Source organism: uncultured Sphingomonas sp., from assembly GCF_913776855.1.
Lineage (GTDB): Bacteria > Pseudomonadota > Alphaproteobacteria > Sphingomonadales > Sphingomonadaceae > Sphingomonas.
Window position 1 is genome coordinate 1 of the sequence record NZ_CAJYQD010000028.1, and the last position, 110627, is coordinate 110627.

Here is a 110627-nt window from a genome sequence, read left to right on the forward strand (position 1 = left end):
TTGGGGAATTGCCCCTTGTTGCGCAGGATGTCGATGAAGACGCGGTAGCGCCCTTCCTCGTGCAGGCGGTCGATCGCCTGTGCGAAGACACGGTTGTAATCGACCGAGCGGGCCGGAACTGCGTCGATGCTCATGGGGCGCGGGTGTACCTGCTGGAACGCGCGGTTGCCAGCGGATAAAAGCGGTTACGGTGATCGGCGGGGTTGGACATATTGTCCAAGGGGGGCGGCTACAGCGCCTCGACCGACCCGAACCCCTGACGTTCCAGCCCCGCCGCGATGGTGCGCTCGCGCTCGCCCAGCCGGGTGAAGACCAGCCGGCTGGGTACCGGAGTCGCGGGAAAGGCCTGGCCGTGCGTCAGTGTCACGATACGGCGGGCGATGCCGGGGCCACCGTCGACGAAGGCAACGTCCGGCGCGATGGCACGCATCCTATCCTCCAGCAGCGGAAAATGGGTGCAGGCATTGACGATCACGTCAATCCGGTCGCCGCCCGGCTGGTCGAACAGCCCGGCCAGTTCGGCGGCGATCGCTGCGGGTGGCGTCGGGGTGCCGGCCAGCGCGCTTTCGGCCAGTTCGACCAGCGCCGCCGATCCGTGGCGCAGCACGGTGCAGTCGGCGGCGAAGCGTGCGGCAAGGTCGTCGACATAGGGCTGGCGGACCGTCGCCTGCGTGCCCAGCACGCCGATTACCCGCGTGGCGCTCCGCTCCGCCGCGACCTTGATCGCGGGCACGGTGCCGACCACCGGCACGTCCAATGCGGCGCGCACCACCGGCAGCGCGATGGTCGAGGCGGTGTTGCAGGCGATGACAACCAGCCGCGGGCGATAGCGTTCGACCAGCCGCCCGAGCAGTGCGGGAACGCGGGCGGCGATCTCTCCCTCGGTCCGGATGCCATAGGGGAAACCGGCCGAATCGGCGGCATAGACGATCGGTGCGGTCGGCAGCAGCCGCGCGGTCGGCGCCACGACCGACAGGCCGCCGACGCCCGAATCGAAGAACAGGATCGGGGAAGCCGCCTCGGTCATGGTCGGATCGCTATTCCTTCAGCCGTGCCCGCCGCGTTGCAAGCCGTCGCCGAACCCCTTACCCTTCGCAGCACGGACGGCAAGGTGAACGGGGGCTATTCTGTCGAGCGCAATATTGTGGTTCCCGCCGGCGGCGGCGTTGCTGATCGGTTATCTGCTCGGATCGATTCCGTGGGGCGTCCTGCTGACCCGCATCGCCGGGGCGGGCGACCTGCGTACGATCGGGTCGGGCAATATCGGCGCGACCAACGTGCTGCGCACCGGGCGCAAGGGGCTGGCGGCGGCGACGCTGCTGCTCGACCTGTTGAAGGGGGCGGCGGCGGTATGGATCGTGCGCGCGCTGTTGCCGGGCGAGGAACTGGTCGCCGGGGCGGCGGCGTTCGTCGGGCATTGCTATCCGCTATGGCTGCGGTTCCGCGGCGGCAAGGGCGTGGCGACGATGATGGGCGTCGTCGTGGCGCTCAGCCCGATCGCGGGGCTGGCCTATGCGATCCTGTGGCTGGGACTGCTGGGGACGGTGCGCATTTCGTCGGTGGCGGGAATGGCGGCGGCGATCGTCGCGCCGATCGCGGCGGCGGCGGTCGGACGGTTCGACCTGGCGGTGCTGTTCCTCGGCCTCGCGCTGATCGTGTTGTGGAAGCATCGCGAGAATATCGCGCGGCTGATGGCGGGGACCGAGCCGAGGATCGGCCGCAAGCGTGACTGAGCAGGTGGTTGAGCGGGCCGGTACCGCCGACCAGAACGCCGCGCGGTTCGCGGCGCTGCGGCTGATTCGTTCGGCCAATATCGGCCCGGTCACCTTTCGCGCGCTGATCGAGCGGTACGGCGATGCCGTGGCGGCGATCGAAGCGCTGCCGACGCTGGCGGCGCGCGGCGGCGGACGCGCTCCGGTGCTGGCCGACGAAGCGGTTGTCCGGCGCGAGATCGCGACGGTGCGCGGGCTGGGCGGGCGCTATCTGCTGCTCGGCGATCCTGACTATCCGGCGCTGCTGGCGGAGATCGACAGCGCGCCGCCCGCGTTGATCGTGCGGGGCGACCTGTCGTTGCTGGCGCGGCCGGCGGTGGCGATGGTCGGCGCGCGCAACGCGTCCGCCGCCGCGTGCCGCTTCGCGCGCGGGCTGGCCGAGGAACTGGGCGCGGCGGGCTATGCCGTCGTCTCGGGGCTGGCGCGCGGGATCGATACGGCGGTGCATCAGGGCGCGATCGGCCATGCGACCATCGGCGTGATCGCCAGCGGTATCGACGTCGTGTTCCCGCCCGAAAATGCCGGCTTGCAAGAGGAGGTGGCGACGCGTGGGCTGCTGGTCGCCGAACAGCCGCCGGGCACGCAGCCGCTCGCCCGGCATTTCCCGTCGCGCAACCGGATCATCGCCGGACTGTCGCTGGGTACGGTGGTGGTCGAGGCGGCACCCCGGTCGGGATCACTCATCACCGCGCGGCTGGCCGGCGAGGCGGGGCGCGAGGTGATGGCGGTGCCGGGATCGCCGCTCGACCCGCGCGCGCAAGGATGCAACGCGCTGATCCGTGAGGGCGCGACATTGGTGCAGAATGCGGCCGACGTGGCGGAGATGCTGCGGCCGATCGACGCGCGGGCGGTGCGATCGCCCGGCGGCGTCTATCGCCCCGAACCGGCCGCCGCCGATGCGACCGAAGCGGAGCGGGCGCGGATCGCCGGGCTGCTGGGCCCGGTGCCGGTCGCGGTCGACGAACTGGTACGGCAATCGGGATGCCCGACGCCGGTGGTGCAGACCGTGCTGCTCGAACTGGAACTGGCCGGGCGGCTGGAACGGCACGCCGCGGGGCGGGTCAGTCTGGCGTAGCGTTTAACCGTTTGTTTCTGAGCGCATCCTCATCCTTGCCGAAATAGTTGGAGGATAGAATGACGGTCGAACTGGCGCGTGCCGAGGGTGACAAGGCTCAGGCGTTCTGGCAGCGTGAGGGTGAGCGGATCCGCCGGACGCTCAGCACGCCGCAATGTGTCCGGCTGCACGATAACGATATCCGCAACATCGACGTCCGCCACATGCACAACCGATTTGGCTGGCAGGCCGGCGGGGGTACCCATTGCGCAGGCGCACTATATCGGACCGAAGACTTCATGGCGCTGCCCGAAGCCGATCGATGTGGCACCAAGGCGCTGGGCCAGACGGTTCACATCGAACACACGGTGCCGGTCGCGACCTTAACCCGTTACATCGTCGGTTCAGATCGGATCGATCCAGAAGATACCGTCCTGTGGGTGCTGACCCATTCCGTCGTGACCGGTGTTACAGACGGCCCGGCCGGGGAACGGCATCGAATGGTGCGTCGCGGTCAGGCTACGCGATCCCATGCGCTTGCGCCGGACCAGGTTGATCACGACCGCCCGTTCCGGCGCTACGATCCCGCCGGACACAGTCCGATCTGGGACATGGTGCGGGGCGAGCGGATCGATCCGGAACGGTTCAGCTTTGCGGACCATCGCCACAATATCGCCGTGGCGTTGCGTTGGGCGGCGTTGGACGATTGGGCGGAACGTATGGTGGCGTGAACGTCATACGGGATTAACGATGTGCGACTTGACGTAGCGGTCCCTCCCTCCCCACTCTCGTACGCGTACGCACAAGGACCGACCGCCACATCATGCAGCTCGTCATCGTCGAATCGCCCGCCAAGGCGAAGACCATCGAAAAATATCTGGGGTCGGATTACCGCGTCCTCGCTTCCTACGGTCACGTCCGCGACCTGCCGCCCAAGGATGGGTCGGTGAACCCCGACGACGGCTTCGCGATGGATTGGGAAACCTATGCGGACAAGACGAAGCAGCTGAAGGCGATCACCGATCTGGCGAAGACCGCCGACCGCCTGATCCTCGCCACCGACCCTGACCGCGAGGGCGAGGCGATCAGCTGGCACGTGCAGGAGGTGCTGAAGAAGCGCCGCGCGCTGCCGAAGGAAGTAGAGCGCGTCACGTTCAACGCGATTACCAAGCCGGCGATCCTGGCGGCGATGAAGGCGCCGCGCGACCTCGATACCGATCTGATCGATGCGTACCGGGCGCGCCGTGCGCTCGACTATCTGGTCGGGTTCACGCTGTCGCCGGTGCTGTGGCGCAAGCTGCCCGGCGCCAAGTCGGCGGGCCGGGTGCAGTCGGTGGCGCTCAGGCTGCTGGTCGAGCGCGAGCGCGAAATCGAGACCTTTATCGCGCAGGAATATTGGTCGGTCGTCGCCAGGATGGAGGCCGATGGCACGCCGTTCGATGCGCGTCTGGTCAAGCTGAAGGGCAAGAAGCTCGACAAGCTGTCGCTGGGCGATGCCGGGTCGGCCGAGGTCGCGAAGGCGGCGGTGGTCGATGGCCGCTTCACCGTCGTCAATGTCGAGACGAAGCCCGCGACGCGCAATCCGCCGCCGCCCTTCACCACCTCGACGCTGCAGCAGGAGGCGGCGCGCAAGCTCGGTTTCTCCGCCAGCCATACGATGCGGGTGGCGCAGTCGCTGTATGAGGACGGCGCGATCACGTACATGCGGACCGACGGCGTGCAGATGGACGGATCGGCGATCGATGCCGCGCGTGGGGCGATCGCGAACCGCTATGACGGCAGCTATGTCCCCGACAAGCCGCGCCAGTACCAGACCAAGGCCAAGAATGCGCAGGAAGCGCACGAGGCGATCCGCCCGACCGACTTTTCGAAGGACCGTGCGGGCAGCGGCGATCATGCGCGGCTGTACGACCTGATCTGGAAGCGGGCACTGGCCAGCCAGATGGCGTCGGCGCGACTGGAGCGGACGGCGGTCGAGCTGGAGGACCAGACCGGGCAGACCGGGCTGCGCGCGACCGGACAGGTGGTGTTGTTCCCCGGCTATCTCGCCTTATACGAGGAAGGGCGCGACGATGCGGCGGACGAGGATTCGCGCCGCCTGCCGCTGCTCCGGTCGGGCGATGCCCCGGCCAAGAAGGACGTGGTTTCCGAACAGCATTTCACCCAGCCGCCGCCGCGCTTCTCCGAAGCGTCGCTGGTCAAGCGATTGGAGGAACTGGGGATCGGGCGCCCGTCGACCTATGCCTCGATCATCCAGGTGCTGAAGGATCGCGGCTATGTCCGCGTCGAGAAGAACCGGTTCTTCGCCGAGGAAACCGGGCGGCTGCTGACCGCGTTCCTCGAACGCTTCTTCGAGAAATATGTCGGCTACGACTTCACTGCCGAGCTGGAGGAGGAGCTGGACGACGTGTCGGGCGGCCGCGCCGAATGGCAGGCGGTGCTGGAGGCGTTCTGGCGCGACTTCAAGCCGCGCACATCGGAAGTGATGGAGCAGCAGCCGAGCGCGATCACCGCCGAGCTGGACCAGTTCCTGGGATCGTACCTGTTCCCCGAAAAGGCGGATGGCACCGACCCGCGGCTGTGCCCGAATTGTGGTGAGGGGCGGCTGGCGCTGCGCGGCGGCAAGTTCGGCGCGTTCATCGCCTGCTCCAACTATCCCGAATGCAAATATACCCGCCGCTTCGCGCAGCCGGGCGGCGAGGACGGCGGCGATGCCGGGCCGGAATCGCTGGGCAAGGACCCGGAGACGGGGCTGGAGGTCGAACGCAAGTCGGGACGCTTCGGGCCGTACATCCAGCTGGGCGAGGGCAAGGAGGCCAAGCGCGCGTCGATCCCGAAGGATATCGGTGAGCTGAACCTCGAATGGGCGCTGAAGCTGCTGAGCCTGCCGCGCACCATCGGCAACCACCCGGAAACGGGCGAACCGATCGAGGCGGCGATCGGGCGCTATGGCCCGTACCTCAAGCACGCCGGCAAATATGCGCGGTTGCAGTCGACGGCGGACGTGTTCGAAACCGGCATGAACGCGGCGGTGGTGAAGCTGGCCGAAGCGGCGGCGGGCGGCGGCCGTCCCGCGCGCGGCGCGGCGAAGGAACCGCTGAAGGTGCTGGGCAACCACCCGCGTACCGAGGCGGAGATCAAGCTGATGGAGGGGCGCTATGGCCCCTACGTCACCGACGGCACCACCAATGCGACGATCCCGAAGTCGGTCGAACCGAATGCGCTGACGCTGGAGGAAGCCGCCCAGCTGATCGACGACCGTGCGGCGGCGGCACCGGCGAAGGGCAAGAAGAAGCCGGCGGCCAAGAAGGCCGCGCCGAAGAAGTCGGCGGCGACCAAGGATGGCGCGGTTAAGAAGGCACCTGCGAAGAAGCCGGCGGCGAAGAAACCGGCGGCGAAGGCGTAGCGTACAATATGCTCGTCACGTCCGCGAAGGCGGGAATTCATAGACGCCAGTGGTGCGGATCATGCCGCAGCGTTGGCGTTTAGGGATTTTCGCCTGCGCGGGAATGACGAAAATCCATGCGTATCGCTGGATCTCGATCGGCCTTAATTCGATGCCGGTCATTTCCGTCAACGGGTTCTGCCCCCGGCAGCGCAACGCCGCCGGACCCGTTGGCGTCGTCGATCAGTTGGGCCGCGCGCCCGCCTGCAGAAACGCCCGTGCCGCCTTTTGCGCGTCGGCGATCTGGCGCGGAGTCATGTCGCACGCGATTTCGGCGCGCCATGCCTGTGCCGCCTCGACGCCCGACATCGCGGCGAGGTTGAACCATTTATGCGCCTCGACCAGATCGATCATCGCGCCACCGGTGCCGCTGGAATAGCAGATGCCGAGATCGAACCACGCCGTGCTGTTATTTGCGCCTGCGTCTTCCACCCGGCTTTCCGAGAGGAAGCGGGCGCCTTTCTGACTAATGCCCATGTTCTAAACCCCCATTGGTACAGGCACGAAATTGCCGGCAGGGGGTTGCGATTTGGTTAACGCCAAAAACCAAAGCGGTTCAGTGCGTTAACGTACCGTCGATTAAGCATGTCGGGGCGGATGCCGCTTATCCCGGCGTGTCTCCGCCATGCTGGGGCCGCGTCGTTGCCGGTGTCGGGCAACGGGCCCCTTCCTTTTCCGGGGAGCGCACGTCGATATGGATCAACCCTGGGACAGCGCGTCCAGCATTGGGCGGATGCCAGACAGGTCGTAGCCTGCACCGCCGCCCGCCGCCACCAGCGTGGCCGGATCGCCGCCCTGCTTGGCACGGGCCAGCGCCCACAGGTTGCACGACCGCGTGCCCGACCGGCAATAGGCGAGGATCGGACCATCGGTTTCGTTCAGGATCGTCGCCATCGCGTCGAGCTGCGGATGGCTGAACCCGGCATGGGTGATCGGAATGGCGTGATAGGCCATGCCCGCCGCAGCCGCCGCTTCGGCAATGGTATCGCCCGCCGGCTGGCCGGCTTCCTCGCCCTCGGGCCGGTTGTTGACGATGGCGGTGAAGCCCTGTGCCTTCAGCGTGGCGATGTCGTCGGCGGTGATCTGCGGGCTGACCGAAATGCGGTCGTCGATACGGCGGATGTGCATGGGGGGGAGGATAGCCGGGCGGGGCGACGCGCGCAAATCCTCCCCGGCACGGGGAGGAGCTTTAATGCTGCTTGATGACGCTCAGGAACGCATCGCCGTATGCCTGCAGCTTCTTTTCACCCACGCCGGTGATGCGGCGCATTCCGCCGATGGTTTGCGGCCGGTCCGCCGCCATCTCGCGCAGGACCGAATCGTGGAAGATGACATAGGGCGGCACACCCGCCTCCTGCGCCAGTTCGCGGCGTTTCGCGCGCAGTGCCTCGAACAGCGGGTCGCCGGTCGGGTTCGGGGTGGCCGACGTGCCGTTACGGCCGCGGCGGCGTTCACGCTTGGGGGGCACGATCAGCGACAGCGTGTCGTCGCCCTTCAGCAATCCGCGCGCGGCAGGGCCGAATTCCAGTCCGCCATGGTCGTTGGCGCGCAACGCATCGCGCAGTTGCAGCGCGCGACCGACCGGTTTGAGCAGCGCCAGTTCGTCGCCGTCGACGATATTCCACACCGACAGGTTTTCGTGGCCGTTGGTCATGCTGCGTTCGGTCGACTGGCCGGTCAGCACCTGTTCGATATAGGTCGCGCCGAACATCATGCCGGTGCGGAACACGGCTGAGAGATATTTCCGGGCCACCTGTGTCGCATCGACGGCGTTGGGCGGGGTCAGGCAATTGTCGCAATTCCCGCAAGTTTCGGGCGGCGATTCACCGAAATGCCGTAGCAGCATCGCGCGGCGACACCCGGCGGTCTCGACCAGCGCGCCAAGGGAATTGAGCCGCTGGCGCTCGCCCGGCTGGCGGGCGGGTTCGACCTCGCCGATCCGCTGGCGGGCGCGGGCGAAGTCGTCGGCACCCCAGAACAGATGCGCGACCGCCGGATCGCCGTCGCGGCCCGCGCGGCCGGTTTCCTGATAATAGGCCTCGATCGATTTCGGCAGCCCGGCGTGCGCGACGAAGCGCACATCGGGTTTGTCGATGCCCATGCCGAAGGCGATGGTCGCGACCATCACCATGTCTTCGGACGCAACGAAGTCATGCTGGTTGCGCTGTCGCACCGCCGGGTCGAGGCCGGCGTGATAGACGCGGACCGGGCGGCCGGTCTTTGCCAGCGCCTCGGCCAGTTTCTCGGTGCCGGCGCGTGACTGGACATAGACGATGCCGGGGCCGGGGGTGGCGGCGATCACGTCGGCGATCTGGCGCGTGCCCTGATCGCGCGGGGTGATGTGGTAGCGGATGTTCGGGCGGTCGAAGCCGGCGACGATCAGTCCGTCGTGCGGGATGCCGAGCTGTTCGAGGATGTCGGCACGGGTATGCGCGTCGGCGGTGGCGGTCAGCGCGAGGCGCGGGACGTCCGGAAACTGGTCGAACAGCGGGCGCAGCAGGCGGTAGTCGGGGCGGAAGTCGTGGCCCCATTCGCTGACGCAATGCGCCTCGTCGATCGCGAACAGCGACAGGTTGCCGCGCGCGAGCAGTTCGCGAAAATCGCTGCCCGACGCGCGTTCGGGCGCGACGTAGAGCAGGTCGAGTTCCCCGTCGAGGAACCGGCCACGCGTTTCCGCGCGGTTGTCGTCGGCGGAGGTCAACGTCGCGGCGCGGATGCCGACGGCGGTGGCGGCGCGCAGCTGGTCGTGCATCAGCGCGATCAGCGGCGAAACGACGACGCAGGTGCCCGACAGCATCTGTGCCGGTAGCTGATAGGTCAGCGACTTGCCCGCACCGGTCGGCATCACCGCCAGCGTGCGCTGTCCGGCCAGCACCCGGTCGACCACCTGCCGCTGCACCCCGCGAAAGTCGGGAAAGCCGAAGGTGGATTGCAATACGGGGATCGGGTCGAGCGCCATCGGGTTTCACCTAGGGATGCGGGGCAGGCGCGTCGAGGGGTGGTGGAAGCTTGATCCTGTCCTCCGGACCTCGCACTGGCCCGCGCTGGAGTGGCGTATCGGTCCTATTCCAACCGTATCGCGCGCCAGCCTTCGCCGGTGATGGCGGCTTCCCCCACCGTCCCGCGATAGGTGCGGCCGCCGGCGGTGAAGCTGAGCGCCGTCCCGCGCAAGGTTCCGGTCAGAGCTGCACCGCCCAGCATACCGGTCACGTCCTGAAACCGCTGGTCGATCGTCAGCGGTACCTGACGCCCGTCGCCCAGCGTCGCCCGCCAGGTGCCGCCCGCCACCGCCGGGACGATCCACAGATAGACGCGGCGGTCGCCGACCGGCCGCTCCATGTCGGCGCGCCAGTCCCCCATGTCGAAGGCATGGGCGACGATGCGCGTACCGGGCCGGAGTTCGGTCAGCAGGCGCGGGCGGAGCGCCAGATTGATGCGCGGCAACAGGTACATCGTCACCACGCTGGCATCGCTTAGCGGCGTGGCGAACAGGTTGGCGGCGGTGAAGCGCGCGCGATCCTGCAGACCGAACAGCGCGGCGTTGCGGCGGGCGCGCTCGACCAGGGTTGGGTCGATCTCGACGCCGTTTGCCCGTGCGCCCAACCGCGCGGCGGCGATCGGGATGCGGCCATCGCCCGACCCCAGGTCGATCAGCGTGTCGGCAGGACCGACCCCGGCGATCGACAACATCGCGTCGACCACCGGTTCGGGGGTGGGAACATAGGGGACGTCATAGCTCGGCTCGCGCGCGGCGATGCCCCTGCCGGCGAGGATGTCGCCCATCCCGTCGCCATAGGCACTGCACCCGCCGAGCAGGACGGCGAGGAGCAGCGCCCGGCGTCTCACGCGGATGCCGCCGTGCGCAGCCATCGGGCGGTGTCGGCGGCGTGGGTGACCGGGATCATATGGCCGCCGTCGATCCTGGTCAGGGTCGCGCCCGGAATCTCGCCGGCGGTCACGTCGCCCTGGCTGACCGGATCGAGCAGTTCGTCGTCGCGGCCGTATAGAATGGCGACCGGCAGCCTGATCGCGCCATAGCGCGGGACCATCGTCGCCAGCGCGCGATTGGCGTCGGTCAGCTCAGCCGCGCCCGCCTGGAAACTCGACGGACGCAGCGCGATCAGCCCGCCGCCGCGCGTGCCGAAATCGAGCGGCACGGGATCGGGCGCGAAGACCTGTTTCGATACGGCCGGCCCGGTCAGCGTGGTCAGCGGCACGCCGACCGTCCATGCGGCAAGGCCGCGCAGCGCCTCGGGCGGGGCCTTGCCCCGGAAGATCGCGGGCATGGCGGTCATCCGCTGCGTCAGCGGGGCGATCAGCGCGAGGCCGCGGATCTTCGACGGCTGGTTCAGCGCCATGGCCAGCGCCACCGCACCGCCCATCGAATGCCCGACCAGCAACGGACGGTCGAGGCCCAGCGCGTCGATCAGGTCGGCGATCATCCGCGCCTGCGTCTCGATCGGGGGATGATCGCCCTCGACGGTCGAATGGCCCCAACCGGGGCGGTCGACGACGATCAGCCGGTGGTCGGCCAGCTGGCCGGTCAGTGCATAGGTGAAGTTGCGCAGCTGGCCATAGATGCCGTGGAGCAGGACGATCACCGGGTTGTCGCCGCCGGTATCGACATAGTGCAGCCGCGCCCCTGGCACGTCGACGAACGCACCGTCCGCCGGGACCAGTGCCTCCGACGCGCTGGCGGCGAGCGCCGTCCACAACGCCAGCCCGCCACCGACCAATGCGGTCGTCGTCGCCGCCTTCTTCAAGGTATCCTTCACGCGCGTTCCTCCCGCAATGCGCCGGGGATACGCGTCAGCGCGGCGCAGTGTCCATGGGCGATGGTAAACGCTTACGCCTCGGCCAGTGCCGCCTCGCGCTCGTCGGCCTGGCGCGCCCACATTTCGGCATAGGTGCCGCCCAGGCGCAGCAGGTCGGCGTGCGATCCGCTTTCGGCCACACGCCCGCCTTCCAGCACGACGATGCGGTCGGCATGGACCACGGTCGACAGGCGGTGGGCGATGACGATCGTGGTGCGGCCGCGCTCGATCGCTTCCAGCGTGTCGAGGATGTCCGCCTCGGTCCGGCTGTCGAGCGCGCTGGTCGCCTCGTCGAGGATCAGGACAGGCGGGTTCTTCAGCAGCGTACGGGCGATCGCCACGCGCTGCTTCTCGCCGCCCGACAGTTTGAGGCCGCGTTCGCCGACGCGGGTGGCGAAGCCTTCGGGCAGGCTGGCGATGAACGGCGCGATGGAGGCGCCGCGGGCCGCCTCCGCAATCTCGCCTTCGGTCGCAGCGGCCCGGCCATAAGCGATGTTGTAGCCGATGGTGTCGTTGAACAGCACGGTATCCTGCGGCACGATGCCGATCGAGCTGCGCAGCGACGCCTGCGTTACCGCGGCAATATCCTGTCCGTCGATGGTGATCCGTCCGGCGGTGGGATCGTAGAAGCGGAACAACAGGCGGGCGAGTGTCGACTTGCCCGCGCCCGATGGCCCGACCACCGCCAGCGTGGTGCCGGGCGGAATGTCGAGATCGATGCCGTTCAGGATCTGGCGCCCGTCGCCATAGCCGAAGCCGACCCCTTCGAACCGGACATGGCCTTGGGTCACGGCGAGCTTCGGGGCGCCGGGGGCATCGACGATTTCGGCCGGCGCGTCGATCAGGTCGAACATCGCACCCATGTCGACCACCCCCTGCCGCACGGTGCGATAGACCATGCCGAGCAGGTCGAGCGGGCGGAACAGCTGGGTCAGCAGGGTCGACACCAGCACGACGTCGCCCGGCGTAAAGCGGCCGCTCGACCAGCCGAACACGATCAGCGCCATGCCCCCACCCAGCATCAGCGCCGTAATCAGTGCCTGCCCGATATTGAGCAGCGCCAGCGAGTTTTCGGACTTCACCGCCGCATCGGCATAGCCGGCGATGGCGCGGTCGTAGCGTTCGGCCTCGCGTTCCTCCGCCCCGAAATATTTGACCGTTTCGAAGTTCAGCAGCGAATCGACCGCATGGGCGACGGCGCCGGTATCGAGATCGTTCATCCGTTCGCGCAACGCCGAGCGCCAGTCGGTGACCCAGCGGGTGAAGACGATGTAGAACACCACCATCGCCACCGTCCCGCCGACCAGCCAGCCGCCGAAGCGCGTGCCGAAGATCGACAGGACCAGCGTGAGTTCGAGGATGGTCGGCGCGATGTTGAACAGCAGGAAATACAGCATCGTGTCGATGCTCTTCGTGCCCCGCTCGACCACCTTGGTCACCGCGCCGGTACGCCGTTCGAGGTGGAAGCGCAGCGACAGCGCGTGGAGGTGGCGGAACACCGACGCGGCCAGCCGTCGCGTCGCATCCTGCCCGACGCGTTCGAACACCACGTTGCGCAGATTGTCGAACAACGTGCCGCCGAACCGCGCCGCCGCATAACCCGCGACCAGCGCGACGACCAGCCACAGCGCGTCGCGCGATCCCGCCGCCATGGTGTCGATCGCGCCCTGCAACGCGAACGGCGCGCCATAGACCTGCACCAGCTTCGACGCGACGACCAGCAGCAGTGCGGCGACGATGCGGACCTTCAGCCCCGGCGCATCGGCGGGCCAGAGATAGGGAATGAAGCGGCGGAGCGTCGCCAGCATCGGCCGGGTCGGACCGGAGGCGGAATGGGTTTCGGGCGGCATGGCAAGCGCCATTTGGGGCGGCCGGCGCGGATAGGCAACGCTTCGTCGGAACAAGGTGCATACCAAAGTATTGAAACCGTCGAGGAGACGGGAAATGGCACCTCTGGTCTATGTCATGGCGATCCTGGGTTGCGGCGACGATGGCGCGACCTGCACGCGGGAGCGGGTTGCTCCGGCGAGCTATACATCGGTCGCCGAATGCCAGGCAGCGATGCCGACCATCCTCGCCAGCAATACCGACCTGTCCTATCCGGTCATCAGCGCATCGTGCGAGCGCGGCGGCCGGTTCGTGGTGGACAACGCCCAGCCGAAGAAGCCCAAGGCAGGCTGATCCCTCCGGCTTGACGATCCGCGGTCGCTGCAATACTTACATTGCTGTAAGTAGCGGAGGTGGCCATGGCGACGCAGCACGTCGATACGATACAGCCAATGCGACGTGACTGGGGCGCGGCATGGGGTGCGCTCAAGCGCCTGCTCGCCGATGGCAACGACACGGTGCAGGTGTTCCGCATCATGCGTGCGTTGAACGCCGATACCAGCCATCGCAACTATGCGCGCCTGCTGCGCGAACCGGATGGCGGGCGGATCGCCTACGATCATGTCGAACTGGCGCGGCGTTTCTCCGATCGCGCCTGGGTCGACGCCCTGCCCGATGGCAGCGTCGGCGCGCAGTATCGTGCCTTTCTCGATCGCACCGGATTTTCGGCACAGGGGCTGGCCGACATCAGCTATGCCGATGGCGAGGGGTGGCAGGACGCCGCCCATCCGGTCGCGTGGTTCGGCCGGCGGGAGCGGGATGTCCACGACATCTGGCACATCCTGACCGGCTATACCGCCGAGGAGCATCTGGGCGAGGCGTGCCTCGTCGCATTTTCCTATGCGCAGACGGGCGGGCTGGGATGGGCGGCGATCGCCGTGGGCGCCGCGCTGAAGTCGCTGCGCGTCACCGGCGAGCGGGCGTTCGCAAAGGCGGTGTGGGAAGGGTATCGGCATGGGCGGCGGGCGAGGTGGCTGCACGCCGAGGATTATGAGGCGCTGCTGGCCGAACCGCTCGATGCGGCGCGGCGACGGCTGAAGATTGCCGAACCGGTCGCTTATCACGCTGCGCAAGCGCGCTTGCGTGAACAGGGGCTGGCGGGGATCTGACGACCAACCCGATAGCGGGCGTCACCCGAGTGCAGGCCAAGATCTCAAGCGGCGCCTGTCGCACGCTGTAACGCGAATATCCCAGCCTTCGCTGGGGTGGCGATGGAATCGGCGGGGCGTTATTTGGCCAGCGCGGCGCTCGCCTGCGCCTCGCCACGGTCGCGCACCGCCTTGGCCCGCGCTTCCGCCTGTTGCTTGACCAGCTTCGCTTCCTCGCGGATCGCATCGGCGCGGACCTTCAGCCGTTCGGCGTCATAACCGCCGGCCTGTCCGGCCTGATTGACCAGAGCCTCCGCCTCGACCTTCATCTGCGCGGTCTGGTTTTCGGCGGCGGCTTCGATCGCGTCGGCTTCGGCATCGGCCTGGTCGCGCAACTGGTCCGCACGCTGCTGCTCGGGGCTTTGCGAGCCGCAGGCAGTGAGCGCGAAGGCGGCAGCGGCCATCAGGACGAAACGGGGCATCGGCGATTCCTGTCGTAAGTCGAACCTTCCAAATTCGCGAGGCGCCGGAAAGTTTCGTTCGTATAACAAAGCGCCGGTGGCCCAAGGGTTTCGCGTCGGCGTCCGCACCGCTAACGGTCAAGGCCACATGCTGACCCGCCTGACCCTGACCGATTTTCGCAACCATGCGGGCGGCACCATCGAACCGGGTGCGGGCTTCGTCGTGCTGAGCGGTCCGAATGGCGCGGGCAAGACCAATGTGCTGGAGGCGGTGTCGCTGCTGGCACCGGGCCGTGGCCTGCGCCGTGCGCCGCTGTCGGACATGGCGCGCGAAGGCGGGGCAGGCGGCTTCGGTGTCGCCGCCGACCTGCCCGACGATGTGCGGATCGGCACGGGGACGCAGGCGAACGCGCCCGAGCGGCGGATCGTGCGCATCAACGGCGCGGGCGCGGCGGCGACGGCGCTGGCCGAATGGCTGTCGGTGCTGTGGCTGACCCCGGCGATGGACCGGCTGTTCGTCGAACCGGCGGGAGAGCGGCGGCGGTTCCTCGACCGGATGACGCTGGCGCTGAACCCGGCCCATGCGACGCAGGCGACCCGCTATGACGCGGCGATGCGCCAGCGCAACCGGCTGCTGGCGGAGGATACGACCCCCGATCCCGACTGGCTGTCGGCGCTGGAGGCGCGGATGGTCGAACATGGGGTGGCGTTGGGCGCGGCACGGGCGGATTCGGTCGCCATGCTGGAGGAACGGATCGCGGCGCTGGCGGCGACCGATTTCCCGCGGGCGGCGCTGTCGCTGGAGGGGTGGCATGGCGACGCCGCGCTGTTCGCCCGCGAGCTGGCGGCGGGGCGTGCGCGCGATGCGGCGGCGGGGCGGGCGCTGAGCGGACCGCACCGCGTCGACCTGATCGTCACCGACCGCGACCGGGGCATGGCGGCGGCGCGCTGTTCGACCGGCGAGCAGAAGGCGCTGCTGCTGGGGCTGGTGCTGGCTCATGCCGAACTGGTGGCGGAGCGCGCCGGGCGGCGGCCGGTCCTGTTGCTCGACGAAGTGGCCGCGCATCTCGACCCCGCCCGCCGCGCCGCGCTGTTCGCGCGGGCGGCGGGGGCGGGACAGGTATGGCTGACCGGTACCGAGGCGGCGTTGTTCAGCGATATTCCGGGCGATGCCACCGGCTATCATGTCGCAGGCGGGCGGATCGAGCGGGTTTAGTAGAAGCGCAACTCGGCCGGTACGCGCTCCGGCATCTTCCCGGCCAAGCGGACCAGCACGGCGTCGATCACCCGGTCCAGTGCGGCGGCCTGGAACGGCTTTGCGACGCAACCCAGGATCAGCGGATGATCGGCGACGTCCGGGCAATTGCCGCTGAGAAACAGGCAGGGAATGCCGCGCTCCGCCAGCGTCGCTGCCACGCCGCGTCCGCAATCGCCATGCGCCAGCCGGACGTCGCAGAGCGCAAGGTCGGGCCGGTCGGCCTCGGCCAGCGCCAGCGCCTCGGCACGGGTATCGGCGATGCCGGTGACGATATGGCCGTGCAGGACCAGCGCGTCTTCCACGAGCATCGCGACCAGCGCCTCGTCCTCGACCAGCAGGATGCGCAGGGCGTCACCCATCATGGCGGCCGGGCACGGCGATTGTCAGGCGGTCGCCGCCATCGCGCGCGACATCGGCCCGCAGCTGTCGCGCCAGCCCGCGCACCAGGCGGCTGTCGTCCAGCGTCGGGCGTGGCTGCCCCATCGCGACACCGGTCAGCGTCACGCGCAGCAGGTCGGCGGTCATGTCGATCGCGACGTGGCTTACAATATCGGGTTCGGCACCGACCAGGGCATGGGTCAGCAGCGCGACCGCTGCGGCCTGTTCGATCGGCAGGGCGGGGCTACCGGTCACCGCAATATCGACCGGTTCGTCGTCGTCGCGTTCCACCAGCGATTCGATCAGCCCGGCGATGTCGATCCGGCTGGGGCGGTCGGTCGCATAGAGCGGGCGATGCGCGGCGGCGAGAACCTCCAGCCGGGCGGCGGCGGCGGTGAGGGCAGTGCGCGCCGCATCGTCCGCCGTATCGGCCGCGCCCAGCCGGACGACGGCGACGGCGGTCTGCAGCGCGTTGCGGACCCGGTGGTTGAGTTCGGCCAGCAGCCGCTCGCGCGATGCGATGCCCGCGCGCAACTCCGCCTCGATCTTCAGCCGGTATTTTGCCAGCGCGACATAGTGGCAGATGGTGTGGAGGAAGGTCAGTTCGTCGGGATCATAATGGTCGGTCCAGCGCCGACCGAAGCCCAAGGTGCCGAGCAATTCGGTGCCATGGACCAGCGGGGTACAGGCATAGGCATCGATGCCCAGCCCGCGGACGAAATCGGTCAGCGGATCGTCCGACGACTGGATACCGAACGCCTGGATCGGGCGACGCTCGCGCGCAGCGCAACCGCACACCGCCTGTCCCACGATCAGTTGCGCACCGGCCGCCGCTTCCTCCTCGGTCAATCCGGCATGGGCGACCAGCGTCAGCACATCGCCGTCGAGCCGGTAGTTGAAGAAGATGTCGAGCCGCAGCTCCTCGGCGATCAGCGCGAAGAGATCGTCGACCATCGCGGCCGGGTCTTTCGCCGCGAGCAGCCGGTCGGCCGCTTCGCCCAGCAGGCGCAGGTGACGACGGGGCAGCGCGTCGACAGCGATGTCGGCCGATTTGGGTTCGGACATACCGGGTTACTAAGCCCGCGATTCTGCCGTTGCCAGCGCGAAGTGGCCGCAAAATCGGCCATCTTCTTGACCTGTGTCAGGAAACCGCCTATTTGCCGCAGCGCAGCGACGCTTTTTCCAGGCAGCGTGATCGGACCTTATGGGTCTCGGCTCCGCGTCGCAGCTCCAACCGGCTTCCCTAGTCACGCGGGTCGCAATTTTTGCCCCGCCATCCGTGCGCCCGTGTGAGCGCCAACGGATGCCGGACCTGTTTTATAGGAACTGTCATGTCCTTCCAGTCGCTCGGCCTGTCGAAGTCGATCCTCGACGCGCTCGCCGCCAAGAATTACGAAACCCCCACCCCGATCCAGCGCGACGCGATCCCGCTGGTCCTCGAAGGGCGCGACCTGCTGGGCATCGCCCAGACCGGTACCGGCAAGACCGCCGCGTTCGTCCTTCCCTCGATCGATCTGCTGGTGAAGGCGAATGTCCGTCGCCGCCCGATGCGCTGCCGGATGCTGGTGCTGGCGCCGACGCGCGAACTGGTCAGCCAGATCGCCGACAATGCCCGCGCCTATGCCAAACACAGCAAGCTGACCGTCGCCACCGTGTTCGGCGGCGTGCCGGTGCCGCGCAACATCCGCGACGTGGCGGCGGGCGTCGACATCCTCGTCGCCACGCCGGGCCGGCTGCTCGACCTGATCGACCAGAAGTGCCTCGGCCTTGGCGAACTCGAAATCCTCGTCCTTGACGAAGCCGACCAGATGCTCGATCTGGGCTTCATCCACGCGCTGCGCCGCATCGTGTCGATGGTGCCGAAGTCGCGCCAGACGCTGTTCTTCTCGGCGACGATGCCCAAGGACATTCGCGAACTTGCCGACAAGTATCTGACCGATCCGGCGACGGTGCAGGTCACGCCGGTGTCGTCGACCGCCGAGCGCGTCGAACAATATGTCACCTTCGTCCAGCAGGCTGAGAAGCAGACGCTGCTGACGATGTTCTTCCGCAATACCAAGATCGATCGCGCGCTGGTGTTCACCCGCACCAAGCATGGCGCCGACCGCGTCGTGAAGCTGCTGGCCGCCAACGGCATTGCGTCGAACGCGATCCACGGCAACAAGTCGCAGCCGCAGCGCGAACGGGCGCTGGCCGCGTTCCGCGACGGCACCGTGCCGATCCTGGTCGCAACCGACATCGCCGCGCGCGGCATCGACGTGTCGGGGGTCAGCCACGTCGTGAACTTCGAACTGCCCAATGTGTCGGAGCAGTATGTCCACCGCATCGGCCGCACCGCGCGCGCGGGTGCGTCGGGCGTGGCGTTCAGCTTCTGCGCCGATGATGAGCGGCCCTATCTGAAGGGCATCGAGCGGCTGACCAAGCAGAAGGTCGAGGTCGTGCCGCTGCCCGCCGACTTCCTCGAACAGAGCGCGAAGATCAAGGCGAGCCGTGCGCCCTATGCCCCCGATCGTCCCGAGCGCCTGCCCAGCGAGCGCGGACCCGCGCGGCCGCGGGCGACCCATGCCCATGGCGCGAAGCCGGCGCATGGTCGCGGCGGTCCGGTCGGCAATCCGGCGCGTGGCGGCCAGCCGCAGCGGGGCGAAGGCCAGGGCGGTGGCGGGCGTCCGCCGCGCGAGGCCGGTGCCGGTGGCGGCGGTCGTCCGGGTGGCGGTGGTCGTCCGGGCGGTGGCGGCGGTCGTGGCCGTGGTGGCCGCGGTCGCGGCGGCGCTCCCCGCGCAGCGGTGTAATCGACAAGCCCCGGCAGGCAACTGCCGGGGTTTTTCATATCCTCCCCGGCACGGGGAGGGGGACCATGCGCAGCATGGTGGAGGGGGGTGTCGGCATACGGCGCCGTAGCGTTGCGCCGAGAACCCCCTCCACCACCGCTTACGCGGCGGTCCCCCTCCCCGTGCCGGGGAGGATTTTTAGAGTTCTCTCAACGCCCGCGCGGGCCGCGCGCTCAGGATCGGCAGCGCCCCGAGCAGCCCGATCCCCACCGTCACCCCGACGCCGACCGCCAGCGTCGCCGCGATCGCGCCGTAATCGGGCAACCAGTCGAACGCGAACAGCTCGACGACCACATACCAGCCCCCGGCGATGCCGATCACCGCCGCCAGCACGGCGAGGATGACCGCCAGCAGCAGATATTCCAGCGCCTGCGCCGCCAGTATCTGTCCGCGCGTCGCGCCCAGCGTCTTCAGGATCACCGAATCATAGGTCCGCGTCTCCCGCGCCGCCGCGATCGCACCGACCAGCACGGCGATGCCGGCAAGGATCGCGATCCCCGCCGCCGCCGCGATGGCGGTCGCCATTTGCGACACGATGGTGCGGACCTGCCCGATCACCTCGCGCACCTCCACGACCGAGGTCGAGGGGAAGCCTGCCGACAGCGCACGGACGAGGGCGCGTTCGCGGCCCGGCGGCATGGTGATCGTCGCTGCTAGGTTATGCGGTACGTCGGACAGCGTGTCGGGGCTGAACACCATCACGAAATTGAACCCCATCGTGTCCCACGCGATCTTGCGCAGCGAAGCGATGCGGGCGGTGCGTTCCTGTCCCGCGACGCTGATGGTCAGCGGATCGCCGATCTTCAGCGCCAGCGCCTCGGCCATCCGTTCGTCGACCGACACCAGCGGCGGTCCGATATAGTTTGCCGGCCACCACTTGCCCGCGACCAGTTCGCTCCCCGGCGGCAGGTCGGCGGCAAAGGTCAGGCCGCGCTCGCCACGCAGCGCCCATGCGCCTTCGGGAATCGTCTTGAGGTCGGCGACGCGGGTCTTGCCATAGGCGGTGATCGTGCCGCGCATCAGGGGCACGGTCTGCACCTCCGCGCCGGGTTGGATGCGACGGATGGTGTCGCGAAAGGCGGCTTCGCGCGGCGGCGGCACGTCGAGCGCGAACAGCGCAGGCGCGCGGGCTGGCACGGTCCGGGCGATATTGGCGTCGAGGCTGGTGCGGATCGCGGCGAGCAGCACGAACAGGGTGAGGCCCAGCCCCAATGCCACCACCAGCGCGCCGGTCCGCGCGCCGGGACGATGGAGCGCCGCAACCGCGAGCCGCCACAAGGGCGCACGCGAACGCGGCAGGCGGGCGGCCAGCCTGCGGATCAGCCAGCCCAATCCGGCCAACAGCAGCAACAGCCCGCCCGCCGCCGCAAGGAACGCCGCGCCGAACCACGGCCGCTCGCTGGTCAGCAGCACCAGCGCGACGATCCCGGCAAAGGCCGCGCCCATCCAGGCCGCCGCCTTCCATGTCGGGGCGCTTCGCCGGTCATGGACGCCCCGCAACAGCCCGGCGGCCGGCACCGCGCCGGCCGCGAGCAGGGGCGGGGCGGCAAAGGCGAGCGCGATCAGCAGGCCATAGGTTGCGGCCTGCAGCAGTGGCAGCGGATGGATCGCAAAGGCCGGCGCGACCGGCAGTACATCGCCTGCCAGCGCGACGATCAGCGGTACGGCGGCGATACCGATCGCCACGCCCACCGCGATGCCGATCGCGGACACGACGACGATCTGCAACAGATAGACCCGCGCGATCAGTCCGGAGGTCGCGCCCAATACCTTCAGCGTCGCGATGCTCGAACGGCGGGTGGCGAGGTAGCTCGACACGCCGTTGCCGACCCCGATCCCGGCGATGACCAGCGCGGTGAGGCCGACCAGCACCAGGAATTCGCCCATGCGCGACAGGAAACGTTCGGCCCCCGGCGATGCACGGTCGCGGGTGCGCGTGTCCCAGCCCAGCCCCGGATAGCGGTCGGTAAATGCCTTGATCGCAACCGCCGGATCGTAGCGGCTGGCGATGCGGTATTTGCTTTCATACAGGCTGCCCGGCGCGATCAGGCCGGTACGGTTCAACCCGTCCAGCGACACCAGCGCCACCGCGCCGAGCGTAAAGCCCTCGCTCAGCCGGTCGGGTTCGTCGGCGATGATCCCGGCGACGGTGAAACGGGCGGTGCCATAGCGCACCGGCCCCCCGACGCGCAGTTTTAGCCGTTCGACCAGCGCCGGGCCGACATAGGTTTCGCTCGGCGACAACGGGCGGGCGGTGCCGCTTTGCAGGGTGAGCGTGCCGTAGAGCGGATAGGCGGCGTCGACCGCCTTCAGTTCGATCGGGGCGGTCTGGCCGTCGCTACCCGCCGCCATCGACTGCATCCGCAGCGTTTCCGACACGCGGCCGAGCTTCGCCATCGCCCGGCGCTCGGCGGGATCGGCGGTCCGTTGCGATACGGAGAGTTCAAGGTCGCCGCCCAGCAGGCTCTGCCCGCGGACGGCCAGTTCGCCGGTGATCGACCGGGTGAGGCTGCCAATCGCCGCCAGCGCACCGACGCCGAGAATCAGGCAGACCAGCAGCAGCCGCAGGCCCCGGAAGCGGGCATCCAGTTCGCGGCGGGCGAACGTCCAGGCGAGGCGCCATTCGGTCATCGGGTGGGGCCGGAAAGATACCGGCGCGAGTTCAGACCCTGCCGTACCCCGGCCTTCGCCGGGGTACGAGGAAAAGGGTTTTGAAAACCTATGCTCATCGCGCGCTATCCCGCGCGATCCGGCCATCGGCCAGTTCGACCACTCGGTCGCAGCGTTCGGCCAGTGCCGGATCGTGGGTGATGACCAGCAACGTCGCGGCGGTCGCCGCACGGCGTTCGAACAGCAGGTCCATGATCGCATGGCCAGTGGCGCGGTCGAGATTGCCGGTCGGTTCGTCGGCGAATACCAGTGCCGGCCGCCCGGCCAGCGCGCGGGCGATGGCGACGCGCTGCTGTTCGCCGCCCGACAATTGCGTCGGATAATGGTGGAGCCGGTGGCCAAGGCCGACCGACACCAGCTCGGCCTCTGCCCGGCCAAAGGCGTCGCTCTCGCCCGCCAGTTCCATCGGCACCGCGACGTTTTCAAGCGCGGTCATCGTCGGTAGCAGGTGGAACGCCTGCAACACGATGCCGATCCGGCCGCGCCGGGCACGCGCCAGGTCATCCTCCCCCATCGCGCCGAAGTCGGCGCCCGCGACATGGACCTGCCCGCCGCTCGCCCGCTCCAGCCCCGACAGCACCGCCATCAGCGACGACTTGCCCGATCCGGAGGCGCCCAGCAGCGCGACGCTGGTCCCGGCGGGCACGGACAGGTCGATGCCATGGAGGATGCGCGTGGCGGCATCGCCGTCGCCCAGCGTCAGGGTGACACCGCGCGCGTCGATGACCATATCGTTCGAAACCGAGACCATGGAGTTTTTCGCCAGTGACGAAGCAGGGACCCCCATATGCAGGCGCGATCGCGCTTCTCCAAGGTGTGTTGCTGTTGTCGGGATGCGGTGGCCCGGATTTGTCGGAAGGCAATGCGGCCGCGCCGGTGAACGTCGCCGCCGATGCGCCGCCATCGCCGATCGATCGCCAGGTCCCGGTCGCGGGGCCGGAGCGGCTGGTGGTGGCGTTCGGCGACAGCCTGTATGCCGGCTATGGCCTGGCGCGGGGCGACAGCCTGCCCGACGATCTGCAGGACGTGCTGCGGGCGGAGGGGATCAACGCGCGGGTGGTGAATGCCGGCATTTCGGGCGACACCAGCGCGGCGGGGCGGCAGCGGCTGGCGTTCACCCTCGACAAGCTGGATCGCAAGCCCGACCTCGTGCTGCTGGGGCTGGGCGGCAACGACCTGTTGCGGCAAATCCCGCCGGCCGAGACGCGGGCGAATTTCGTCGCGATGCTGGACGAATTGAAGCAGCGCGACATTCCGGTGGTGCTGACCGGCATGATGGTGCCGCCCAATCTGGGACCGGACTATGCCGCCGCGTTCAACCGCATCTGGCCCGACATGGCGAAGCAATATGGCGCGACGCTCGACCCGTTCGTCCTGGCCGGCGTGATCGGCAACCGCGCGCTGATGCAGCCGGACGGGATTCACCCGAATGCGCAAGGGGTGGACCGGATCGTCGCGCGGCTGGGACCGGTGGTGGCGGGGCGGTTGCGCGGGTAGGGGCCGCCCCGCCGAAGCAGCGACGATGGCGGACGTCAGGCAACGCGCCGGAAATGGAAGGTGCGAACGAACGGCTGGCCCTTGTCATCGACGTTCGCGGCGGCCTCGGTCATTTCGCGGCCATCGGGTGCCAGCGTGTAGACGCGGACCGAACCCTGCACCCGGTCGCGGGCGAGGTTCATCACCATCACGTTCGGGGCGGGGAGCAGGATCGCCGCGCTGTCGGCCTCGCTCTTTTCCCCTTCGCCCGGCGCGGCGGTGCCGTCGGGGCGATAGGCGACGGTCATGTGCCGGACGCTGCCATCCTGAGCGGTAATATCTACCGAGGTACGCCACCTGCCATTTCCGATGTCCTGAAAGCGGTAGAGAACGCGTTTGGGCGGCGGGCCGTAATTGGCCGGCATCCGGGTGAGGTCGAGTTCCCAGTCGCCGAGGAAGGGCGAGCGGGCGTCGACGGCGGGTGCGGCGGGCGTCGACCGGGCGACCGCCGTGCCGGTGACACCCGCGATGGCCGCAGCGATGGAAAGCAGGATCTTGAGCCGATGGGACATGCTGATGCTCCATGTTCGGCGGAAACAGTTCCGCCGAACATGTAAACTATATATGTAGATTTATGAGTCAACCGGGTCGGAGTGCGTCCTATCCGAAGGGCCGGTCGATCGACGGCTGCGGCTGGGTGAACCACTTCGCACCGTCGTCGGTCACATGGAAATGATCCTCCAGCCGGATGCCGAAGCGGTCGGGGACGACGATCATCGGTTCGTTGGAAAAGCACATGCCCGGCGCGAACGGTGTCGTGTCGCCGCGCACCAGATAGGCCGGTTCGTGGATCGACAGGCCGATGCCGTGGCCGGTGCGATGCGGCAGGCCTGGCAGGCGGTAGTCGGGGCCGAGTCCTTCGCGGACCAGCACCGCGCGGGCAGCGGCGTCGACCGCTTCGCAGGGGACGCCGGGGGCGGCGGCGGCGAAGGCGGCGGCTTGCGCGGCGTGTTCGATGTCCCAGATCGCGCGCATTTCGTCGCTGACCGGGCCGAAGGCATAGGTGCGGGTGATGTCGCTATGATAGCCCTCCACCCGGCAGCCGGTATCGATCAGCACCAGCTCCCCCTCGGCCAGCGCGCGGTCGCCGGGCAGGCCGTGGGGAAAGGCGGTGGCGCGGCCGAACTGGACGATACAGAAAGTCGACCCGCCGCCACCGATCGCACGGTGGGCGTCGTCGATGAAGCGGACGACCTCGCTGGCGAGGATGCCGGGGCGTAAGATTCGGGCGGCGGCGGCCTGGACGTGGAGCGTCATGTCCTTCGCCTGTTGCAGCAGCGCCAGCTCGGCGGGCGATTTGACCATGCGGCAGCCATCGATCGCGGGCGCGCCATCGGTCAGCATCAGCCCGTGCCGCGCCAGCTTCTGTCCCCATGCGAACGGAAGCAGCGGGTCGACCGCGAGGGTTGCCCCGGCGGGCAGGGCGTCGGCGACCAGCGCGGTCGGATCCGCGTCTTCCTCCCACAATAGCAGGTCGGCGGGAATGGTCAGGTCCGCCTCCAGCGTGCCGCGCTCGAACGCCGGACAGATGATGCGCGGGGTGCCGGTCACGGGCAGCAGGAGCGCGACCATCCGCTCGCTCGCCCCCCACGGAATACCGGTGAAATATTGGAGCGACGCGCCGGTATGGACCAGCAGCGCGTGGGCGCCGGCGGCGTCGGTCAGGGCGCGGGCGCGTTCGAGGCGGGCGTGGCGCTCGGCGGGGGTGATGGGGGGAGCGGGCGTGGCCCATGGGGTGATCGCCGCCAGCTGCGCCGCCGCGCTCGATCCGCCGATGGTCATGTCCGTCTCCGCCGAAATCGCCCGAGCGAGCAGGGCGTGAGATCGATCGCGGACGGTTGATCCGCGATCCTCGCTGTCCGTATCCTAACCGCGATCGGCGCGAGCGTCAGCCCCGGCGATCCGTCGTGCGGGCATCGACCGGCGGCTGCCGGCCAGGGTCAGGCGCGGGGGGTGGGGCCTTGTGCGTTATAGGCCTCGCGAAATTCCTTGGCGAACATGTCGAGGAATGCTTCGTCGGACCCCTGCGCCACGCCGCCGAATTCGCGTTCATAGGCCTGCCACAGCGCGGCATCACGGGCGGAGGGCAGGACCCGTTCCAGCACGCCGCCATCCTTTGCCCGCGCCCGGATCGCGGACGGGGCAAAGCGTTCGAGCGTGGTGCGCAGGGCGCCCTGCATCGCACGCAGCGTCGCGACCTGATGCGACTGCAGGTCGCGAAACGCATCCTCGACCGCGCGGTCGGGGGGCATGAAGCCGGGCTGTTCGGCACCCAGCAGCATCGTCAGCGCGTCGTCGGGGCTGCGCGCGAACTTCAGCGGGTTGTGGCCTTCGGGGCTGTAGGCGGTGGCCTCCGCGCCCAGCTGCGCCTTCGCCCGTGCGCGCGCCTCCAGCATCACGACCAGCCCGGCGACCAGCCGCCGGAACAGCAGCGCGCCGCGTTCGGCCGCCTCGGGGCTGAGTCGCGCGGGATCGATCCCAAGCGCGGCGACGAAGGCATCGCCGTCGCCGGTGGCCGGGGGCGGTGGCGGGGCGTGGGTAACGGCGGGGGCGCTGGCGGGCGGAGGGGGTGGGGTCGGCGGTTGGCGCAGCCCCAGCGGATCGCGTGGCGCCTCGACCGGCTGGCCGAAACCACCGCGCGCCCAATCGACCACATTCCCCTCCGCGATGCGACCCCACAGATCGTCGGGCGACGGCGCGGGCGGGCGATCGGGCGCGGCGCTGGACCAGGCGGATGCAGGGTCGGGCACGGGGCCGGCGCTGTCCCACGTCGACACCACCGGCGCCGCCGGGGCGGCGGGCGTGGCCCAGCCCGAGGCGCGTTCGGGCGGTGGACCCCATGCAGTTGCCGGCGCGCGGTGCGCTTCCGGACGGGCGAGCGAAGGCCCGGTCTGCGGCTGCCAGCCGGCGCTGCCGCCGCTGCGTCCGGCGGTGGGGGGCGGGCCCCAGCCGGGGCTGGCCGCACCCGTCTCCGCCGGCGCCCAGCCGTCCTTGGCGGAGGCTGGCGCAGGCGGTGTAGTATCGTTCCATCCGCCCCATCCGCCCGCCGCCGTTGCCGGACGATCGATCCGGGCGAGGATGGTGAACGGGCCGGCGGTAAAGCGGTCGCCGTCGCGGATCACGTGGTCGGGCGACACCCGCTGGCCGCTATCGGCGAGGAAGGTGCCGTTGGTGCTACGGTCGGTCAGACGATAGTCGCTGCCGTCGAAGCGGATATCGAAATGGCGCGACGACAGATGCCGCGTCGGATCGGCGAGCATCCAGTCGCATCCGTCCGCCCGGCCGATCGTCGCGTCGCGGCGATCGATCGCAAGCGGTGCGGCCGTGGCGGGGCCGGCAACGACCGACAGGGTCAGCGTCATTGCCCGCCATCACCCGCCGCCGGGCCGAGCGCCTCGGGCGCGCCGAAGGAACCGCCCCCCTCGGGATTGATGTCGGTGCGTGCGCCGTTCAGCAACAGCGCGGTCGCGCCGTTGACCCGCGTGTCGGGGGCGTTGACGACCGCCGTCTCGTTCGCCTGCACATTCACCGTCGGCGACTGGATCGTGATGCTGTCGGGGCCGATGGTGATCTTCGAATTCTTCACGCGGATGGTGATCTGCGTCTTGGATTCGATCGACAGCGCGCCGTCGACCAGCAGCGCGTCGGTGCCGATGACGTGCGTCTCGCGCTTGCCCGTGACGTCGGTCTTGCTGTCGCGACCGATGCTGGTGGTCTGGTCGCGGACAATGGCGCTGGTATCGTCGCGGCCGATATTGGTCGTGCGGTCCAGCCCGACGCGGCGGTTCTGGTTATGGCCGACATGGCGCGATTCATCGAAGCGGACGCGGCTGTTCATGTCGCGTTCGGCGTGGATGAACAGTTCCTCCTGTCCGCCCTTGTCCTCGAAGCGGATTTCGTTCGATGTGCGGCCCTGTCCGCTGTCGAGCGCCTCCGTCTCCGGATATTCGCCCGACGCGCCATAGGTGAGGGTCCGCCACACCGCCCGCGTCTTGTTGGCCGGCAGGTCATAGACCGGCATGTGCGACCGGTTGAACACCCGGCCCATGACGATCGGCCGATCGGGATCACCGTCGAGGAAATCGACCAGCACCTCATGCCCCACCCGCGGCAGGATGACGTTGCCCAAACCACCGGTCTGCGACACGCGCACCCAGCAGGTCGAGCGTTCGCCGGGCGTGTCGGCGCGGTCCCAGGGGAAGCGGATCTTCACCCGGCCATATTCATCGGTATAGATCGTCTCGCCCGCAGGTCCGGTGACCATCGCGGTCTCGAGGCCCTGCGCGCGCGGGCGCGGCGTCTGTGCCGGCGACTGGAACACGGTGTCGGCGGGTACAGCCTCGAACTTGACGTTGTACGGCTCCTCATCCTCCTGCTCGCCCGAGCGATAGGCTTCGGCAGCGATCGAATGGGTCGCGGCGATCACCATATAGGCTCCGTTCAGCCGGTCGGCGGGATGGTCGGCGACGTCCAGCCGCTGTCCGGTGGTGATGCCCGATGCCTGGCTGGTGCCCGTGAAGACGCGGCGATTGGCCCGCTGTGCGTCGAGCAGCGTCTGGCCGCGTTCGCGCCCGGTCGCTTCCTGGTCGCCGCGCCCGGTCTTTTCGCGGGTATAGCGGCCGGGATAGACGAAAATCTCACGGTCGTCGCGCGGGTGGCCGCCCTGTCCGGTGGATTCGCTGGCCAGCGGCTGGTCGGGCGATTCGAAGTCGAAATCACGCACCGTCACCCGTGCCTGCCCGCTCGACGCAACGCGTTCGACCCAGGTCTGCAGGATGTCGCGCGGGGCGTCGAACCGACTCTTCGAATTGGCGGTGAAGACCGACATCGCGTTGGCGTTGAAGCGCAACTGCGGCGGGTTGCCCGGCTGGTGCGACGCCGGCCCCTCGCACAGCACCATCACATGCCGGTCGGCATCGTGGCGGAAGAAGTAATAGATGCCCTCCTCTTCCATCAGCCGCGACACGAAATCGAAATCGCTCTCGCGATACTGGACGGTATAGCCCCGCGTGACGCGCGGTTTCGCGAGGCGGGTATAGTCGACGTCCTGGATGCCTGCGCCCTCGATCACCGCCTGGATGATCTCGACCGCGGTCTTGTCCTGGAAGATCGCCATCTGGCGGTTCTGCGCCAGATAATAGGTCCAGGGTTCGATCGTCAGGCGATAATGATGGCCATCGGGTTTTTCCTCGACATATTCCCCCGCCGTCACCAGCCCGTGGAACCGGCGCAGCAGTTCGCCATCCTCCAGCACCGCCAGTCCCGCCGGCTTGCCGAGATGGGGGTACAGGTCGAGTTCGAGCGGCGAGATGATCGTCGCACGCACCGTGAAGGGGCGTCCGAGCCGCTCCTCGCTCTCGATCCGTTGCAACACGACCTGTTCGTCGCCGACGTCGATCGCCATCTGGGTGAGCCGTTGCCCTGCGTCCGCCACCAGCTACTCCTGCGTGCGCGACAGCCTGCTGTAAAAACCGGCTGAACTGCCTTGTCCCTGCCCGCGAACCTATCGTTCGTCCCGCCACCGTACAATGGCTTGCAAATCAAACGGTCGTTTCGGGATTGTGATCCATCGCGAATCGCGGCTAGAATGTGGCAACAGGGCGGGGGCCTAATCGTTATCGGAACCGGAAGGGGACGAGACTATGACGCTACGCTTCGCACTGTTTTCCATGGCGGGCCTGATCGCGACTCCGGTGCTTGCCGGACAGGCGCAGCCTGCGCGGACCCCGACCGTGGAAGGATATCTCTGCACCTTTGCCGGCAAATGCGACGGCACGACGCCCGACCGCGTGACCCGCGACGCCCCCGAAACGCGCGGGTTCCGACTCGCCCGGCCGGGTGAGGGTGCGGATGCGGCGCCGTCGACACCTGCGCCGGTCGCGCGGACGCAGCGTCGGACGACGCGCAGCGCCGCTGTCGCCGAACGCGGCAGCCGGACCGGGCGCAGCGTCGGGACGCGGGCCTATGCCGCCGCCGCCGCGCCGACCGCCAATCCCGGTTCGGGACGCCGCGCCGACCTGATGATCGGGTTCGAACTCAATTCGGACCGGCTGACCCCGGCGGGCGAGGCGTCGGCGCAGGTTTTTGCCCGGTCGCTGATGATGCCCGAACTGCAGGGCAGCCGTTTCCGGATCGAGGGGCATACCGACGAGCGCGGCGGGCGCGGCATCAACGTGCCGCTGTCGGTGCGTAGGGCGCAGCGTGTTGCCGACTATCTGATCGCGCGCGGCGTTGCGCCGGCGCGGCTGGAGACGCGGGGGTTCGGATCGTCCAAACCGCTGCCCGGACGCAGTGCCGCCAATCCTGCCAACCGACGGGTCGAAGCCGAGCTGATTTCCTGATCGCGCCGGCGGGGCCGTGACCATGATCGACCGAGAAACCCTGTTGCAGCCGGTGTCGGACGATGCGCCCGCCGGCCCCGACCTGTCCTATGATCCCGCGCGCGAAACGATCGAACAGGCGTTCGCGACTCCGCCGGACGAGGTGGATTGGGATGCGACGATCCGTGCGATCGTGGATCAGATGGCGCAGACCCGCGACCTCTGGCTCGCGGTCTATCTGGCACGGGCCGGCGCGCGGGCGGGGCGGCTGGCAGTGGTCGGTGACGCGCTCGACCTGCTGGCCGGCTATGTCGAGCGGTTCTGGGACAGCGTGCATCCGACCATGGAAGAATATGGGGTCGAGGGGCGGCGCGGCGCGTGCGAATCGCTGGTGCGGATCGGCGAGTTCCTCGCGCCGCTGCGTCGCGTGCCGTTGATCGATCACCCGCGGCTGGGCAGTTTTTCGGGCGGCGACGTCGAACGCTTCGCTGCCGAAGGGGCGACGGCCGATGGTTACGGCCCGTTCCGCGCGGCGCTGGCCGATACGCCGCTCGACCGCATCGCCGAGGAACGCGCGCAGCTGGAACAGGTTCGGGCTGCGATCCTGCGCACCGATCGGGTCCTGTCCGAACGATCGGAAGCGGTGGGGCAGACCGGTACCAATTTCGCCGCGACCTATGACACGATCGATTCGATCATCGCGGCGCTGGACAGTTTCGCGGTAGCGGCACCGACCGTCGAGACGGCGTCCGGCGAAGCGCCAGAATCCTCGGAGCGGTCCGGCAGGGCGCCTACTGCGACGCCGGGTCGGATCGCGTCGCGCGACGATGTGGCGCGCGCAATCGATTCCATCGTCGACTATTATGCACGGGCCGAACCATCCAGCCCGATTCCGATAGCACTCGTCCGAATCAAGGGGTGGATCACAATGGACTTCGTTTCGATCCTAGATGACATTGCGCCAGGGAGCCGAAACGAGGCCTTGAGCGTATTGCGATCCAGAAACGAAGACGGCGGCGGTCCAGACATGATGTAATTCCGGTGCGACATCGCAGCGCCGGGCAAAATAAAGGTCCGGCCGAAACGTTCAGAAGGGATGCGGATACATGGCGATCAAGAGCGGGCAGCGTTTCATTCGGGAGAATCGCAAGCCCCGAGTGCATATCGAATACGAAGTCGAGACCTACGGCGCACGCCAGAAAGTCGAGCTTCCGTTCGTCATGGGCGTGATGTCCGACCTGTCGGGAAAGAGCCTGAAGGACAAGAAGGCCGCCGAATCGCGCGAATTCGTCGATTTCGACATGGACAATTTCGACCAGCGAATGGAGGCGATCGCCCCCCGCGTCGCCTTTGCCGTCGACAACACGCTGACCGGTGAAGGCAAGCTGGCGGTCGACCTGACGCTCAATTCGATGAACGACTTCTCTCCGGGCCAGATCGCCAAGCGGATCGAACCGCTCGCCAAGCTGCTCGAAGCGCGGACCCAGTTGGAAGACCTCTTGTCGTACATGGATGGCAAGCATGGCGCGCAGGACCTGCTCGACAAGGTGCTGAACGATCCGGCGCTGCTGAAGGCGCTGCTCGCCGAACGGGCGGCGGCGCGGAGCGAGGCTGACGGCACCCCGTCGGCACCCCAGGCCTGAACCCCGGTAGCGAACAGGAGCGGACCATGGCCCAGGAAGCCTTCAGCCAGACCAACGACACCGCGCCCGCCACTTCGGAGGAAGTGAGCGATTTCCAGGCGCTGCTGCAAAAGGAATTCAAGCCCGCGACCGAGGAACGCCGGTCGCGCATCGAACAGGCGGTGCAGACGCTGGCCGAACAGGCGCTGTCGAATGCGCAGATCGTCGGCGGCGACGTGTTCGCGACGGTCGACGCGATGCGCGCGGCGATCGACCGCAAGCTGACCGAACAGATCAACCAGATCATCCATCACCCGGAATTCCAGGCGATGGAATCGGCATGGCGGGGCCTCAACTACCTCGTCATGAACACCTCGACCGGCAAAGACATGAAAATCCGCGTGATGAACATGTCGAAGGAAGAGGCGCGGCGGATGTTCCGCCAGTATCGCGACGCGGCGTGGGACCAAAGCCCACTGTTCAAGAAGATCTACGAGAACGAGTTCGGCCAGCTGGGCGGCCAGCCCTATGGCGCGTTCGTCTGCGACTACAGCTTCGACCACAGCGCCCCCGATCTGGAGGTCATGCGCGGGCTGTCGCGGATCGGTGCGGCAAGCCACGCGCCGTTCATCGCCGCCGCCGCGCCGTCGCTGCTGGGCATGGACAGCTGGACCGAGCTGTCGAACCCGCGCGACCTGGGCAAGCTGTTCGATGCGACCGATTACGGCGCCTGGCGCTCGTTCCGCGCGTCGGAGGACAGCCGTTACCTGGCGCTGACCCTGCCGCGCTTCCTCGGGCGTCCGCTCTATGGTGCCAAGACCGAACCGGTCGAGGAGTTCGATTTCGAGGAGGACGCCGGCGGGGCGCATGACAGCCATCTGTGGCTGAACGCCGCCTATGCGATGGGCACGCGCATCACCGAGGCGTTCAACACCTATGGCTGGACCACCCGCATTCGCGGCGTGGAATCGGGCGGCACCGTAGAGGAGCTGCCGACCGCGGCCTTCCCGACCGACGAGGGCGGCATCGATTACAAATGCCCGACCGAGATCGCCATTTCCGACCGGCGCGAGGCGGAGCTTTCCGCCGCCGGGCTGATGGCGCTGGTCCATCGCAAGAATACCGACCAGGCGACGTTCATCGGCGCGCAGACCGTCCACCGGCCCGCCGCCTATGACAAGAAGGAGGCGACCGCCAACGCCAACCTGTCGGCGCGTCTGCCCTATATCTTCGCCAGCTGCCGCTTCGCGCATTACCTGAAATGCATGGTGCGCGACTGGGTCGGCGGATCGCGGGAGGCCGAACAGCTCCAGCGCGATCTCAACAATTGGGTCCTCCAATATGTCGACGGTTCGCCGACGACATCGAACGAGGAAACCAAGGCCCGCCTGCCATTGAAGCAGGCCAAGATCGAGGTGATCCCGGATGAGGAGAACCCAGGCTACTACAAGGGGAAGTTCATGTTCGTGCCGCACTACCAGCTCGAAGGGATGGATGTGGCGCTGAGCATGGTTTCACGCTTGCCCAAGTCCTGACGTGATCGGTTTTCGTCCGGGCTTTCACGGTTTGTAACAGGAGTAAGTCAATGGCAGTCGATCTGTTTCTCAAAATTGACGGTGTCCACGGTGAATCGTCCAAGAAGAACCACCAGGGCGAAATCGACATCATCTCGTTCGATTTCGGCGCGGTGCAGCATGGTTCGTTCCACAGCGGCGGTGCCGGCGGTGGTTCGGGCAAGGCCGAAATCTCCGACATCCGCATCCAGAAGGAAGTCGACAAGTCGTCGCCGCTGCTGTTCAAGCATTGCGCTTCGGGCAAGCACATCAAGGAAGCGATCATCTATTCGCAGAAGGCGGGCGACGGCAACAACCCGCTGACCTATTACAAGATCAAGCTCGAAGACATCATCGTGTCCGACATCCACAACAACGGTGCGTCGGGTGGTGATGCGATCATGGAATCGGTCACGTTCAACTGTGCGAAGGTGACCTTCGACTATCAGGCGCAGAACGCGCAGGGTGGCAAGGACGGCGGCGTCGTCACCGCCTATTACGACATCCGCCAGAACGAGGCGGGCTAACGCGATGGCAGCGGTCGTCGACACTGGTTCCAAGGCCGACGACCTGCTGCGGGCAGGCGACTTCGACGGGGCACGCCGTGCCCTGGTCGAAGTCGTCAAGTCCGATCCGGGTCATGTCCCGACCCGACTGTTTTTGTGGCAGCTGCTGGCGGTGCAGGGTGACTGGGCCAAGGCGAAGACGCATCTGACCGCGCTGGCGCAATTGTCGCCGGAAGCGCAGATGCTGTCGGTCGTTTACGGCCAGGCGATCGATGCGGAGGCGACGCGCGCGGCGGTGATGGCCGGGCGTGAGCGCGCGATCATTCATGGCGGGTCGGACTGGGCCGAGGGTGTGGCGGAGGCGCTGCAACTGGCGGCGACCGGTGCGGCCACACAGGCTGAGGACGTCCGCGCGGCGGCGTTCGATGCCGCCCCCGATACCCCCGGTACGCTCGATGGCGTCGCGGTCGACTGGATCGCCGATGCCGATCCGCGCTTCGGCCCGGTGATGGAGGCGATCGTCGGTGGGCGCTATGGCCTGTTGCCGTTCGATGCGGTGGCGAAGATGACGTCGGAGGGGCCGAAGGACCTGCGCGACATCGTGTGGTATCCGGTCGAACTGACGCTGAAGGCAGGCGCGCGCATCGCTGCGCTGCTGCCGGCGCGCTACCCCGACCTGTCCGACGATCCGGCGGAACTCGCCGTGCGGGCGACCGGATGGCGCGACGATGGCACCGGCGTCGGCCAGCGGCTGTGGACCGCATCCGATGGCGAGGATCGCGGTCTGTTTTCGGTCCGCTCGGTCGACCTCGGCTGATCCCGTGGCGGTGCGGCAACGGCTGACGCCGACACTCTATGACAAGCTGGTCGCCGATCTCGATATTTCGGGGATGCGCGACGACAAAGACACCGCACCCGCCGTCGCGCGGGAGAAATTCCGCTATTACTCGGTGCCCAAGCTGGAACGGTTCAACGAAACCGCGCTGCGCGCCACGATCCGGCGCGATCTGGCGTGGCTGTTCAACACCACCAGCTTGGAATCGCTGGTCGATCTCGAACCTTATCCGCATGTCCGGGAATCGGTGCTGAACTATGGGCTGAGCGACCTTGCCGGCCGCACGCTCGACCGGCGCGCAGTACTGGCGCGGGCGCGGGAGATCCGGCGGGCGATCCGGTTGTTCGAACCGCGCCTGTCGCGCGAGGGGCTGACGGTCGATCCGGTCGAGGACCCGAGCGACCCGCACGCGCTGACCTATCTGATCCAGGGGGACATCACCGCGGCGGCGCAGACGATGCCGGTGAAGTTCCGTACCGAGGTCGAAGCCGAAACCGCCTCGGTCAACGTGCGCGAATGACCACCGGCATCGATCCGCGCCTGCTGCGCTATTACAACGACGAACTCGCCTATCTGCGCGAAGAGGCGCGGGCGTTCGGCATCGAGCATGAGGCGGTGGCCGGGCGGCTGGGGCTGAAGACCCCGACCGATCCCGACCCCTATGTCGAACGGCTGCTGGAAGGGGTCGCCTATCTCGGCGCCCGCGTGCAGCTGAAGATCGCGGACCAATATCCCGAATTTACCCACCATTTGCTGCACGCCGTCCAGCCACATTATCTGGCGCCTACTCCGTCGATGTGCATTGCCGGGTTCGAGCCGAAGGACGGCGATCCGATCCTGACCAAGGGCTATGTCGTGCCACGCGGCACGCCGCTGACCGCGACCGCGACCGAGCAGAACGGGGTGCCGGTCGAGTTCCGCACCGGTCAGGACGTGACGCTGTGGCCGCTCAAGATTACGCAGGCCGAATATCTGCCTAGCCGTGCGGCGGTCGCCCCCTTCGCCACCGCCGCCGATGTGCGCGCCGAAGCGGGGCTGCGCCTGCGGTTCGAAACGACCGGCGGTGCGGCGCTGCCGCAGGTGCTGCCCGGTACGCTGCCGCTCTATCTGGCGGGATCGGAGGCGGTGCCGGCCGAACTCTATCGCCAGATCGTCGGCGAAACGGTGGCGACCATCGCCCGGTCGGCCGATGCGGCGGCGGGACCGGAGGGGTGGATGCGCCTGCCCGCGCCCGAACAGGTCGGGTTCGATGACGATCAGGCGCTGCTGCCGCCCGAACTGCGCTCGTTCCGCGGCTATCGCCTGCTGACCGAATATTTCGCCTGTCCCGAACGCTTTCTGTTCGTCGACCTGAAGGGGCTGGGTCGCGCGTTCCGGGTCAGCCCGACGGCGTGCGACGTGGTGCTGCTCTTCTCGCGATCGGCGCAGATTCTGCACAATGCGCTGGACCCTTCGAACTTCCGCCTGTTTGCGACGCCGGCGATCAACCTGTTCGAAAAGCAGCTGGGGCGGGTGCGCGTGTCGAAGTTCGACCACGAACATCATGTCGTGCCCGACCGCGCCCGACCGCTGGATTACGAGGTATTCCGCATCCTCGACGTGCAGGCCTATGCCGCGAACAATGTCGATGCGCGCACGGTGGCGCCGCTCTATGCGCCGGGCGCGTTGCTGTACGACTGGAACGAGGCGCTGTTCTACACCACGCAGCTGCGCCCGCGCCGGTTGTCGACCCGCGAACGGCGGCTGCGGCGGCGGGGCGAATATACCGGCACGGAGACGTGGATCGCGCTGACCTCGCCGGGCGATGCATCGCGGCTGGACGGGGTCGACGAACTGGCGGTGCGGGCGCTGGTCACCAATCGCGAGCTGCCCGAATTGCTGACCTTTCGCGGCGAGCATCACTTTACCGTATCCGGCGTGCCGGCGCGCACCGTCAGCGTGCTGCGCGCGCCGACCCGGCCGCAGGCGCCGATGGGCCTGGGCGACGCCGCGTGGCGGTTGATCGGCCACCTGACGCCCAATTACACGACATTGGCGCCGCAGGACGGCAGCGATCCGGGCGTGCTGCGCGATCATCTGGCGCTCTATGGGCGGCAGGACGATGCGGCGTCGCGGCGGCAGGTCGACGGAGTGACGGCGATCCGCTCCGAACGGGTCGCGCGGCGGGTGCCGGGCATGGACCGCATGTCGATCGCGCGCGGCCACCGCATCCATGTGACGCTGGACGATGCCGCGTTCGACAAGGGGCGGATGTTCCTGTTCTCCGCCGTCCTCGAACGCTTTCTGGCCGAATTCAGCAGCATCAACAGTTTCACCGAAACCTGGGTCGCAAGCGCCAATGAAGGGGAGTTTCAGCGATGGCCGCTGAGGATCGGTCGCCGACCGACCATCTGACCTTTCTGGCCGAGGCGGCGGCCGATGCCGGACGGTTCGGGCTGTTCCCGATCGTCCGGGGGGCGGAGGCGCGGGCGCGGCACCTGCCCCGCGTCGGGCGGGCGCGGCGGCCGGCGCAGAGCGTCGCCGACCTGAATCAGGTCCCCTCGCTGGCCTTCCCCGATTCGACGCTCGCCGAGGTCGAGATACGCGACGGGCGGGCGCGGGTCGGCGGATACTGGCTGGGGCTGACCGGGCCGATGGGACCGTTGCCGCAGCACATGACCGAATTCGCGACGTTCGAGCGGCGCTATGCCCGGTCGCGGCCGTTCGGGAAGTGGCTCGACCTGTTGGCAGGCAGGATGCTGCAGTTCTTCTTTCGCGCATGGAGCGATTCGCAGCCGGCGGCGCAGGCCGACCGACCGGAGGACGATCGCTTTGCCGACGGGCTGGCGCGGCTGACCGGGGCGGGCGACGGGGTAGGCGCGGATGCGGCATTCCCGGCGGCGGGGCGGGTGCATTATGCCGCCTTGTTCGCCGGGCGGCGCAGCGCCGGCGCGATCGAGGATGCGCTGACACACCTGTTGGGGCAGGCGGTGCGGGTCGAGGAATATCAGCCGCGCTGGCGCGACATCGATGCGGAGGACCGCACCCGGCTGGGCCGGCAGTTCGCCCGGCTGGGCGACGAGGTGATGCTGGGCGGACGGGCGAAGGTGGTGAGCGATGCGTTCCGCGTCGTGATCCGCGCGACATCGGCAGCGGATTATGCGGCGCTGATGCCGTCGGGCGCGCGGTTCCGGGTGCTGTCGGAGGCGCTCGACGCCTTCGCCCCCAGCCACCTCGAATGGGACGTCGCGCTGGAGATCGACGCGGCGGAGGCGACGCCGGCGCGGCTGGACGGAGCGACGCGACTCGGGTGGAGCGGCTGGCTGGGCGGCGGCACGGGAGTGCGGCGGGACGCGCATTTGCGACGGGGGACCAATGGCGCGGGAGCGGGGGCGCATGACGGCAACGGTACCCATGCATAATCGTGGCAACGCCGACAGGTACCGCGCCATCCTTTCGCTCCTCCGCATTCAACCCGTCGACCCACAAGGATCAGCATGACCGACATCAGCCGTACCGCCCTGTTCGGACGCCTCGATCCCAGCGCGTTGCAGGCGATCGAGTCCGCCACCGGTTTCGCCCGGATGCGCGGCAATCCCTATGTCGAGCTGGTCCATTGGCTGCATCTGCTGGTGCAGGATTCGACCGGCGACATTGCCGCCATCCGCGCGGCGTTCGGCATCGACGATGCGGTGCTGGCGCGCGATATCGTCGGCGCGCTCGACATATTGCCGCGCGGGGCTTCCGCCATTTCCGACTTCGCGCCGCAGGTCGAGGAGGCGATCGAAAAGGGCTGGCTCTACGCGTCGCTGCAATTCGGGGCGGGGAAGGTGCGCACCGGGCATCTGCTCTACGGGATGCTCAGGACGCCGACGCTGCGCAATGCGCTGTTCGCGACCAGCGGCGAATGGCGCAAGATCGCCGCCGACCGGCTGGGCGCGGAGTTCGATGCGATCGTAAAGCCGTCGACGGAAACGAGCGCGGTCGCGCCAGGCGATGCCGCCGCTCCGGCCGCAGCGAGCGGCCCGGCCCCGGCGGGTGAGGCGCTGGCACGCTATTCGACCGATCTGACCGCCAAGGCCCGCGCGGGCGAGATCGACGCGGTGGTCGGGCGCGATGCCGAAATCCGCCAGCTGATCGATGTGCTGCTGCGGCGCCGACAGAATAACCCGATCCTGATCGGCGAGGCAGGCGTGGGCAAGACGGCGGTGGTCGAGGGGTTCGCCCGCCGCATCGCCGATGGCGACGTGCCGCCCGCGTTGAAGGGCGTGACGCTCCGCGCGCTGGACGTGACGCTGATGCAGGCCGGCGCAGGGGTGAAGGGCGAGTTCGAGAAGCGGCTGCGGCAGGTGATCGACGAGGTGGAAGGCGCTGCCAGCCCGGTGATCCTGTTCATCGACGAAGCGCATACGCTGGTCGGCGCGGGCGGGCAGGCGGGAACAGGCGATGCCGCCAATTTGCTGAAACCGGCGCTGGCGCGCGGACGGCTGCGCACCATCGCCGCGACGACCTATGCCGAATATCGCCAGTATTTCGAAAAGGACCCGGCCCTTACCCGCCGGTTCCAGCCGGTCGATGTCGCCGAGCCGGAGGCGGACGTCGCGGTCGACATGCTGCGATCGGTGGTCGGCGCGATGGAGGATCATCACGGCGTCGTGGTACTGGACGAGGCGGTGACGGCGGCAGTCACCCTGTCGCAGCGTTACGTACCCGCGCGCCAACTGCCGGACAAGGCGGTGAGCCTGCTCGACACCGCCGCCGCGCGTGTGGCGGTGTCGCAGCACGCGACCCCGGCGGCGGTCGAGGACCGGCGGCGGCGGCTGGAACTGCTGGAGGCGGAGCGCGGCGTGGTCGAGCGCGAGACGCAGCAACGCTATCGCCGCGACGACCGGCTGGCCGAACTGGACGAGGCGATCGGTGCCGCGCGGGCCGCAGTCGAAACCGTCGAGGCGAAATGGACCGCCGAACGCGATGCGCTGGACGCAGTGCGCGCGGCGCGGGACGGCGACGACAGCGATGCGCTGGATACCGCGCTGGCGGCGGCACGCGATGCGGCGGGCGACGACCCGATGGTGTTCGGCGTGGTCGATAGCGATGCGATCGCAGCAGTGGTCGGCGACTGGACCGGAATCCCGGTCGGCCGGATGGTCAAGGACGAGATCGAAAGCGTGCTGACTATCGGCACCGCGTTGAAGGCGCGGGTGATCGGGCAGGACCATGCGATGGACGCCATCGCCAAGCGTATCCAGACCAGCCGGGCGAAACTGGACAATCCGGCCAAGCCGGTCGGCGTGTTCATGCTGTGCGGCCCGTCGGGCGTCGGCAAGACCGAGACCGCACATGCGCTGTCCGAACTGCTGTTTTCCGGCGACGATTCGATGATCGTCATCAACATGAGCGAGTTTCAGGAGGCGCACACCGTCTCGACGCTGAAAGGGGCGCCCGCCGGCTATGTCGGATACGGGCAGGGCGGGGTGCTGACCGAGGCGGTGCGGCGGCGGCCCTATTCGGTGGTGCTGCTGGACGAGGTGGAGAAGGCGCATCCGGACGTCCACGAGATGTTCTTCCAGGTGTTCGACAAGGGGTTCATGAACGATGCCGAGGGGCGGCACATCGATTTTCGCAACACGGTGATCCTGCTGACCTCCAACGTCGGCACCGACCTGATCGCGACGCTGACCGAGGATGAAGAAACCGCCCCGGCCCCCGATGCGCTGGCGACGGCACTGCGGCCCGAATTGCTGAAGGTGTTTCCGCCGGCGTTGCTCGGGCGGTTGTCGGTGCTGCCCTATTATCCGCTGAGCAAGGACATGCTCGCCGGGATCGTCCGGCTGCACCTGGGGCGGATCGAGCGGCGGATTCGCGACAATCACGGCATTACGCTCACCATCGATCCGGCGGTGGTCGACCATATCGTCGACCGCTGCACCGAAGCGGCGTCGGGCGGGCGGATGATCGATGCGATCCTGACCAACTCGATGCTGCCCGACATGTCGGTCGCGCTGCTGGAACGGCGGATGCGCGGCGACGAGGTGCGGTCGATCGCAGTCGCGGTCGAGGGGGATGCGCTGGCCTATCGGTTCGACGGTGCTTCCCGCGCGGTGGATGGCGCAGGTGAATGATTGCAGCGACTTAGGATTGCGACCTATCCTGTGCCGGATCGAGAGGAGCGACCATGCCTCAAGACCGATATGCGCATGAGCGCGGCGATCCGGCGGTGCCGCAATGCGGCCGTTCTCCGGTGCATATCCTGTTCGATGGCCGCACGCTCACGCTGCGCGGCCCCAAGCTGCAATATTCCTGGTCCGCGGTGTCGGGCCGGCCCGATGGACGTGGCAAGTTCGACTATTCGCCCGAACGGCAGCGGCTGGGCGGCGAAGGACCGATCCCCGTCGGCGACTATTGGATCAACCCGGCCGAGCTTTGGGAACGATCATGGTTCCGTTACGACCAGTCGGCGCCGCGGGGCGATTACCGCATCACGCTGCACGTCATGCCGGCGACCGTCACGCACAAGCGCGGCGGATTCTTCATCCACGGCGGTGCAACACCGGGGAGTGCGGGCTGTATCGACCTGACCCATGCCATGGGCCGGTTCGTCGCCCGGCTGAAGGAGATGGTCGGGCCGTCGCCCGACTGCTTCGTGACGGTCACGGTGCGCTACTGATGCGTATGCTCCGCTGGACGCTGGCGGCGTGCATGATCGCCGGGGCGGTGTGGATCACCGCCGACATGCTGAACGAAGCCTATGGTGCCGGGCCGCCTTATTACGGGCGGACGGTCAACATGGACAAATGGACCAGCCCCTGGTTCGCGCTGGTCGCCATCGACGGTCTGATACTGCTGATCGCCGGGACGCTGATCCGGGGGGGCACCGACAAAAGACGGTAAACGATGCATCCATTGCGAAGGCGGAACGTTCAGGGTTGCGCCGTGGAGAGACGGAGACGAAATCGTGCGATTTGGAGAGATCGATCGAGGCGCCCGCGGCCAGCAGGTGCAGATGCTGCAGCATCTGTTGAACACGACGGCGCGTCCCCGCCCACCGCTGGACCTTGATGGCGTCTTCGGCTCCGCGACCGAGCGCGCGGTGCGCAATTATCAACAGGCACGCGGGCTCGAAGCCGACGGCGTCGTCGGTGCAAAGACCTGGAGCAGCCTGGGCGTCACCGGATCGGCATTGCCGCGCACGCCGTCTGCCGCGCGGTCGCCGGGAGGTACGCCGACCCGTGCAGTCACGGCACCGTCGATCCGCAACCTGCCGATCGGCGATGCGCCGCTGGGGCGGGGAATGGGTGGGGCCGCTGTCGCGACCCGACCGGCGCCGGCACGCCCGGCCCCTGCCGCACGGCCCGCGCCCCATCGCAGCGCCCAGCTGGAGCCGCCGGGATCGACCATCGGCGCGCCGTGGATGCGGGTGGCGCTGGCCGAAAAGGGCGTGGCCGAGGTTGCCGGGCGGACCCATAATCCGCGCATCGTCGAATATCATGCCACCACCACGCTGGCCGCGAAGACCGATGAGGTCGCGTGGTGCGCGTCGTTCGTGAACTGGTGCCTGGAACAAGCCGGCATTCGCGGCATTCGCAGCGCGCGCGCCGCCGACTGGGGCAAGTTCGGCGTGGCGCTGAGCGAGCCGCGCTATGGCTGCATCGTCCACATCTATCGCACGCCGCGCGGCGTCGACGGCGCGACCGGATCGTCGTCGGGGAACCATGTGGCGTTTTTTGTTGGGCAGACGGCGACGCATATTCAACTGCTGGGCGGCAATCAGGGGAACCAGGTGAAGGTCTCCAGCTACCCGCTCAAGCAATATACTGTGAAGGCCATGCGCTGGCCGGAGGGACGATGAAGGGACCGGTAACGATGACGATCGGGCTGGGTGCGCTGCTGTTGCTGTCGGCCTGTGGCGGCGGTGGCGACACGGCGGTCGAGGCGAATGGGGCGGCTGCCGCTGCGCCGGCAGAGGCGCCGGTTGAGGCACCGGTCACGCCCGCGACGCCGATGGCAGCGGCCACCGCGACGCCGGCCGCTCCGGCACAGGAACAGGCGTTCCCGGCATTCTGGACGAAGTTTCGTGCCGCCGCCCTGGCGAACGATGCCGCGGGCATCGCGGCGCTCAGTGCGCCGGTGGTGATGCAGCATGGCGACCTGGATGACAGCCCGAAAGTCCGGTTGAAACCGGCGCAGGTCGGACCGGTCCTCAGGAAGCTGCTCGACAATCCCGACAACACCAATGGGGAGGGGCAAACCCAACGCCAGCTGGTGGAAGCCACGACAACGGCCAAGGTCGATCCGAGCTGGTCCAAGGATCGCGTGCGTATCGGCGATATGGAATTCGCGCTGGGCCAGAACGGGTGGCGGCTCGACCAGATCTATTACGAGTCATACGACTGACGTCCTTTCGGGCGTAGCATCTGGCCGGCGACACGGGACAACCGGCGCCGGCGACAAGGGGGAGTATCGGTTTGCGGAAGCTGGGTTCGGGACGTTGGAAGCTGCTGATGGGGGCGGTCGCGTTGACCGTGCCGGCGGCGGGATGGGCGCAGGTCGCACCGTTGCCCAGCCGACAGGAGGTGACGCCGCCTGCCCCCGATCCCGACCGGGCATCGCGTGCCGAGGTGGATTCGCGTGGCGCGCTCGCCATCGGCAATTGCCCGTTCGGGGATTCCCCGCTGCGCGTGTCGCTCAACCGCGTCGCGTTCAGCCGGGCCGATGGCGCGCCGCTGCAACCGCAGATCGCAGAGGCGCTGGCCAGGGTGCAGCCGGTGCCGGGCGATCGGTCGATCGCGGCGGTGTGCGACATTCGCGACCGGGCCAATGCCGCGCTGCGGTCCGAAGGGTGGATCGCGTCGGTGCAGATCCCGGCTCAGGAGATTGCCGACGGTGTGCTGCTGCTGGAAGTCGTGACCGCGCGGATCGTCGAATTGCGCGTACGCGGCGATGCTGGCCGGTACGAACCGCTGCTCCGCCAGCGGTTGGCGAAGATCCAGGCGATGGACCCGCTGAACGAGCGCGAGGCGGAGCGGCTGTTGCTGCTGGCGGGTGACGTGCCGGGGCTGGACGTCGCGTTGTCGCTGCGTGCGTCGGGCGGCAAGCAGGGGGACGTGATCGGCGACCTGACGGTCAGCTCGCGCCGCTTCGCACTGTTCGCCAATGTCCAGAATTACAATTCCCGGCTGCTGGGTCGCGAAACCGTCTATGCGCGCGGTGAGTTGTACGGCCTGACCGGACTGGGCGACATCACCTATCTCGGCGTATCGGCGGCGGTCGACTTCCCCGAACAGTTCATCGTGCAGGGCGGGCATATCTTTGAGGTCGACAGTGCCGGCACCAGCTTTGGCGCGCGCGCGACCTATGCGTGGTCGCGGCCCGATCTGGGCGCGCTCGACCTGCGCACGAACACGCTCATCACCGGGTTCGACGTGGCACGGCCGCTGGCGCGGTCGATTCGATCGAACGCGCGGGTGCGCGGCGGGCTGGACTATATCGATCAGGTGTCGCGCGTCGGCGGTGGTCGCGATGCGGTGACGCTGACCCGCGACAAGCTGCGCGTAGTGTTTGTCGGGTTGGACGGCGACCGGCAGTTCGTCGATGCGAACGGCAATGTCTGGCTGTCGATTTCCGCGACCGGCGAACTGCGCAAAGGGCTGGGCATCCTCGACGCCAGCGAGCGCGGCTTTGGCAGCGGAACGCTGACGTCGCGGCTGGACGGCAATCCGCAGGCGCTGGTGTTCCGCAGCGCGATCGATGCGACCGTGCGGATGGGGCCGGTGTTCAGCGTGGCGGCGCAGGGGCAGTTCCAATGGTCGAACGACCCGCTGCTCAATTACGAGGAATTTGCGCTTGGCAGCCTGACCATCGGGCGCGGCTATGATCCCGGTTCCAACAGCGGCGACCACGCGGTCGGCGGACGGTTCGAGGCGCGGGCCGATGTGCCGCTATGGTCCCCGGTACAGGCACAGTTCTTCGGCTTCTACGACCATCTGTATCTGCGCAACCTCGACCGGACCGCGATCGAGGGGCCGCGCAATTTCAAGAGTGTGGGGGGTGGCGTCCGGCTGTCGCTGCCCGGTAGCGTCGTCCTCGACGTCGCCTATGCCAAGCCGCTCGACAAGGCGCTGCTGCTCGACGAACGTCGTCCGCCGGCACGCGTCCTCGTCTCGCTGACCGCGCAGCTGCGCGATCGCGCCCGATAGGAGATCCCGATGCCCGTCGCCGCCACCGCCCGCCGCCTCCGCGTCGTCCTCGCGCTCACCACCGCCTGTGGTGCGCTATACCCGGCGGTCGCCACGGCCCAGAGCGTGGAAGTGCGGCTGCCGACCAAGGACGATGTGAAGGACATCCGGACGGACGGGTTTAAACCCGATTTCCGTGGCAGTGGCGACAAGCTGCGCATCGATCTGAACGCCCGCAACACCGTCATCGACTGGAACGGGTTCAACATCCCCGAGGGCAAGGAGATCGATTTTACCGACGGGCGGCTGCTGGGCGGTGTGCGCGGGGATATCGCCGTGCTGAACCGCGACGTGTCGACGAAGCCGTCGCAACTGCTGGGCAAGCTTAGCAGCGATCCCAATGTCGCGGTGTGGGTGCATAACGCCAACGGTATCCTGGTGGGATCGAAGGCCGCGTTCAACACCGGGTCGCTGGTGCTGACCACGCTTGATATCTCGCCCGAGGATTTCGTGAGCGCGGGCAACAGCTATCGGTTGCAGGGGAGCGCCGACAGCCAGGCGGCGATCACCGTGCAGCAGGGGGCGAAGCTGCGCGTCGATGGCAGCACGCGCGGGCTGGTGATGCTGGCGCCCAAGATCGATGCGCAGGGCGAGTTCGTGGCGGAGGGACAGGACGTCGCCTTCGTCACCGCCAGCGACGTGACGCTCGACTATCGCTCCGGCAGTCCGCTGTCGGTGACGCTGAACCGCGGCAGCGCGGTCGCCGGGACCAGCCAGTATGTGCGCGGCACGGTGGCGGGCAACAATGCGATCTTTGCGTTGGCGTCGCAGGATACGCTGACCGATTCGCTGTTGCAGGTGTCGGCGGCGGTGACCACCGCCAGCACCGGATCGCGCGGCATCGTGCTGTCGGCGGGCAAGCCGGTGACGGCAGTGAGCGGCGTTACGGTCGCGGGGGATGCGGCGGCAACCGGCGGGGTCGTGCGGCTGCTGGTCGATGGCGCACTGACCACCAACAATCGCGACGCGGATATCACGGCCGGTGCCAGCGGTGCGGTGACGTTCGGCGGAACGGTGCAGACCCGCGATGCGCTGACCATTGCGTCGGGTGGCGCCTTGAACGTGGCGGGCAATGTGACCGCCGGAGGCGACGTGCTGCTGTCCGGGCGCGGCGTGACGCTGGGCGCGACCGACCCGGTGACGCAACGCGCGGGTGGCCAGTTCCGCGTCAGCTCGACCGATGGCGATATCGTCGGGATCGGTGCGGTGACGCTGCGGTCGGGCGATACCGGCGACGACGGGCTGCTGCTCGAAACGCTGGGCAGCAGCGCGGGCAACATCGCGCTCGGCAATCGCAGCCGGTTGATCGCGGGCGACGATCGGCGTGGCGGGCTGACCCTGTCCCGGCGCGATGGCGCGAACACGATCGATATAGGTTCGGTCGACGCGCGGGCGTTGCGCGGCGCGGTCGGCAGCGGGGCGATCAGCACCGGCGACGTGAACCTGCGAGAGGCGCTGTCGATCGGCGGGGCGAGTGTCGTCTCCGGCGATCTGGCATCCGATCGTGCGATCGAGGTGCGCGGCAGCGGTGCGGTGACGACCGGCGGGATCGCCAGCGGCGCGGGCGCCACCGTCGTCGCGGGCGGGGTGCTGAGCGTCGGCGGCGATGTCGTCGCGACCGACGCGGTAAGCCTGCGCGGCGCATCGGTGACGCTGGATGGCGCGGTCTTGCGCAGCGGTGGCGCGATTGATGTGACCGCGCTGAGCGGCGGCATCACCGGGTCGCGCGCCCTGGCGATCCAGTCGAGCAGCAGCCAGCGCAGCGATGTCGTCAAGCTGCAGGCGGCAGGCGCGCAGGGCATCGTGCTGGCCGATGGCAGTTCGATCACCGGCGGCAGCAACCGGGCCCTCGACGTGCGGATCTTTACCGCCGCCGATGCGCCGGTGACGCTGGGCGATGTGACCGCGCGGTCGCTGGGTACGATCGCCGCGCTGGATGGCGACACGTCGACCGGCGGTGCGTTCCGGTCGGCCGGGTCGCTGCGCTTCGGGCGGCTCGATCTGGTCGATGGCTTCACCGCCGAAAGTACCGGCGGCGACCTGAGTGTCGGGCGGATTTCGGTCAGCGGGGCGTTGCAGGGGATCGACCTGCGCGCGGGCGGTACGCTGTCGGTGCAGAACGACATCAGCGCCAGCGGGGCGGTGACGCTGGCAAGTGGGACGGCGCTGACGCTGGGCGCGATCGAAAGCCGCGACCGGGCCGTCACGCTGACCAGCGGGGGTGCGCTCCGCGCCGGGCGCCTGACGGGTGCGACCGGTGTTGCGGCCAGCGGGACCGGCGTGACGCTGGGCGAGGTGCGCGGCGGGAGCGGGGCGGTGGCGTTGAGCGCGACGTCGGGCGATCTTTCGCTGGCCAGTGCGGCGGGGCGCAGCGTCACGCTGACGGCCGGGGGCGGGATCGGGGTGAGCGGTACGCTGACCGCCGATGCTGGGGCGATCGACCTGAGCGCCGTCCGGGGGATCGCGGTCGGCGGTGCGGTACGTAGCACGGGTGGCGGCGTCGGCATCGGTTCGACCGGTGGTACGGTGGCGGTGACCGGCGGCCTGGCGTCCGATGGTGCGGCGACCCTGTCGGGAACGGCGATCACGCTGGGCGGCACGCAGACGGCGCGCGGCGCGTATCGCGCGACCGCCTCGGCGGGCGGGATCACCCGCAGCGGCACCGGACTGTCGATTCGTGCCGACAGCGACGCGAGCGGTGGCGAGGGCGTCACCCTTGGCGCCACGGGCGGGGCGATCGACCTGGCCGACAGCCGGATCGATGCGGGCGGCACGGTGGGGCTGATCACCGATGGGCAGGGTATTGTGGTCGGCGCGGTCCGGGCGGCCGGGCTGGTGGCGACCGGGGCGAGCGCTGCGGGTGCGGGGATTCGGACCGGGGACCTGAGCGTCGGCGGGCCGGTAACGCTGCGTGCGGCGGGCGATGTTGCGACCGGCGCGATCACGACCGACGGCGCGGTGACGCTGACGGGTAATATGGTCCGCTTCGGCAATGCGCGCGCGGCGAGCCTGTCGGCGATCGCTGCAGGCGGTGGGATCAGCGGCGGCACGATCGACACCAGCGGCAACGTCCAGGCGCAGGCGGCAAGCGGCGCGCTGACCTTGGGGCGGGTCACGACGACGCAGGGCGATGTCGCGCTTGCCGCGCTGGGGCCGGTGTTCGTGCAGGGCGTGGCGTCCGCCGGAACGGCGTCGGTGATCGGGACCGGGGCGGGCAACGATGTGTCGGTGGCCGATGGCGTCGCTGCGAACGGTGCGGTGACGGTGCGATCGGGCCGCGATATCCGCACGCCGTTCGTGCGCAGCGCGACGGGTGCGCTGACGGTGGCCGCGCCCATTGGGCGGCTGGCGGGTTTCGTCGCTGGAAGCGGCACCAGCCTGTCGGCCGGGGCGGGGCAGCCCTTTTCGCTGACGGTCGGCACCGATGCGGTGTTGGGCGATGTGGTCGGCGGCAATATCGCGATCACCGCGACCGCGATCACCGCCAACCGGATCGATGGCGGCGCGCTGCCCGTCGCGTTGAAGGCGACCGCGGGCGACCTGACCGTGACCGGGCCGGTTACGGGGAGCGAGGTGTCGCTGACGGCGGCGGGACGCGCGCTGCTCGGATCGGTAACGGCATCGGGCGCGGTCACGCTGGGGGGCGCGCAGGGCCTGTCGTTCGGGCGGGTGTCGGGGGCTTCGATCACTGCGACCGGCGGCACGATCAACGGGACGTCGCTGACATCGGCCGGCGCGATCACGCTGCGCGGTGCCGATGTGACGCTCGACCGGATCGATGCCGCGACGCTGACCGCGGAGGCATCGGGCGCGCTGGGGATCGGGACGGTGCAGGTGACCGGGGATGCCACCCTGACCGGCGCGGCGGGCAGTTTCGGCGAGGTGACCGCCGGTGGTGCGCTCGGCATCACGACGACCGGCGCGTTGCAATTCGGCAGATTGTCGGGACGCACCGTGACGGCGACGGCGCAGGGCGGTGCATTGACCGGCACGGCGGTGGTCGGAACCGGTGACTTGACATTGGGCGGGCAGTCGATCGACCTTCAATCGGTCGAGAGTGGTGGGGCGCTTCTCGCCACGGCTGCGGCTGCGCTGACGATCGGTTCCGTGCAGGCAGCGGGGAATGCGGCGCTCACCGCCGGGACGAACGGGACGCTGGGTACGGTTTCGACCGGCGGAAGCCTTGATGTGGCTGCGGGGGCCTTGCGCTTCGACCGGTTGTCGGGGCGGAGCGTGACCGCGACGGCAAGGGGCGGTGCGCTGATCGGGACGACGGTGGTCGCGAGCGGCGATACCACGCTGGGTGGCCAATCGATCGATGTCGGATCCGCGACGGGTGGCGGGTCGCTGGTGGCCGATGCGACCGGTGGCACGCTGCGGCTCGGCTCGGTCGGCATGGGTGGCAATGTCACGGTCCGCGCGAGCGGTGCGGCGACGCTGGCGGGGCCGGTACGCGCGGGTGGCGCCTATCGCGTCACGGCGGGCTCGATCGCGCTCGACGGTGATCAGCAGGCCGGGGGCGAGGTCCGCTTGGTCGCGACCGGCGGAACGATCGGCGGTACGTCGGCGCTTACGCTGGCAAGCGGTACGGCGGCGGGGACGGCGAGCGGTGCGGCGCCGATGGTGCTGGATGCCACCGGAGGCATCGACCTGTCGGGGGCGACGTTGCGCGCCGGAGCAGGGTCTGCGCTGGCGGTGCGCGCCGGGCGGGGGCAGGCGATCCGGCTGGGATCGGTCGACGCGGGTTCGCTGGGCGGGTTCGATGGAAGTGCGCCGGTCGATCGGCTGACGCACGATGCCAGCGTGACGACCGGCAAGCTGAACGTCGGGCGAGTGGCGGTGACGCTGACCGCAGGTGATCTGATCACCGGGCAAGTGACGGCGAGCGGCCCGGTGTCGCTGATCGCCACCGGCGGGTCGGTGCGTGCGGGTGACCTGAGCGCGGGTACGCTGGAGGCCCGCGCCGGATCGACGCTGGCGCTGGGCACGGTGACGGTCGGCGGGGCCGCGACGCTGGAGGCAGGCAACATCGACCTGCGGTCGCTGACGGCGCAGGCGCTGACGATCCGGACGGCCGGAACGCTGGGCGATACGGGCGGTGGCGCGACGGCGCTGCGGACGACCGGCGGCGACCTGACGGTGGAGGCCGGCACGGCGCGGCTTGCCAGCGTCGAATCGGCCGGGTCGGCGACGCTGCGCGGGACGTCGATCGAGGTGCGGGAGCGGCTGGCAGCGGCGCGCGCATTGCTGGTCGAGGCGCGGTCGGCGCTGACGCTGCAGAATGCGGCGGCGGGCAGCGACCTGTCGCTCACCGCGACGGGCGCGGTGAATGCGGGCGATGTGACGGCCGGTGGTACGCTGTCGGTCGACGGTGCGGGCGTCACGCTGGGCGCGGCGCGGGCCGGTGGTGCCATGAAGGTCACGAGCGGCGCGGGACTGTCGCTGGGATCGGGCAGCGCGAACGGGATCACGCTGGATGCGGCGGGACTGGTGCGCGCGGGTGCGCTGACCGGTGGACCGTCGGTGTCGATCCGCGGCGCCGATGCCGAATTGTCGGGCGCGGTCCAGGGATCGAGCGTGCGCTTCGCCACGCGCGATCCGGCGACTACGGCGCTGCGGATCGGCGACGGCACGCGCAGCGACGGTTTCCGGTTGTCGGCGGCGGAGGTCGCGCGGGTCGCGGCGGATACGGTGACGTTCGATAGTGGTGCCGGCGCGATGGAGGTCGGCACCATGGCGCTGGCGCCGGGCGTCGGCCGGTCGGTAGAGATGCTGTCCACCGGCGACATCCGCGTGACGGGACAGGTGAGCGCCACCGGCAGCGGGCGCAGCATCCGCATCGGTGGCGACGGTACGACCGGCAATGCCGCGACCATCCACCTGATCGCGACCAGCGATGCGGGCGGGCGGTTGCTGCTGGGCGACAACGACCTCGACCTGCGGGGCAACCGGATCGCAGCGGGGCTGACGACCGGGTTCCTCGATACGTTGCAGCCGGGCGATGCCGGGCGGGCGCAGGCACAGGCGCTGATCGGCAATCCCAATTCGGCGTTGTACAACACGCAGCTGGGGGGCGGATTCTTCGCACCTGACGCGACGACGATGATCGCGGCACGGTCGATGAGCGTCCGGTTCGGCGATTATGCGCTGTTCCAGAATACGGCGGTGCCGGGTCGATCGTCGGGCGTCGTCGTCGGGTCGCTGGCGGCACCGGTCACCCCGGCGCTGCGCATCGCGACCTTCGGAACGCCATCGGCGGCAAGCTTCGCCTTTTTCGGCGACATCAACGGGATCACCGGCGCGGGCGCGGCGTTGCTCGGCAACCCGGTCATCGATATCCAGCCCGCGCTGCTGCCCAACAGCCGGATCAACGGCTGTCTGGCCGGATCGGGCGCGGGGTGCCTGACGACGATCGTCATCCAGCCGACGCTGCAGGTGTTCGACTGGGACAGCCAGGCGGTGTTCGGCATCCTGCAGGACGTATCGCTGCCCTTTACCCCGATCATCGGCGGCAACAACGAAGCGTTGCTGAGCGGGCTGCCCGCGCTGGCGCCCGAAACGCCCGCCGATGCCGCCGCGTCCGCCCCGACCGTCGCCGCCCCCATTGTCCCGGTGCAGGAGCCGAAGCCTTGATCCCCAGCCGTATCGTCCCGTTGCTGTCGGGTGTCGCCGCCGCCGTGCTGGCCGGCTGCACCGCAACGCCGCCCGCACGGCTCGACAGCTTCAACCTGGGGAGTAACGCGGCGGGTGAGCGCTGTTCGGCGGCGCGCAACTGGGGCGATGCGGCGACGCCCGACCCGTTTTCGCGTGCCTATGCCATCACCTGCTCGAGCGTCGCGGCCAGCCGCCCGTTGGGCAGTGTCCGGATCGTGCCGGCCGAACCGGCGCCGGTGGCGGCGGTCGAGGCGCAGTTCGATTGTGCCGAGCGACGCGACGTGACGATCGCGGGCACGCCGGGGAGCGCCGCGCGCTGTTTCGACAAGCAGACCGGGCTGGAATCGGTGCGGCTGGACCTGACCCGTGGGCAGCGGCGCTATGTCGCGGCGGGGACGCCCGCAATCCTGCCACAGGTCGAAGAAGCGCTGACCATCGCTGCCGGCCTGCGCCGCCCGGCGGTCGCCGCAACCTACGTCGCGACCGCCAGCGTCGATGCCGCGACCCTGCCGCCGCGCGCCGGCAGCCTGGCGACCGATACGCCGCCGGTGGCACAGGCGACCGCCAGCGCCGCGCTGACGCAGGGGATCGCGCTCAATCACAAGGGGCTGCATGTCGAGGCGTCGCGCGTGCTGAACGACGCGCTGACCCGGCTGGCCCCCGACGCGCCGCCCGCGCTGAAGGCCGAATTGCTGCTGGAGGCCGGGCTGGCCGATTCCAACATCCGCTTTCCCGATGCCGCCGGCCAGCATTTCGAAGCGGCCCGCGCGATCTTTGTCGACGTACCGGCGACGCGGACGCCGTTCCTGCTGCGCAAGCTGGATACCTATCGCGCGCTCGACGCGATCAACCGGGGCGCGTTCATCGAGGCGCTGGCGACGCTGGACCGCACCGGCGGGATGCCCGGTGCGACCGACCGCCCGCTGCAGGATGCCGCGACACTGGTCGCGTTGAACCAGCCGGCGGCGGGCGATCGCGGGATGCCCGCGCTGGCCGATACCGCGCAGCTGTCGCGGCTGGTGCTGGATGCGCAGGGGCATTATGCGCGCAGCATCGCGTTGCTGGGCCAAGGCGACCGCGCGCGGGCGCTGAGCGAGATCGATGCGGCGGCGGCGATCTATCGCCCGCTCACCAACGAGCGGCTGGACCAGACGCAGCTGTTCTGGCTGGGTGCGCGGATCGCGCGGCAACAAGGGCGGTTGCGGGCGCAGGCGGGCGATTATCGCGCCGCGCTGGACCATTATACCACCACGGTCGACCTGCTGCGGCGCGGATCGGTGGCCAATGCGGGGACGGGCAGCGAACCGGCGATCGCCGAGGCCGAGCTGGAACGCGCGGCGGTCTATGCCCGCGCCGGTGCCTCGCGCAGCGACGCGCGGGCGGCGTTTCGGGACGCGGTGGATGCGGTGATCGCTTCGGGCGGCACGGCGCCCAGCGGTGCGATCGGCATGGAGGATTATCTCGACCTGCTGGTCGCCGAATCCGCCCGGCCGACCGCCGACACCTACGACCTGTTCTTTCGTGCGGTGCAGGCGACCGGCGAACCGGCGGTCGCGCGGCAGATTACCGAATTGCGCAACGTCGTCACCGCCGATCCGGTGGTGGGCGCTGCGGTGCGCGAACGGTCCGATCTGGAGCGTGAACTGACCCGGCTGCGCTATGCGTTGTCGAGCGGTGGGGATGGGGCACCGGGCAGTTCGACCGCCGAGCTGAACCGCGCCCGCGAAACGGCGGAGAACCGGTTGCTGGCGGTCGATGCGCAGCTGGCGGCCGATCCACGCTATCGCACGCTGGATGAAAGCCCGGCGACGCTGGCCGAACTGCGCACGGCATTGAAGCCGGGCGAAACGTTCCTGAAGCTCGTCACGCTCAACCGCCGCATCTATGGCATGGTGGTGACCGCCGACCGGACCTATCTGTACCAGGTTGCGGAGAGCGAAGCGGCCCGCGGGGCCGTGCTGCAACTGGGCGAGCAGCTGCGCGCGTCGATCGACGGCGATCTTGCGCTGGGTAAACTGGTGCCGTTCGACGAGGCGCGGGCCTATACGCTGTACCGGTTGGTGAGCGGGCCGGCGGCACCGGTGCTGGCGGCGTCGCGGGCGATCGTGGTCGATCCGTCCGGGCCGTTGCAGCAGCTGCCGGTGGGGGTGCTGGTCACGCGCTATACGCCCGAGGCGCCCGACGCAGCCAAGCGCGATCCGTTTGATTTCTCGCGCACGTCGTTCCTCGCGGCGACCGCATCGATTTCTACCGCCCTGTCGCCGCGATCGTTCCTGGTGTCGCGCACGCTGCCTGCGTCGCGTGCGCAGCGGGCGTTTCTGGGCTTTGGGCAGAACCAGCCGGGATCGCCGGTGCCGCTGCCCAATTCACCGGGTGAAATCCGCGTCGGCTTTGGCTGCATGGTCGCGGCCGACCGGCTGGGCACGATCGCCCGGTCGCTCAAACCCATCGACGGACGCGAGCTGAACATCGCCGCCGGGGCGCTGGGCACGCGCGATGCGCAGTTCGTCACCGGCGCCGCGTTCAGCGACACCGGGGTGGAGGGGCGCAGCGATCTCGACCAGTATGAGGTCGTACATTTCGCCACCCACGGCATTGAGGAGGGGCTGTGGGGCTGTTCCAAGTCGCCGCCCGCGCTGGTCACGTCGTTCGGGCAACCGGGGTCGGACGGGCTGCTCGACTTTTCCGAAATCGCCAAGCTGAAGTTCGACGCGAACCTGGTCGTGCTGTCGGCGTGCGACACGGCGGCGGGCGTGCGGGGCGAAGCGCTGCGCCGCGCCATCGGGCAGGAGGGGCCGGGATCGACGCTGGAGGGGCTGGTCCGCGCGTTCCTGACCGCGAATGCGCGATCGGTCCTCGCCACCTATTGGCAGGTGTCGGCCGAACGGGAGAGTACCGAGTTCATGCGCAGCTTCTATGGCGAGGCGCGCACCCACAGCATCGGCGAGGCATTGCAGCGGGCGCAGCGGTCGCTGATCGCGCAGCCGCAATATTCGCATCCGTTCTACTGGGGTCCGTATTTCCTGGTCGGTGACAGTGCCAAGTCGATGCTGAGCGGCGGGGCAGGCGCGCGGGTCGCGGCGCGCTGATCGTGCGGGCGCGGGCGATCGCGCTGGCCGGTGCCGGGGTGCTGGCGACTTGGGCGTGCCTGTGGGGCGTGGCGCCGTTCGCCGACCATCTGGTGCGGGGCGCTTCGCCGATCGTGGCGGAGGCCGGGTTCGGCGCGATCGTCTTTGGTACGATTTTAGTGCTGGCATGGGGATTGGGCCGGGTTGCCGGCGTTTCGTGGCGCTGGGCCGGGTTTTCGCGAGGGGCGGCGATCGGGCTGGGGGCACTGCTGCTGGCGATCGGTTACTGTGCGCTGGCGGGTACGTTGACGACGGGGGCGGGGTCGACGGTATCGCTCGCGCTGCCGCTGGGCGCGCTGGTCATATTGTTGCAGGTAGTGGCGGAAGAGGCGATGTTTCGCGGCGTCGTCCAGCCCCTGCTGGTACGTGGCGTCGGGGCGGGGGCGGCGGTGCCGCTGACGGCGGCGTCGTTCGCCGCGCTGCACGGCGTTCTGGGCGGGCTGGAGCCGGTGATGCTCGCCAATATGCTGCTGGGGGGTGTGCTGTTCGGTCTGCTGGCGCTGACCCGCGGGGTCGGTGCGGCGATCGGCGCGCATTTCGCGTGGAATGCGTTCGAACAGCTGGGCGTCGGATTGGACCCCAACCCTGGTCACGGCGCGTTCGGGGCGATGATCGACCTCGACCTGCGGGGGGCGCCGCTATGGGGCGGATCGGTGGCAGGGCTGAACGGCAGTATCGCGATGGGCATTGCCGTGGTGGTGGCGATCCTGTTCGTCCTGTGGCGGCGGCCGGCGTGACGCTACATCGTGTCCGCCCGTTTCGCGTCGATCGCGTCGCGCACCTTGCGGAACGCGGCCATCGCGGCAACAGGGATCACGCGGCCGCCGCCGGTCTCTATCGACATCGGGTCGACCGCCTGCCCGTCGATATGGACCTCGTAATGCAGATGCGGGCCGGTCGAACGGCCGGTGGTGCCGACTTCGCCGATCGGCGTACCCTGTGCCACGCGGGCACCCGGTACGATGGCCGGGGCGATGCGGTTCAGGTGCAGGTAGAGCGTTTCCCAGCCATTGTCGTGGCGCAACCGGATGAAATTGCCGTTGGGGCCTTTCATCGCCGCAAAGGTGACGGTCGCGTCCCCGGCCGCGAAGATCGGCGTTCCGGTCGGCGCGGCGAAATCGGTACCGCGATGCATCTTGCGAAAGCCCAGGATCGGATGACCGCGCATTCCGAAGCCCGAGCTGATCCGCGCGGCATCGACGGGCGTGCGCATCAGCGCGCGCCGGCTGCTGCGCCCGCTACTGTCGAACCATTCCGCCTCCGCATCGCCGGGCAGGCGATATTGGTAGAGTGCACGGGTCTTGGCCGGCGTGGCGAGCGAGGCATAGATGAGCCGCGGCGTGCCGACGACCTCACCGTCGGGGTTCACCCGTTCCTCGAACCCCGCTTCGAACACGTCGCCCGCCGACACTTCGCGCTGAATGTCGAAATCATAGCGGAAGGCGTTGGCGAACGCACCGACCAGTACGTCGCTGACCCCGGCCGCGACGGCGGAACTGTAGAAACTTTCGCCGTCCAGCTCGCCCCGCACGAAGCGCATCCGACGCGTGAGGTTGGCCGACAGCGGCCTAGCGGCCAGCGTATCGTGGTTCCCCCGCTCGATCGCGACCCCGCCGCCATCGACATGGGTGACGGTGGCGGCGTGCAGCGTCGTCCCGGCCAGCGTCACGTCGAGCCGGAGCAGCCCCGGCGTATCGCCGAGCGCAGCCTGCGCCAACGCGGCGGCGCGGGCGGCATCGGCCGGATCGATGCCCAGCGACCGCAGGGTCGGGTCGATTGCGGCGGGGCTGGCGATGTTGAGGACCCGCTGGTCGTAGGATGTGCCGGCGGCGGCAGGGGACGCGGGTGCGGGGCCGGTGACCGTTTCGTCCGACGGGCGCGCGCCATAGGCGAGGATCGCACCGCCCAGGGTCACGGCGATGCCGGCGATCAGCGGCAATGGGTTGCGTGCGCGCTCGATCGGCGCTGGGGGCGGGACTGCCGCCGCGACCGTTGGTGCTGGTCGGGGCCGGCTCCACGAGCGCGGGTCGTAGGACGGTTCGGAATCGTCGCGATGCTGCATGGCCTGCCCTTGGAACCAATAGCTGCCTCGGGCGTCCCTTGGGCAGATATTGCTGTGGCGAAACGATCTGGCATGAACTTGGCTCCGGCGCGGTGTTTTCGGCCAAGAGGGGGGAGAGGTTGGTGAAGAACCGGGTGGCGTGGTCCGAGGGTATGTTCCTGCGGCCGCAGCATTTTCAGGCGCAGGACCGCCATGCCGAAGCGCAGCTGAACGCACGCATCGCCTCGATCCGCCCCTGGCCATGGGGGCTGACCGAACTGGTCATCGACGAGGATGTGGCGACGCTCGGCAAGTTCGCGGTGACCCGTGCGACCGGCATCCTGCCCGACGGCACCCCCTTCGCCATCCCCGACGACATCCCGCCGCCGCCGCCGCTCGACATCCCGACCGACGCCCGCGATGCGCTCATCTCGCTCACGCTGCCGGTCGCGCAGGCCGGCGCGACGCAGTTTCGCGAGGCGGACAGCGACAGCCTCGACGCCCGCTTCCTGGTAGACGATGCCGAGGTTGCCGACAGTTTTTCGAGCGACCGGACCAGCGAGCCGGTCGGCCTCGCCCGCCCCAATCTCCGCTTCGGCGTCACCCGCGACCAGACCTATGGCCGGGTGACGCTGGGCCTCGCGAAAGTGCGCGAGGTGCAGAACAAGCGGGTGATGCTCGACGACCGGTACATCCCGGCGACCTTGGACATCGCGGCGGCGGCGCGGTTGCGCGGCGGCCTGTCGGACATTGCCGGCCGCGCCGGACAGCGGGCGGGCGAGCTGGCACTCCGCGCGGTCGAGGCGACCGATGGCGGGTCGGACACCTTTGCCGGGTTCCTGCTGTTGCAGGCGCTCAACCGCTGGCTGCCGGTGCTCGACCATCTCCAGCATCTGCCGATGGTGCATCCCGAACGGCTGTTCGAGGCGCTGGTATCGATGGCGGGCGAACTCGCGACGCTGATCCGTCCCGAACGCCGCGCGCCGCCGCTGCCGCGCTACGACCATGTCGATCCGCAGCAATGTTTCGATCCGGTGTTCGACCTGCTGCAATCGATGCTGTCAGCGGTGTTCGAACGCTCGGCGGTGCAACTGCCGCTCGATCAGGCGGGGCCGGGGGCGTATGTGTCGCGGATCACCGATCACGCGCTGTACCAGACCGGCTATTTCTACCTCGCGGTATCGGCCGCCGCGCCGGTCGAGGAAATTCGCGGGCTGTTCCCCTCGGTCGCGAAGATCGGCGCGGTGCAGCGGATGCGGCAGATCGTCGATTCCGCGCTGCCCGGCGTCCCGCTGCGCCACACGCCTACGCCGCCGCCGCAGCTGCGCGTGCTGCCGGGCTTCGTCTATTTCGAGCTGGATCGCGGTGTTCCCGACTGGGCCGAGTTCCAGCAGGCGACGGCGCTGGGGCTGCATGTCGCGGGTGACTGGCCGGGGCTGAAGCTCGAACTATGGTGCGTGAAGCGGAGCGCGCGGTGACCGAAGACGGCGACGAGGGCGACAAGACGGTCTTCCGGCCGTCGCCATTGCAGGGGCTGCGACAGAATGCGGCGTCGGGTGCGGGCTATGGCGCGCCGCCGCCCCTGTCGCGGACCGGCCATGCGCCGGGCGGGGGGAGCCTTGCGCCTTCGCGGCTGGCCGATGACGACGTGCCGCTGCCAGCCACCCCGCCCAAGGTGCGCAACATCATGCTGGCGGAGGCCGAACCGGTGCTGGCGCTGCTGGCGGCGGTGCGCGCCGGGCGGGTGCGGATGCCGATGCCCGAATTCCACCGCGAATGTGCCAAGGCGATCGCGACGTTCGAGCGCGCGATCGCACCGCACTATCCGGAGGAAAAGCGCCAGCGCGCCAAATATGCCGTCTGCGCCACCGCCGACGATATCGCGCAGAACCTGCCCGGCATCGGCACCGATGGCGCCGAATGGGCGCGCCGGTCGATGGTCGTGCAGTTCTTCCACGAAAATATCGGCGGCGACCGCTTCTGGCAGCTGGTCGACGACATGCTGCGCACGCCCAGCGACAATCTCGACCTGATCGAGCTGTTCCATGCGTGCCTCGCCGCCGGGTTCGAGGGGCGGTTCCGCGTGATGCCCGATGGGCGGCGGCGGTTGCAGGAGATCATGACGCGGCTGTACGGCGCGCTGCCGCATGTCCGCGCGCTGTCGCAGGTCGAACTGGTCCCCAACTGGCGCGGCGAAAAGGCGCCGCCGGCACGGATCGGGATGAATATCCTCGCGCTTGCGGCGGCGGGTGCGCTGGCGCTGCTGGTTCTGGCCTATGCCGTGCTGCGGCTGATGCTGGCGTCGAGCGGCGACCTGCCGACCGACCGGCTGGCGGCGCTCAACCCCGACAGTCGCCTGACCCTGTCGCGTCCGGCCGAAGCGATGACGGCGGCGCGCAGCGAACAGGCATCGCGCCTCGCCAAATTCCTCGAACCCGAAATCCGCGAAGGGCTGGTGACCGTCGAGGAGGATGCGCAGACGGTGCGGGTGCGCACCACCGTCGGGCAGCTGTTCGAATCCGGTTCGGACGAACTGGAGCCGGGCCGCGAGACGCTGTTCCACCGCATCGGTCGCGCGATCGAGGGGGAAAAGGGATCGGTGCTGATCGAGGGTCATGCCGATAACGACCGCGTGGCGACCGTGCGCTTCCCCGACAATATGGCGCTGTCGGAGGCGCGGGCCGAAACGGTCGGGCGGCTGATCCGCGACGACCTGTCCGACCCGTCGCGCGTGACGACCAAGGGGCTGGGGGAAAGCGTGCCGATCGCATCGAACGATACGCCCGAGGGCAAGTCGCAGAACCGCCGGGTCGAGATCATCGTGCCGAGGCGCCAGTGATGCGGCGGTTCTTCACCAACTGGTACGCAGTGACGCTGCTGTCGGCGCTGGTGCTGGCGCTGATCGTCCTGTTCGCGCTGCCGCTATTATTCGCCTTTTTCCGGCCGTGGAGCGTGCGGATCGCGTTCGTCGTCGGCATCGCGCTGCTGTGGGGCGCATGGTGGGGATGGCGGCGGTGGCGCGCCAAGAAACGGTCCGATGCGATTGCCAAGGAACTGGCCGGCCCCGACGCGGCGGAGGAAGAGAGCAAGGCGCTCGGCAGCCGCATAGGCGACGCGCTGGCCAAGCTGCGCAGCGCATCGGGCAATCGCCGCGACTATCTCTACAGCCGCCCCTGGTATGTCATCATCGGCCCGCCGGGCGCGGGCAAGACGACGGCGTTGCTCCATTCGGGGCTGCGCTTTCCGTTCGTCGAACAGGCGGCGAAGGGCTTGGGTGGCACCCGCAACCTCGACTTCTGGTTCGCCGACGAAGCGGTGCTGGTCGATACCGCCGGGCGCTATACCACGCAGGATTCGGACGCGACCGTCGATGCGGCGGGATGGAGCGCGTTTCTCGGCCTCCTCAAACGCCACCGCCCGGCGCAACCGATCAACGGCATCATCGTCGCGATCGGTGTCGATACTCTGGTCGGCAGCGACTGTGCGGCGATCGACGCCCATGCGAGCGCGGTGCGGCGGCGGCTGGTCGAACTGCGCCGGACGCTGGAAACGGCGGTCCCGGTCTATCTGGTCGTGACCAAGGCCGATCTGCTGGCCGGGTTCGACACCTATTTCGACGATCTGGACGTCGAGGGGCGGCGTGCGGTGTTCGGCGCAACCTTGCCCTATGCCGATGGTCGTCCGAGCGCCGAGGCGCTGGCACAGGCGTTCGACGTGTCGGCGCAGGCGATCGCGGACCGGCAGGCCCGACGGCTGTTCGAGGAGGTCGACCAGCGCCGGCGCGGCATGATGCTGGGCTTTCCGGCGCAGTTGCGGAGCCTGCGCACGCGATTGATGCGCTTTGCCGAGGGCGCGTTCGTTGCCGGCGACGATGCGCCCGCACAACTGCGCGGCTTCTACCTGACCAGCGGCGTACAGGAAGGCGCGCCGCTCGACCGCATCCTCGCCGCCATGGGCGATGTGTACGAAACGCCTGCGGGAGGGATGGAGACGCGCAGCCGCGCCTATTTCCTCAACCGGCTGCTGACCGAGGTGATGTTCCCCGAAGCCGGGCTGGGGTCGACCGACCTGCGCGCGCGCACCCGGCACCGGGCGCGGTTGATCGCGGCGCTGGCGGCGATCGGGATCGCGACGGCTTTGGTACTGACCGCATGGGGCATCAGCTATGCCCGCAACCGCGCCTTCCAGAACCAGCTGGCGGCACGCGCGCAACTGGCCGAGAACCAGCTGCGCGAGGCGGGTGTCGATCTGGTGCAGGTCCGCGAGGACGATGCCGATCTGCGCGCGGCGCTGCCCGCGCTCGACACGCTGCGCAACCTGCCGCGCGGCTATGCCGAACGCCGCGCCGGTGGGCCGCCGCTGATGATGACGTTCGGGCTGTACCAGTCGAGTCTGAGCCAGCAGGCGGAGGAAAGCTACCGCGTCGCGCTGCGCCGCATCCTGCTGCCGCGCCTGTTGCTGCGGCTGGAGGCGGTGATGCGTGCCGACGGACGCGATCCGATGCGGCTGTACGAACCGCTCAAAGTCTATCTGATGCTCGGCCAGCAGGGGCCGATGGATGCGAAGGCGGTCAAGGCATGGGTCACCGCCGACTGGGCGGGCGAGCTGTATCCCGGTGCCGACAGCCAGGCGGAGCGCACTTCGCTGACGCGGCATCTCGACGCGCTGCTGGAGGACCGCGACATGGCGTCGGTGTGGCCCAATCGCCGCCCGCCGCTCGACGCTGGCCTCGTCGCCTCAGCGCGCGCGGCGGTACAGACGCTCAGCCTTGCCGATCGCGCCTATGCGGTGATGCGGCAAAAGGCGGCGTCGGCGGGTCCGGCATGGGAGGCGGCGAACATCCTGTCGCAAGGCGATGTGCTGGCGTTCGCCAATCCGGATGCGGTCGCGGCCTATCGCATCCCGTATTTCTTCACCCGCGCAGGCTATGAGAAGGCGTATCTGCCCGGCCTCGCGACGGTGCAGCAGGATCTGAAGCGCGACCTGTGGGTGCTGGGCGGCGCTGGGGAAGCCGGCGTCGGCGAGGAATTGTCGAACGTCCGCCCCGGCGTCGCCGGGCTGTATGCCAAGGACTATATCGCCGCATGGGACGGGATCATCGCCGCGATGAAGCCCGGCGCCTATTTCCGCGACCCCGCCGCGTTCGGCGCGCTGACCAAGAGCCCGTCGCCCGTGAAGCGTCTGCTGCTCGAACTGCGCAAGAACACGATCTTCACCGGCGGGGTGCAGGCCGGGCTGGCGCGCGCCGGCCGCTATGGCATGAACCGGTCGCGTCTGGGCCGGGTCGCCAACGAGATCGGGCGTGACCGTGCCAGCGGGATCGACGCGGGGGACGAGATCACCGCCTATTTCGCCACCCTGCACGAATATGTCGGCGACGGGCGCGGATCGGCGCCGGTCGACGAGTTCATCGGCGGGATCAAGGCGGCGGGGCAGGCGGTGATCGCGGCGCAATCGGTCGGTGGCGGCGGCGGGTCGGACACGACCCAGGCGGCGATGGCGACCGCGCTCGCCACGGTGAAGGCATCGGCGGCGCAGGCTCCGCCCCAGCTGCAATCCTTCGTCAATGCAGCCGCAGGGGGCGGTGCGGCGGCGCAGATCGGCGCGGCAAGCGGTGCGGTGACCGATGCCTATGCCGAGAGCGTCCTTCCAGCCTGTCAGGGGGTTGCCCAGGAGCACTACCCTTTCTTCGCAAATGCCCCGGACGCGCCGATGGCTGAAACGCTGCGCGTGTTCGGGATGGGCGGGGTGATCGATTCCTTCGTGCAGCAGCGGCTGGCGAAGATGATTGATACCGGCGGTCCGGTATGGCGCTGGCGCGACGGCGATCCGGTGGCCGCGGCGCTCAACCCCGCGACACCCGAGGCGTTTGCCCGTAGCGCCGAACTGCGCGACCTGATGGCCGGCGGGCTGCCGATCAAGGTGGCGGTGGCGCGGTTCGGGCAGGGCGTCGGAACGGTCGAGCTGTCGAGCGGCGGTACGCGCTATCGCTTCACCCCGACCAGTAACCAACCGCGTCCGCTGCTCTGGTCGGCCAATGGCGGCCTGCCCGAGGCGTCGCTGATTCTCTATGGCCCCGCCGCGCCCAATGCCGCGCCTGCCGGGGGCGATGCGCCGCCGGGACCCGAGATCGCGCGGATCGAGGCGGAAGGGCCATGGGCGCTGTTCCGGCTGATGGACCGGGCGGAGAAGCGTAATGCCGGTGAGCAACAGATCGAGGCCGGGTTCGGCGACGGCGCGGCGCGCAGCTCGCTGGCCATCGCGCTGCCGACGAAGCGCAACCCGTTCAGCCGCGCCGGGCTGTGGTCGTTCCGCTGCCCGAGGGCGCTATGACCGCATGGGTGTTCGGCAAGCTGCCCGCGCATGGCGATTTCGTCGCACGCGGCATGGATGCGCCGACGCGAGGGAAGCTGGACGACTGGCTGGCGGCGGCGATGGAGGCTGGGCGGGCGCGGTATCCGGACGATTTCGCCGACCGCTTCGATGTAGCGCCGCCGTGGCGCGCCGAAGGGAAGGGGGTGGCCGGCGCGGTCGCCGCGTCGCAGGATGCGGTGGGGCGACGCTTTCCGTTGTTGCTGCTGACCGATGGCGCGCAGCATGATTCCGCCGCGTGTGAGGAACTGCTCTATGCCGCGATCACCGAAGGTTGGGATGCGGATCGGTTGTCGGCGGTGGGGGCACCCCCTTGCGAACCGGTGGCGCGGTGGTTCGGGGCGGAGCGCACGCTGGATGGCGCGCGTCCGGTCGAACTGATCGCCGGGATGCTGGCATGAGCGGTGCGGTCCGTGCGCGCGGGGTCGCCGCGACCCATCCGGGCCTCAAGCGCCGGATCAACGAGGACCGCTTCTGCGCGCGCCCCGATCTGGGGCTATGGGCGGTGGCCGATGGCATGGGCGGCCATGCCCATGGCGACTGGGCGTCGAACGCAGTGGTGCAGGCGCTGGAAGCGGTCGCCCTGCCCGCCGATTTCCATGACGCGACCCGCACTGTGGCGGATGCGGTTCACAGTGCGAACCGGCGTATCTGGGGCGAGGCGCAGCGGCGTACGCAGCAAATGGGATCGACCGTCGTCGCGTTGCTGGTGCAGAACGGGTGCTTCTCGGCGATCTGGGTCGGCGACAGCCGCGCCTATGTGCTGCGCGACGGGGTGCTGCACCCGCTGACCCGCGACCATAGCCAGGTGCAGGAGATGGTCGATCGCGGGCTGATCTCACCCGAACAGGCGCGCGACCATCCCCGCGGCCATGTGCTGGCGCGGGCAGTCGGCGTCGGTGCGCGGCTGGAGGTCGATGTCGTCACCGACGATGCGCTGCCGGGCGACCTGTTCCTGCTGTGCAGCGACGGGCTCACTGCGACCACCGACGAGGCGACGATCGCGGCCGTCATGGCGATGCCCGACCGGCAGGCGGCGCTCGACCGACTGGTCGCCGGCGCGCTGGCCGGGGGGGCGCCCGATAACGTGACGGTCGTGCTGGTCGCGGTCGAGGAAGCGACCGCGCTGTCGCTGGGGCGGGGCGTCGCATGACCGGAGAGGACGACGACGACCGCACCGTGTTCCAGCCGGGCGACGGCGACGCGGATCGCACCGTGTTCGAACCTGTCGGCGGCACGGCGACTCAGCGCAGCGCCCATATCCAGCCGGGCGACGTGCTGAACCACATGTTCGTCGTGCGCCGCTTCCTGGCGCGGGGCGGCATGGGCGAGGTGTTCGAGGGCGCGAACCTTGCCACCGACGAACGTGTCGCGATCAAGGTGATGCTGCCGGCGCTGGCCGCCGATCCGAACGTCATCACGCTGTTCAAGCGCGAGGCGCAGACGCTGACCCGACTGCATCATGAGGCGGTGGTGCAGTATCGCGTGCTGGCCATGGAGCCGGAACTGGGCGTCCTCTACATCGTCACCGAATATATCGACGGGACGAGCCTGTCGGACATGCTGTCGACGCTACAGCCCGATGCGGTGGCGCTGGGCGGGTTGTTGCGACGGCTGGCATCGGGACTGGCGGCGGCGCACCGGCTGGGCGCGATCCATCGCGACGTGGCGCCGGACAATGTTCTTCTGGGCGGGGGCGAGTTGCGCCGTGCCAAACTGATCGATTTCGGCATCGCCAAGGACCTCGACCCCGGTACCGCGACGATCGTCGGCGACGGGTTCGCCGGCAAGCTCGGCTATGTCGCACCCGAACAGCTGGGCGATTTCGACCGGGCGCTGGGGCCGTGGACCGATGTCTACAGCCTGGGGCTGTTGATCCTGGCGGTCGCGCGCGGGGCCGATCTGGGGCTGGGGGGTACGTTGGTCGATGCGGTCGACAAACGACGTGCCGGGCTGGACCTGTCCGCCGTGCCGCTGCCGCTGCGCGGCGTGGTCGAACGGATGGTGCGGCCGGACCCGGCGCAGCGGCTGCGCGACATGGACGCGGTGCTGGCAGCGCTCGATACGGCGGAGGTGCCGGGCGTGGTGTCGTCCGGCCTGCCGCGCCGATGGCGCTGGGGGGCAGGGGCGGCGGCGCTGGTCGCGATCGTCGTGGCGGTGGCGCTGTTCCTGACCGGGCGGCGGAGCGACGACCGGCCGGCGTCCGGCGCCCGCCCTGCGGTACAGGGTGATGCGGCGCAGGATGCGCGATCGGCGATCGACACGGCGTTGCCTTCCGTTGGTTGTACCTGGCTCAGCATCACCGACCTGCAGCCGGCGGGCGGCGGGATCGATGTCGCATTGACCGGCGTGGCGGGCGATCCGGCACAGGCACAGCGCGAAATCGGCGAGGCGCTGCGCAGCCGGGGCATTGCCGCCCGCAAGATGGATTTCGCCGATGTCGCGCTGATCACCCCGGCGGGTTGTGCCGCGCTCGATGCCTATCGCCAGATCCGGGCGACCGGACCCAATCGGTTGAGCGTGCCGCAGCGCCGGTTCGAGATGCGGACGCAGCCGGACGGCTTTGCCTATGCCGGTCGCCAGGCGGCGAACGCGGTCATCCGCATCGACATCGGCGATCCGTCGCTCGACTTCGCGCTGCTGGGCATCGCGCCGTCGGGGCGGATCGAGATGCTGATCGCCGATCGTGCCGCCTTTGCCGCCACGCTGCGCGCATCGCGCGATGAACTGCCGATCAAGGATTTGGGCAACGACCGGTATCGGTTGCAGATCGACCTGGACCATGCCGGATGGTCGGGGCTGTTGCTGGTCACCGGCAAGGGGCCGTTCGAACCGGCGGTGCTGGCCCCGCCGCTCGGCAGCCGGGGCAGCGATTGGCGCGACAAGGTGGCGACGCTGGCCGGCGAGCGCGGGTGGCGCACCGAAATGGTCTGGTTCGAATCGGTCGCGGCGCGCTGAGCCTGTTCGCGGGGCCGGCGTGTCGGTTCAGCGATGGGAAGTAGATGGTGCCCGGAGACGGATTCGAACCGCCGACACTGCGATTTTCAGTCGCATGCTCTACCAACTGAGCTATCCGGGCACACCCGGATGTCCGGGGGAGCCGGCCTGTTAGCGGGGCGAATCGTCGCTGTCCAGCCCGGTTTGGAGATTTTCGTCCGACGACGCCAATGGTCCGGGAATGCGATAGCCTTCCCCCATCCAGTGCAGCATGTCGCGGTCGCGACAGCCACGGCTGCAAAAGGGACGGAAGGCGGCGTCCGTCGGGGCGGAACACAGCGGGCAGTTGTTACGGGAAGCGGGCCTGGACATGCCCGGCCGATATGGCGAGGCCGGGGTCGCCCCGCAAGGCGAGTGTGGCGCCCAGCGTCCGCTCGACCGCCGTGGTCCAGTCGGGACGGGCGACGATCGCGGCGATGATGGCGGGATGCGCGGTGAGCGTCCGTTCGCCGCTGCCCCGGTCCCGCTCCGCCTGTCGCAGCAGCGCGCGGGCATGGGCGGGAACCTGCGCGAACAGTTCGGGCAGCGACGCCCGCGAGCGGCGGCGCACGATCTGGAGAAAGCCGAAGCCGTTGACGGCAGTGCGCTCGAAGGGTTGCGGGAGGACTTGGTCGACCGCTTCGGCGGCGGCGAGGCGCACGCCCTTGTCGCCGACGGTCGGCAGGTCGATGCCGATCGATCCGGCAAGGTCGAGCCGGGCGATGGCGTGCGCCGCCGCACGCGTGCCGGCCACCGCCAGTTCGGCCGGGGCCAGTTCGCCATCGATGTCGATCAACGTCATGGCCGGCGTCAGCGCGATGGTCAGCGCACCGCCGGGAAAGGCGACCTGTCCGGTGGTCGCTTCCTCGATCAGCAGCGGCCAGCCGGCCTCGCCCAGCAGATCGCGGTCGAACGGGCCGACGATGCGGGCATCGGGAAGGCCGGCGAGCGAAGGGCCATCGCGCGGGGTGGCGTTGGGTAGCGCGGGACGGGCACGGGCGCGCTTGGGCTTGCCGGGTTCGGGGGTGGCGGGCCGCATGATCTCGACCAGCAGCATCGCGCCTTCGGTCACGGCGCGGGGGAGGGGGTGGAGCAGCGCTTCGCCCCCATCCCAGGCGACGATGCCCTCGTTGCGTACCGGGATGCGCCGGACGAGCCGGGCGGACAGGATTGTGCCGGCACGGAGCGCGTCGTCGGGTTCGATCCGCGCCTCGACGATTTCGTCGTCGACGATACGCGCGGCGCGGATTTCGCCGATGCCGCACTCGACGATCCAGTCAGCCAAGCGGGACGCCGGCGGTTTCGAGCAACGCGCGCGTGTCGAACAGCGGCAAGCCGATCACACCCGAATGGCTGCCCGACAGGAAGCGGACGAACGCCTCTGCCCGGCCCTGGATCGCATAGCCGCCGGCCTTCCCCAACCCTTCGCCGCACGCGACATAGGCGTCGATCTCGCGCGGCTCCAGCCGCTTGAAGGCGACGATGGTGTCGGCGATGCGGGTGCGTGCGGTGCCATCGGGCATCAGCACGCAGACGGCGGACAGGCAGTGGTGGCGGCGGCCGGACAGCAGCCCCAGCAATTCGCGCTGCACATCCTCGGTCGTGGCAGGGGGCAGGATGCGGCGACCGAGCGCGATGGTCGTGTCGCCGGCCAGTACGACGGCGCCGTCCTGCGGCCCGATCGCGCGCGCCTTCGCCTCGGCAAGGCGTAGCGCATAGGGGCGCGGGAGTTCGCCCTTTAGCGGGGTTTCGTCGATGTCGGGCGCTTCGACGCGATCCGGCACCGCGCCGATCCGCGCCAGCAGGTCGCGGCGACGCGGCGAGGTCGAGGCAAGGATCAGGCGCATCGCCGCGGGTCCGGACATGCGCGGACCGCTTACTTGAAGCGGTAGGTGATGCGACCCTTGGTCAGGTCATAGGGGGTGAGTTCGACGAGAACTTCGTCGCCGACCAGCACGCGGATGCGGTTCTTGCGCATCTTGCCGGCGGTGTGCCCCAGGATTTCGTGATCATTCTCGAGCCGGACGCGGAACATCGCGTTGGGCAGCAGTTCGACCACCTGGCCGCGCATTTCGAGAAGTTCTTCCTTCGCCAAACAAATACCTCATGAGATTATGGCGCACCGGCAACCGGGCGGGTTCCCATAGGCGCTAAACGATAAAAAGGAAAGCACGAACGACCGGACCCGTGGCTGGCACGGCCGGTCGATGCTGTCGGCAAGAGATAGGGAATGGAGAAGGGGAGGGCAAGGGTAGCACATCCACCACCCGTCCGTGCTGAGTAGTGGCTGAGCGAAGTCGAAGACCCGTATCGAAGGACCTGATACCAACGGTCCTTCGATACGCCATTTCGACAGGCTCAATGGCTACTCAGGACGAACGGCTCCACTCCCACTTTCATGACGGGTTATGCTCCTTGAGGAACGCGGTCATTTCGGTGAGGAATTGCAGCCGGTCTTCGCTGCGCGAGAAGAAATGGTCGCCCAGCGGCTGTTCGACATAGCGATGCGGCTTGCCGGCGCGCTTCAGTTCTGCGGCAAGCGTGCGCGACTGCGCGACGGGGACGCGCTTGTCGACCTTGCCATGCATCAGCAGGATGGGCGTCGAAAAATCGCCGGCATGGAAGCGGGGCGAAATCAGTTGGAAATCGGGGGCTTGCGTCTTCAGCCAGTCGCCGATGGTACGGCCGTTCAGGAACTGGCTGTCATAGCGGCGCAGCGCCGCGAGGTCGGATACGCCGGCATAGCTGATCGCGCAGCGGTACAGCTTGCCATCGCGCTGCGCCGCGCGCATCGCGGCATAGCCGCCATAGGACGCGCCGACCATGCACACCCGTTTCGGATCGGCGATGCCCTGTTTCGCCAGATGGGTGACCGCGTCGTTCAGGTCGTCCTGCATCTTCAGGCCCCATTCGCCCGCGCCCTTCTTGGCGAAAGCGGTGCCATAGCCCGACGATCCGCGATAATTGGGCTGGATCACGACATAGCCGATCTCCGCCAGATATTGCGTCCACCAGTCCCACCCCTCGCTGTCGCGGGCGGACGGGCCGCCATGCGGCAGGACGATCAGCGGCAGGTTCTTCTGGCCCAGCCGGTGGCGCGGCATGGTCAGCACCGCTTCGACCGACAGGCCGTCGCGCGCGGTGTAGCGGATGGTGCTGACCGGTGAGAGGCGGCGGCTCTGCAGGCTGGTGCTGTTCCAGGCGAGCCGGGTCATCTTCGCATTGCCGGTGTCCCAGAAATACAGCCCGCCGGGCTGCGACGGGGTAGCGACTTCGATCAGGAAGCGGGTTTGCGCCCGGTTCCACGACACTATGCGGGCGCGCCGATCGCCGACCGATCCGTCGATCGCCTGCTGCAATTGCTTCAGGTGGTCGTCGATCCACACCGACTTGCCATATTGACCGGTAACGGAGACGCCGATCACGTCGTTTTCCTGCGTATTGTCGACGATCCCGTCGATGTCATAGCCGTCGAGGGCATAGAGTTTCCTGCCCAGTTTCAGGTCGGGCAGCGATACTTCGTACAGCGCGGTAAAGCCGCCTTCGTCGTCATAGGCGACCGCGGTCGTGCCGTCGGCGCGGAAGGTCAGCGGGATGGTCATCCCGTCCTCGTCCTTGCGCGCGCGCCGGGCGATCGGGCGAAAGGCTTCCCGGTTGTTCGCGCGGTAGAGGAGCGCAGACGTCCGCGTGGCGTCGTCATATTGATAGGCAGCGCGCACCTGTCCTTCGCCATCGGCATACCAGGTACGAACGTTGGGGCGTCCCTCCGCCACGCGGCGCGACTTGCCGGTCGATACGTCGATCTCGAACACCGACGGGTCGAAGTCCGCTTCGGTTTCGATGCCGGTCTGTTTCGACAACAGGATGCGCGGAGTGCCATCATGCGCGACCCACAGCACATCGTCGGCGCGAACGCCCGACTTGGTCCAGTCGAGCCGGCGCGTGGTCTTCAGGTCGGTGCTGATCGCCAGCACGCGGGTGACGTAGATTTCCTGGCCGAAATAATCCTGTTGCGCGCCAAGGCCGATCACGATCCAGTCGTCATTGACCCAGCGCCACCAGTTGATGTCGGTATTCTCGGGCGCGCCCATGGTGTGGCGCTGCGTGGCGTCGACCAGCGAGGTGAGCAGCAGGACCTGCTTTCCGTTCACCGCGCCCTTGGCCAGCAGGCGCGTGCCGTCGGGTGACAGGCTGGGCGATTCGAGCAGCGGCAGTTCGGCAAAGGCGGTGATCGGCACGGGCGACGACGGGTCGACGGCGGTAACCGGCGGCGGGGACTGCGCCGGCAGGGCGGTGGCAAGCGTCAATCCGATCCATGGCAACAGCCGCATTCCGATCCCCCTGTGCGGCGGGGCCGGGCGGTACGCACCGCCGCCCCCCGGCGGTGCGCGTCCGTCCTGAATCGAAAAGCCCCCGCCGTTCAGGCACGATGGTAGCGCGCGGGCGGCGGGGCGCAATCGCCAATCGTCAGCCCGCACCCCCGCCGGCGAGTGCCGCGAGGAGCAGCAGCGCGACGATGTTGGTGATCTTTATCATCGGGTTGACGGCCGGCCCAGCGGTGTCCTTGTACGGATCGCCGACCGTATCGCCGGTGACGGCGGCCTTGTGCGCCTCGCTACCCTTGCCGCCGTGATTGCCGTCCTCGATATATTTCTTGGCATTGTCCCATGCGCCGCCGCCGCTGGTCATCGAAATCGCGACGAACAGGCCGGAGACGATGACGCCGAGCAGCATCGCGCCGAGTGCCGCAAAGCCCTGTGCCTGACCGGCGACCCATTTCACGATGTAATAGACCGCGACGGGTGAGAGGACGGGGAGCAGCGACGGCACGATCATCTCGCGGATCGCGGCGCGGGTCACGATATCGACGGTGCGGCCATATTGCGGGCGGCTGGTGCCGGCCATGATGCCGGGGTCGGCGGCGAACTGCGCGCGGACATCCTCCACCACCGATCCCGCCGCGCGGCCGACCGCCGTCATGCCGAACGCGCCGAAGAGGTAGGGGAGCAGCGCGCCGAGCAGCAGGCCGACGATGACGTACGGGTTGGACAGCGAGAAATCGACGGTCAGCTCGGGGAAGAATAGCTTCAGATCGGTGGTGTACGCGCCGAACAGGACGAGCGCCGCGAGCGCGGCGGAGCCGATCGCATAGCCCTTCGTCACCGCCTTGGTCGTGTTGCCGACGGCATCCAGCGCGTCGGTGCGGTGGCGGACCTCGTCGGGCAGGTTCGCCATTTCGGCGATGCCGCCGGCATTGTCGGTGACCGGGCCATAGGCGTCCAATGCCACGACCATCCCGGCCAGCGCGAGCAAGGCGGTCGCGGCAAAGGCGACGCCGATGATCCCGGCGAGCTGGTACGACGCGATCACCGCGACGACGATGACCAGCGTCGGCAGCGCGGTGGATTCGAGGCTGATCGCCAGCCCCTGGATGACGTTGGTGCCGTGGCCGGTGACGCTGGCCCGCGCGATCGACTTGACCGGGCGATAGGCGGTGCCGGTGTAATATTCGGTGATCCACACCAGCGCGGCAGTGACGCCGAGGCCGATCATCATGCACCAGAACAGGTCCATGCCGGTAAAGCTCTGCCCCGCGACCGGGGCTTGTGCGCCCAGCGCCCCATCGACGGTCAGCGTGTCGCCGCCGGGATCGAGGAAGCCCGCGCCGCCGATGACCGCGTTCAGGTCGCCCAGCGCCCAGCTGGCGGCGAACCAGATGGCGGGGACGGCCAGCAGCGCGGTCGTCCAGAACCCCTTGTACAGCGCACCCATGATCGACTGGCCGCGCCCCAACCGGACCATGTAGGTGCCGAGGATGGAGGTGACGATGCACACTCCGCCGACGATGAGCGGCAGCGCCATCAGCCGCAACAACTCGGCGGGCGGTGCCTGTACCAGCAGCGCGATCGACACCATGGTCAGGCCGATGGTCACGACATAGGTTTCGAACAGGTCGGCAGCCATGCCGGCGCAGTCGCCGACATTGTCGCCGACGTTATCGGCGATGACGGCGGGGTTGCGGGGGTCGTCCTCGGGGATGCCCGCCTCGACCTTGCCCACCAGATCGGCGCCGACATCCGCCGCCTTGGTAAAGATGCCGCCGCCCAGCCGCGCGAAGATCGAAATGAGCGACGCGCCGAAGGCGAGTGCAGTAAGCGCCTCGACCACCTCGCGGTCGCCCGGACCATGGCCGGCGATGGCGACGAGGTACCAGAAGATGCCGGCGATCGCGAACAGGCCGAGGCCCGCGACCAGCATCCCCGTGATCGCGCCCGACCGGAACGCCATGGTCAGGCCGCCCTGCAGCGACCCGCGCGCGGCTTCGGCGGTGCGGACGTTGGCGCGGACCGAAATCTCCATCCCGGCATAGCCCGCGACGCCCGACAGCACCGCGCCGATGACGAAGCCGACCGTCGACAGTGGGCCGAGGGTAGGGAACAGGATGATGGCGACGATCACGCCGACGATGGCGATGGTGCGGTACTGGCGGCCCAGATACGCCTTGGCCCCTTCCTGGATGGCGGCGGCAATGTCCTGCATCCGGGCGTCGCCCGCAGGCGCGCGCAGCACCTGCATGGCGGTAAAGATGCCATAGAGTACGGCCAGCGCCGCACACGCGATGGCCACATAGACGATCGTCATCCGCAAACCCCTCCTGAACGGAGCCGCCCGGCTGTCTCGTCGGGTCAATGCCCTTGATAGGGGGCAGCTTATGCCGATGGGCGAGGGGTGCAAGGGATATTACGGTCCTCCCCGGCACGGGGAGGGGGACCGCCGCGAAGCGGTGGTGGAGGGGGTTCACCGCGCAATGCGACGGTTCCGTAGGCGGACACCCCCCCCTCCACCAGCCTGCGGCTGGTCCCCCTCCCCGTGCCGGGGAAGATCTAGTGCTGGTAGCCGAGGCGTTCGGGCAGGGGGATGGGGTGGCCGTCGTCGAGCAGCGTCAGGCCTTCTCCCGCTACGAACCGGCCGATGCGGGTCGCGGCAACTGGCGGTTCGCCGTCGCAGGCGAACAGCAGCTCGTAATCGTCGCCGGCCGTGGCCGCCGTCAGTGCGTCGTGACCGAACGCCTGCAGATCGTTCGACAGCGGCACGCGGGCCAGGTCGACCTCCACCCCCAGCCCGCTGGCCGTCGCCATGCGACCGGCGTCGATCAGCAGGCCGTCGGACACGTCCATCATCGCATGGACATGGCGGGCGAGCGCCCGTCCCTCCGCCAGCCGCGGCGTCGGACGGCGATAGCGGGCGAGCAGCGGGGCCGGTCCGGCGGCTCCCTGCGCGATGGCGAGGCCCGCGCCGGCGTCGCCGATGGTACCAGTTATCCACAGGCTATCCCCAGGGCGCGCGCCGTCCCGGCGGGGCGCATCGGTGCTGCGGCCGAGCGCGGTCAGCGAGAGGATACGGGGGGCTTGCGGCGGCACCCTCACCGTGTCGCCGCCCAGCAGCGGACAGTCGAACGCACGCAGCACGGCGTCGAGGCCGGTCAGGAAGGCGCGGTCCCAATCGTCGTCGCCGATCGGGTAGCCGAGCATGACCCCCAGAGGCACGGCACCCTTGGCCGCGAGGTCGGACAGGTTGGTCGCGACCAGCTTCCACGCCACGTCGGCGGGCGGGTCGCTGGCAAGGAAATGCACGCCCGCGACGATCATGTCCTTGGTCAGCACGAGGTCGCCGAGATGCGCGGCATCGTCGGTCAGGCCGTGCGCGCCGGGATGCAGCGGCAGGCGGCGCAGTGCGGCGATAAAGTCGGCTTCGGTCACGTCGCCTCGATCCACGCGCCATGGGCGTGGGCGGTGGCGAGCATCCGGGGTTCGGGCTGGCCCGGCCAATGCTGGACGTGCAGTTCCTGGCGTTGCAGCACCCGATCCGGCTCCATCCGGACCCAGGCGAGCGGACGGTCGGGCGTGGCACGGGCGGCGGCGTCGTCCATCATCGCGGTGATCGCGCCGCGGCGGGCATCGCCCAGATATTGCCAGACGACCGAATGCAGCAGCACGCGGGTAGTGCCTTTCGCCTGCGGTTCGGCGAGGCGATCGCGGAGCCAGTCGACCGCATCGCCCTGTACCAGATCGACCGGTCGCGCCCGCTGCATCGCGATCGCGGCGGACAGACGCGCTTGCCGCTCCGGCTGATCGGCCCAGATATAGCCGGCGAGGCGCGTGGCGACGGTGAAATCGGTGGCATCGAGCGGCTGGATGTCGACGCCGCGTACCGACCGGATCGCCACCGGTACGGCGGGCGGCGGTGCCCCGCGCCAGTCGGGGCGGATCGTGACGGCCGCGTCCTCCGGCCCGACACGCACCCCGCCCAGGTCGAAGCGATAGCGGTCGATCAGCAGGTTCAGCCCGGCGCTCGACCCGATCTCCAGCAGCTCGACCCGCGGGCCGTGCGCGGCGGCGACCGCGAGCAGCCCGGTCATCAGCACGCCCGATCGCATCGGTTCGCTGGTCTGGGGCGGGCCGTCGAGCCACGGTAGCAGCGCGGCGTCGTGGTCGACCAGTACGCGTCGAAGAGTCGCTACGGCATCGCCCCGCCCGGCGAACAGCGCGGTTAGCGCCGGGTCGCTGCCGGTTCGGGCCAGCGCGTGGAGGCCGCCGACCAGCCGCAGCGGCAGCGCGTCGGGGATCGGTTCGCCCGGCCAGTCGAGCGTGCGCCACCCGGTTTCGCTGTCCCGCGTCAACGCCTCCGCCAGTGCGGTGCAGACCCGTGCGGTGACGGGCGCATCCATCGCCGCGCAGAACGCCGCCTGCTGAAGGAAGGCATCGCGATTCGTCGGTTCATCGGCCATGGGGCGCGTGTTGCGCCCGCGATGCACCCCAAGTAAAGCCCGGCCTGCCCATGACCGATCCCATCATCATCGCCGTGCCCAAGGGGCGCATCCTCGACGAAGCCATGCCGCTGCTGGCGCGCGCCGGTATCGTGCCCGAAGCGGCGTTTCGCGATCCCGACAGCCGGGCGCTGCGCTTCAAGACCGACCGCGCGGACATTGACCTGATCCGGGTGCGCGCGTTCGACGTCGCGACGTTCGTGGCGCATGGCGCGGCGCAGCTGGGCATCGTCGGGTCGGACGTGCTGGCCGAGTTCGACTATTCGGAGCTGTACGCCCCGGTCGACCTGAAGATCGGGCATTGCCGCATCTCGGTCGCCGAACCCGCGGGCATGGCCGCGACCGACGATCCGCGCGGGTGGAGCCATGTGCGCATCGCCACCAAATATCCGCATACGACCCAGCGCCACTTCGCCGCGCGGGGCGTTCAGGCGGAGTGCGTCAAGCTGAACGGCGCGATGGAACTGGCCCCGGTGCTGGGCCTCGCCCCGCGCATCGTCGATCTGGTGTCGTCGGGGCGCACGCTGAAGGAGAATGGCTTGGTGGAAGTCGAAACCATCGCCGAGGTGACGTCGCGGCTGGTCGTCAATCGCGCGGCATTCAAGACGCGGGAACAGGTCGTGCCGCTGGTCGACGCGTTCCGCCGGGCGGTGGCGGCATGATCCGGCTGGACGCGGGCGCGGGAGGCTTCGCCGCCGACTTCGCCGTCTTGGTCGATGCGCGGCGTGAGGCGGACAGCGACGTGGCGCGCGATGTGACCGCGATCCTGCGCGCGGTGCGCGACGATGGCGACGCCGCGGTGCGCGCCTTCACCGAGAAGTTCGACGGCCATGATCCGGACGCGACCGGATGGCGGATCGAGCGGGCGACTTGCGAGGCGGCGCTGGCAGACCTCGATCCCGAACTGCGTGCGGCGCTGGAACTGGCGCATGACCGGATCGCGGCGTACCACGCCAGGCAGCGGCCCGAGGATCGCGACGAGGTGGACGCCGATGGCGTGCGGCTGGGCGCGCGGTGGAGCGCGGTCGCGGCGGCGGGAGTCTATGTCCCCGGTGGTCGGGCGGCCTATCCGTCGTCGGTGCTGATGAACGTGGTCCCGGCCAAGGTCGCCGGGGTCGAGCGGATCGTGATGGTGACCCCGACGCCCAAGGGCGAGGTGAACCCGCTGGTCCTCGCCGCCGCCGCGCTGGCCGGGGTAGACGAGGTGTGGCGCATCGGTGGGGCGCAGGCCGTCGCCGCGCTCGCCTATGGCACCGACCGGATCAAGGCGGTCGATGTCGTGACCGGCCCCGGCAATGCCTGGGTCGCCGAGGCCAAGCGGCAGCTGTACGGCGTGGTCGGCATCGACATGGTCGCCGGCCCTTCCGAAATCGTGGTCGTCGCCGATGGGCAGAACGATCCGGAGTGGATCGCTGCCGACCTGCTGAGCCAGGCCGAACACGACCCGACCAGCCAGTCGATCCTGTTCACCGACGATGCGGGCTTCGCCGACGCGGTGGCGGCGGCGGTCGATCGCCAGATCGCGGAACTGGCGACCGGGCAGGTGGCGCGGGCGAGCTGGGATGCGAACGGGGCGATCGTGATCGTGCCGACGCTCAGCGATGCGATGCCGCTGGTCGACCGGCTCGCGCCCGAGCATCTGGAGCTGGCGGTCGGCGATCCCGAGCCGTTGTTCCGCGCGGTGCGCCATGCCGGATCGGTGTTCCTCGGCCGCTATACCCCGGAAGCGGTCGGCGATTATGTCGCGGGGCCGAACCATGTGCTGCCGACCGGGCGGCGGGCGCGGTTCGCGTCGGGTCTGTCGGTGCTGGACTATATGAAGCGCACCAGCTTCCTGGGGCTGGACGCCGCCGCGCTGGCGCGGATCGGGCCGGCGGCGGTGACGCTGGCCGGGGCTGAGGGGCTGCCGGCACATGCGAAGTCGGTCGCGATACGGCTGTAGGGGCAGCCGGATCGGGCGGCCCAAGTTCACGAAGTTCACGCTCGCACGCATTTGGCGGCGGGGGCGTTCCCGTGCGTTTCATGACGTACCCCGGCGGAGGCCGGGGTCCAGTTGGCAAGGCTTTTCCGTATGTTGCCGGCGTCCCCCGACTGGACCCCGGCCTTCGCCGGGGTACGGATCGGGAGCGGCTCCGGCGGTCGCGGAGATGATCTTTTCGCGCCAAAGTTCACAAAGTTCACACTCGTGCGCATTTCGCGCATCGGGCGGATCGGGGCGCGGACAGGATCGGACGGTGCAAAGAGCGGTCGCACCCTGTCAGCCTTTGCGCGTGTAGGAAAGCGGCCCCTCGACTTGCGCCCCAAGGTGGCGCTATGGGGCGGCGCTTATGACCAGCAAGAATTCCCGTCCGCGCGGTGCCCGTCAGGCGCGCGCCGCCGCCCGGTTGGCCGCCGTCCAGGCGCTGTACCAGCATGAGATGGAAGCGACGCCGATCCCGGCGCTGCTCCATGAATTTCACCAGCACCGGTTGGGCGCGACGATCGAAGACGTCGAATATGCCGAGGCCGACGTCCATTTCTTTGACGATGTGGTGAAGGGCGTCCATGCCCGCCGCGAAGAGATCGACGCGCTGATTTCGACCAAGCTGTCGTCCGGGTGGTCGATCGAGCGGCTGGACAAGCCGATGCGGCAGATTTTGCGTGCCGGGACGTACGAACTGCTGGCGCGGGCCGATGTGCCGGTGGCGGCGGTCATCAGCGAATATCTGGACGTCGCCGATGCGTTCTACGACCGGCGCGAAAAGGGGTTCGTGAACGGGCTGCTCGATTCAGTGGCGAAGCAGGTTCGGGTTTAAGACTTCTCCCTTCTACTCTCTCATTCCATCCGTTTGCTTCGAGCGCAGGTTCGAGCCTGTCGAGAACCGTAGTCGAGAAGGGGGTGCCCCAAGTAACCGCGTTCTCGACGGACGCTTCTCGACAAGCTCGAAGCTGCTCGAACCGAACGGGGTGGGTGGGGTGAGGTGCATACCCTATTGCTTCACATGGAGGCCTGGTACCTCAGGTAAGACGGCTATCGACCCACCCCCGGATCGCGGCATTTACCGCCTCCGGTGCCTCCCACGGCACGAAATGTCCCGCCGCCACCTCGACCACCGTCAGGTCGGGGACATAGGCCGCCAACCCCTCCAGCTGCACCGGCAGAAGCGCATGGTCCTGCACTCCCCAGATCACCAGCGTCGGCTGCGTCACCGGCGGGAAGGGGCCGTCGAGCCAGGCGGGGCGCTCCGGTGTCTCGCCGGGGGCAGGGACGATGATCGGCGAGGCGCGGTACCAGTTGAGCATCGCGGTCATCGCGCCGGGATTGCCCCATTCGTCGAGATACGCCGCCTTGTCCTCGCCTGCGATGGCGCGGGTGACGAACCGGGCAAAGCCGTTCGCGAAGAAATGTTCGAGGCCGGCACCCAACAGCCCCTTGTCGAGTGCCGTGTCGCGGAAGCGGGTCATATATTGGCTCGCGGCGCGCTGGGCCGGGTCGTCGAACAGCGAGCGCTGGAAGATCAAAGGATGCGGCGCGTTGAGGATGATGAGCCGTTCGACCCGATCGGGATGGTTGAGTGCCGCCATCCATGCGATCGCCCCGCCCCAGTCATGGCCGACCAGCGTGAAACGGTCGATGCCCAGCGCATCGGCCAGCGCGAGCAGGTCGGCGACGACCCGTGCCGGGGCGTAGTCTTCAACTGCGGGCGGCTTGTCCGACCCGGCATAGCCGCGCTGGTCCGGCGCGACGACATGATGGTCGCGGGCGAACTCCGCCAGCTGGTGCCGCCATGTCCGGTGCGATTCGGGAAAGCCGTGGAGGAAGATCATCGCCGGATGCGCGGGGTCGCCCGCCACCGCCACGTCGAGCGACACGCCGGTCGACAGCGCGATGCGGCGAAGATCGCTCATGGATAGCTCACCGTCTTGGGGATTTCCGGGATCGGGATGAATTCCTCCGAATCGTCGGGCACTGTGGGGAAATTGCCCGCCTTCCAGTCCCGCTTCGCCTGATCGATGCGATCGCGGCGGGACGACACGAAGTTCCACCAGACGAAGCGCGGGGTGGTGAACGCCTCCCCGCCGCACAGCATGACGCGCCCGCCGCCCGACGACCGCAGCGTGGCGGCGATGCCGGGACGCAGGACATAGAGCGTCATCGGTTCGAGCGGCACGCCGTCCAGCGCGGCATCGCCATGCGTCAGGTAGAGCGCGCGCTCGTCCGCCCCCGCATCGATCGGGATCGCCCCGCCGGCCTCCAGCACGATGTCGGCATAGATCGTCGCGGCATATTGGGTGGTGGGGGCAGAGACGCCCCACAGGTCGCCCATGACGACGCGGGCAGTCGCGCCGCTGGCCGAGACGACCGGCAGCCGGTCGGCTTCGACATGTTCGAACGCCGGGTCCATCTCTTCCCTGTCCTCGGGCACCGCCAGCCAGGTCTGGATACCCGACAGGAGCGGGCCGCCGGCGCGTTCGTCGGCGGGCGAACGTTCGGAATGGACGATGCCGTGGCCCGCCGTCATCAGGTTGACCGCACCGGGTTCGATCCGGGCGAAGGTGCCCAGCGAATCGCGATGGTCGATCGCCCCGCCGAACAGATAGGTGACGGTGGCAAGGTTGATATGCGGGTGCGGGCGCACGTCGATCCCCTGTCCGGGGTCGAGTTCGGCCGGCCCCATCTGGTCGAAGAAGATGAACGGGCCGACCATGGTCCGCGTCCGGGTCGGCAGGGTGCGATGCACCTTGAACCCGCCCAGGTCATGGGTGACCGGTTGAATCGTCTGAAGGAAGAAGCGGTCATTTTCCATCAGTCGGCGTCCAGTTCGGGATAGTGGCGAAAGATGCCGTCGGTATTGAAGGCGATCCGGCGGTCGCTGGCAAGATAGGTGGCGATACCGGGCAGGTCGGCCACGCGGTCGCGGATCGCGACCAGCCGGGGGAGTTCGACCTCCAGCGTCGCCATCCGCCGGGGAAAGGCATAGCGCAGCCCCTCGACGATCTGGAACAGCGAGGTGTCGACATAGGTCCAGCGATGGTCGATCGCCCATGCGCCGTCATGTTCGCCGATCAGCCTGTCGAAATAGCGGAGATATTTCGGCAGGCGGTCGCACAGGAACTGGTCCGCGTTGCGGGCGGCTTCAGGACGCTGGTCGGCGTAATAGCTACCGATCGCGACCGGATGGTGGACGGCATGAACCTCGCTCACCAGGTCGGCGATCGTCAGCTGCCACTGGTTCGCCCATTGCCGGTCGCGGATGCTGGACAGGGCGAGGCCGTGGCGCTCGCCCAGATATTGCAGGATATTGGCCACCTGCGCGATGCGCATCCCGTCCAGTTCGAGGAAAGGCGGCGCGAACGGCGCGCGCGGCGAGCGTTCCAGATGGCGCCGCATCGCGTCCACGCCCTGCAGCCGGGCGCAGTCGCGATAGTCGATTCCGGCGGCCTCCATTGGCAGGCGGATGAATTCCCCGCGTCCCTGGATGGTCGGCCAGTACCAGAGGTCGTAGATCAATCGCCTTCTCCGGGTGCGCGGGCGCGGATCGCCAGTGCGTGAATGCGGGTTGCCAGCAGGTCAGCCAGCGCGCGGTTCACCAGCCGCTGCCGCGCGACGCGCGACTGGCCGGTGAAGGCATCGGCGACGATGTCGACCGAGAAATGGGTTTCGCCGGTGCCGTCATCGCCCATGTGGCCGGCATGATGGTGGCTGTCGTTGGTGACGGTCAGCCGTGCAGGGGACAGGGCGTCGCGCAGGCGGGCGGCGATCAGGTCGACAAGGGGCATGTCGGCGAGGGGTATGGTAGCGGTGTCGGTCATGCGCCCTATATAACGCGTTTTGCCAAAGGGAGTCGCGGGCTGCGCGAGAGATTATCCAAGGATCGTCCCAATGCCCGGTTCCACGGGCGGGTGGAGGCGAATGGCCGCCCCTGCGAAGTGCCGGGTTGTCCGGAAGCGGGCGAATTTCGCGCGCCGCCGCTGGAGGGCGCGCCGCAGGGCGGCGATCGGCCGAATGCCTATCGCTGGTTCTGCCTCGACCATATCCGCGCGTTCAATGCCGGGTATAATTACTTCGCAGGCATGACGGCGGAGGAAATCCACGATGCGCAGCGGCCCTATGCCGGATGGGAGCGCGAGACCCGCGCCTTTGCCCGCGCCGGGACCGATCCGGGGCCGGCCTGGGCCGACTTCGCCGATCCATTGGACGCGATCGGCGCGAAGTTCCGGACGGTGCGCGAGGCGCGGGCCGAGCGGCAGGACGGCCGGCCGCTCAGCCCGGCGGACCGCTCCGCGCTGAAGGTCATGGGGCTGGCGGTGGATGTCGACCGGACGGGCTTGCGCAAACGCTATTCGGAACTGGTGCGGCTGTACCATCCGGACCGCAACGGCGGCGATCGCAGCCATGAGGCGGCGCTGCAGAAGGTGATCGCGGCATATCAACAGCTGAAGGGCGCGGCGGCGTTTGCGTGAACTACCCTGACGCCCCCCGTTTGCTTCGAGCCTGTCGAGAACCGTAGTCGAGAAGGGGTTGCCCCGAACGCAGGGTTCTCGACGGACGCTTCTCGACAGGCTCGAAGCTGCTCGAACCGAACGGTGTGGGTGGGGGAAGGGTAAGGGTGGGGATGACGGAGGGGGGCTCAATCCAGCCCCAGCGCCACCGCCTCCAGCTGCTGCGCGACCATCGCCCAGCCGCCTTCGAACCCCATCTCGCCGTGCATCTTAGCCGTTTCCTCGTCCCAGTGCCGGGCGGCGGCGCGGTAGAGGGTGGCGCCGTCGCCGTCGGGTTCGAACGTGAAGACGCCGACGAACGCAAGGCGCTGCGGCTGTGGAATCCAGCCCGGTGCGAAGGCGTTGGTGAAGACGATCCGCTGGTGGTCGACGACGTCGAGGATCACGCCTTCGCCGGTCATCGCTTCACCACCGGGGCCGCGCATCGTAGTGGCGAAGCGGCCGCCTGGCATGAGGTCGAGACCGAGCAGCTCGGTCGTCCACGGCCGCGGCGCCCACCATTTGGGCAGATGCTGCGTCCATGCGCGCCATACCGTGTCGACGGGGGCGGGGATGCGCCGTTCGATGGCGAGTTCGTGTTCAACGGTCATGCGCGCGCTCCTACCAGGCCGAAGCGGGCACCCATAGGGTCGACGGCGACGACCGAAAAGCTGCCGCCGGGGATCTGGTCCGGCCCCTGCAACACCGTGCCGCCGCCGGCCACGATCCGCGCGGCGGCGGCGTCGATGTCGGCCACATGGGTGTAGAATTGCCAGCCGGCCTGCCCGCCCGGCACCATGCCCATCGCCGCACCGATCGCCGTGTCGCCGCTCAGCAGGAACTTGTAGTCGCCCCATGTCCCCATCGGCATCGATCCTTCCTGTCGCCAGCCGAAGCGATCGACGTAAAAGGCGATGGCGGCATCGGGGTCGGCGGCGGTCAGCTGGTTCCAGACGAAATGCCCCGGCGTGGCCCGGTCGGCGGCCTGGAAGACGGTGCTGGTTTCCGTGCCTTCGCTACGCATGATGTAGAGCGCGGCGTGCTGCGGATCGGTCAGCATCGCCATGCGGCCGACGCCGGGCATGGTGGTCGGCGGCATATGCTGCATGGCACCGGCGGCCACGAAATCGGCGGTCGCCACGTCGACGTCATCGACCGCGACATAGCCGAGCCAGAGGGGGGCGGGCATCGCATCGGGCATCGCCATCAGCCCGGCGACCGGCTGTCCATCGGGGGCGACGAACAGGCGATAGTCGATGCCGGGCGTGCCCGAATCCTGTACGGTCCAGCCGATCACCTCGCCATAAAAGGCCGCCGCCGCGTCGATGTCGCGGGTCAGCAGTTCGTACCAGATGAAATCGCCGTGCCGGTTCATGCGTCTTCCCCCATGTTGCGGTCGAAAATTGGCGTGAAACCGCCATAGACCATGCGTTTGCCGTCGAAGGGCATGGCACGGTCGGCCATGCGCGGGTCGGCCATCACCGCCTGCCAGCCGGTATCGCGGGCGTCCTTCGACGGCCATTCGATCCAGGAATAGCAGGCGACTTCCCCCGCCCGCAGATCGACCGCGCGGGCATAGTCGGTATGGGTGCCGACGGCCACATCGTCGCCCCAACCCTCCACCACGCGCAGCGCGCCATGGTCGCGAAAGATACCGGCCGATTCGGCGGCGAAGGCAAGATAGGCGTCGCGGTCGGCCACGGCGACCGGGGTCAGGCAGCCATCGACATAGCCGGGCGTCGCTCCATCGCCGCTCACCATCGCGCCGTCGAACCCGCCATAGATCATGCGTTTGCCATCGAACGGCATGTCGAGCGCCGCCATGCGCGGATCGGCCATCATCGCTGCGCCCGCCGTTTCCCGCGTCGCGCGGTCGGGATATTCGATCCAGCTGAACAGCACATCTTCCCCCTCCGCCAGCGCGACCGCGCGCGCGAAGTCGGTATGGGTGCCCGCCGGCACGTCGTCGCCCCAGCATTCGACCAGCCGCGTCGCGCCCAAATCGGCAAAGATCGCCGCCGCCTTTTCCACATGCGCTTCATACGTGGCGCGATTGGCGCGGGGCACCGGGGTCACGAACCCGTCGATATAGGTCATGCGCTTTCTCCCTTGGCCGCCCATTGCGCGTAGCCGGCGGGCGGTTCGCCGGTGAAGCCGGCCAAATGCGCGGCGAGCGCCCGGCGAAAGGCGGGGCGGGCGGTGCCGCGTTCGACATAGGCGACCAGCGTCGGATGTGCGGCGAGCTGTTCGCTTCCCTCCATGATCCGCAGCACGGCGATCATCATCAGGTCGCCGATGCTGAAGGCGTCGTCATACCATTCGCGCGACCCCAGCCGGGCCGCCACTTCGCCGAAGCGTTCGGCAATGCGCGTACGAACCGCGGGCAGGCGGGGTTTCGACCAGGGCGCGTCGCGTTCGAACAGCGTGGCGACGGCATGGTCCATGACTGGCGGCTCGACGGTGCTGAGCGCGGCGAACAGCCATTCGGTCGCGCGTGCCCGGCCCGCCGGGTCGGTCGGCAGCAGCACACCGTGGCGTTCGGCGACGTGCAGCACGATCGCGCCCGATTCGAACAGCGTCAGGTCGCCGTCGCGATAGGTCGGCACTTGTCCGAAGGGCTGGCGGGCGCGATGCTCGGCCCGCTTCTGTGCGCCCTGCGCCAGATACTGCACGTCATAGGGCTGGCCCGCTTCCTCCAACATCCAGCGGACGCGGAGATCGCGGACCTGTCCCTTCGCGAAGTCGGGCACCCAGTCGAAGGCGGTGATGACCGGGCGGGTCACGCCGCGCCATCGGCATGGGCCGTTTCGGCGGCGGCCATGTCCATGGTGAACGGACCCCAGCCATGGCCGTCGAGATCCTCGAACGCGCGGCTGTACATATAGCCCTCGTCCTCGGGATCGTGGAGTTCGCGTCCGCCCGCCGCCAGCGCGGCCACGGTGATCGCATCGACGCCGGCGCGGTCGTCGAAGGAAAGGGCGAGCAGCACGCCGCTTTCGGTCCGTGCGTCGATGATCCGCTTGGGGGTGAAGGTCGCGTAGAATTCGCGGTCGAGCAGCATGACGTGGATGCTTTCCGACCAGGTCATGCCCGACCCGCGTTCGTTCGAGAAGCGATCGTCCTTCACGAATCCGATCGCTTCATAGAAGCGCGTCGCCGCGGGCACATCGGCGACCGCGAGGTTCACAAAAATCATCTTCGGCACGGCACCCTCTCCCTTGCTCAACCGAATCGCTGTTTGTGTTGGATGCGCTTCGGGGTTAGAAAAAGCAACGATGGAGTTAGAAAAAGTAACCAATGATGCGAAGCGGCGCTACGACGATGCCTGTGGCGCGGCGCTGGGCATGGAGTATGTCGGTGAACGCTGGGCGCTGCTGCTGATCCGCGAGCTATTGCTGGGGCCGCGCCGGTTCGGCGAATTGCGCGCCGGATTGCCGGGGATCAGCGCGAACGTCCTGACGCAGCGGCTGGCCGGACTGGCGGCGGCGGGGATCGTCGAGCGGCTTCGGCTCCCGCCGCCCGCCAATGCGCAGGTCTATGCGCTGACCCGCTGGGGCTATGAGGCGGAACCGGTGGTGCTGGCGCTGGCGAAATGGGCGCTGCGGTCGCCGACGCACGATCCGACGCTGCCGTTTTCGGCGGTGTCGCTGATGCTGTCGCTCAAGATGCTGCTGGTGCCGGAGCGGGCAGGGGCATGGCAGGCGACGGTCGCGTTCCGCTTTGGCGACGACCCCTATGTCGCGGTGCTGGCGGACGGTGCATTGCAGGTCCGGCGCGGGGTGGCCGACGATGCCGAGGCAACGCTGTCGGGAATGCCGGGCGCGTTCCTGCCGGTCGTCTATGGCGCGAAGCCGCTGGCGATGGCGGAGGGAGTGGCGGTCGTCGGGAACCGTGCCATCGCCGAACGGTTCACGACCCTGTTCCGATTGCCGCCGAAGGTTGAGTAGGCGGCCCGCTTCGTCCTAAAGACCGCCGCGGCGCATCCATTCGCGCCCACGCGAAAGGCCCGCATGACCACCGACACTATGCCCCAGCCGTCCGACACCACGATCCTGAGCGCGCCCGACCGGATGGTGAAGGTGCGCGAGATGTTCGGCATCGACAGCGACCTCGAAGTGCCCGCCTTTTCGGTCGCCGACGAACGCGTGCCCGATGCCGATCCGGCCTATGTGTTCGACCCCGACACGACGCTGGCGATTCTGGCGGGCTTTGCCCACAACCGGCGGGTGATGGTGCAGGGCTATCATGGCACCGGCAAGTCGACCCATATCGAACAAGTCGCGGCGCGCCTGAACTGGCCATGCATCCGCATCAACCTCGACGCGCATATCAGCCGGATCGACCTGATCGGGCGCGACGCGATCGTGCTGAAGGACGGGCAGCAGGTCACCGAGTTCCGCGAGGGGTTGTTGCCCTGGGCGCTGCAGACCCCGACCGCTTTGGTGTTCGACGAATATGACGCCGGCCGCCCCGACGTGATGTTCGTGATCCAGCGCGTGCTGGAGACCGAGGGCAAGCTGACGCTGCTCGACCAGAATCGCGTGATCCGGCCGAACCCGTATTTCCGGCTGTTCGCGACCGCGAACACGGTGGGCCTGGGCGATACGTCGGGGCTGTATCACGGCACGCAGCAGATCAATCAGGGGCAGATGGACCGGTGGAACATCGTCGTCACGCTGAACTATCTGCCCGCCGCGACCGAGGCGCGGATCGTGCTGGCCAAGTCGGGCGAGTATGACAAGGTGGGCGGCAAGGAAGCGGTCGAGAAGATGGTGCGCGTGGCGGACATGACGCGGCGCGGGTTCGTCAACGGCGACATCTCGACGGTCATGTCGCCGCGCACCGTGATTACCTGGGCACAGAACGCGCTGATCTTCGGCGATGTCGGCTTCGCGTTCCGCCTGTCGTTCCTGAACAAGTGCGACGAGGCAGAACGCGCGCTGGTCGCGGAATATTACCAGCGGGTGTTCGGCAAGGACCTGCCGGAGAGTGTCGTGGGGAAGGCTTAGGGGCGTCTCTAGCGTAAACCGTCCGTACCCCGGCGAAGGCCGGGTCCAGTTGGGGGACGCCGGTGGATTGCAACGAACGTTTCCCAACTGGACCCCGGCCTTCGCCGGGGTACGAAGAGGGGGTGGTCAGCCGGTGCATCCCCTCACTCCACCGCGACTCGCATTGACTCGGGTGTCAGCAACGCCCATCCCACTCCCATGGCACACCAGCATCCGCTCGCCGTCGCGCCGGGCGACATCGACCATATGGGTCACGTCAACAATGCGGTGTACCTGTCGTGGGTACAGGACGCGGTCGTCGCTTATTGGGAGCGGGTCGCGCCCGCCGATGCGGTCGCCAAGCACCTGTGGGTCGCGCTGAAGCACGAGATCACCTATCGCCGGCCTGCATTCCTCGACGATCCGATCGTCGCGACGGTCGTGGCCGAACGGGTGGAGGGCGTGCGCGCCTATTTCTCGACGCTGATCAAGCGCGGCGAGGAGGTTCTGGCCGAAGTGCAGAGTACCTGGTGTTCGCTGGATGCGATCACCAAGCGGCCGGCGCGGCTGGCGCGCGATGTGGTGCATCGTTTCCTGCCCGAATAACGATTTCGTTTTCTGCAATTGCACTGAAAACCTGTGCAGTTGCGATATTGCGCTGCACCATGCATTTCTCCGGTCAACGAACGACGCCCGAGCGTCGAACCCCAATCCACCGGAGACAGACCCATGCGCAGCCTTGCCGCCGCCGCCGCCTTTCGCGTTGCCCTCGTCGCTGCGGGCATGTTGATCCCGACCCTCGCCTCGGCCAACGAGATCGAGCGTGACGGGTACAAGTTCGATTACAGCCGCAGCGTCACCGAGCAGGGCGACACCGTCCTGTCGGGCACCGTGAAGACGACCGGCGAACCGTTCCGCCTGGTCGTGCGCGACCGCACCGTGTCGGGTGACGTCGGCGGCCGCGCGGTCCGTTTCCGCATCGCCAAGCCGCTGCCGAGCGCGGCGCTGGTCGCGGCACGCTAAGCGCGTCAACCTCCCGGTTGAGACGCCCGTCCCCGAAAGGGGGCGGGCGTTTTGCGTTATGGAGGAGCGCGGGAGAGCAATGCCTGGTTCCCCTTTGCACCCAGCGTCATCCCAGCGAAGGCTGGGATCTCCCGCTTGCAGCGCGCAGCAGGAGCCGCGGGAGGCCCCAGCCTTCGCTGGGGCGACGTCTTGGGGCAGGTGGGGCGGGGGGTTGGTCGCGGTGAAGAAGCGCCTACTGCCCCGCCATGTCGCCATACTCGATCCGCCACAGCTTGAGCGGCGACCCCTTGGGCAGCGGTACCGGTGTCAGCCAGCCCGGCACCTTGCCGTGCGCCAGCAGGTCGTAGAAGCCGCCGGGCGAGCGAGCGCGATAGACGGTGGTCTCCGCCATGTTCGGGCAGGTCAGCAGATAGGTTGCGCCATGCCGCCGGGCGATGGTGCGGAAATTCTCCGGATCGCCCTGAAACGCGTGATGCACGTCGAGGATCGCGTCGCCGTTGCGGTGATAGGGACCGGTGATGCCGTCATGGTGCGTCGCGACGATCAGGCGCGGGCCAAGGTCGACATGGGTGAACATCACCGCCGCCGGGATGCGGTTCAGCGCCTGCAGCGCGGGCAGGCTGGCACAGCGGGCGCCGGCGCGCAGCACCTGTTTCGTCCGGGCGTCCTGCGGCTTGATGCGGACATGGGCGGCAAGGCCGCGGTCGGGCAGCATCGACAACAGCTTGCCGACCTGATCGACGGCGAGGTTGCCGAGCAGCAGGACCGAGACCAGCCCCGCCGTCCCCAGCACGCGCGCCGCCGCGCTCTTGCGCGACAGGAACCACGGGATCACGACCCAGGCGAGCGCGACGGTGCCGGGCACCGCCAGCAGCTGCGCGGCGGGACCCGAGCGGATCTGCCAGAACAGCATCGCCACTGCGAACGCGGTGAACAGCGTCGTCACCGCCCAGCCGACGAAATTCGCCGACCGGCGCGCGCGCCACGTCGCGAGGATCGCGCCGAACAGGCCGATGATCGGCCCGGTCACGATCAGCAGGATCGTGCGGCCGGGCATAGTGTAGAGCGGTTTCGCCTCGCGCACATTGTTCAGCCAGGTGCGGGCCAGTTCCTCCGACACGCCTTCGGGACGGCCGAGGCATTGCGGGAACAGCGTCGCGAACGCCGCCGCCAGCACGCCGCCGGCGATGAGCGTCAGGACCAGCCGCACCGGCCACGCTTTGGGGCTGATCCACGCCAGCAGCACAAGAAACGCACCGCCCGCGACCACTGCCGACAGCCACACCGGGGTCAGCGCGTCGCAGCGCATCGCGTAATTGGTGTTGGAGGCAAAGGCGACGAAGCCGATCGCGCTGGCGCCCGCCAGCGTCGCGCCATAGACGGTCAGCCGCCGCGCCTCCGCCCGGTCCCACACCCAGCGCAACGCGACGATCCCGCCGGCCATCGCGCAATAGGGGAGGAGTTCGAGACCGATGGTCAGCGAATAGGCCGAGGAGAAGCCGACGACCGCTCCGCCACGCGCGCGCTTCGGATCGGCAAGGCCGGCGACGGTCCAGGCGAGGCAGGCGAGCTGCCACCCGTGATGGTCGATGCGTTCGGGCATGAACATCAGCAGCGTCGACGAACAGCCGAGCAGGAACACGACGGCAAGCGGCCACGCCAGCGGCGCGACCAGCCGGCGCACCGTCACCGCCAGCGCCGCCATCGCCACGCCCATCGGCAACAGCGGTGCGATGCCGACCGCAAGGCGTTCCGCCCAGACCGGCCCGGCAAACGGCTTGAACAACAGGATCAGCCCGGCGATCGGCAGATCGACCAGCCGCGACCAGTGGATGTCGAGGCCCCCCGGCGGGTTCAGCCGGTACTGGCGCAGGTCGTACCAGCCCTGGCCGCTCATCCAAGCCCGGACCTGCATCAGGCGCATATTGTCGTCGGTGTCAGACAGGGCCAGCCAGTGGACCGCATTCCAGCGTTGCCACAGGAACCATGCCGCGATCGCCACCCAGGCGAGCAGCAGCCAGCGCCGCCAGTGACGGTCGAGTTCGGTGAAGCGCGCGGGCGTGTCGGTCAAAATCGCTTTCCCAAGGCCCCCGCGCATTCTACGGCGGCTGTCCTGCCATGGTGGCAGTGGCTGTGCGCTGTATCGGATGGCGCGCAAAGGACAAGGGTGGCACGCGGGTGATCGCGCGGATCGAAAGATTGATGGCGGACGGAGTGCTGGGGCAGCTGATCCGCTTCGGCATCGTCGGCGGGCTGTCGACGGTGATCTATTCGGCGGTGTACCTGCCGCTGGTCTATCATGTCCTGCCGACCGGCTATGCGTTCGTCGCGGTGATCCCGGCGTTCGTCGTCGCGGCCGCCTTCGGCTGGGTTGCGCATGGTCGCTGGAGCTTTCAGGGACACGGCACGCGCACGGGGGGCGCCGAACAGCCGATCAGGTTCCTGGTGGTGCAGGGGTTCGGGATGGTGCTGAACGGCCTCTTCACCTACGGCATGGTCGATCTGGCGGGGCTGGCCGACTGGTCGCCGCTGATCCCCGCCGTGCTGGTCACGCCGTTCGCCACCTTCGCGCTCAATCGTTCATGGGTATTCGGATAAGATGGACCGCATCGTTTACGACCGCATGGCGGCACACGACTCGACGCATTGGTGGTATCGCGCGCGGCGTGAGATCCTGGCCGATTATGTCGAGCGCTATGCCGGGCTGAAACCGGGCGCGCGCATCCTCGAGATCGGATGCGGTACCGGGCACAACCTGCCGATGCTGGGTGCGTTCGGGGATGTCGACGCGATCGAGATCGATCCGGCGGCGCGCGAAATCGCCAGCGAGCGGCTGGGCAAGCCGGTCGGCACCGCGCCGCTGCCGACGCTGGCCGGGGTGACCGGTCCGTATGACATGATCGCGGTACTGGATGTGGTCGAGCATATCGAGGACGATGTGGCGACGTTCCGCGGCATGGCCGATCGGCTGGCGCCGGGCGGCAAGATTCTGGTCACGGTCCCGGCGCACCAGTGGATGTGGAGCGCGCACGATGTCGTGAACCACCATCATCGCCGCTATTCGAAGGCGACGCTGGCCAAGGCGATCGCCGACGCGGGCCTTAAGCATAACGGCCTGCGCTATTTCAATTCGCTGCTGTTCCCCGCCGCCGTCGCGGCGCGGGTCGCGGGCAAGATTCGCGGCAAGGACGACAGCGATGATTCGCCGCCGCCCAAGCCGCTCAATACCGCGTTCGAGGCGATCTTTCGGCTGGAACGGTTCCTGATCGGCCGCGTGCCGATGCCGCCAGGGCTGTCGATCGTGACACTGGTCACGAAATAGGGCTGGCGGCCGCCGCCATCCTGGCCGCCAGGCGCGCGAGAACGGTCGTGTGGTCGGGCAGGAACGGGGCCACCGGGTCGGCCGGTGGAATCCCGCTGCCTTCGTAATAGCGCCCATTGGCCGCGCGATAGGTTTCGGCGGGCAGGGTCATGGTCCAGCCGTTCGGCAGCGGCTTGACCAACTGGTCCGACAATGCGCCGCGTGTCCGCGCACCGACATGGCGGACATTGGGCAGCGCGCGCATCGCAAGCGTGAAGGTGTCGCCGGCGCTGACGGTGATGTCGCTGGTCAGCAGGGCCACGGGGCCGGTGTAACGGATGCGCGGGGACGGTTCGACGCGGAACGGCTGCCACGCGGTCGATCCGACCGGCGCCTTGGCATAGGCGCCGGCTGCGCGGGCGGCGAAGCGGCCGGCGATCCGCAGGCCGATGCTGTCATAGCCGCCGCGATTGTTGCTGACATCGACGATGACACCGGGCAGGTCGCGGAAATCGGCAAGCGCGGCGTCGAGCGCCGCATCCAGCACGGGCAGGTCGTCCCCGCCCGCCTCGGCAAAGCCGCCCATCGTCAGGACGTTGATATAGCCGATCCGCCCGATCCGGCCCCACAGGATGCGGCGATGCGCGACCAGATGGCCGCCGCCGGCCAGCAGGCCGGTGATGCCGTTGCGATAGCGGTCGTTCCATGCCCGTTCGCGGGCGGCGGGATCGGCCCCCGATGCGGGATCGTGCCGGACCGCGCGCAGGGTTGGTGCCTCGCCGCTTTCGATGCTGCGTTCCTGCCCGTCGATCGTTGCCGAGAGCGAGACATGCGCGTCGTCGAGCGTGTCGAGCGCGTCCGCCAGCCGGTCGAACAGGTCGGTGGAAGCCGTGTCGACGGGAATCGTCGCCAGCCGCGCGCCAAGCTGTCGCCGGTGCCTTTCGCGTACCGAGGTGCGCGGATAGAGGTCGGCGAAGGTCGCCGCGACCAGCCGTGTAATATCGCCGCCCGACCAGCGGCGCGTGGTCCGGCAGGTGGCGGGAAGCGTCGCAATGCGTCGATAGACGTAGCGCGTCTGGCCCGGCCCGTCCGAAAAGGCGATGCGGTCGGGGCCGAGCGTCGTTACCTCCTGCGCGAGGATCGCCTGTGCGGCATCGGCATTGGGATCAGGGTAACAATAGGGACCAGCGACGTGGTAGAGGACCGACCGGTCCCCCGTTACCGCCAAGACCTGTCCATAGCCTTCCGCCCGCCACAGGCCGGTCGGCGTAACCGGTGCCGCGCCGAGCGTCAGCGGCAGGATCGACAGGGCGACGACGTGGCGTAGCGACGGCAACCGCTCAACCCCGCCGAAACCACTTCCACTTCGGCCCCGCCGATTGCAGCACGCCGCGCCGGAACAGCCGCGCACCGAGGCTGATCGTGATCGCCACCCACAGCAGTTGCCACGCGATCGCGGCGATATGGGGCCAGATCGCGGTACTGGTCGCGGCGCGGCCGGCCATGGCGAAGGGGGAGCTGAACGGAAACAGTTCGGCGGCAGTCGCGACCCAGCTGTCGGGGCGGCCGATCGCGGCCAGCGCGAACCCGAACATCGCCATCTGGAAGATGGTGATGGGGAGCGACAGCATCTGGATCTCGCGCGGGGTCGATGCCTGTGCGCCGACCGTCAGGAACACTGACCCGAGCAGCATATAGGCGAGCGTGAAATACAGGATGTAGAGCAGCACGAACCCCGGAAAGCCGATCGCAGGGGCAATGCCCGACAGGCCGGCGGCGACGTCGGACGGCAGCAGCGCGGTGATATTGGCCCCGACCGTCGCCCAGAAGGCGAGGAACAGGATCGCCACGCCGAACATGCCGATCAGCTTGCCGAGGAACACCGATTCCAGCGGCACGGCGGCGGCCAGTACCTCGATCACCTTGTTCGAGCGCTCCTCCGCCATGGTGCCGACCGCCTGTCCCGCCAGCATCAGCGTGACGACGAACAGGGAGACGACGGCAAACGTTCCCGCCGCGCTCTTGCCCCCCAGCGACGTGCTGTTGCGTTCGATCCGGGTGAAGGTCGGTTGCGAAAGCGGCGCGCCATTCAGCCCCGCACGCCGGTCGCGTTCCGCCTGTTCAGCCAGTGCCGCCAGATATTTGACGGTGGTGGAGGCGATGTTGGCGTGGATCAGCTGCGGCCGGTCGAGCGGGCCGTACAGGACCGAGGGCACGTCGATGTCGGGATCGGACAGTAGCGCGCGCGCCTGTGCCGCCGGATCGGCGGCGGGGGCGATCGTCGCGAGCGGCGGCAGGCCGGGTTCGGGCGCGACGGCGGGACGAATGCGCGCGTCGGCCGCGCGCAACCGCGCGGCATCGGCGGGCGCGGCGATGGCATAGAGCTTCTTCTTGCCCTCCGCGCCCTGTCCCACGGTCATCGCGCCCAGGCTGCCCATCAGGCCGAACCCGGCGAACAGCAGCGGGGCGAGCAGGAACAGGAGGAACATCGGTGTCATCACCGTCGCGGTGAAATCGCGCCGTGCGATGGTCAGGGTCTGGCGGATCAGCCTGGCGCCCTTGCTCATGCGGCATCCCCCCGCGCGGCGTCGCCGACGATGCGGACGAACGCGTCGTGCAGCCCCGGCCGTTCGATCGACAGTCCCGAAATGCCGTATCCCGCATCGATCAACCGCACCAATATCCCCTCTATCCCGTCGGCGGGCAGCGTGAAGCGCCAGCCACCGCGATCCTCCTGCGCATCGGCGGGCAGCAGGCCTGCGATGCCGGGGGCGGGGTGGTGCGGCACATAATGCGCCTTCATCGGCAACAGCGCGCGGGCGTCGTCCACTGTCCCTTCGAACCGGCGGCGCCCGCCGGCGATGACGCACAGCCGGTCGCACAGCCGTTCGGCATGGGCCATGACGTGCGTCGAAAACAGGATGGTCGCCCCCCGGTCGCGCTCGGCGCGGATCAGCGCCTCCAGCCGTTCCTGATTGACCGGATCGAGACCGGAAAAGGGTTCGTCGAGGACAAGAAAATCGGGCTGGTGGACGACGCTGCCGAGCAGTTGCACGAACTGCGCCATGCCCTTGGACAGCTTGCGGATCTTGCTGTCGATCGCGTGGCCGAGGCCGGCCTGTTCGAGCATGACGCCCGCGCGCTTGCGCCCGACCGACCAGTCGAGCCCGCGCAGCGCACCCATGAAGGCGATCGCCTCGCGCGCCTTCATGCCGGGATACAGGCCGCGTTCCTCCGGCAGGTAACCGACCCGGTCGGACGCGTCGCGCGGGGAGGCATGGCCGAGCAGCGTGCGGGTGCCTTCATCGGGTTCGATGATGCCCAGCAACATGCGCAATGTCGTCGTCTTGCCCGCGCCATTGGGGCCGAGGACACCATAGACCGCGCCGGTCGGCACCGACAGGTCGATACCGTCGACCACTCGCCGGTCGCCGAACCGCTTGACCAGCCCCGTCGCCTGCAAAGCAAGATGATCGTCGCGCAACCGCTAATCCCCCCAAACGACGCTCTTTAGCGTGCGCTTGGAAAAGCGTAGCGGGGGGATGTGATCCAAGACAAGGCCCACCCCAGCGATATTGTCGACCGGATTCGTGCCAAGGCGGCCGAATGCGGCTTCGTCGCGTGCGGCATCGCCCGCGCCGACGCTGCGCCGCGCACCGCCGAGCGGCTGCGCCAGTGGCTGGACGAGGGGCGGCACGGGTCGATGATCTGGATGGAGGAGCGTAGCCAACAGCGCGGATCGCCTGCCGGCCTGTGGAGCGAGGTGCGCTCCGTCATCGCGCTCGGCATGAGCTATGCGCCCGCCGTCGATCCGCTGGCGCTGGCGGGGGTCGGCGATCGCGGACGCATCTCGGTCTATGCGCAGGGCGGCGATTATCACGATGTGGTCAAGAAGGCGCTGAAGCAGCTCGGCCGCTGGCTGGCGCAGGAATCGGGCTGCGACCTGAAGGTGTTCGTCGATACCGCGCCGGTGATGGAGAAACCGCTGGCCGAAGCGGCGGGGCTGGGGTGGCAGGGGAAGCACACCAATCTGGTCAGCCGGTTGCATGGCAGCTGGCTGTTCCTCGGTGCGATCTATACCACGCTGGACCTGACGCCGGACCGGGCGGGCCGCGATACGTGCGGGTCGTGCGATGCTTGCCAGGTGGCGTGCCCGACCGGGGCGTTTCCGGCGCCCTATCGGCTGGATGCGCGGCGCTGCATCTCGTACCTGACGATCGAACATGCAGGACCGATCCCGCACGACCTGCGCGAGGGGATCGGCAACCGCATCTATGGCTGCGACGATTGCCTGGCGGTGTGTCCGTGGAACAAGTTCGCGGCAACGGCGGCGGCGAACCGGGCGTTCGCGGCGCGCGCCGAACTGGCGGCACCCCGGCTGGCCGACCTGATCGCACTCGACGATGCCGGCTTTCGCGAGGTGTTCCGCGGATCGCCGATCAAGCGGATAGGGCGCAACCGCATGGTGCGCAACGCGCTGATCGCGGCGGGCAACAGCGGCGACGCGGCGCTGGTCGAACCGGTGCGCGCGGCGTGCGCCGATGCCGATCCGGTGGTGGCGGAGGCGGCGGCGTGGGCGCTGGCAAAGCTGGGCGGCATCTGAGGCTAAGGCGTCACGCCCCGCTCGCCCGGCGGACGGCGGCCAGGTCGCCATTCGGGCGGCCCTGCACATGCGCCCAGTCGCGGAATTTCCAGTCGCCGCCCCATACCAGCCCCTCGGCCTTTGCCGCCTTGCCCAGCGCGCGGAAGAAGACATGGGCGTCGGGTTCGCGCCAGTACCAGCGTTCGTCGACCAGATCGGCGGCCCAGGCGGCGGGCAGGCCATCGGGGGTCCGGGCGTTGTGGAAGCTGAAGCGGACCTTGCTGGACCCTGCACGGAACAGCCGTTCCTGCACCGCGACCGATCGCCAGCCATAGACGATGGTGGGGCGAAACCGGTCGGCGCGCAGCCGGGCGATCACCGCCACGACGCGCGGACGGAAGCGGGGATCGAGACTGGCGAGCTTGCGCGCCTGCGGCCAGTCGCTGCTGTCATCGTCCCACCGCGCCGGCGCCGCGCGCAGCCGGGCGAGCGTCGTGCCGCCGGGATCGACCCGGCCGTCGGGCGCGATCCCGAAGCGATCCTGCGCGGTGCGGATCGCCGCGATCAGGCGGGGGCCGGCAATGCCGTCGATCCCGCCCGGTTCGATCCCGATGCGCAGCAACAGCCATTGCAGCGTCCGCACATCGTCCGGGCGATTTGCGCCATCCTGTCCGACCGCAGCCTCGATCATCGCCGGTCCTTTGTCCTGTTGCTGGGGGCGGGGACGCTGGCGGGCGAAATCCTACATTGCAAGCCGGTCAGCGCGGTCGGGCGCGCGCCGCCGCGACCTGTGCGCCCAAAGCCCGCGTGCGTTGGTCGAGCGCGGAAGTATCGGACCAAGCGGGACCGCCGGCACGCGCCTGTCGCGCCAGGCGTTCGACCATCGCGCTTTCGGCATAGAGCGCGCGCGCTTCCGACCGGGTGAGGTCGCCGCGCCGGCGCCCGTCCCGGATCGACCGGTTGATGTCGCCAAGGTCGCGGTCGAACGTGGCGGTCGGGGGTGCCGGCATCTCGCGAACGGCGGATCGCCCCCCGTCCCAGATCTGGGCGCCGGCAGGGGCGGCCAGCAACAGCGGCAGGATCGACAGCATCGCACGCATCGGCGGTTCTCCTCGGGCGGTCGTTGCATCCTATCGTGGCGATGCGATGCGTGCCATCCGGCTTTTCCTGTCGCGCGGCTTGGGGTAACGCCACCGCCCATGATCCGTCCCGCGCTCTCCATCGTCGTTCCCTGTTACAACGAGGCCGCCTGCCTCGACGTGCTGCACGCCCGCATTGCGGCGGCGGCGCGCGCGGTGGTCGGCGACGATCACGAGATCGTGCTGGTGAACGACGGATCGCGCGACCAGAGCTGGGCCGTCATGGAGCGGCTGGCGGCGGCCGATCCCCGGCTGGTCGCGATCAACCTGTCGCGCAACCACGGGCATCAGCTGGCACTGACCGCGGGCCTCGACCTGTGCGCGGGCGAACGCATCCTCATCATCGATGCCGACCTGCAGGACCCACCCGAATTGCTGGCCGACATGATCGGTGTGATGGAAGCCGAGGGCGCCGACGTCGTCTATGCCGTGCGCCGCAAGCGCGAGGGCGAGACGTTCTTCAAGAAGTTGACCGCCGCCGCCTTCTACCGCGTGCTGGACCGGGTGACCGACACGCCGATCCCGCTCAACACCGGCGATTTCCGGCTGATGAGCCGGCGGGCGCTCGATGCGTTGCTCAGCCTGCCCGAACAGGCGCGCTTCATTCGTGGCATGGTGGCGTGGGTCGGGTTCCGGCAGGTGCCGTTCCCCTATGACCGCGACGAGCGGCTGGCCGGGGAAAGCAAATATCCGCTGGGCAAGATGATCCGCTTTGCCCTCGACGCGGTGACCGGCTTTTCCACCGCGCCGCTGCGGCTTGCCAGCCATATGGGGCTGGTGCTGACCGCATTGTCGCTGCTGCTGTTCGCCTATATCGCGGTGGGCTGGATTTCGGGCAGCGCGGTGCAGGGCTGGACCTCGACGATGCTGGTCGTCGTGTTCCTGGGCGCGGTGCAGATGTTCGTGCTGGGGATGATCGGCGAATATCTCGGGCGGTTGTATGTCGAGTCCAAGCGGCGGCCGCTCTATCTGGTGGCGGATGTCGCCGGGCCGGTGAAGGGGCGGGCGAGCCTCGGCTATCGTGCTGGCGACCGGGGCGAGGTCACGGTGTCGCCGGTGTTGCCGGAGCAGCCGTGATGCTGCCCCACTGATCTTCGTCACTCCCGCGCAGGCGGGAGTCCATGAACGCTGACGCTGCGATTGGAGCCGAAACGTCGGCGGCAATGGATCCCCGCCTGCGCGGGAATGACGATGGGGGCGTCAGCTGTCGGCCGGGCGATTCGCTCCAACCTCCCCCAGCAACCACGACCGGATCGCGCTGGCGAGGTTCGGCGGATCCTCGCCCTCGATCCGCAGCCCGTCGATCGCCGCGACCAGCGCCGACAGCGGCAACGACCGCCGCGCCGCCGCAGCTTCCAGCGCCGTCCAGAAGCCGGGTTCGAGGCTGATCGAGGTCGCGTGGCCGGCGATGGTGATCGACCGCTTCACCGGCCCGCGAAAGCCGCCGGGCGGAGCGACCGGCTTCACGGCGTGTCGAACAGCGACGCCAGCTGTTCGATCATCGTGCCGGCCAGCTGCTCGGCGTCCATGATCGTGACCGCGCGGTTGTACCAGCGGGTGACGTCGTGGCCGATGCCGATCGCGACCAGTTCGACCGGCGACTTGCCCTCGATATAGGCGATTACCTGTCGCAGATGCCGCTCCAGATAGCTGCCCGAATTGACCGATAGCGTAGAATCGTCGACCGGCGCGCCGTCGCTGATGACCATCAGCACCTTGCGATCCTCGGGCCGGGCGATCAGCCGGCCGTGCGCCCACAGCAGCGCCTCGCCATCGATATTCTCCTTCAGCAGCCCCTCGCGCATCATCAGCCCCAGCGACTTCTTCGCGCGGCGCCACGGCTCGTCCGCCTGTTTATAGACGATGTGGCGCAGGTCGTTGAGGCGACCGGGCTGGGGCGGGCGACCGGCGGCGAGCCATGCCTCGCGGGCTTGCCCGCCCTTCCACGCGCGGGTGGTGAAACCGAGGATCTCGACCTTCACGCCCACCCGTTCGAGGGTGCGGGCGAGGATGTCGGCGCTGATCGCGGCGATGCCGATCGGGCGGCCGCGCATCGAGCCTGAATTGTCGATCAGCAGCGTGACGACGGTATCGCGAAACTCGGTATCGCGCTCGATCTTGTAGCTCAGCGACTGCGCCGGGTTGATGACCACCCGCGCCAGCCGCGCGGCGTCGAGCAACCCTTCCTCCTGGTCGAAATCCCACGACCGCGACTGCTGCGCCATCAGCCGGCGCTGCAACCGGTTGGCGAGCTTCGTCACCACGCCCTGCAACTGCACCAGCTGCTGGTCGAGATAGGCGCGCAGCCGTTCCAGTTCGTCGGCGTCGCACAGCTCGGTCGCGGCGATCACCTCGTCGAACTTGGTGGTGAAGGCGCGATAGTCGAACTGCGCGTTCAGGTCGGCGATGGGGCGGTTGGGGCGGACCGGCATCATGCCGCCCTCATCCTCGCCATCGGCCATGTCGTCGCCTTCGGCATCGACATCCTCGGACGGGTCGTCGGATCGCGCCTCGGCCTGGTCGTCGCTGCGATCCTCGCCGCGCGCCTCGACCTGACCCTCGCCGCCCTGCTGCTCGCCTTCGTCGTCGCCGTCGTCCTGCGGGGTTTCCTCGTCCTCGCCTTCCGAGTCGTCGCCGCCGTCATCGGCCTGTTCCGGCTCGACCTCGCCCTCGACCAGTTCGAGGTCCTGCAGGATGCGGGTGATGCTGCGCCCGAACGCCACCTGATCGCCCGCCAGCCCGGCAAGCGCGTCGAGCTGCGTGCCGGCGCGTTCCTCGATCCAGTCGGAAATCAGCGCCATGGCGGGGATCGCGGCGGCAGGCGGCATCCGCCCGGTCAGCCGTTCGCGCACCATCAGCTGCACGGCGGTCGACAGCGGCACCTCGGCCCGCGTCCGCGCCCGCGTGATCGGGTCGGAGCGCATCCTGAGGTCGAGCGCGCGGTCGAGATTGTCGGCGATCCCGTCATAGCCCGCCGACCCGACCGCATCGACCCGCGCCTGTTCGACCGCATCGAACACCGCGCGCGCCACCGCTTCGCCCGGCGCCGCACGGGCATGGAGCGCGGTGTCGTGGTAGCGCATCTTCAGCGCGAAGCCGTCGGCAAGGCCGCGTGCCTCCGCGACCTGATCGGCGGGGAGCGCGCGGGCGGGCATCGGCACCTTGATATGCTTGCCCGACGCGACCGGGGCATCGGCGGTAAAGCCCAGCTCGACCTCCGGCTCCTCGGCAAGCGCGCGCGATGTGCCGCGCAGGACGTCGCGAAACCGGTCGAGTGGGGATTCCTGTGCCATGCCGCCTGCTTTGGGGATTGGGCGGTGTCAGGGCAAGGGGGTGGTGCAGTGCGAGCGAACTGTGGGGTAACGGGAACCACCATGACAATCACGGCCCGCTCCGCTAACACCGCCCGGTGTCCCGCGTCCGCCGCCTGTTCCTGACCCATAACGCACTGGCGGCGTTGGTGATTGCCGTGGCGCTGCTGATGAAGGCGGTGGTGCCGGCGGGGTTCATGCCGATGCTGGTCGAGGGGCGCGTGGTCATCGCGCTGTGTTCGGGTTTCGGGCCGGTGCCGCCGATTGCGGCAGGATCGGCGATGGCAGGAATGCACCATGGCACGGCCATGGACGCCGCGCATGGCGCACATGACCGCAAGGATGGCGGGCAGCACGATAACAAGCCGCAACCCTGCGCCTTTTCGGGGTTGAGCGCGCCGTCGCTGGGCGGGGCCGATCCGGTGGTGCTCGCGATCGCTATCGCCTTTGTCTTGATGCTGGGCCTGCGCATCGTCGTGGCGCTGCCGGTACGACGGGCGGTGAGGCTGCGGCCGCCGTTGCGCGGGCCGCCCGGTATCGCCTGATCCCGTTCGGTGCGTTCGCGCCTGCCGCAGAGTGCGCGGCGGGCGGGCGTGCCGGTGCTTTGCGCGGGTCCCGCATGTGCCTGTGGCGATGCGGGCCTTCGCGGGCGGTGGGCGCTGACCCGTCGCCCGGATTTCAGGGGTAGTTTTCCATGTCATCATCATGGGCCGCAGCGGCGGTCATGCTGTGCCTCGCGCCGGTCGCGCAGGCGCAGGCGCGCGACGATGCGCACGAACCGGTTCAGGACGATACGATCGTCGTAACCGGCACGAAGACGGGCGATTTCGGTGCGAAGTCGGGCATTCCGCTCGACCGCGTACCGCAATCGGTCCAGGTCCTGGACGAAGAGGAACTGATCGAGCGGGGCGTGCGCAGCGTCGGCGATATGCTGCGCGCGGTGCCGTCGGCCAATGTCGGCGGCAGCCGCGTGTCGCGCTACCAAAGCTTCGGCCTGAAGATCCGCGGGTTCGTCGCGGACCAGATGCGCAACGGCATCCGCCAGCGTTATTACGAGGATGTCGATGCCTCCGCGCTGTCGAACATCGCGCGCGTCGAGGTGCTGAAGGGGCCGTCCGCCGTCCTCTATGGCCAGTCGGGGGTCGGCGGCATCCTGTCGATCATCACCAAGCAGCCGGCGGACACGCCCGAAGCGTCGGTGGCACTGACCGGCGGGATGTATGGGCAGAAGATGGCGACGATCGACCTGTCGACGCCGGTCACCGACACGCTTGCCATCCGCCTGACCGGGGAGGTCGAACGGTCGGGCACCTTCGTCGATTTTCAGAATATGGACCGGGAGAATGTCGCGCTGACGCTGGCATGGCGGCCGAGCGCGTTGGTCTCGGCGCATCTCGTTGCCGAATATGTCCGGCGCACGACCGCCAATAATCCGGGCCTGCCGGTGATCGGGACGGTGCGGAGCAACGGCATCGCGACGGTCCGGCGATCGGCGTTTCTGGGCGAGCCGAACTTCACCGACCTGGTCGCCGATGCACCGTTGATCCAGGCGTGGGTGGCGTTCGACATGGGGGCGGGATGGGCACTGACCCCGCGCTTCCAATATTCGGAGTTCAATACCTCGCTCGACCAGGTGCGGCTGCTTGGCGCCGTCAGCGGCCAGCCGACCCGCATCCAGCGCAACGGCCGACGCGGACGCGAGGCGGATCGCTACACCATCGCGCAACTGGACCTGAGCGGCCATGCCACGACGCTGGGCATCGACCACAGCCTGTTGTTCGGGATCGAACACAGCGCCGAGCGCCCGACCTTTCGCCAGTTCGATATCGTCGCCGGCGACATCGCGCCGATCGATGCGCTGAACCCGGTCTATAGTTATGCCACGCGGCAGCCCCGGCTGGCGTTCAGCTTCTTTACGCAGGGCAAGGTCGACGGATTTGCCGCCTATGCGCAGGATCAGGTCGCGCTGACCGATGCGTGGAACGTCGTTGCGGGCGTGCGGCATTCGGTTTTCGATTACGAGAACCGCCGCACGACGCCGGCGGGTACGACCCGCGATGCCGATACGATCGCGAACACGACGTGGCAGCTGGGCACGACATGGCGGATCGGCGGCGGCTGGTCGCTGTTCGGAGGCTATAACAAGGGCTTCGACGTCGACCCCGTGGTCGGATCGCGCAGCCGCGACGGATCGCCGTTCCGGCCCGAAACGTCGGATCAGGTCGAAGCGGGCATCCGCCTGACCCGCGACCGGCTCCGCGCCAGCGTGTCGGCGTTCCGCATCCGCCGCAACGACGTAGCGGTCACCGATCCGGTCGATGTGAACTTCCAGGTGCAGGAGGGGCAGTTGCAGGTAAAGGGTGTCGAGGTCGAGGGCGAGTGGACCCCGGTCGAGGGCTGGTGGCTGCAGGGCGGCTATGCCTATCTCGACGGGCGGGTGACGCGCACTACGACGGCGGCGATGCGAGATGCGCGACTGGGCGATACGCCCGAGCATAGCGCCACCGCATCGACCCGCGTGACGCTGGGTCCGGTCGAGCTGCGCGGCGGGGCCTATCATGTCGGCGCGCGGCGGCTGGTGAACGGGAGTGCGATCGCGCTCGATGGCTATACGCTGTTCGATCTGGGACTGGGGACCGAAGCGGGGCCGGTGCGGATCGATGCGATGCTGACCAATGTCGGCAATGCGACCTACTACACCGCCAATGGCGGCGCGAACTTCGTCTATCCGGGCGATCCGCGCACCGTGTCGGTGCGGGTCGGCTATCGGTTCGGGGGGCGGCGATGAACGACGCGCGCCTCTATCGCACGATCTGGCGCTGGCATTTCTATGCCGGGCTGATCGTAGCACCATTCCTGCTGATCCTGAGCGTGACCGGCGCGATCTATTTGTTCAAGGACGAGCTGAACGACGCGTTGATGCCCGAGCTGCAGATCGTGGCGCCGGTCGCCCATCCGCTGCCGCCGTCGCGGATGATCGCGGCGGCGGTGGCGTCAGTGCCGGGCGTCCCGACGCGGATCGACCTGCCCGAGGCAGCCGACCGCCCGGCCAAGGTGTGGATCGACGCCGCCAGCGGCGAACCGCGCCAGGTGATGGTCGATCCGGCATCGGGGCGGGCGCTGGGCAGCTATGTCTACACCCATACGCTGGTCGGGTTCGCCGATGTCATGCACGGGTCGCTGACCTTTGGTCCGTGGGGCGATGCCGTGGTCGAGCTGGCGGCGTGCTGGGCACTGATGCTGATCGCGTCGGGGCTGGTCCTGTGGTGGCCGCGCGGGCGCAGGTCGATGGCGGGCGTATTGTGGCCGCGGTTGCGCGCGCGGGGGCGGGTGTTCTGGCGCGACCTGCACGCGGTGACCGGTGTGTGGAGCGTCGCGTTGATCGCGTTCCTGCTGCTGACCGGCCTGCCGTGGGCCGTGGTGCAGGGGCCCCTGTTGCGCGGCGCGTTCACTGCGCTGGGCATCGGGAACGAAGCCGCGCGCTTCGGCCACGAAGCCCCGCACAGCGCACCGATGGCGATGCTGGGCGATGTGCCGTGGAGCCAGGCGATGGCACCGATGCCGGCATCCGACCCGGCCCATGCCGAACATGGCGGGGGCGGGCACCACGGCGCCATGGCCGATCCGGCGGCCATCGCCGGCACCGATGCCATTGCGGCAACGGCACAAGCGGCCGGGATTACCGGCGGCTATCGCCTGTACCTGCCGTCCGGGCCGACCGGTATCTACACCGTCATGGTTACGCCCCGGCATCCGGAAGGGCAGCGGACCTTGCAGTTCGATCGCTGGTCGGGGCGGCTGTTGTGGGAAAACGGCTGGCGACGCTACGGCGTCGGCGCAAAGGCGGTGGAGCTGGGCGTTCAGATCCATATGGGCCGCTATTTCGGGCTACCGAACCAGCTGCTGATGCTGGTGCCGTGCATCGCCATCGTCCTGCTGGTCGTCAGCGGGGTGACGATGTGGTGGCGCCGGCGGCCGAAGGGGCGGCTGGCCGCGCCGCCACCGGTCAGCGGGGCGCGGTTGCGGGGTGCGATCACCCTGCTGGTCGTGTCGGGGGTGATATTGCCGCTGTTCGGGGCGTCGTTGCTGGTGCTGGCGGTAATCGACCGGATCGTAATGGCATTGCGGCGGCCGGTCGCCGGGTGACGGCCGTCGCCCCTGGCTTCGATCCATTCCGGCGGGGCAGGGGGTGGGGTGCGGCGAACATGTCGGTGCGGCGACCTTGGCACCGGTCGCCCAACGCCCCATCTCGACGCCATGGCCCTTGCCCGATGGATCACCCCGCATCCCAGCGGCATTCACCTGCCCGCGATCGACGTCTGGATCGATCCGTCGCAGCCGGTCGCGCGCGCGCTGGTCACCCACGGCCATGCCGATCACGCGCGCGGCGGGCATGGACAGGTGTGGGCGACCCCCGAAACGCTGGCGATCATGGCGACGCGCTATGGCCCGCAGAACGGGGTGGCGGTCGCCTATGGCGAAACCATCCGCATGGGCGAGTATGACATATCGTTCGTTCCCGCCGGCCACGTGCTGGGGTCGGCGCAGATCGTGCTGGACCATGGTGGTGAACGGGTGGTGGTATCGGGCGATTACAAGCGCCGCCCCGATCCGACCTGTGCCCCGTTCCAGCCGGTGCCCTGCGACGTGTTCGTGACCGAGGCGACGTTCGGCCTGCCGGTCTTTCGCCATCCCGAGACGCGGGATGAGATCGACAAGCTGCTGGCGGCGCTCAGGACGGAGCCGGAACGCTGCGTGCTGGTCGGGGCCTATGCGCTGGGCAAGGCGCAGCGGGTGATTGCGGAAACGCGGGCGATGGGGTTCGACGACCCGATCTACCTGCACGGCGCGATGCAGCGATTATGCGACCTCTATGTCGAACTGGGCGTCGACCTAGGCGAACTGCGGCCCGTGGCGGGGGCGACGAAGGCCGACTTGCAGGGGCGGATCATCGTCGCACCGCCATCGGCGCTGGGCGATCGCTGGTCGCGGCGGCTGCCCGATCCGATCACCGCGATGGCCAGCGGCTGGATGCGGGTCCGTGCCCGCGCCCGACAGCGCGGCGTCGAGCTGCCGCTGATCCTGTCCGACCATGCCGATTGGGACGAACTGACCCGGACCCTGACCGAGATCGCGCCGAAGGAAGTCTGGGTGACCCACGGCCGCGAGGATGCGCTGGTCCATTGGTGCATGACCCGCCAGATCAAGGCGCGCGCGCTCGAACTGGTCGGGTTCGAGGATGAGGATGATTGAGGGGAGGGTGGTTACCGTTTTCCCGCGCGGGGTCGGGTAACGGGCGACAACCTTGCCCGCTTCCGGGGCGCGCATTGATGGATCAGCGATTGCAAGCCATTACAGCTGGACTCGCCTCCTCAGACCCAGGGGTCGCTGCATCGAAGGCAGATCTCCGGGTTACGGAGCGCAACAGGAATCGCCTCAGGTCCCAGCGTGCGCTGGAGAGTCTTTCGAGATGAAAGGGGTGGGCGTCGCCCAAAGGTGGGCTTAACCATGAATCGCGCCGCCTCGTCGCCTGATCGTTACAAGCCGAGCCGGTTTCGCGTTCGCTGCCACGATGGACAGCCTCCGCATAAAGTGCGCGTCGAAGATGCGCTCCTCTTGCGCGATCATCCAATGCTGGCCGCAAGCGCGGCATTGCGAGAGATGTAACCACCACGCATCACCGCCATGATCGACGACGTTCTCAACCGTTGCAAACACTCGCTCATCAAGGGCATCTCCGCCCATTGGCACTGCGGCCAGGTCAGGCAGAGACGCGCAACAACAAGGAAGCGACGTTTCGGTCATGAACGCATACTGCGGACAGGCGCGGCGAGCCGCAACAGGAGCGTTTCTCGACAGTCCGCTTTTTTGCCCGACAGCTGCCAAACACGAGCAAATCTGCGACTTCCGCCCTCACACTCTCAGCCCACGTGCATTGCATGGTTGATATGGGTCGTGAAAGCTACCGGCCACCTGACCGCCAGCCGCCGGACACCAACCGGAGCAGGGCAGCAACCATATCCAGGTCAGAACCGGAAGGCGGTACCCACGTAGATCGCCTGTCCCTCGCGACGTTCCGGCGTCACGCGCAGCATCCGCTCGCGATCGGTGCGATAGCGCATCCCGGCAGTCACATCGAGGTTGCGGGTCAGCTTGTACGACCCGCCGCCGTCCAGCGAATAGCCGGAGGTGTCGGCGATCATCTTGGGCTGGTCGGTCAGCGCATGGTCGGCGGTGATCGGGGTCCGCGTGCCGAACTTGCGCGCCGAATAGCCCATGCCGATCGGGTCGCGGCTGCCCGGCTGCGTCCCGAGATCGAGTCGGGTCAGGTCGCCTATCGCTGCCAGCCGCTTGCCGCCGACCGATCCGCCCAGATTATAGGCGACCGGGTTCAGCGTCATCGTCGGGGTGACCGCCGCGACGCGATCGGTCGGACGTTCCGCCTGCAGCGTCGCGCTGCGCACCGCAGCCTTGATCGCGCGGCTGCCGATGACGGCGCCCTCGGACGGGGTGAACTGGAAACCGGTCGGGTTCAGCGCGGTACGCGACAGCGCGGCAGCGAGTCGCGGATCGGCCGATGCGGGCGTGAACGACCCGAATCCGGCGATCGGCATCCGACCCATGTCGAGCTGCTTCAGGACACGCGGCGCGCGCTGTTCCTGCGCGAACAGGGCCGGCGACGCACCAAGCCCGGCGGCGATCATCGCCCCCAGTCCAATGCCAGCCAAGATCCTGCCACCCGTCATGTCAAACCTCACTCCCCGCTAATGGCGCTATCACGATTCGGTTGCCTGTATCCACCGGCTCCGGTCGCTTTCCATGCCAGTGTTGCATCGAACACACATATTTGTCCGACCAACGCGACGGGGCGTGTGACGCGGGCGGCGGCGTGCCGATTTCGGTCGGGTTCGCTGCCACCGGCACCAACCCGCTTGCCGCGTCCGCGCCACCTCCTATAGAAGCGGGCCAAACTGCCATATTGGCCTGTAGTCAAGGAACCGCCGATGAACCGCCCGCTGCTGATCGCGTTGCTGGCAACGCTTGCTTTGCCGATGGCCGCGTGCAGCGGGGGCAAGGGCCGGGTCGCGGGCGACCTTGCCGCATCGAAGGTCACCACGATCGGCGTGAACAGCTATCTGTGGCGCGCCAGCCTCGACACGCTGTCGTTCATGCCGCTGACCCAGACCGATTCGAACGGCGGCGTCATCGTCACCGACTGGTACGTCAATCCGGCCACGCCGACCGAACGGACCAAGGTGACGGTCACGATCCTCGACCAGGACCTGCGCGCCGACGCGCTGCGCGTCGCGGCGCTGCGCCAGGTGAACCAGGGCGGCCAGTGGATCGAGGCGCCGGTCGCCGCCGCCACCGTGCAGAAGCTGGAAGACATCATCCTGACCCGTGCGCGCGACCTGCGCCGCGGGGCCATCACGGGCTGATCCGACGACCATGACTCCGCGTTTTTCGCCGGCCGAGGCCGATGCCCGGTGGCAGGCCGCATGGGATGCGGCTGAGACCTTCGTCGCCGACGACTATTCGTCCAAGCCGAAGCGCTATGTCCTCGAGATGTTTCCCTATCCCTCGGGGCGCATCCATATGGGGCACGTCCGCAACTATACGATGGGCGACGTGCTGGCGCGCTTCCTGCGGATGACCGGCCATGAAGTGCTGCATCCGATGGGCTGGGACGCCTTCGGGATGCCGGCCGAAAATGCGGCGATGGAAAAGAAGGTCCATCCGGGTCAGTGGACCTACGCCAATATCGCGGCGATGAAGGCGCAGTTGAAGCGGCTCGGCCTCGCCTTCGACTGGTCGCGCGAGTTCGCGACCTGCGATCCCGAATATTACGGGCATGAGCAGGCGCTGTTCCTCGAACTGCTCAAGGGCGGGCTGGTGTACCGCAAGGAATCGGCGGTCAACTGGGACCCGGTCGACATGACCGTGCTGGCCAACGAGCAGGTGATCGACGGCCGCGGCTGGCGCTCGGGCGCGCTGGTCGAGAAGCGCAAGCTGAGCCAATGGTTCCTGAAGATTACCGACTTCGCCGACGACCTGCTCGCCGGGCTGGGGTCGCTTGACCAGTGGCCCGACAAGGTACGGTTGATGCAGGAAAACTGGATCGGCAAGTCGGAGGGGCTGCAATTCTCCTTTGCGCCGGTTGCCCCGTTCGACCAGCGGATCGAGGTCTATTCGACCCGTCCCGACACGATCTTCGGCGCGAGCTTCGTCGCGATCGCCGCCGATCACCCTATCGCGCGGGCGCTGGCCGACGCAAATCCGGACGCGGCGGCGTTCATCGAGCTGTGCAAGCAGGGCGGGACCACCGCAGCCGAGCTGGAAACGGCGGAAAAGCTGGGCTTCGACACCGGTTATCGGATGCAGCATCCCTTCGCTGCAGGCGTCGAGCTGCCGGTCTACATCGCCAATTTCGTGCTGATGGATTACGGCACCGGCGCGGTGATGGGCGTACCGGCGCATGACCAGCGCGATCTTGATTTCGCGCGAAAGTACGGGCTTCAGGTCCGCCGCGTCGTCGCCGATGGCGAGCTGACCGATCCGGTGTTCGACGGCAGCGAAGCCTATACCGGTCCCGGTCGCCTGGTGAACTCCGACTTCCTGAACGACATGGACGTCGCCGCCGCCAAGCGCGCGGTGATCGACCGTGCCGAGGCGGGCGACTGGGGCAAGGGCACCACCGTGTGGCGGCTGCGCGACTGGGGCGTCAGCCGCCAGCGTTACTGGGGCACACCGATCCCGATCGTGCATTGCGACGCGTGCGGCGTGGTGCCGGTCCCGACCGATCAGTTGCCGGTCAAGTTGCCCGACGATGTGTCGTTCGACATCCCCGGCAACCCGCTCGACCGGCATCCGACGTGGAAGCATGTCGACTGTCCCAAGTGCGGCAAGGCGGCGCGGCGCGAGACCGACACGCTCGACACCTTTGTCGATTCGTCGTGGTACTTCATCCGTTTCGCCAGCCAGCCGGATGACAAGCCGTTCGACCGGGCGGTGGCCGAAAGCTGGCTGCCGGTCGGACAGTATATCGGCGGGGTCGAACATGCGATTCTGCACCTGCTCTATGCCCGCTTCTGGACCCGCGCGCTCAACCATGTGGGGCTGATCGACCTGAAGGAGCCGTTTGCCGGCTTGTTCACGCAGGGCATGGTCACGCACGAGACGTATCAGGCGGCCGAACCGCAAAGCGTTGATGGCATCGTGCCGGCGCGCGAGTTTTACTGGGTATCTCCCGGCGAGATCGAAAAGACGCCTGATGGCCTTCGCGAAAAGGCGACAGGCCGCCCTATCGTGGTCGGCCGCATCGAGAAGATGTCGAAGTCGAAGAAGAATACGGTCGATCCCGAACCGATTCTCGATCGCTATGGCGCCGATGCCGCGCGCTGGTTCATGCTGTCCGACAGCCCGCCCGAACGCGACCTGCCATGGAGCGAAGCCGGGATCGAAGGCGCCGAACGCTTCGTCAAGCGCGTGTGGAAGCTGGTCGCGAACCATGCGCCGGGCGGCACCAGCCCGGAGGCACTGACCCGCGCGGTCCATCGCACTATCGCCGGCGTCGCGGACGACATCACCGCGTTGCAGTTCAATAAGGCGGTGGCCAAGCTCTACACGCTATTGGGTGAGGCGGAGAAGGCCAAGGGCATGTCGGACGCCGACATGGACGCGCTGCTGCTGCTGGTCAGCCCGATGATCCCGCATCTGGCGGAAGAGGCATGGTCGCAGCTGGGGCGCCCCGGACTGATCGCAGACGCCGCCTGGCCGCTGGTCGACGCCGCGATGCTGGTCGATGCCGAATCGACCATCGCGGTGCAGGTCAACGGCAAGCTGCGCGACACCATCGTCCTGCCCAAGGGCATTGCCAAGGAAGATGCGGAGGCGGCCGCGCTGGCGAGCGAGAAGATCGTCCGCGCGCTGGAGGGCAAGGCGCCGCGCAAGGTCATCGTCGTACCCGACCGCCTCGTGAACATCGTCGCATGATCCGCGTCGCCGTCCTCGCTGGTGCCCTGCTGCTCGGCGGCTGCGGCTTGCGCCCGCTCTATGCCGGCGGCGAGGGCGGGGTGGTGCGCCAGACCCTGTCGGGCGTCGAGGTGGCGCCGATCGCGGGCCAGAATGGCTGGCTGGTCGCCAACGCGCTGCGCGACCGGCTGCGCGCCGAAGGGCCGGCGCGTTACCGGCTGGAGATCAAGCTGGACGACGACATTACCGGCCTGGGCGTGCGGCGCGACGATTCGATCACGCGCGAACGGCGGACGCTGCGCGCACGCTATCAGTTGATCGACCTGTCGAACGGCGCGGTGACGCTGGACGCGACGGCGGGGTCGGACGCGGGCATCGACGTGGTGCGGTCTGAATATGCGACCATCGCCGCCGAACGCACCGCGCTCGAACGCCTGTCGGTGATCGTCGCCGACCAGATCGTGACCCGGATCGCGCTGAACCTGCCCAAGTCAGGCTCGTGAAGCTCCGGCCCGAGCAGGTCGCGGCCAAGCTCGACCGGCCCGGCCCGGACATCCGCCTCTACCTGTTCCACGGCCCCGATACGGCGGGCGCGCTGGCGCTGGCCGCTCGCCTTGCCAAGGGCGTGGGCGAGGGGGCGGAGCGCGTCGACATGGACGGCGCGATGCTGAAGAGCCGCCCCGGCCTGCTCGCCGACGAAGCCGCGTCGATGTCGCTGTTCGGCGATGCCCGCTTCATCCGCGTGACGGCCATGGGGGAGGAATCGGTCGAGGCGGTGACGCTGCTGCTGGCGGCCGAACGCGCCGGCAATCCGGTTGCCGCCATCGCCCCGACGGTCAAGGGCACGTCGAAGCTGGTGAAGCTGGTCACCGCCTCGCTCAACGCCGTCGCGGTCGCCTGCTACGTGCCCGATGCGGCGCAGGCGGCGAAGCTGGCGGTGGCGATGGCGCGCGACCATGGCCTGCGGCTGCTGGGCGATGTGCCCGACCGGCTGGCGGCGGTGACGGCGGGCGACCGGGCGGTGCTGGCCAGCGAGATCGAGAAGCTGGCGCTCTATCTCGACGCGTCGCCCGAACGACCGCGCGATGCCGATCCGCAAGCGTTCGACGCGATCGGCGCGTCGATTGCGGACGCCGAAATGAACGGCATCGTCAGCGCGATGATCGCCGGCGATGCGGCGGCCGCCGCGCTGCCCGAAATGCCCGGCGGTCCGATCCCGCTGCTGCGCGGCGTCGCCCGGCGGTTGTTGTCGCTGGCGGAAATGCGCGCCGACATCGACGAGGGCGAGAGCGTCGACCGGGTGATGGAGCGCCACCGCGTGTTCTTCAAGGAACAGGCCGCCACCGCGACGGCGCTGCGCCGCTGGGACGCAGCGCGCCTTGCCCGCGCGCTGGAGCGGGTGCGCGACGCCGAACGCGCCGCACTGTCGGGCAGCGGCCTTGGCGATGTGATGACCGCCGCCGAAGCCATCGCCATCGCCCGCGCGGCGGCACGCGGACGATAAAAGCATTTGCACGACCGCCAACGCGCTGCTAGGGGCACGCTCCTGCCAGCCAAGGGGGCGACCCCAAGGTGTTCACGTGCGGTCGTGGCGGAACTGGTAGACGCGC

At 68.7% G+C, this 110627-nt stretch carries 97 protein-coding genes, 1 tRNA gene and 1 pseudogene; 53 read left to right on the forward strand and 46 right to left on the reverse strand.

Going from position 1 to position 110627, the window contains the following annotated elements; all coding sequences use genetic code 11:
- Nucleotides 1–134: pseudogene (locus QZ755_RS07025) on the reverse strand (5-aminolevulinate synthase); the annotation flags it as partial.
- Nucleotides 135–229: 95 nt separating this feature from the next.
- Nucleotides 230–1027, reverse strand: a complete 798-nt coding sequence (gene murI, locus QZ755_RS07030) for a glutamate racemase (protein ID WP_294321211.1) — start codon at nt 1025–1027, stop codon at nt 230–232.
- A 115-nt stretch (nt 1028–1142) separates the two neighbouring features.
- Here murI and plsY point away from each other — a divergent pair, with 115 nt between their 5' ends.
- The 4 genes from plsY (at nt 1143) to topA (ending at nt 6232) form a co-directional block, all read left to right on the forward strand.
- Entirely contained in the window at nt 1143–1733 is a 591-nt protein-coding gene (gene plsY / locus QZ755_RS07035; RefSeq protein WP_294321214.1) for a glycerol-3-phosphate 1-O-acyltransferase PlsY, read from the forward strand.
- Nucleotides 1734–1737: 4 nt separating this feature from the next.
- Nucleotides 1738–2847 carry a DNA-processing protein DprA gene (gene dprA, locus QZ755_RS07040; RefSeq protein ID WP_294321468.1) on the forward strand — a complete coding sequence of 370 codons (1110 nt, stop codon included), beginning with the start codon at nt 1738–1740 and terminating at the stop codon, nt 2845–2847.
- A 59-nt stretch (nt 2848–2906) separates the two neighbouring features.
- Complete coding sequence (locus QZ755_RS07045) at nt 2907–3557, forward strand: hypothetical protein (RefSeq protein WP_294321217.1); 651 nt, start codon at nt 2907–2909, stop codon at nt 3555–3557.
- Between the two features lie 92 nt (nt 3558–3649).
- A complete protein-coding gene (gene topA, locus QZ755_RS07050) occupies nt 3650–6232 on the forward strand; it encodes a type I DNA topoisomerase (protein ID WP_294321220.1) in 2583 nt (860 codons plus the stop codon).
- A gap of 15 nt (nt 6233–6247) precedes the next feature.
- Here the strand turns inward: topA and QZ755_RS07055 are convergent, their stop codons facing one another.
- The 7 genes from QZ755_RS07055 to QZ755_RS07085 all read right to left on the reverse strand — a co-directional run bounded on the left by QZ755_RS07055 (nt 6248) and on the right by QZ755_RS07085 (nt 12935).
- Entirely contained in the window at nt 6248–6394 is a 147-nt protein-coding gene (locus QZ755_RS07055) for a hypothetical protein (RefSeq protein WP_294321222.1), read from the reverse strand.
- Between the two features lie 60 nt (nt 6395–6454).
- Nucleotides 6455–6748 carry a hypothetical protein gene (locus tag QZ755_RS07060; protein WP_294321224.1) on the reverse strand — a complete coding sequence of 98 codons (294 nt, stop codon included), beginning with the start codon at nt 6746–6748 and terminating at the stop codon, nt 6455–6457.
- A gap of 222 nt (nt 6749–6970) precedes the next feature.
- Nucleotides 6971–7399, reverse strand: coding sequence for a TIGR01244 family sulfur transferase (locus QZ755_RS07065; protein WP_294321225.1), 429 nt, complete (start codon nt 7397–7399; stop codon nt 6971–6973).
- Nucleotides 7400–7460: 61 nt separating this feature from the next.
- The gene (gene recQ / locus QZ755_RS07070) at nt 7461–9230 is read right to left on the reverse strand and encodes a DNA helicase RecQ (protein ID WP_294321228.1); all 1770 of its coding nucleotides are present in this window, start codon (nt 9228–9230) and stop codon (nt 7461–7463) included.
- Nucleotides 9231–9334: 104 nt separating this feature from the next.
- Nucleotides 9335–10117: a class I SAM-dependent methyltransferase gene (locus tag QZ755_RS07075; protein ID WP_294321231.1), complete on the reverse strand. Its 783-nt coding sequence runs from the start codon at nt 10115–10117 to the stop codon at nt 9335–9337.
- On the reverse strand, nt 10114–11046 hold the full coding sequence (locus tag QZ755_RS07080; RefSeq protein WP_294321233.1) for an alpha/beta hydrolase: 933 nt from the start codon (nt 11044–11046) through the stop codon (nt 10114–10116). The genes QZ755_RS07075 and QZ755_RS07080 overlap by 4 nt, the downstream gene beginning before the upstream one ends.
- Nucleotides 11047–11117: 71 nt before the next feature.
- Nucleotides 11118–12935 (reverse strand): ABC transporter ATP-binding protein/permease, encoded by a 1818-nt coding sequence (locus tag QZ755_RS07085; RefSeq protein ID WP_294321236.1) that lies wholly within the window; start codon nt 12933–12935, stop codon nt 11118–11120.
- A gap of 94 nt (nt 12936–13029) precedes the next feature.
- Between QZ755_RS07085 and QZ755_RS07090 the strand changes: the two genes are divergently transcribed.
- Both QZ755_RS07090 and QZ755_RS07095 read left to right on the forward strand, forming a co-directional pair.
- Entirely contained in the window at nt 13030–13266 is a 237-nt protein-coding gene (locus tag QZ755_RS07090) for a hypothetical protein (RefSeq protein WP_294321239.1), read from the forward strand.
- A 98-nt stretch (nt 13267–13364) separates the two neighbouring features.
- Nucleotides 13365–14081, forward strand: coding sequence for a Coq4 family protein (locus QZ755_RS07095; RefSeq protein ID WP_294321241.1), 717 nt, complete (start codon nt 13365–13367; stop codon nt 14079–14081).
- Nucleotides 14082–14200: 119 nt separating this feature from the next.
- On the opposite strand, the gene QZ755_RS07100 is transcribed toward QZ755_RS07095, so the two are convergent.
- Nucleotides 14201–14542 carry a hypothetical protein gene (locus QZ755_RS07100; RefSeq protein WP_294321244.1) on the reverse strand — a complete coding sequence of 114 codons (342 nt, stop codon included), beginning with the start codon at nt 14540–14542 and terminating at the stop codon, nt 14201–14203.
- 127 nt (nt 14543–14669) lie between these two features.
- Between QZ755_RS07100 and recF the strand changes: the two genes are divergently transcribed.
- The gene (recF, locus tag QZ755_RS07105) at nt 14670–15737 is read left to right on the forward strand and encodes a DNA replication/repair protein RecF (protein WP_294321247.1); all 1068 of its coding nucleotides are present in this window, start codon (nt 14670–14672) and stop codon (nt 15735–15737) included.
- Here the strand turns inward: recF and QZ755_RS07110 are convergent.
- Nucleotides 15734–16141: a response regulator gene (locus QZ755_RS07110; protein WP_294321249.1), complete on the reverse strand. Its 408-nt coding sequence runs from the start codon at nt 16139–16141 to the stop codon at nt 15734–15736. The two genes, recF and QZ755_RS07110, sit on opposite strands and share 4 nt — an antisense overlap.
- Entirely contained in the window at nt 16131–17222 is a 1092-nt protein-coding gene (locus tag QZ755_RS07115) for a GAF domain-containing protein (RefSeq protein ID WP_294321252.1), read from the reverse strand. The genes QZ755_RS07110 and QZ755_RS07115 overlap by 11 nt, the downstream gene beginning before the upstream one ends.
- A 266-nt stretch (nt 17223–17488) precedes the next feature.
- Between QZ755_RS07115 and QZ755_RS07120 the strand changes: the two genes are divergently transcribed.
- Nucleotides 17489–18946, forward strand: a complete 1458-nt coding sequence (locus tag QZ755_RS07120; RefSeq protein WP_294321254.1) for a DEAD/DEAH box helicase — start codon at nt 17489–17491, stop codon at nt 18944–18946.
- 177 nt (nt 18947–19123) lie between these two features.
- Here QZ755_RS07120 and QZ755_RS07125 read toward each other — a convergent pair whose 3' ends face one another.
- Nucleotides 19124–21616 carry an FtsX-like permease family protein gene (locus QZ755_RS07125; protein ID WP_294321255.1) on the reverse strand — a complete coding sequence of 831 codons (2493 nt, stop codon included), beginning with the start codon at nt 21614–21616 and terminating at the stop codon, nt 19124–19126.
- A gap of 94 nt (nt 21617–21710) precedes the next feature.
- A complete protein-coding gene (locus QZ755_RS07130; RefSeq protein ID WP_294321256.1) occupies nt 21711–22406 on the reverse strand; it encodes an ABC transporter ATP-binding protein in 696 nt (231 codons plus the stop codon).
- 65 nt (nt 22407–22471) lie between these two features.
- On the opposite strand from QZ755_RS07130, the gene QZ755_RS07135 reads away from it, so the two are divergent.
- On the forward strand, nt 22472–23152 hold the full coding sequence (locus tag QZ755_RS07135) for an arylesterase (protein WP_294321260.1): 681 nt from the start codon (nt 22472–22474) through the stop codon (nt 23150–23152).
- 35 nt (nt 23153–23187) lie between these two features.
- Here the strand turns inward: QZ755_RS07135 and QZ755_RS07140 are convergent, their stop codons facing one another.
- The 4 genes from QZ755_RS07140 to tssI all read right to left on the reverse strand — a co-directional run bounded on the left by QZ755_RS07140 (nt 23188) and on the right by tssI (nt 28625).
- Nucleotides 23188–23703 (reverse strand): hypothetical protein, encoded by a 516-nt coding sequence (locus QZ755_RS07140; protein ID WP_294321262.1) that lies wholly within the window; start codon nt 23701–23703, stop codon nt 23188–23190.
- An 88-nt stretch (nt 23704–23791) separates the two neighbouring features.
- Nucleotides 23792–24973 (reverse strand): Xaa-Pro peptidase family protein, encoded by a 1182-nt coding sequence (locus QZ755_RS07145; protein ID WP_294321265.1) that lies wholly within the window; start codon nt 24971–24973, stop codon nt 23792–23794.
- A gap of 158 nt (nt 24974–25131) precedes the next feature.
- Nucleotides 25132–26553, reverse strand: a complete 1422-nt coding sequence (gene tagH / locus QZ755_RS07150) for a type VI secretion system-associated FHA domain protein TagH (protein ID WP_294321268.1) — start codon at nt 26551–26553, stop codon at nt 25132–25134.
- A complete protein-coding gene (tssI, locus tag QZ755_RS07155; RefSeq protein WP_294321271.1) occupies nt 26550–28625 on the reverse strand; it encodes a type VI secretion system tip protein TssI/VgrG in 2076 nt (691 codons plus the stop codon). The genes tagH and tssI overlap by 4 nt, the downstream gene beginning before the upstream one ends.
- Before the next feature lie 208 nt (nt 28626–28833).
- On the opposite strand from tssI, the gene QZ755_RS07160 reads away from it, so the two are divergent.
- The 18 genes from QZ755_RS07160 (at nt 28834) to QZ755_RS07245 (ending at nt 54760) form a co-directional block, all read left to right on the forward strand.
- Nucleotides 28834–29532 carry an OmpA family protein gene (locus QZ755_RS07160; RefSeq protein WP_294321274.1) on the forward strand — a complete coding sequence of 233 codons (699 nt, stop codon included), beginning with the start codon at nt 28834–28836 and terminating at the stop codon, nt 29530–29532.
- A 22-nt stretch (nt 29533–29554) separates the two neighbouring features.
- A complete protein-coding gene (locus QZ755_RS07165; protein ID WP_294321276.1) occupies nt 29555–30547 on the forward strand; it encodes a type VI secretion system ImpA family N-terminal domain-containing protein in 993 nt (330 codons plus the stop codon).
- Between the two features lie 70 nt (nt 30548–30617).
- The gene (gene tssB, locus QZ755_RS07170) at nt 30618–31154 is read left to right on the forward strand and encodes a type VI secretion system contractile sheath small subunit (protein WP_294321278.1); all 537 of its coding nucleotides are present in this window, start codon (nt 30618–30620) and stop codon (nt 31152–31154) included.
- A 26-nt stretch (nt 31155–31180) separates the two neighbouring features.
- Nucleotides 31181–32668 (forward strand): type VI secretion system contractile sheath large subunit, encoded by a 1488-nt coding sequence (gene tssC / locus QZ755_RS07175; protein ID WP_055758047.1) that lies wholly within the window; start codon nt 31181–31183, stop codon nt 32666–32668.
- A gap of 50 nt (nt 32669–32718) precedes the next feature.
- Nucleotides 32719–33213: a type VI secretion system tube protein Hcp gene (locus tag QZ755_RS07180; RefSeq protein WP_294321282.1), complete on the forward strand. Its 495-nt coding sequence runs from the start codon at nt 32719–32721 to the stop codon at nt 33211–33213.
- A gap of 4 nt (nt 33214–33217) precedes the next feature.
- Nucleotides 33218–34009, forward strand: a complete 792-nt coding sequence (locus QZ755_RS07185; protein ID WP_294321285.1) for a type VI secretion system accessory protein TagJ — start codon at nt 33218–33220, stop codon at nt 34007–34009.
- A gap of 10 nt (nt 34010–34019) precedes the next feature.
- A complete protein-coding gene (tssE, locus tag QZ755_RS07190) occupies nt 34020–34547 on the forward strand; it encodes a type VI secretion system baseplate subunit TssE (protein WP_294321288.1) in 528 nt (175 codons plus the stop codon).
- Entirely contained in the window at nt 34544–36421 is a 1878-nt protein-coding gene (gene tssF / locus QZ755_RS07195; RefSeq protein WP_294321291.1) for a type VI secretion system baseplate subunit TssF, read from the forward strand. Before tssE ends, tssF begins: the two co-directional genes overlap by 4 nt.
- A complete protein-coding gene (gene tssG / locus QZ755_RS07200; protein ID WP_294321294.1) occupies nt 36385–37428 on the forward strand; it encodes a type VI secretion system baseplate subunit TssG in 1044 nt (347 codons plus the stop codon). The genes tssF and tssG overlap by 37 nt, the downstream gene beginning before the upstream one ends.
- Nucleotides 37429–37503: 75 nt before the next feature.
- Nucleotides 37504–40128: a type VI secretion system ATPase TssH gene (gene tssH / locus QZ755_RS07205; RefSeq protein ID WP_294321297.1), complete on the forward strand. Its 2625-nt coding sequence runs from the start codon at nt 37504–37506 to the stop codon at nt 40126–40128.
- 53 nt (nt 40129–40181) lie between these two features.
- Nucleotides 40182–40673: a L,D-transpeptidase family protein gene (locus tag QZ755_RS07210; RefSeq protein ID WP_294321299.1), complete on the forward strand. Its 492-nt coding sequence runs from the start codon at nt 40182–40184 to the stop codon at nt 40671–40673.
- Nucleotides 40673–40897: a hypothetical protein gene (locus QZ755_RS07215; RefSeq protein ID WP_294321302.1), complete on the forward strand. Its 225-nt coding sequence runs from the start codon at nt 40673–40675 to the stop codon at nt 40895–40897. Before QZ755_RS07210 ends, QZ755_RS07215 begins: the two co-directional genes overlap by 1 nt.
- A 64-nt stretch (nt 40898–40961) precedes the next feature.
- Nucleotides 40962–41855 carry a TIGR02594 family protein gene (locus QZ755_RS07220; protein ID WP_294321305.1) on the forward strand — a complete coding sequence of 298 codons (894 nt, stop codon included), beginning with the start codon at nt 40962–40964 and terminating at the stop codon, nt 41853–41855.
- The gene (locus QZ755_RS07225) at nt 41852–42400 is read left to right on the forward strand and encodes a hypothetical protein (RefSeq protein ID WP_294321309.1); all 549 of its coding nucleotides are present in this window, start codon (nt 41852–41854) and stop codon (nt 42398–42400) included. The genes QZ755_RS07220 and QZ755_RS07225 overlap by 4 nt, the downstream gene beginning before the upstream one ends.
- A 107-nt stretch (nt 42401–42507) precedes the next feature.
- Nucleotides 42508–44202, forward strand: a complete 1695-nt coding sequence (locus QZ755_RS07230) for a ShlB/FhaC/HecB family hemolysin secretion/activation protein (protein WP_294321311.1) — start codon at nt 42508–42510, stop codon at nt 44200–44202.
- A 9-nt stretch (nt 44203–44211) separates the two neighbouring features.
- Nucleotides 44212–50874, forward strand: a complete 6663-nt coding sequence (locus QZ755_RS07235; RefSeq protein ID WP_294321316.1) for a filamentous hemagglutinin N-terminal domain-containing protein — start codon at nt 44212–44214, stop codon at nt 50872–50874.
- Entirely contained in the window at nt 50871–53984 is a 3114-nt protein-coding gene (locus tag QZ755_RS07240) for a CHAT domain-containing protein (protein WP_294321318.1), read from the forward strand. Before QZ755_RS07235 ends, QZ755_RS07240 begins: the two co-directional genes overlap by 4 nt.
- A gap of 2 nt (nt 53985–53986) precedes the next feature.
- Entirely contained in the window at nt 53987–54760 is a 774-nt protein-coding gene (locus QZ755_RS07245; RefSeq protein ID WP_294321321.1) for a CPBP family glutamic-type intramembrane protease, read from the forward strand.
- A gap of 2 nt (nt 54761–54762) precedes the next feature.
- On the opposite strand, the gene QZ755_RS07250 is transcribed toward QZ755_RS07245, so the two are convergent.
- Nucleotides 54763–56085: a M23 family metallopeptidase gene (locus QZ755_RS07250; protein ID WP_294321324.1), complete on the reverse strand. Its 1323-nt coding sequence runs from the start codon at nt 56083–56085 to the stop codon at nt 54763–54765.
- 122 nt (nt 56086–56207) lie between these two features.
- On the opposite strand from QZ755_RS07250, the gene tssK reads away from it, so the two are divergent.
- From tssK to QZ755_RS07280, 6 genes are read left to right on the forward strand one after another with little or no spacing between them, the layout of a single operon-like run.
- The gene (tssK, locus tag QZ755_RS07255; RefSeq protein WP_294321327.1) at nt 56208–57542 is read left to right on the forward strand and encodes a type VI secretion system baseplate subunit TssK; all 1335 of its coding nucleotides are present in this window, start codon (nt 56208–56210) and stop codon (nt 57540–57542) included.
- A complete protein-coding gene (gene tssL / locus QZ755_RS07260) occupies nt 57515–58903 on the forward strand; it encodes a type VI secretion system protein TssL, long form (RefSeq protein WP_294321329.1) in 1389 nt (462 codons plus the stop codon). The genes tssK and tssL overlap by 28 nt, the downstream gene beginning before the upstream one ends.
- Complete coding sequence (gene tssM, locus QZ755_RS07265; RefSeq protein WP_294321331.1) at nt 58903–62397, forward strand: type VI secretion system membrane subunit TssM; 3495 nt, start codon at nt 58903–58905, stop codon at nt 62395–62397. Before tssL ends, tssM begins: the two co-directional genes overlap by 1 nt.
- Entirely contained in the window at nt 62394–62837 is a 444-nt protein-coding gene (gene tagF, locus QZ755_RS07270) for a type VI secretion system-associated protein TagF (RefSeq protein WP_294321334.1), read from the forward strand. The genes tssM and tagF overlap by 4 nt, the downstream gene beginning before the upstream one ends.
- Nucleotides 62834–63589: a protein phosphatase 2C domain-containing protein gene (locus QZ755_RS07275; protein WP_294321339.1), complete on the forward strand. Its 756-nt coding sequence runs from the start codon at nt 62834–62836 to the stop codon at nt 63587–63589. Before tagF ends, QZ755_RS07275 begins: the two co-directional genes overlap by 4 nt.
- A complete protein-coding gene (locus tag QZ755_RS07280; RefSeq protein WP_294321343.1) occupies nt 63586–65394 on the forward strand; it encodes a serine/threonine-protein kinase in 1809 nt (602 codons plus the stop codon). Before QZ755_RS07275 ends, QZ755_RS07280 begins: the two co-directional genes overlap by 4 nt.
- A gap of 45 nt (nt 65395–65439) precedes the next feature.
- On the opposite strand, the gene QZ755_RS07285 is transcribed toward QZ755_RS07280, so the two are convergent.
- From QZ755_RS07285 to QZ755_RS07325, 9 genes are all read right to left on the reverse strand, one after another.
- A tRNA-Phe gene (locus tag QZ755_RS07285) sits at nt 65440–65515 on the reverse strand.
- A gap of 29 nt (nt 65516–65544) precedes the next feature.
- Entirely contained in the window at nt 65545–65745 is a 201-nt protein-coding gene (gene yacG / locus QZ755_RS07290; protein WP_294321348.1) for a DNA gyrase inhibitor YacG, read from the reverse strand.
- Nucleotides 65723–66697, reverse strand: coding sequence for a ribonuclease (locus QZ755_RS07295; RefSeq protein ID WP_294321351.1), 975 nt, complete (start codon nt 66695–66697; stop codon nt 65723–65725). Before QZ755_RS07295 ends, yacG begins: the two co-directional genes overlap by 23 nt.
- Nucleotides 66690–67259 (reverse strand): nucleoside triphosphate pyrophosphatase, encoded by a 570-nt coding sequence (locus QZ755_RS07300; protein WP_294321471.1) that lies wholly within the window; start codon nt 67257–67259, stop codon nt 66690–66692. The genes QZ755_RS07295 and QZ755_RS07300 overlap by 8 nt, the downstream gene beginning before the upstream one ends.
- Before the next feature lie 29 nt (nt 67260–67288).
- Nucleotides 67289–67507 carry a translation initiation factor IF-1 gene (infA, locus tag QZ755_RS07305; RefSeq protein ID WP_003049127.1) on the reverse strand — a complete coding sequence of 73 codons (219 nt, stop codon included), beginning with the start codon at nt 67505–67507 and terminating at the stop codon, nt 67289–67291.
- A 301-nt stretch (nt 67508–67808) separates the two neighbouring features.
- Nucleotides 67809–69743, reverse strand: a complete 1935-nt coding sequence (locus QZ755_RS07310) for a S9 family peptidase (protein ID WP_294321353.1) — start codon at nt 69741–69743, stop codon at nt 67809–67811.
- 136 nt (nt 69744–69879) lie between these two features.
- Nucleotides 69880–72054, reverse strand: coding sequence for a sodium-translocating pyrophosphatase (locus tag QZ755_RS07315; protein WP_294321356.1), 2175 nt, complete (start codon nt 72052–72054; stop codon nt 69880–69882).
- A gap of 242 nt (nt 72055–72296) precedes the next feature.
- Complete coding sequence (gene thiL, locus QZ755_RS07320; protein ID WP_294321359.1) at nt 72297–73172, reverse strand: thiamine-phosphate kinase; 876 nt, start codon at nt 73170–73172, stop codon at nt 72297–72299.
- Entirely contained in the window at nt 73169–74200 is a 1032-nt protein-coding gene (locus QZ755_RS07325) for a DUF2332 domain-containing protein (protein ID WP_294321362.1), read from the reverse strand. Before QZ755_RS07325 ends, thiL begins: the two co-directional genes overlap by 4 nt.
- A 50-nt stretch (nt 74201–74250) precedes the next feature.
- On the opposite strand from QZ755_RS07325, the gene hisG reads away from it, so the two are divergent.
- The 3 genes from hisG to nusB all read left to right on the forward strand — a co-directional run bounded on the left by hisG (nt 74251) and on the right by nusB (nt 77034).
- Nucleotides 74251–74901, forward strand: a complete 651-nt coding sequence (gene hisG, locus QZ755_RS07330) for an ATP phosphoribosyltransferase (RefSeq protein ID WP_294321365.1) — start codon at nt 74251–74253, stop codon at nt 74899–74901.
- A complete protein-coding gene (gene hisD / locus QZ755_RS07335; RefSeq protein ID WP_294321368.1) occupies nt 74898–76181 on the forward strand; it encodes a histidinol dehydrogenase in 1284 nt (427 codons plus the stop codon). Before hisG ends, hisD begins: the two co-directional genes overlap by 4 nt.
- Nucleotides 76182–76566: 385 nt before the next feature.
- Nucleotides 76567–77034: a transcription antitermination factor NusB gene (gene nusB / locus QZ755_RS07340; protein WP_294321370.1), complete on the forward strand. Its 468-nt coding sequence runs from the start codon at nt 76567–76569 to the stop codon at nt 77032–77034.
- A gap of 202 nt (nt 77035–77236) precedes the next feature.
- On the opposite strand, the gene QZ755_RS07345 is transcribed toward nusB, so the two are convergent.
- The 4 genes from QZ755_RS07345 to QZ755_RS07360 are packed head-to-tail and all read right to left on the reverse strand — an operon-like array spanning nt 77237 to nt 80032.
- Nucleotides 77237–78127, reverse strand: coding sequence for an alpha/beta hydrolase (locus tag QZ755_RS07345; RefSeq protein WP_294321372.1), 891 nt, complete (start codon nt 78125–78127; stop codon nt 77237–77239).
- Nucleotides 78124–79026 carry a pirin family protein gene (locus tag QZ755_RS07350; protein WP_294321375.1) on the reverse strand — a complete coding sequence of 301 codons (903 nt, stop codon included), beginning with the start codon at nt 79024–79026 and terminating at the stop codon, nt 78124–78126. The genes QZ755_RS07345 and QZ755_RS07350 overlap by 4 nt, the downstream gene beginning before the upstream one ends.
- Nucleotides 79026–79730: a glutathione S-transferase gene (locus QZ755_RS07355; RefSeq protein WP_294321377.1), complete on the reverse strand. Its 705-nt coding sequence runs from the start codon at nt 79728–79730 to the stop codon at nt 79026–79028. Before QZ755_RS07355 ends, QZ755_RS07350 begins: the two co-directional genes overlap by 1 nt.
- Nucleotides 79727–80032: a BolA family protein gene (locus QZ755_RS07360; protein ID WP_294321380.1), complete on the reverse strand. Its 306-nt coding sequence runs from the start codon at nt 80030–80032 to the stop codon at nt 79727–79729. Before QZ755_RS07360 ends, QZ755_RS07355 begins: the two co-directional genes overlap by 4 nt.
- A gap of 90 nt (nt 80033–80122) precedes the next feature.
- Between QZ755_RS07360 and QZ755_RS07365 the strand changes: the two genes are divergently transcribed.
- Nucleotides 80123–80683, forward strand: a complete 561-nt coding sequence (locus tag QZ755_RS07365; protein ID WP_294321383.1) for a J domain-containing protein — start codon at nt 80123–80125, stop codon at nt 80681–80683.
- A 167-nt stretch (nt 80684–80850) separates the two neighbouring features.
- Here QZ755_RS07365 and QZ755_RS07370 read toward each other — a convergent pair whose 3' ends face one another.
- Genes QZ755_RS07370 through QZ755_RS07395 form a run of 5 tightly spaced genes read right to left on the reverse strand, consistent with a single transcriptional unit; the run spans nt 80851 to nt 83897 of the window.
- On the reverse strand, nt 80851–81312 hold the full coding sequence (locus tag QZ755_RS07370) for an SRPBCC domain-containing protein (protein ID WP_294321385.1): 462 nt from the start codon (nt 81310–81312) through the stop codon (nt 80851–80853).
- Nucleotides 81309–82076, reverse strand: a complete 768-nt coding sequence (locus QZ755_RS07375; protein ID WP_294321387.1) for a VOC family protein — start codon at nt 82074–82076, stop codon at nt 81309–81311. Before QZ755_RS07375 ends, QZ755_RS07370 begins: the two co-directional genes overlap by 4 nt.
- Complete coding sequence (locus tag QZ755_RS15385) at nt 82073–82798, reverse strand: DUF1428 domain-containing protein (protein WP_366509165.1); 726 nt, start codon at nt 82796–82798, stop codon at nt 82073–82075. The genes QZ755_RS07375 and QZ755_RS15385 overlap by 4 nt, the downstream gene beginning before the upstream one ends.
- Nucleotides 82795–83484 (reverse strand): glutathione S-transferase family protein, encoded by a 690-nt coding sequence (locus tag QZ755_RS07390; protein WP_294321390.1) that lies wholly within the window; start codon nt 83482–83484, stop codon nt 82795–82797. Before QZ755_RS07390 ends, QZ755_RS15385 begins: the two co-directional genes overlap by 4 nt.
- Nucleotides 83481–83897, reverse strand: a complete 417-nt coding sequence (locus QZ755_RS07395; RefSeq protein ID WP_366509166.1) for a VOC family protein — start codon at nt 83895–83897, stop codon at nt 83481–83483. Before QZ755_RS07395 ends, QZ755_RS07390 begins: the two co-directional genes overlap by 4 nt.
- 79 nt (nt 83898–83976) lie before the next feature.
- Between QZ755_RS07395 and QZ755_RS07400 the strand changes: the two genes are divergently transcribed.
- From QZ755_RS07400 to QZ755_RS07415, 4 genes are all read left to right on the forward strand, one after another.
- Nucleotides 83977–84648 carry a helix-turn-helix domain-containing protein gene (locus QZ755_RS07400; RefSeq protein ID WP_294321396.1) on the forward strand — a complete coding sequence of 224 codons (672 nt, stop codon included), beginning with the start codon at nt 83977–83979 and terminating at the stop codon, nt 84646–84648.
- 63 nt (nt 84649–84711) lie between these two features.
- Nucleotides 84712–85710, forward strand: coding sequence for a cobaltochelatase subunit CobS (gene cobS, locus QZ755_RS07405; protein WP_294321398.1), 999 nt, complete (start codon nt 84712–84714; stop codon nt 85708–85710).
- A 198-nt stretch (nt 85711–85908) separates the two neighbouring features.
- Nucleotides 85909–86295: a thioesterase family protein gene (locus QZ755_RS07410; RefSeq protein WP_055758154.1), complete on the forward strand. Its 387-nt coding sequence runs from the start codon at nt 85909–85911 to the stop codon at nt 86293–86295.
- A gap of 123 nt (nt 86296–86418) precedes the next feature.
- Nucleotides 86419–86712, forward strand: a complete 294-nt coding sequence (locus tag QZ755_RS07415; RefSeq protein ID WP_294321402.1) for a hypothetical protein — start codon at nt 86419–86421, stop codon at nt 86710–86712.
- A 232-nt stretch (nt 86713–86944) separates the two neighbouring features.
- On the opposite strand, the gene QZ755_RS07420 is transcribed toward QZ755_RS07415, so the two are convergent.
- Nucleotides 86945–88783, reverse strand: a complete 1839-nt coding sequence (locus tag QZ755_RS07420) for an AcrB/AcrD/AcrF family protein (protein WP_294321406.1) — start codon at nt 88781–88783, stop codon at nt 86945–86947.
- A 56-nt stretch (nt 88784–88839) separates the two neighbouring features.
- Here QZ755_RS07420 and QZ755_RS07425 point away from each other — a divergent pair, with 56 nt between their 5' ends.
- Together QZ755_RS07425 and QZ755_RS07430 are read left to right on the forward strand one after the other, a co-directional pair.
- Nucleotides 88840–89310, forward strand: coding sequence for a GtrA family protein (locus QZ755_RS07425; protein WP_294321409.1), 471 nt, complete (start codon nt 88840–88842; stop codon nt 89308–89310).
- A 1-nt stretch (nt 89311) separates the two neighbouring features.
- The gene (locus QZ755_RS07430; protein ID WP_294321412.1) at nt 89312–90034 is read left to right on the forward strand and encodes a class I SAM-dependent methyltransferase; all 723 of its coding nucleotides are present in this window, start codon (nt 89312–89314) and stop codon (nt 90032–90034) included.
- Here the strand turns inward: QZ755_RS07430 and QZ755_RS07435 are convergent.
- Genes QZ755_RS07435 through QZ755_RS07445 form a run of 3 tightly spaced genes read right to left on the reverse strand, consistent with a single transcriptional unit; the run spans nt 90024 to nt 93497 of the window.
- Nucleotides 90024–91349, reverse strand: coding sequence for a S41 family peptidase (locus tag QZ755_RS07435; protein ID WP_294321415.1), 1326 nt, complete (start codon nt 91347–91349; stop codon nt 90024–90026). The genes QZ755_RS07430 and QZ755_RS07435 overlap by 11 nt on opposite strands.
- Nucleotides 91350–91353: 4 nt before the next feature.
- Complete coding sequence (locus QZ755_RS07440; protein ID WP_294321418.1) at nt 91354–92580, reverse strand: ABC transporter permease; 1227 nt, start codon at nt 92578–92580, stop codon at nt 91354–91356.
- Nucleotides 92577–93497: an ATP-binding cassette domain-containing protein gene (locus tag QZ755_RS07445; RefSeq protein ID WP_294321423.1), complete on the reverse strand. Its 921-nt coding sequence runs from the start codon at nt 93495–93497 to the stop codon at nt 92577–92579. Before QZ755_RS07445 ends, QZ755_RS07440 begins: the two co-directional genes overlap by 4 nt.
- A gap of 60 nt (nt 93498–93557) precedes the next feature.
- Between QZ755_RS07445 and queG the strand changes: the two genes are divergently transcribed.
- On the forward strand, nt 93558–94616 hold the full coding sequence (queG, locus tag QZ755_RS07450) for a tRNA epoxyqueuosine(34) reductase QueG (protein ID WP_294321426.1): 1059 nt from the start codon (nt 93558–93560) through the stop codon (nt 94614–94616).
- Between the two features lie 10 nt (nt 94617–94626).
- On the opposite strand, the gene QZ755_RS07455 is transcribed toward queG, so the two are convergent.
- Nucleotides 94627–95286 (reverse strand): peptidoglycan-binding protein, encoded by a 660-nt coding sequence (locus QZ755_RS07455; RefSeq protein ID WP_294321428.1) that lies wholly within the window; start codon nt 95284–95286, stop codon nt 94627–94629.
- Between the two features lie 67 nt (nt 95287–95353).
- The gene (locus QZ755_RS07460) at nt 95354–95695 is read right to left on the reverse strand and encodes a hypothetical protein (RefSeq protein WP_294321430.1); all 342 of its coding nucleotides are present in this window, start codon (nt 95693–95695) and stop codon (nt 95354–95356) included.
- A gap of 99 nt (nt 95696–95794) precedes the next feature.
- Between QZ755_RS07460 and QZ755_RS07465 the strand changes: the two genes are divergently transcribed.
- Nucleotides 95795–96811 carry a glycosyltransferase family 2 protein gene (locus tag QZ755_RS07465; protein ID WP_294321433.1) on the forward strand — a complete coding sequence of 339 codons (1017 nt, stop codon included), beginning with the start codon at nt 95795–95797 and terminating at the stop codon, nt 96809–96811.
- Nucleotides 96812–96934: 123 nt separating this feature from the next.
- On the opposite strand, the gene QZ755_RS07470 is transcribed toward QZ755_RS07465, so the two are convergent.
- Entirely contained in the window at nt 96935–97201 is a 267-nt protein-coding gene (locus QZ755_RS07470; RefSeq protein WP_294321436.1) for a ribbon-helix-helix domain-containing protein, read from the reverse strand.
- Complete coding sequence (cobT, locus tag QZ755_RS07475; RefSeq protein WP_294321437.1) at nt 97198–99027, reverse strand: cobaltochelatase subunit CobT; 1830 nt, start codon at nt 99025–99027, stop codon at nt 97198–97200. The genes QZ755_RS07470 and cobT overlap by 4 nt, the downstream gene beginning before the upstream one ends.
- A 116-nt stretch (nt 99028–99143) precedes the next feature.
- Here cobT and QZ755_RS07480 point away from each other — a divergent pair, with 116 nt between their 5' ends.
- From QZ755_RS07480 to QZ755_RS07495, 4 genes are all read left to right on the forward strand, one after another.
- Complete coding sequence (locus QZ755_RS07480; protein WP_294321440.1) at nt 99144–99590, forward strand: hypothetical protein; 447 nt, start codon at nt 99144–99146, stop codon at nt 99588–99590.
- Nucleotides 99591–99739: 149 nt separating this feature from the next.
- Nucleotides 99740–101833, forward strand: coding sequence for a TonB-dependent siderophore receptor (locus QZ755_RS07485; RefSeq protein WP_294321443.1), 2094 nt, complete (start codon nt 99740–99742; stop codon nt 101831–101833).
- Nucleotides 101830–103191: a PepSY domain-containing protein gene (locus tag QZ755_RS07490; protein WP_294321448.1), complete on the forward strand. Its 1362-nt coding sequence runs from the start codon at nt 101830–101832 to the stop codon at nt 103189–103191. The genes QZ755_RS07485 and QZ755_RS07490 overlap by 4 nt, the downstream gene beginning before the upstream one ends.
- Nucleotides 103192–103302: 111 nt before the next feature.
- On the forward strand, nt 103303–104298 hold the full coding sequence (locus tag QZ755_RS07495) for a ligase-associated DNA damage response exonuclease (protein ID WP_294321451.1): 996 nt from the start codon (nt 103303–103305) through the stop codon (nt 104296–104298).
- Nucleotides 104299–105071: 773 nt separating this feature from the next.
- Here QZ755_RS07495 and QZ755_RS07500 read toward each other — a convergent pair.
- On the reverse strand, nt 105072–105773 hold the full coding sequence (locus QZ755_RS07500) for a hypothetical protein (protein WP_294321454.1): 702 nt from the start codon (nt 105771–105773) through the stop codon (nt 105072–105074).
- Nucleotides 105774–106049: 276 nt separating this feature from the next.
- Between QZ755_RS07500 and QZ755_RS07505 the strand changes: the two genes are divergently transcribed.
- From QZ755_RS07505 to holA, 4 genes are read left to right on the forward strand one after another with little or no spacing between them, the layout of a single operon-like run.
- Nucleotides 106050–106484 (forward strand): DUF3576 domain-containing protein, encoded by a 435-nt coding sequence (locus QZ755_RS07505; protein ID WP_055758223.1) that lies wholly within the window; start codon nt 106050–106052, stop codon nt 106482–106484.
- 10 nt (nt 106485–106494) lie between these two features.
- On the forward strand, nt 106495–109038 hold the full coding sequence (leuS, locus tag QZ755_RS07510) for a leucine--tRNA ligase (RefSeq protein ID WP_294321460.1): 2544 nt from the start codon (nt 106495–106497) through the stop codon (nt 109036–109038).
- Entirely contained in the window at nt 109035–109520 is a 486-nt protein-coding gene (gene lptE, locus QZ755_RS07515; protein ID WP_294321463.1) for an LPS assembly lipoprotein LptE, read from the forward strand. The genes leuS and lptE overlap by 4 nt, the downstream gene beginning before the upstream one ends.
- Complete coding sequence (holA, locus tag QZ755_RS07520) at nt 109517–110521, forward strand: DNA polymerase III subunit delta (protein WP_294321466.1); 1005 nt, start codon at nt 109517–109519, stop codon at nt 110519–110521. The genes lptE and holA overlap by 4 nt, the downstream gene beginning before the upstream one ends.
- Nucleotides 110522–110627 lie beyond the last annotated feature (106 nt).

Excerpts from the sequence above, each read along its gene's own strand:
- QZ755_RS07485 (WP_294321443.1), top strand. The coding sequence starts at position 99,740 with ATGTCATCATCATGGGCCGCAGCGGCGGTCATGCTGTGCCTCGCGCCG.
- QZ755_RS07165 (WP_294321276.1), top strand. The coding sequence starts at position 29,555 with ATGATCGACCGAGAAACCCTGTTGCAGCCGGTGTCGGACGATGCGCCC.
- QZ755_RS07160 (WP_294321274.1), top strand. The coding sequence starts at position 28,834 with ATGACGCTACGCTTCGCACTGTTTTCCATGGCGGGCCTGATCGCGACT.
- tssC (WP_055758047.1), top strand. The coding sequence starts at position 31,181 with ATGGCCCAGGAAGCCTTCAGCCAGACCAACGACACCGCGCCCGCCACT.
- QZ755_RS07310 (WP_294321353.1), bottom strand. The coding sequence starts at position 69,743 with ATGCGGCTGTTGCCATGGATCGGATTGACGCTTGCCACCGCCCTGCCG.
- QZ755_RS07230 (WP_294321311.1), top strand. The coding sequence starts at position 42,508 with ATGGGGGCGGTCGCGTTGACCGTGCCGGCGGCGGGATGGGCGCAGGTC.
- tagH (WP_294321268.1), bottom strand. The coding sequence starts at position 26,553 with ATGACGCTGACCCTGTCGGTCGTTGCCGGCCCCGCCACGGCCGCACCG.
- QZ755_RS07090 (WP_294321239.1), top strand. The coding sequence starts at position 13,030 with ATGGCACCTCTGGTCTATGTCATGGCGATCCTGGGTTGCGGCGACGAT.
- QZ755_RS07275 (WP_294321339.1), top strand. The coding sequence starts at position 62,834 with ATGAGCGGTGCGGTCCGTGCGCGCGGGGTCGCCGCGACCCATCCGGGC.
- QZ755_RS07430 (WP_294321412.1), top strand. The coding sequence starts at position 89,312 with ATGGACCGCATCGTTTACGACCGCATGGCGGCACACGACTCGACGCAT.
- QZ755_RS07095 (WP_294321241.1), top strand. The coding sequence starts at position 13,365 with ATGCGACGTGACTGGGGCGCGGCATGGGGTGCGCTCAAGCGCCTGCTC.
- QZ755_RS07100 (WP_294321244.1), bottom strand. The coding sequence starts at position 14,542 with ATGCCCCGTTTCGTCCTGATGGCCGCTGCCGCCTTCGCGCTCACTGCC.
- QZ755_RS07060 (WP_294321224.1), bottom strand. The coding sequence starts at position 6,748 with ATGGGCATTAGTCAGAAAGGCGCCCGCTTCCTCTCGGAAAGCCGGGTG.
- hisD (WP_294321368.1), top strand. The coding sequence starts at position 74,898 with ATGATCCGGCTGGACGCGGGCGCGGGAGGCTTCGCCGCCGACTTCGCC.
- QZ755_RS07225 (WP_294321309.1), top strand. The coding sequence starts at position 41,852 with ATGAAGGGACCGGTAACGATGACGATCGGGCTGGGTGCGCTGCTGTTG.
- tssM (WP_294321331.1), top strand. The coding sequence starts at position 58,903 with ATGCGGCGGTTCTTCACCAACTGGTACGCAGTGACGCTGCTGTCGGCG.
- QZ755_RS07400 (WP_294321396.1), top strand. The coding sequence starts at position 83,977 with ATGGAGTTAGAAAAAGTAACCAATGATGCGAAGCGGCGCTACGACGAT.
- QZ755_RS07455 (WP_294321428.1), bottom strand. The coding sequence starts at position 95,286 with ATGATCGAGGCTGCGGTCGGACAGGATGGCGCAAATCGCCCGGACGAT.
- murI (WP_294321211.1), bottom strand. The coding sequence starts at position 1,027 with ATGACCGAGGCGGCTTCCCCGATCCTGTTCTTCGATTCGGGCGTCGGC.
- tagF (WP_294321334.1), top strand. The coding sequence starts at position 62,394 with ATGACCGCATGGGTGTTCGGCAAGCTGCCCGCGCATGGCGATTTCGTC.
- QZ755_RS07410 (WP_055758154.1), top strand. The coding sequence starts at position 85,909 with ATGGCACACCAGCATCCGCTCGCCGTCGCGCCGGGCGACATCGACCAT.
- QZ755_RS07415 (WP_294321402.1), top strand. The coding sequence starts at position 86,419 with ATGCGCAGCCTTGCCGCCGCCGCCGCCTTTCGCGTTGCCCTCGTCGCT.
- QZ755_RS15385 (WP_366509165.1), bottom strand. The coding sequence starts at position 82,798 with ATGACCTATATCGACGGGTTCGTGACCCCGGTGCCCCGCGCCAATCGC.
- QZ755_RS07375 (WP_294321387.1), bottom strand. The coding sequence starts at position 82,076 with ATGAACCGGCACGGCGATTTCATCTGGTACGAACTGCTGACCCGCGAC.
- QZ755_RS07280 (WP_294321343.1), top strand. The coding sequence starts at position 63,586 with ATGACCGGAGAGGACGACGACGACCGCACCGTGTTCCAGCCGGGCGAC.
- QZ755_RS07180 (WP_294321282.1), top strand. The coding sequence starts at position 32,719 with ATGGCAGTCGATCTGTTTCTCAAAATTGACGGTGTCCACGGTGAATCG.
- QZ755_RS07065 (WP_294321225.1), bottom strand. The coding sequence starts at position 7,399 with ATGCACATCCGCCGTATCGACGACCGCATTTCGGTCAGCCCGCAGATC.
- QZ755_RS07325 (WP_294321362.1), bottom strand. The coding sequence starts at position 74,200 with ATGGCCGATGAACCGACGAATCGCGATGCCTTCCTTCAGCAGGCGGCG.
- QZ755_RS07125 (WP_294321255.1), bottom strand. The coding sequence starts at position 21,616 with ATGACCGAATGGCGCCTCGCCTGGACGTTCGCCCGCCGCGAACTGGAT.
- nusB (WP_294321370.1), top strand. The coding sequence starts at position 76,567 with ATGACCAGCAAGAATTCCCGTCCGCGCGGTGCCCGTCAGGCGCGCGCC.
- tssH (WP_294321297.1), top strand. The coding sequence starts at position 37,504 with ATGACCGACATCAGCCGTACCGCCCTGTTCGGACGCCTCGATCCCAGC.
- QZ755_RS07045 (WP_294321217.1), top strand. The coding sequence starts at position 2,907 with ATGACGGTCGAACTGGCGCGTGCCGAGGGTGACAAGGCTCAGGCGTTC.
- QZ755_RS07115 (WP_294321252.1), bottom strand. The coding sequence starts at position 17,222 with ATGTCCGAACCCAAATCGGCCGACATCGCTGTCGACGCGCTGCCCCGT.
- QZ755_RS07145 (WP_294321265.1), bottom strand. The coding sequence starts at position 24,973 with ATGACCATCGGCGGATCGAGCGCGGCGGCGCAGCTGGCGGCGATCACC.
- QZ755_RS07440 (WP_294321418.1), bottom strand. The coding sequence starts at position 92,580 with ATGAGCAAGGGCGCCAGGCTGATCCGCCAGACCCTGACCATCGCACGG.
- tssB (WP_294321278.1), top strand. The coding sequence starts at position 30,618 with ATGGCGATCAAGAGCGGGCAGCGTTTCATTCGGGAGAATCGCAAGCCC.
- QZ755_RS07345 (WP_294321372.1), bottom strand. The coding sequence starts at position 78,127 with ATGAGCGATCTTCGCCGCATCGCGCTGTCGACCGGCGTGTCGCTCGAC.
- QZ755_RS07465 (WP_294321433.1), top strand. The coding sequence starts at position 95,795 with ATGATCCGTCCCGCGCTCTCCATCGTCGTTCCCTGTTACAACGAGGCC.
- QZ755_RS07350 (WP_294321375.1), bottom strand. The coding sequence starts at position 79,026 with ATGGAAAATGACCGCTTCTTCCTTCAGACGATTCAACCGGTCACCCAT.
- tssL (WP_294321329.1), top strand. The coding sequence starts at position 57,515 with ATGGTGCGTGAAGCGGAGCGCGCGGTGACCGAAGACGGCGACGAGGGC.
- topA (WP_294321220.1), top strand. The coding sequence starts at position 3,650 with ATGCAGCTCGTCATCGTCGAATCGCCCGCCAAGGCGAAGACCATCGAA.
- QZ755_RS07315 (WP_294321356.1), bottom strand. The coding sequence starts at position 72,054 with ATGACGATCGTCTATGTGGCCATCGCGTGTGCGGCGCTGGCCGTACTC.
- recQ (WP_294321228.1), bottom strand. The coding sequence starts at position 9,230 with ATGGCGCTCGACCCGATCCCCGTATTGCAATCCACCTTCGGCTTTCCC.
- QZ755_RS07495 (WP_294321451.1), top strand. The coding sequence starts at position 103,303 with ATGGCCCTTGCCCGATGGATCACCCCGCATCCCAGCGGCATTCACCTG.
- QZ755_RS07185 (WP_294321285.1), top strand. The coding sequence starts at position 33,218 with ATGGCAGCGGTCGTCGACACTGGTTCCAAGGCCGACGACCTGCTGCGG.
- QZ755_RS07360 (WP_294321380.1), bottom strand. The coding sequence starts at position 80,032 with ATGACCGACACCGCTACCATACCCCTCGCCGACATGCCCCTTGTCGAC.
- QZ755_RS07110 (WP_294321249.1), bottom strand. The coding sequence starts at position 16,141 with ATGATGGGTGACGCCCTGCGCATCCTGCTGGTCGAGGACGAGGCGCTG.
- QZ755_RS07120 (WP_294321254.1), top strand. The coding sequence starts at position 17,489 with ATGTCCTTCCAGTCGCTCGGCCTGTCGAAGTCGATCCTCGACGCGCTC.
- QZ755_RS07140 (WP_294321262.1), bottom strand. The coding sequence starts at position 23,703 with ATGTCCCATCGGCTCAAGATCCTGCTTTCCATCGCTGCGGCCATCGCG.
- tssG (WP_294321294.1), top strand. The coding sequence starts at position 36,385 with ATGGCCGCTGAGGATCGGTCGCCGACCGACCATCTGACCTTTCTGGCC.
- QZ755_RS07210 (WP_294321299.1), top strand. The coding sequence starts at position 40,182 with ATGCCTCAAGACCGATATGCGCATGAGCGCGGCGATCCGGCGGTGCCG.
- leuS (WP_294321460.1), top strand. The coding sequence starts at position 106,495 with ATGACTCCGCGTTTTTCGCCGGCCGAGGCCGATGCCCGGTGGCAGGCC.
- QZ755_RS07235 (WP_294321316.1), top strand. The coding sequence starts at position 44,212 with ATGCCCGTCGCCGCCACCGCCCGCCGCCTCCGCGTCGTCCTCGCGCTC.
- QZ755_RS07055 (WP_294321222.1), bottom strand. The coding sequence starts at position 6,394 with ATGACCGGCATCGAATTAAGGCCGATCGAGATCCAGCGATACGCATGG.
- QZ755_RS07460 (WP_294321430.1), bottom strand. The coding sequence starts at position 95,695 with ATGCGTGCGATGCTGTCGATCCTGCCGCTGTTGCTGGCCGCCCCTGCC.
- QZ755_RS07250 (WP_294321324.1), bottom strand. The coding sequence starts at position 56,085 with ATGCAGCATCGCGACGATTCCGAACCGTCCTACGACCCGCGCTCGTGG.
- cobT (WP_294321437.1), bottom strand. The coding sequence starts at position 99,027 with ATGGCACAGGAATCCCCACTCGACCGGTTTCGCGACGTCCTGCGCGGC.
- QZ755_RS07215 (WP_294321302.1), top strand. The coding sequence starts at position 40,673 with ATGCGTATGCTCCGCTGGACGCTGGCGGCGTGCATGATCGCCGGGGCG.
- QZ755_RS07490 (WP_294321448.1), top strand. The coding sequence starts at position 101,830 with ATGAACGACGCGCGCCTCTATCGCACGATCTGGCGCTGGCATTTCTAT.
- QZ755_RS07300 (WP_294321471.1), bottom strand. The coding sequence starts at position 67,259 with ATGCGCCTGATCCTTGCCTCGACCTCGCCGCGTCGCCGCGACCTGCTG.
- hisG (WP_294321365.1), top strand. The coding sequence starts at position 74,251 with ATGACCGATCCCATCATCATCGCCGTGCCCAAGGGGCGCATCCTCGAC.
- tssF (WP_294321291.1), top strand. The coding sequence starts at position 34,544 with ATGACCACCGGCATCGATCCGCGCCTGCTGCGCTATTACAACGACGAA.
- QZ755_RS07370 (WP_294321385.1), bottom strand. The coding sequence starts at position 81,312 with ATGACCGTTGAACACGAACTCGCCATCGAACGGCGCATCCCCGCCCCC.
- QZ755_RS07130 (WP_294321256.1), bottom strand. The coding sequence starts at position 22,406 with ATGGTCTCGGTTTCGAACGATATGGTCATCGACGCGCGCGGTGTCACC.
- lptE (WP_294321463.1), top strand. The coding sequence starts at position 109,035 with ATGATCCGCGTCGCCGTCCTCGCTGGTGCCCTGCTGCTCGGCGGCTGC.
- recF (WP_294321247.1), top strand. The coding sequence starts at position 14,670 with ATGCTGACCCGCCTGACCCTGACCGATTTTCGCAACCATGCGGGCGGC.
- QZ755_RS07085 (WP_294321236.1), bottom strand. The coding sequence starts at position 12,935 with ATGCCGCCCGAAACCCATTCCGCCTCCGGTCCGACCCGGCCGATGCTG.
- yacG (WP_294321348.1), bottom strand. The coding sequence starts at position 65,745 with ATGTCCAGGCCCGCTTCCCGTAACAACTGCCCGCTGTGTTCCGCCCCG.
- cobS (WP_294321398.1), top strand. The coding sequence starts at position 84,712 with ATGACCACCGACACTATGCCCCAGCCGTCCGACACCACGATCCTGAGC.
- QZ755_RS07505 (WP_055758223.1), top strand. The coding sequence starts at position 106,050 with ATGAACCGCCCGCTGCTGATCGCGTTGCTGGCAACGCTTGCTTTGCCG.
- QZ755_RS07395 (WP_366509166.1), bottom strand. The coding sequence starts at position 83,897 with ATGATTTTTGTGAACCTCGCGGTCGCCGATGTGCCCGCGGCGACGCGC.